Below are 113,150 nucleotides of genomic sequence, written 5' to 3'. Positions count from 1 at the left end.
CCCACCGCCTGGCCAGCGTCCGCTACGCCGACCGCATCTACGTCCTCGACCACGGCCACATCACCGAACAAGGCGACCACGACACCCTCATGACCTACAACGGCCTCTACGCCGAGCTCTACACCCTCCAAGCCGACGCCTACCGCTGACCCCCGCCGCCATGAGGGGCGGCCACCGTTCAGGCCGGTGGCCGCACGCGGCGGCCCTCGTGCTCAACAACGTGCTCAACAACGCGCTCACAACGTGGAGGTGAGCCCTTGCCCGATCCGCAGCAACTCGGCGTTGACCGCCTCGGCGCCGGAGTACTCCGCGGCGTACACCGGGCTGAAGCCGATCTCGGCCCACTGGCTGTCGCTCGTCCGCAGGAACAGGGTGGGGGTGCCCTTCATGCCGTCCTCGCCGACGTGCTGCACGACCAGATAGCCGCTCCGGCCGCCGACGGTCACCGCCTTGCCGTCCGCTTCGTCGCGGTACGCGGTGATCCGCTGCTCGACCTCCTGGACGGCGCTCCCCTCGTACACCATGATCACGAGCCGGTAGGAGCCCTTCTCGTCGCCCCGGTAGGCGTAGGTGACCTGGTAAGTGTCGCCCCAGTCCGCCGACCGGCCCGACCACTCCAGCCCGTCGGGCAGGTATCCCACCTTCATCCGCCCGAACTCCCTGCCGTCGCCCAGGTCCCCGAGGCTCGGCGGGGCCGACGGCATGGGCGGGGTGTCGTCGATGGCGGGCGGTTCCGGTGCCGTGGCGAACGTGCTCCGCTCACCGGCCGTGGGAGTCGTACCGATGGTGAAAAAGGCGACGGCGGGGGTGACGACCACGCACGCGGCCACGGACGCGGCCACCGCCGCGATCCTGACCCTGCGCCTCCTCTCCCTGGTGGAGCGCACCACCCGGCCCGCCAGGTCAGGCGCGGCGTGCAGTCCCGCCGTCCCCTCCGCCATGAGCCGGCGGATCTCCTCCTCAAGCGTGGGCATCGGTGATCGCTCCTTCCAGTGTTTCCCGGCCGAGCGCCGAACGGAGCTTGGCCATGGCCTTCGACGCCTGACTCTTGACCGTGCCGACCGAGCATCCGAGCACCTCGGCGGTCTGCGTCTCGGTGAGGTCCTCCCAGTACCGCAGGACGATCACCGCACGCTGGCGGGGCGGCAGCGCGCGCAGCGCACCCATGAGCACCTGGAACAGGTCGGGGTCGCCCGCCCGGATCGCCGTCTCCGGCGGGCTGTGCATGGGGATGATGGTGAGGATGGCCCGGCGGCGGGCGCGGTTGATGGCGGCGTTGACGATGACGCGCCGCACGTAGGCATCCGGATTGTCGTAGCGGGCCACCCGATCCCATTTGCGGTAGGTACGCTCCAGCGCCGTCTGCAGCAGATCCTCGGCCTCCGTCGCGTCACCACAGGCGAGGTAGGCGACCCGTAACAAGCTCGTGGCACGCGCGGCCACGAAAGCGCCGAAGTCATGTTCCAGGTCACTCACGGTTCTCCGTCCGATCTCACGCCTCCTAACACACTTCGTCCCTCGTGACGGTTGCCCGCTCGTGCGAACATTTCGCGGGCAACCGTTCGCACGGCTCAGCTGTGTGCATGGTTGTGACTTCGAATCGATGGAGCGAACCGATGACGTCCACGACCACGCCGACCCGGCGGCTGATCACTCTGAGTGTCGCCCTGGCCGCGGGCGCCGCCGTCCTCGGCACGCCGCCGGCCGTCGCGGCCACGCCTCCTGAGGGGGCCTACTGGCACACCAGAACGCTGATGACGGAAACCCATCCTGGGCGATTCGGCACCAGAGCGCACCCCTATTCGCTGGTCGAGCGGTTCGTCGGCGTACGGTGGAACGCCCCCGACGGCAGGGCCTGGTTCGGTGGCCGGCTCCTGGGGGTGCGGCCCAAGACCGCGGCGGACCGGAAGGCGTGGCAGCGCGACGGCTCCCCCTCCACGTGGAGCGAAACGCTCGACGGCAAGACGGTGAAGCTGTCCACCCGGCCCGGCAGGGGCTCACTGACCGCGGCGCCGAAGGGCCGTGACCAGTTCGAGTTCGCCGGGCAGCGGCTGACCTACGACGAGATCCAGCGCCTGCCCGCCGACCCGGCCCGGCTGAAGGCGTGGCTCATGAAGGCGGGCCGGGTCGGCCGGGAGATGGACCTGGCCGCCTGGGTCGAGGAGACCCTGCCGATGCTCCTGCACGACATTCCCGCGCCGAAGCAGGTCCGTGCCGCGGCCTACCAGGCCCTGCTGTCCCTGCCGGGCGCCCGCGTCCACGGCGAGGCCAAGGACGAACTGGGCAGATCCGGTGCCGCCCTCGTGATCGACAGGCCGGGCGGGAAGGCGAAGCGGGCGCCGTCGACCAGGGTGCGGATGATCGTCGACACCGGCAGGATGGTGCTGCTGGCACAGGACCAGCTGGGCACGTCCGGCGGCAAGGCGTCCGCGGAGTGGTCGTACCGGAAGACGCTGATCGAGGTCGGCTGGACCGACGCGCCGCCTGCCGCGCCGGCCCTGTCTGACACACCGTCCCTGCCCTGACACGTCGGCTGGTCCAAGCGGTGGGCGGGACGGCTTGGGCGTGGCGGCCGCGTCAGGCGGCCGCGGCGGCTTCCAGGCTGAAGGCGCGCGGCGGGCCGGTGAGGGTCGCCTTCGCCTCGGCGCCGATCCGGTCGAGGATCTCGATCTCCCCGGCCTCCAGCCCGTCCAGGGCGAGCCGGACGAGGTCGGCCGGGTCCAGCAGCGTGCCTTCGGGGAATTCGACTCCGGCGTTCGCGGCGAAGTCCCGCAACGTCTCCGTGGCGATGAGCCCGGGGACGAGGGCGGCGACGTGCGTTCCCTGGCCGGCCAGTTCCACCCGGACCCCGTTGGTCAGGCCCCACTGCGCCGACTTGGCGGCGGCGTAGGACGTGTTGCCGTCGACGGTGGTCCAGGCCACGGCCGACAGGACGTTGAGGATGGCGCCGCCGCCGTTGCGGGCCAGCACGGGAGCGAACGCCCGGATCATGGCGAGGGTGCCGTAGTAGTTCGAGTCCATCGTCAGCCGGATGGCGTCGAGGTCGCCTGTCACGAGGTTCCCGCCGGCGGTGAACGCGGCGTTGTTGATCAGGAGGTCGACGTCGGTGGCGACGGCGGCGGCCGCCTCGACGGATTCCTGGTCGGTGATGTCCAGGCGCAGCACCTCGGCGCCGGGGACGTCCACGAGTTCGGGACGGCGGGCGGTGGCGTAGACCTTCGCCCCGCGCCGCAGTAGCTCGACGGCGAAGTGGTGGCCGATGCCGCGGTTCGTGCCGGTGACGAGTGCGGTGGCGCCGTGCAGTTCCATCGGTGACTCTCCTGAGATCGGACCCGCTGACCCCAGTGGTCGTAAAATGACCGCTGGGTCAAGTTGACTTCGTGAACCTATCCACAACATGACCTCTCGGTCAACTTGCTAGAATCTCGCCTGTGACTAGGCCTGATCGCCGCCCCCTGCGCGCGGACGCGGCACGTAACCGCGAGCTCCTCCTGGCCGCGGCCGCGGACGAGTTCGCGGAGCGGGGCATAGACGCCTCGATGGCCGACATCGCCCGCCGGGCGGGTGTGGCGAAGGGCACCGTCTTCGCCCACTTCGCCACGAAGGAGGAGTTGATCGCCGCGATCGTCGGCGATCACTTCGCCGCGCTCACCGCCGTCGCCCGGCGACTGCTCGACTCGGCCGATCCCGGGGCGGCGCTGCTGGAGTTCCTGACCGTGGCCGCGGGCGGGCAACGGCAACATGACCTGGCGTTCCTGCAGACGGTCGCCGAGGGCGACTCCGAGGTGAGCGAACTCCGCAACGAGTTCCACGCGAGCATCGGATCGCTGGTCGACCGCGCCCGCGACGCGGGCGCCGTCCGGGCCGACATCACCGGGACCGATGTGCTGCTGCTCATCTGCGCGCCGGTGCACGCGATCGGGTTCCTGGCGAATCCGGAGCCGGACCTGTGGCGGCGCTACCTCGCCATCATCTTCGACGGATTGCGCCCCGAGGGCGCCAACCCCCTGCCCCGACCGGCGCCGAGCTGGCCCTGACCGGCGCATGCGGCCGCGGTGGCCATGGAATGTGAGGGTCAGGCCACGGTGACGTCGAGGAAGATCGGCCGCTTGCCCGCGAGCAGCGGAGTGCTGTCCTCGTCGGTCATCTTCCAGTAGATCTTGCAGCGGCCGGGGGAGTCGGCGGCGCGCACGCGTACGGTGATGTCGACCGACTCGCCCGGGGCGACCGGCCCGATCCCGACCCGTTTGGGCGCCTTGCACGGGGTGTCGTTCATGCGGGTCAGGTAGCGGCCGTGCCACGGGACATTGCCCGCGTTGCGGATGCGCCAGGTCTTGTCGAAGGACTCGCCCGCCTGGACGACGGTGCCGTCGGGGTAGGTCACGTCCTTCTCGAACTTCGAGTCGTCGAACGGCGTGAGGGACTGGGGGGCGGACGGGCTCGGGCTGGTCGCGGTGCCGGGCCCGGTCCTGGCGTCGCCCGTGATGAGCGGCAGCACCCATCCGATGAGGATCGCCGCCACGCCCACCACGCCGGTGACGGCCGCCAGCACGGTCAGCCGCTTGCCCGACGCGGGACGACCGGGGGAGGCGGGTGCGGGCCGAGGACCGTCGGCGGGCGACGATTCGTGATCGGACCCAGACGCCCGGTCGTCCGCCGACGGGGGCAGGTGGCCGGCGGGCGGAGATTGCGGCTCCCCGGACGAGAGTTCCCGGTCCGTGAACGGAGGCCGGTGCTCGGATGCCAGGGGGGTGTGCTCCCGCGCGGGCGCGCCGGTGGACGGCGGCGGCCCGTGGACGGGATGGTCAGGTGCGGCGCTTCCGCTTTGCCCGGCGAGGAGGTCGTCCCGGTAGCCGAGGTTGGCGGCCTGTTCCCAGTGGGTCCGCCACTCGCGTCTGACCTCCTCCGGGTCGCCGCCCAGCCGGTCGACCGCCAGGACCCGGACGAACTCCCAGGTGGTCTCCCAGCTCGGCAGCGCGCTGCCCCGGGCCGCCGCCGCCAGGGACGACTTCGAGGCCGCCGCCCCGAGGCGGGAGGCCATGTCGGCGAAGGACGGGTCGCCGGCCCGTTCCTTGAGCTCCCAGAGACGATGGGCGAACAGCGCGACGGGGCCGGACTCGGGATCCGGCCGGATGGGCTTGCGCCCGCGCCGGGTTCCCGTACTGTCGTCCCGCGATTCGGGCGACTCCGTCATCACACCCCTGCTTCGATCGACCGCCCCGCTACGGCTTCCATCGCATCACATCAAGAGCAACGGAGGCTACCAAACGGCGGGTCAGAGTGTGCGACTGCCCTGCGCCGGCCCTGGGGTGACTCTGTGGTGACTCTGCGACGGCGGAAACGAGGGCGGGAGCGACGGTGGAAACGAGGGCGGAAACGGCGGTGGAAGTGGCGGCCGTCATTTCCGCGAGAAAATCGCCCCATTGCCGCTTCAACGGGCGGCGGGCGGTGCCGGACGGTGATGAACGCTTGACGGGAAGCGTCCGGCCGGTTAAACGACAAGCTATGACGACGGTAACGACGCGGCTCCGCAACGCAATGTCCAACCTCGACCTCGGCATCGTGCTGCTCGTGGCCGCCGCCGTCAGCATCCTCGATCTGCTGGAGGTGTTCGAGGACGGTCAGTCCGACAAGCTGATCCTGCCGGTCCTGGCGCTGCTCGCGTACGTGTGGATCAGGGACAGGAACCGGCAGGCCCGGGTCGCCGAGCAGATCGCCGCGGTGACGCGGGCGACCGACGGCATGTGGAAACTGCTGTCCAGCGGCGATTCCGTCAAGTCGCTGAACGGGGCGGCCATCACCCGGTTACTGGCCGAGGCGCGTAAGGACAGCGATCTGTGGCTGTTCAAGGGTGGCACCGGAACCTACATCCGGGGGGTCACCCTGCCGGAATGCGTGGAGCGCGCGAAATCCACGCGGCGGCGGATGCGGTTTCTGCTCGAATTGCTCGACCCGACGAATGAGACGTTGTGCGCGGCGTACACGCAGCTGCACCAGAGTTTGTCGTCCGACGGGGCCGAGGAGAAGGGCTGGACGCCGCTCGACACCCGGAAGGACGTCTATTCCACCATTCTGGCGGCCTGCTGGTACCAGCAGCGCAACAGCCGGCTGCTGGACCTGAAGATCGGGCTCGCCGACACCTTCTCGCTGTTCCGCTGCGACCTCACCTCGACCCACCTCGTGATCACCCAGCGCGGCCCCGAGTTCCCCGGGCTGGCGATCCCGCGCGACAGCGACCACTACCACCCGTGGAACGTCGAACTGGAGAACAGCCTCGACCAGACCCGGCTGCTGGAGCTGGGCCGGGCGCCGCGGCTCAGCGCCCAGCCCACGGTGGCGGAGACGCGGGAGCTGTTCGTGGCGCTGGGCATCGCGCTGGCGGAGGAGTTCTCGGACTCCGACGTGAAGGCGATCGCCCGCGGCGCGCTCAGCCGCGTCGACCCCTACAAGGGGCGGGTGCCGATACCCGCCCCCTCGATCAACTGAGTTCGCGGGGCCGCCGGTCTCCCGGCCCGCGTCAGACCATCGCCCCCGCGGGCCGGGGGGAACCCCGGGTGAACCCGGGTGAGCATCGTGGCGTCAGACCACCACGCCGGCGGGGCCCGTGAGCATCGTGGCGCCCGCCCCGGCGAAGTTCGCCAGGTCGGCGACGGCCGCCTTGCCCTCCTCTCCGGCCATGGCCGCGCCGAACGCCGCCTCGTCGTCGAAGGTCAGCACCGCGACCAGGTGGTAGGCGGGCGGCTGGTCGCCCGCCGCGGCGGGACGCGTGACCGTGTACGAGCGCAGCCCCGGCAGCCGGGCCGCCAGCGGGGCGTGCGTCTCGTCGTAGTGCTTGTCGAAGGCTTCGGCGCTCTCGGGGTGGTTGTAGAGAACGATGAGCTGAAATGCCACGGTCTGCCTCCACGATCGGGTTGTGCCTACGATGAAACCTCCCCCGGAGCCCACGCGATAGGCCCTTCTCCCGGAGCCTGGGCCTGCCCACCTCCCGGGCGAACCCGCGAGTCAGCCCAGCCAGCCGGGCGCGACCAGCACGGCCCAGGCGGCCACCGGGCCGACCAGGACGACCACGGCGCCGTAGGCCAGGAGCTTGCGGTAGAAGTCGTCCCTCTCCATGCCCCTGACGTTGGCCACCAGCAGCGCCCCCGTGGTCGAGAACGGGCTGACGTCCACGATGGCCGACGACACCGACAGCGCCGCGATCATCGCGATCGGCCCCAGGCTGCCCTGCGACAGTAGCGGCACGGCCAGCGGCACCAGCGCGCCGAGGATGCCCACGGTCGAGGCGAAGGCCGACACGACGCCGCCGACGTAGCAGATGAGCAGCGCGACCAGCAGCGGGATGCCGATCGCGGCCACCGCCGAGCCGACGTAGTCCACGGTGCCGATCTCCTGCAGCACGCCCACGTACGTGACGACGCCGCAGATCAGCAGCACGGTCGGCCAGGCCACCCGCTCGACGGCGCCCTTGTTCGTCTTGGGGGAGGTGAGCGAGAGGATGACGGCGACGGTGACGGCGGTCAGGCCGACGTCCAGCTTGAACGCCAGCACGGCCACGCAGAGGCCGACGATGCCGGTCAGCGTGAGCGCCTGGTGCGGGGTGAGCCGCAGCCCGCCGCCGGTCGCGGTGTCCTGGGTCGTGGCGGTGCCCACCCCGCCACCGCCGGAGGTGCTTTCCGAGCCGGCTACGGACGAAGTGCTCCCGGACGGGGCAGGCCCGGACGAAGCAGGCCCGGACGAAGCAGGCCCGGACGAAGCAGGCCCGGACGAAGCAGGCCCGGACGAAGCAGGCCCGGACGGAGCGGCCGGGGCGGGGGTGGTGCCGGGCAGGGATTCGAGGGAGCCGCGCCGCAGCAGGTCCCGGCCGCCGAAGACGAAGAAGACGATCGCCGCGGCCGCGGTGTTGAAGGCGAAGCTGGACAGGAACAGCACCAGGTTGTTCCCGGGCAGGTTCGCCTCGTCGGTGACGCCGTTCACGATCCCGCCGAGCACACTGATCGGCGAGAACGCCCCCGCCTGCGTCCCGTGCGCGACCATGAGCCCGATCAGCATCGGATGGATCCGGTAGTCGGCCGCGAACCCGAACGCGATCGGCGCCAGGATCGCCGCCACGGCGGGCGCCGGCGCCCCCACGGCCGTGAGCAGCGCGGAGATGACGAAGACGACGGGCGGGATGGCCGCCAGCCGCCCCCGTACGAGATGCACCGCGGCCCGTACGAGCCAGTCCACGGTGCCGTTGTTGGTGGCGATGGCGAACAGGAGCGTCACCCCGACGAGGATCACGAAGAGGCTGCCGGGGAAGGCGTCGAGGATCTGGTCGGTCTCCATGCCGGCGGCCAGCGTGCCGACCAGGAAGGCGCCGACGAGGGCCAGTGCTCCCAGGTTCACGGGGAAGAGGGTGGCCACGACGAACATGACGATGAGGGCGAGAATGGACAGGAGCTCTGCGGACACTGCGTACTCCGATCTCCCCCGAACGTGTTATGGCAGCCCGGCCGCCCGATGGATCAGCTCGACCGGGTGAACAGCGGTGCGGGACGCGCCGTGAGCGATCTGCTGGCGGCACGAGACCCCCGTGGCCGCGAGCAGGGTGTCGGGTGAGGACGCGGCGATCGCCGGAAAGAGCCGGAGACCGCCGATCTTCATGGACAGGTCGTAGTGCTCGGCCTCGAAGCCGAACGATCCGGCCATTCCGCAGCAGCCGGCGTCGATCTCCGTCACCTCCGCTCCCGGGATCCTGGACAGCAGCGCGTGCGTGGCGGTGGTGCCGGTGACGGCCTTCTCGTGGCAGTGGCCGTGCAGCAGGATCCGGCGATCCTTGAGCGCGTCCCCGAGCACGAGCGAGCCGTCGTCGATGGCCTCCACCAGCAGTTCGGGGACGAGCCTGGCCCTGGCCGCGACCGCGGCCACCCGGGGGTCGCCGGGGAGCAGGGCGGCGTACTCGTCCTTGAGGGTGAGCAGGCAGGACGGTTCGAGGCCGACGACGGGGGCGTCGGAGCCGGCCAGGCGGCCGACCAGGTCGGCGGCCATCGTCCGTGCCTGGTCGAGCAGGCCCTTGGAGATGCTGGAGCGCCCACAGCAGCCCCTGGACTCCAGGCGCACCCGGTAGCCCGCGCGTTCCAGCAGCTCGACGGCGGCGCGGCCGACGGCGGGCTCGGTGAAGGTGGTGAAGGAGTCGGCCAGCAGGATGACCTCGCGCGTTCCCGCCAGCTCGGGGCGGCGGTCGGAAAGGCGGTCGGGGTGGCGTTCGGGGCGGCGGGCGAACCAGCGCAGCAGGTTGTCACGCCGGAATCGGGGCAGCGGGCGCGGGCTCAGCCGGAGCGGGCCGCGTACGGTGCCGGCCAGCCAGTTCGACAGCGGCGCGGTGGCCGAGCCGAGCCGGTTGAGCGTCCTGATCGCGCCGAAGGCCCGCGAGCGCAGCGGCACGCCGTGCTCCTGCTGGTACTGGTGCAGGAACTCGCTCTTCATCGCGGCCATGTCCACCCCGAGCGGGCACTCCGACTGGCACGCCTTGCACTCCAGGCAGAGGTCGAGGATGCCGTGCAGCCGCTCGCCGCCCAGCTCCCGCTTCGGATCGGGCGACGAGAGCGCCTTGACCAGGGCGTTGGCGCGGCCGCGGGTGGAGTGCTCCTCTTCGCGGGTGGCCATGTACGACGGGCACATGACGCCGGTGTCGTCCTTGCGGCACACGCCGATGTTCATGCACCGGTCGGCCGCCGCGTGCATGCCTCCCGGGCCGAAGGACAGCGTGGTGGCCAGGGGCTTCGGCTCGGGCCTGGCGGGGTCGCGCAGGTGGTCGGTCATCGGCGGCGCGTCCACGATCTTGCCGGGATTGAGCCGGCCGTGCGGGTCGAAGATCTGCTTGACCTGCCGCATCGCCTCGTAGATCGGGTCGCCGAACAGCCGCCGGTTGAACTCGGAGCGGGCCAGCCCGTCGCCGTGCTCGCTGGAGTTGACGCCGCCGTGCCTGGCGGCCAGCTCGGCGACCTCCTCGGCCACCGCCCGCATCGTCTCGACCCCGCCGGGCGCGCGCAGGTCCACGAACGGCCGGATGTGCAGGCAGCCGACCGAGCAGTGACCGTAGAAGCCGGCGCTCAGCCCGTGCCGGTCGAGGATCCGGGCGAACTCCTCCACGTACGGCACCAGCCGCTCGGGCGGCACGGCCGTGTCCTCCACGAACGCGAGCGGCCTGCGGCTGCCCACACTGGAGGCCATCAGCAGGCCGAGCCCCGCCTTACGCACCTTGAGCACCGCCGACTGCTCCCGCGCGGTGACGGCCTTGAGCGTGTGGTAGCCGTGGCCGTTCGCCTTCCAGGTGGCGGCGAGCTTGCCGACCCGGTCGGCCACCTCGGCCGGCCCGTCGCCGAAGAACTCCACGAACAGCAGCGCCTGCGGCTCGCCCTCCAGGATGTCGCCCAGGCCCGCGTAGTCCACCCGCTGCCTGGACAGGTCGAGGATGGCCTTGTCCAGCAGCTCGACCGAGGCGGCGCCGAAGGACAGGGCGTCGGCGGTGGCGGCGATGGCGGCCGGGGTCGAGGTGAAGTGGCCGACCGCGATGGCCTTGGCCCTGGGCAGCTCCACCAGGTCCACGGTGGCCTCGGTGACCACGGCCAGGGTGCCTTCCGAGCCGACCATCAGCCTGGTCAGGTCGCCGCCGGCGGCGGCGTCGAGGCGGTAGCCGCCCGAGTGCCGCCAGAAACGCGGGAAGCCCGACAGGTCGAGCCCGTCCAGCACCTCGGCGACCGCGGCGGTCAGCCGGGCGTCGGTGGCCAGGTCGGGGGTGGTGGCGTCGGCGAGCACGACCCGCAGCTCACGCACGTGGTCGATGGTGGAGCCGTACAGGACGGAGTGGCTGCCGGCGGAGTTGTTGCCGATCATCCCGCCGATCGTGGCCCGGTTGCTGGTGGAGGTGTCGGGGCCGAACATCAGCCCGTGCTTGCGGGCGGCCCGGTTGAGCTGGTCCTGGACGACGCCGGGCTGCACCCGGGCGGTGCGGCCGTCGATCTCCAGGATGCGGTTCATGTGCCGGGAGAAGTCCACGATCACGGCCGCGCCCACGGTCTGCCCGGCCAGGCTGGTGCCCGCCCCGCGCGGCAGAATGGGCACGCCCAGCTCGCCGCAGGCCGCGACCAGGGCCTGCACGTCGTCGGCGTGGCGGGGGAAGGCGACGGCCAGCGGCTCGATGGCGTACATGCTGGCGTCGGAGGAGTAGAGATGCCTGGTGTAGGGGTCGTCCCTGACGTCGCCGGACAGGATCGGGGCCAGCTCGCGGGCCAGGCTGCCGGCCGGGCGCGCCGGGTCCGCCGAACGCCCCAGCCCTGCCGGACGCCCCAGGCTCATCGGCCGCCCTCCAGGTGAGCCAGCGCCGCCCTGACGCCGCCCTCCTTGATCGGCACTCCCGCCTCGCGCAGCCCCATCTCGACCCCGCTCAGCGTGCCGGCCAGCATGAGGTCGTTGAAGTGGCCGAGATGCCCGATCCTGAAGACGCGCCCGGCCAGCCGGCCGAGGCCCGTCCCGAGCGACATGTCGTAGCGCTCCAGGATCAGCCGCCTGACCGCGTCGGCGTCGTGGCCGTCGGGCATCAGTACGGCGGTCAGCGAGCTGGAGTGTTCGCGCTCGTCGGCGCAGAGCACCTCCAGCCCCCAGCCGCGCACGGCCAGCCTGGTCGCCTCGGCGTGCCGGTCGTGCCGGGCGAACACCGCCGCCAGGCCCTCCTCCTCCAGCATGACGAGCGCCTCGCGCAGCCCGTACAGGAGATTGGTGGGCGGCGTGTACGGGAAGAAGCCCTGCCGGTTGGACGCGATGATCGGATCCCAGTCCCAGTACGAGCGCGGCAGCCGGCCCCGGCGCGCCAGCGCCTTCTCGCTGACCGCGTTGAAGCCGATCCCCGGCGGCAGCATCAGCCCCTTCTGCGAGCAGCCGACGGTCACGTCCACGCCCCACTCGTCGTGGCGGTAGTCCATCGAGCCCAGCGACGAGATCGTGTCCACCAGCAGCAGCGCGTCGTGACCGGCCCGGTCGAGGGCGTCGCGGATCTCGGGGACGCGGCTGCGTACTCCGGTCGAGGTCTCGTTGTGCACCACCATCACGGCGGCCACGTCGGGGGTGAGGCGCTCGGCCAGCGCGGCGGGGTCGGCGCCGTGACGCCAGTCGCCCGGCACCAGGTCCACGACCAGGCCCAGCCGGGCGGCCATCTCGCACCACAGTGAGGAGAAGTGCCCGGTCTCGAACGCCAGCACCTTCTCACCCGGCGACAGCGTGTTGACCAGCGCCGCCTCCCAGGCGCCCGTACCGGAGGAGGGATAGACCACGACGGGGCCGCTCGTCGCGAACACGCCCTTCAGCCGCTCCAGCAGCTCGTTCGCCAGGAGGGCGAAGGCGGGCCCCCGATGGTCGATGGTGGGCTGGGCGATGGCGCGCAGCACCCGGTCGGGAACGTTCGTCGGCCCGGGGATCTGCAGGAAGTGCCGGCCCACTGGTTTTCCACCTTCCGTGCCATCACACGGCACAGTGTGCCGCCGTGCGGTTCATTAACATTAAAATCAGCCCGTAGAGGAGTCAATGATGCAGAACGTGATCAACGCCCTCCGGGTGCTCGAAGAGGTCGCCGCGCGCCAGCCGATCGGGGTTGGCGAGCTGGCCAGAGGGCTCGGCCTGCCCAAGAGCACGGTGCAGCGCTCGCTGAAGACGCTCAACGAGGCCGGCTGGATCAGGCCCGCGGGCGGCGAGGTCACGCGCTGGCAGGTCACCAGCAAGGCGCTGCAGATCGCGCGTACGACCGAGCTGGGGCTGCGCGACGCGGCCATGCCGGTCATGGAGGAGCTGCGCCAGCGTACCGGCGAGACGATCCACCTCATGGTGCCCGAGGGCGACGCGGTCGTGCTGATCGAACGGCTGGAGACCGACAAGCCGCTGCGCATCGTGCTGCCGCTCGGCATCAGGCTGCCCCTGCACGCCTCGGCCAACGGCAAGGCCGTCCTGGCCCACCTGCACCGCCCGGCCGGCGCGTTGCTCGGCTACACCGGCACCACGATCACCGACCCCGACGCGCTGCGGGCCGAGCTGGACGCGGTGCTCGCGCGGGGCTACGCCGACAACCGGGGCGAGTGGCGCTCCGACATCGCCGCCGTCGCCTCCGCCGTGCTCGGCCCCGACGGGCCGGTCGCCAGCCTCAGCGTCTCCACCCCGGCCAGCCGCATGCCGGAGGCGCTGCGCGCCGAATACGGCAAACTCGTCACCCAGGCGGCCAGAACGCTGACCGACTCACTCGGCTTACGGTGAGGGCGGGGCGGTGGCCGGGGTCGTCGGGGACGGCTGGGCCGGCGGGGCGGCCGGCAGATCGGCGAAGTGACCGGTCCGGGTCTTGACCGGCACCATCATCCGCACCGGCTCGGCCTCCCTGAACGTGAACGTCATCGGCACCGTCCCCGCCCGCACGCCGCTGACCGTGCCGAGCGGCTGGTTGCCGGTCCCGACCGCCTGGTTCGGCGGCAGCGCGAGCGGCCCGGCGAGCTGCACCGAGCCGCCTCCCTCGACCGTGATCCGTTCGAGCTGGTCGGGCTGCCCGGCCTCGTTGATCAGCACCCCGAACAGGGCCTCCGGTGGCGCGGACGCGTCCTGACCGGCGCCGCGCAGCAGGAAGACGTTACGCAGGCGCAGGCTGTCGCCCACGTCGGCGTTGGCCCCGTCGTTCTGCGGAATCCGGTTGGCGTCGTCCAGCTCCGCCTTCGCGCAGCCGGTGGCCGCCAGGGCCACGACGAGCAGAGCGGAGACGACGGGACGCGGGAGGGGACGCGGGAGGGGACGCGGGACCGGACGCGGGACCGGGCGCGGGACGGGACGCGAGACGGGACGCGAGACGGGACGCGGGCTGGAACACGGGATGGAACGCGGACGCATCGCTAGGTCCTCCTCAAGCGGCAGAGCCCTCCCGCTACCCCCGGACACCCCCTGCAACCAGGCACGACCCGCATCGCCCGCGAGCGCACGCGTACCGCCGATCCCGTCGCGATCCCGTCGCGATCCGGTCGCGAATGCGTCGCGCGCGGGCGCGCGCGTGGCGCCGATTCGCGATCACTTCGCCTCGTGACCGTCGGTGATCCTTGATGTACCGTCACCGTTAACGCGCGACCTACCCCAGGAGCGGTAGATGGTTGACCAGCAAGGACTCGACGCGACAGGTCAGCAGAACAGACGGCAACTGGTCCGGGCGGTGATCGCCTCCGCCGTGGGGACCTCGATCGAATGGTACGACTTCTTCCTCTACGGCTTCGCCGCCAGCACCATCTTCGCGGAGCTGTTCTTCCCCACAAGCGACCCCACGACGGGCCTGCTGCTCGCCCTCGGCACCTATTTCGGCGGCTTCGCCGCCCGGCCCATCGGCGCGGCGATCTTCGGCCACTACGGCGACCGCATCGGCCGCAAGGCCACCCTCATCATCACCCTCCTGAGCATGGGCATCGCCACCGCCCTTGTGGGCCTGGTGCCCACGTACGAGCAGATCGGCATCTGGGGCGGCATCCTGCTCACCGTCCTGCGCCTGCTCCAGGGCATCAGCGTCGGCGGCGAGTGGGGCGGCTCGGTGCTGCTCGCCACCGAATGGGGCAAGTCGCGCGGCGGCAAGCGCGGCTTCCTCGGCAGCTGGCCGCAGTTCGGCGTGCCCGTCGGGCTCGTGCTCGGCTACCTGGCGCTGCAGGTGTTCCAGCCGATCGACCCCTACTGGGGCTGGCGCATCCCGTTCCTGCTCAGCATCCTGATGGCGGCCGTCGGCCTCTACATCAGGCTCGGCATCCTGGAGACGCCCGTCTTCGCCAAGCTCGTCGCCGAGAAGAAGGTCGAGCGGGTGCCCGTGCGGCAGGTGCTGGCCAAGAACTGGCGCGAGATCGTGCTCAGCGCGCTGCTGCGCACCGGTCAGCAGGCGCCGTTCTACATCTTCACCGTCTTCATCCTCACGTACGCCACCAAGACGCTGGGCTTCGAGGCCAGCGACGTCTACACGTACGTCATCGTGGCCGGCCTCGTCTCCCTGGTCACGGTGCCGTTCTGGGGCTACATCTCCGACCTGGTGGGCCGCAGGCGGCTCTACATCATCGGCGCCGCGCTCATGGTGGTGTGGTCGTTCATCTACTGGCCGCTGCTCGACACCCGTGTCCCGTCGCTGGTCTTCCTGGCCATCGTGCTGGCCGCGCCCATCCACGACATCCAGTACGGGCCGCAGGCCACGTTCATCGCCGAGAGTTTCACCGGGCGGCTGCGCTACAGCGGCGCCTCGCTCGGCTACCAGCTCGCCTCGCTCACGGCCGGCGGGCCCGCGCCGCTGATCGCGGTCTGGCTGTACGCGACGTACCAGAGTTCGTTCGCCATCGCGGTCTACATGGCGATCTGCTCGGTGATCAGCATTGTGGCGGCGTTCGCGCTGAAGGATCGTTCGCAGCAGGACTATGCCGTCGAATACGACGAGGTGAAGCCCACGACCGGCTAGCGGTGCGGCCTGCGCGCGACCGCTTCCGGCCGCGCGCAGGCCTTCAGCTCCAACAATCGGACATTCACCGTGCGAGCAGGCTCCGCAGGGCGGCGATCACCTCGGCCGGGGCCTCCTCGGCCATGAAGTGACCGCAGCCGACCGTACGGTGCTCCAGGTCGGACGCCCAGGCCCGCCACCGTTCGGCGGCGTCGAACCCGAGCGCCGACCCCCAGTCCTGCTGCAGCACCGTCACCGGCATGCCCAGCCTCCTGCCCGCCCGCCGGTCCTCCTCGTCGTGCTCGACGTCGATGGTCGCCGTGGCCCGGTAGTCGGCCACGATCGACGGCACCGCCTCCCGGGACGCCTTCAGGTACGCCGCGCGCACGTCCGCCGGGATCGCGTCCGGGTCCTTGACCCACAGGTCGAGGAAGTACCCGAAGAACGCGTCCGCCTCGGCGGCGATCATCCTCTCGGGCAGGCCCGGGGGTTGCGCCATCAGATACAGGTGGAAGCCGACCGCCGCCGCCCGGCCGTGCATGACGTCCCAGGTGTCCAGGGTGGGCAGGACGTCCAGCGAGGCCAGGTGGGTGACGGCGCCGGGGTGGTCGAGCCCGGCCCTGATGGCGACCAGCGCGCCTCGGTCGTGCCCGGCCAGCGCGAACCGGTCGTATCCGAGCGCCTTGGCCAGGGCGACGACGTCGGCGGCCATGGTGCGCTTGGAGTAAGTGGCCCCGTCCACGTCGGCCGGCGGCTTGTCGCTGTCGCCGTACCCGCGCAGGTCGGGACAGATGACGGTGTGGTCGGCGGCCAGGTCCGCGGCGACGTGCCGCCACATGAGGTGCGTCTGCGGGAAGCCGTGCAGCAGCACGACCGGGCTGCCCGACCCGCCGACCGCGACGTTGAGCGCCACATCGTCGGCCACGGTGACGCGTTTCCCGGAGAACCCCGGAATGGTGAGTGACATGTCGGCTCTCCTCGCCGTCGCGAATTCGTCTCGGTACTCGCCCCACCCTGCCCGCCCCCACTCAGCAACCAGTCAGCACGAGATCAGCCCGATCCCCCTCGCCTCGGTCTCGACTGATCCCCGCCCGTGCACCGGTGGGCCGTCGTGCGACTCGGCTCGTGCGAGCGCCCGTTCTCGGCCGGTTGCGACCAGTCTCGACGGCTGCCATGCAGTCGGCCGGTGCGTGGTTAGTCGGCTTCAGCTGGGCGGATAGGTTGGACGGCGATGGTGACATTCGGGGTGCTGGGCCCGTTGACGGCCGGCGACGACCGGGGCCCGATCCGGCTCAAGGGGCCGCGGCATCGATCCGTCCTGGCGCGGCTGCTGGTGGCCAGGGGGCGGGTGGTGCCGGTGTCGTGGCTGATCGACGATCTCTGGGACGTTCCACCCGCGGGCGCGCTCGGAGCCCTGCAGACCTTCGTCGCCGACCTGCGCAAGGCGCTCGAACCCGACCGCCCGCCCCGCGCCCCCTCCCGCCTCCTGATCACCTCACCTCCCGGCTACGCACTACGCACCGACCCCTCCGATGTGGACGCCCTGCGCTTCGAATCCCTGCTCGCACAGGCCGCCGAGCTGCACGCCGAGCAGGCCCGCGAGTCGCTCGACGTCGCGCTCGGGCTGTGGCGGGGGCCCGCGTACGCGGAGTTCGCCGACCAGGGCTGGGCCGCCGGCGAGGCCGCTCGGCTGTCCGAGCTGCGCCTTCTGGCCGTGGAACGCCGCGCCTCTGCGGCACTGAACTCGGGCCGGGCGGCCGAGGCGATCCCCGACCTTGAGGCCCACGTGACCGGCCATCCGTTGCGCGAGGACGGCTGGCGGCTGCTGGCGTTGGCGCTGTATCGGACGGGCCGGCAAGGGGATGCGCTGGGGACGTTGCGGCGGGCCAGGAAGGTGCTCCGCGAGGAACTCGGCGTGGACCCGGGGGAGGACCTGCGCCACCTCGAAGCCGACATCCTCGCCCAGTCCCCCCACCTCACGGCCGGTCCGCCCGACCACCACCCGCGCTCGAACAGTGCGCTGGGCTCCGGCGGCCGCCCGTTCGCGGAGCCGGGTGGGGTGGAGTCTCCCGGAGGTCCGTTCGCGGAGGAGGTCGTGGAGCCGGGGCGCGGTGGGCGGCCGTTCGTGGGGCGGGTTGCGGAGCTGGGGGAGTTGGAGCGGGCTGCGGCAGGTGTGGTGGCGGGGCGCTCGGGGCTGGTGCTGGTCTCCGGGGCGGCGGGCGCCGGCAAGACCGCGCTGGTACGGACGCTCGCCCGGCGGCTTGAGGGCGGCGGCTGGCACACGGCGTGGGGCGCCAGCCCCGAACTCCCGGGCGCGCCCGCCGCCTGGCCATGGGCTCAGATCCACGCTGACCTGACCGCCACGACCGCCCCGACGGACACCGCCCCCACCGCTGCTGCGGGAACGGAAGGGGATCCGCAGGCTGCTCGGTTCAGGCGGCATCGGGCGATCGTCTCCTCCCTCGCCGCCTTCGCCGCCGACCGCCCGCTGCTCCTCGTCCTCGACGACCTGCACTGGGCGGACGAGGAGACCCTGGCCCTGCTCACCATGCTGGCCGCCGACCTCGGCCCCGCTCCGGTGCTCGTCGTGGGCACGTACCGGGCGACCGAGATCTCACCTGGGCTGGCCGAGACGCTGGGACGGGTCGCGCGGGCCGAACCCGTGCGGATCTACCTGGGCGGCCTCACCGAGGGGCAGGTAGCCGAGCTGGTCAGGGCCGTCGCCAGCCGTGAGATGAGCGACGGCGACGCCCGCACGATCCACGCGCGCAGCGGCGGGAACCCGTTCTTCGTCCGGGAGCTCACCAAGGTGTGGGAGAGCGAGGGCGAGCAGGCTCTGCACGCGGTCCCGGCCGGGGTGCGCGACGTCATCCGGCACCGCCTGGCCGCGCTGCCGGACGTCACCCGCACGCATCTGCGTCAGGCCGCCGTGCTCGGTGAGGAGGTCGACCTCGACGTGCTGATCCCGCTGACGGGGGCCGACGAGGATCGGGTGCTGGACTCGGTGGAGTCCGCCCTGCTCGCGGGCTTCCTGGTCGAGCGGGACGCCGACCGGTCGCGGTTCGCGCACGCCCTGGTGCGCGAGGCGCTGTACGAGGACGTCCCGCACGCCCGCCGCGCCCGCTGGCACGCCGCGGCCGCCGGGATCGTCGAACGCCTGCGTCCCGGCGACGTGGAGACCATCGTCCACCACTGCCTGCGCGCCCAGGGCCGGGCCGGCGCCGCCCGTACGGCCCGCTACGCCCGTGCGGCGGCCGAGCGCGCCGAACGCAGGTCGGCCCCGCACGAGGCGGCCCGCCTGTGGCGCGAGACGCTGGCAGCTCTGGAGCAGGTCCCACTGGTTCGGGGCGTTCGTGGTGGTGACGCGCAGGCCGTTCCAGGCGGTCGTGGTGGTGACGCGCGGATGGTTCAGGGCGGTCGTGGCGGTGATGCCTGGACGGACGATGGTGTCGGGGGCGGGGGTGTGTCGGAGCGGCTGGTGGCCGTGATGGGGCTGGGGCGGGCGCTGGCGGTGAGCGGGGAACTGCAGGAGTCGCGGCGTTACCGGGCCGAGGCGGTCGGGGCGGCGGAGGCGATCGGGGATCCGGTGCTGACCGCGAAGGTCATCGGGTCGTTCGACGTGCCCGCCATCTGGACCGCCAACGACGACCCGGCCCTGTCCGCGCGGCTCGTCGACGCCGCCGAGCGCACGCTGGCCGCCCTGCCTCCCGGGCACGAGAGCGAGCGGGCCCGGCTGCTCGTCACCATCGCGATGGAACGGCGCGCCGACCCCGGGCAGCGCGGAGTGCGGGCGGCGCGCGAGGCCGAGGAGATCGCTCGGAGGTCGGACGATCGCACCCTGCTCGCCTACGCGCTGAACGGCCGCTACATGCAGAGCTTCCACCGGGCGGGGCTCGCGCCTGAGCGCGCCGCGATCGGCTCCGCGCTGCTCCGGCTGTCCGCCGGTGACGACGGGATGGTGCCGTTCGAGGTGCTGGGGCGGCTGGTCCTGCTCCAGGCCAGTACCGCGCTCGCCGACCTGGAGGCGGCCGATCGGCACGCTGAGGCCGCCGACCGGCTCGCCGAGCGTCATGACCTGCCGCTGGTGGGGGTCTTCACCACCTGGTACGCCGCCCTCCGCCTCGCCGTGGAAGGGCGTACGGACGAGGCACGCACCGCCTACCGCACGGCCGCCGCCCGCCTCGGCGGCACCGGCATGCCCGGCGTGGAGGACGGCATCCTGCCGCTCGCCCTCCTCTGCCTGGAAGTGGCGGACGGGGTGCGGTTCTGGCCGGGGGAGGGGCCGGCCGGGGCGGGGTTCCGGAGGGGTGAAGGGCCGGCCGGGGTGGTGGAGCTGGCCGGGGCCGATTGGGGGCCGTACGAGAGGTGGGCCAGGCCGTTGATCCTGCTCGCCCAGGGGCGTCGCGAGGAGGCGTCCGAGGCTGCCCGCGCGGTGCCCGACTCGCCGTCCGACCTGCTGCTGGAGGCGCGGACCTGCCTGCACGCCGTGGCCGTGCTGGCCACCGCCGAGCGGCCGCTCGACCCCGACGGGCGCCTCCTGCTCGAACGGCTCCGCGAACGACTGCTGCCGGCCGAAGGGGAGCTGGCCGGCGCGGGCAGCGGGCTGGTCACCCTGGGCCCCGTGGCCCTGTACCTCGGCCACCTGGCCGCGGCTCTCGGCCGGCCAGACGAGGCCGCCGGACATTTCCGGAAGGCGACTTCCTAGCTCCCATAGCCTGAGCGGCCCCCACGGGCTGGGCTCCATCCGCGACCGGATCCCGTCCGTGGTCTGGCGGCTTCCCCGGTCGCCTCGCCCCCGCAACCGGACGGCTCCCGAGGCCGCATCGCCTCCGTGGCCGGATCGTTCCCGTGAGTGAGGACGGCGCGTCCCGCGGTTCCGAAAGTTTCGGGCAAGTTTACGTTGATCGCGCGCCCCGACCCTCCGTGAGCTGCGGTTGGGCTGAAACGAACCAACCTGTAACACAGCAGGTTGGCGGCACTCTTGACACACCCTGACTAGCCCTTTATGTTGCCGCAATATTAAATGGATTTACCTGAAAACTTTCGGCGTCACCCCCGCGCAAACACCACCCGCTCCCGCCGCGGACAGGCGCCGTCGTTCGGCCGAAGGGATGGCATGAGGGGCCAGATACCGATCGACGCGAGCTCGACCTCAGGCGAGAGCGAACGGTGGCGGGACACGCGCCTGTCACCCGCGGAGCGGGCCGGAGCGCTCGTTCCGCTCATGACTCTTGAGGAGAAGGTCGCCCAGCTCGTCGGGGTGTGGGTCGGCGCCGACGCATCGGGGGGCGGCGTCGCCCCGCACCAGACCGACATGGGCGGCGGCCCCGAGTGGGACGACGCGATCAGGCAGGGGCTCGGCCAGCTGACCAGGCCCTTCGGAACCGCGCCTGTCGATCCGGTGGCGGGTGCCAGGTCGCTGGCGGCCTCGCAGGCCGAGATCGTCGCGGCCAGCAGGTTCGGCATCCCGGCCCAGGTGCACGAGGAGTGCCTGACGGGCTTCGCGGCCTGGCGGGCGACGGTGTATCCGGCGCCGCTGAGCTGGGGCGCCTCGTTCGACCCCGACCTGCTGGAGGAGGTGGCGGGCCGGATCGGCCGGTCGATGCGGGCCGCGGGCGTGCACCAGGGCCTGGCCCCGGTGGTGGACGTGACCAGGGACTACCGCTGGGGCCGCACCGAGGAGACGATCGGTGAGGACCCGTACCTGGTGGGCCTGCTCGGCGCCGCCTACGTGCGCGGCCTGGAGAGCGCCGGGGTGGTGGCCACGCTCAAGCACTTCGCCGGCTACTCCGCCTCCCGAGGGGGTCGCAACCTGGCCCCCGTCCCGATGGGCCGCAGGGAGCTGGCCGACGTCGTGCTGCCGCCGTTCGAGATGGCGCTGCGCCTGGGCGGGGCCCGGTCGGTCATGCACTCCTACACCGAGATCGACGGCGTTCCCGTGGCGGCCGACGAGAGCCTGCTCACGGGGCTGCTGCGGGACGAATGGGGCTTCGACGGCACGGTGGTCGCCGACTACTTCGCGATCCGGTTCCTGGAGCGCCTGCACCGGGTCGCCGCCGACGCGGGGCAGGCGGCGGGGCTGGCGCTGCGGGCCGGGATCGACGTCGAGCTGCCCACGGTGGACACCTTCGGCGCGCCGCTCGTCGAGGCGGTCAAGGCGGGGACGGTGGACGAGGCGCTGATCGACCGCGCCCTGCTCCGCGTGCTGACGCAGAAGGCTGAGCTCGGCCTGCTCGACGCGGGCTGGCAGCCGCTGCCCGGGCCCGCCGAGCAGGTCAGGCTGGACGACGAGGAGAGCAGGGAGCTCGCCCTGCGCCTGGCCCGCGAGGCGATCGTCGTCGTCCGCAACACCGGGCAGGTCCTGCCGCTGGCCCGCGGCCGCCGGGTGGCGCTGGTGGGCCCGGTCGCCGACGACCCCATGGCGATGCTGGGCTGCTACGCCTTCCCCGCGCACGTCGGCCCGCACCCCGAGCACGGTCTGGGCCTGGACCTGCCGTCCCTGCGCGAGGCGCTCGGCGGGCTGGTCCCCGGCCTGGCGTACGCGCCGGGCTGCGGCATCACCGGTGACGACACCTCCGGCATCGCCGCGGCGGCCGAGCTGGCCGCGGCGAGCGACGTGTGCGTGGTGGCCGTCGGCGACCGCGCCGGGCTGTTCGGGCGCGGCACGTCCGGCGAGGGCTGCGACGCCACCGACCTGCGCCTGCCGGGCGTGCAGGCGGAGCTGGTCCGGGCCGTGCTGGCGACCGGCACGCCGGTGGTGCTGGTGCTGCTGGCCGGACGCCCGTACGCGCTGGGCCAGGAGCTGGAGGCGGCCGCGGCCGTCGTGTACGGCTTCTTCCCCGGCCAGCGCGGCGGCCAAGCGCTGGCCGAGGTGCTGACCGGCGCGGTGAACCCGTCGGGCCGCCTGCCCGTCAGCGTACCGCGCGACGCGGGCGGCCTGCCCTCGACGTACCTGTCGCCGCCGCTCGGCCTGCGCACCCAGGTGTCGTCCGTGGACCCGACGCCCGCGTACCCGTTCGGGCACGGCCTGAGCTACACCACCTTCGAGTGGAGCGGCGCCCGCGTCGCGGGCGAATCGGCGGAGTGGCCGGTGGACGGCGAGGTGAGGGTCGAGGTCACGGTAAGCAACACCGGTGCGCGCGGCGGTGCGGAGGTCGTCCAGCTCTACCTGCACGACCCGGTGGCGCAGACGACCAGGCCCGTCGTCCGGCTGATCGGCTTCGCCCGGGTCCCGCTGGAGGCGGGGGAGAGCGCGCGGGTGAGCTTCACCGTCCCCGCCGACGTCACCTCGTTCACCGGCACGCGCGGCCGGCGCATCGTCGAGCCGGGCGACGTCGAGCTGCGCCTCGGCCGCTCCAGCGCGACGTTCGAGGCGAGCCTGCCGCTGCGCCTGACCGGCGCCGAGCGCGAGGTCGGCCACCTGCGGCAACTGCGAGTGCCGGCGCACATCGACCGCGACTCACCGGAGGGCCGAGGATGACCACACCCAAGACGCTGGACGCGGCCAGGCCGGTGCCGCGCGAGGAGAGACCGGCGCCGCGCCGGCGCAGGCGCAGGCCCGCCGGCTCGTGGCGGGCCGCCTTCCGCCGCGACTGGCAGCTCTACTCGCTGGCGATCCTGCCGCTGCTGTTCTTCCTGATCTTCCGGTACGCCCCGATGATCGGGAACGTCATCGCCTTCAGGAAGTTCGAGCCGGGCGGCAGCATCTTCGGCGAGGAATGGGTGGGCCTGCGCTACGTGAAGCTGTTCCTGAACGACCCGACGTTCTGGAACGTGTTCACCAACACCCTGGTGCTCGGCGCGCTGACCCTGATCTTCTGCTTCCCGCTGCCGATCATCCTGGCCCTGCTGCTGAACGAGGTCAGGCGGCGCACGCTGAAGCGGTTCCTGCAGTCGGTGTCGTACCTGCCGCACTTCCTGTCGATGGTGATCGTGGCCGGCCTCGTCATGCAGATGACCTCGCTGGACGGGCCGATCAACGCGTTCCTCGACTTCGTGGGCAGCGAGAAGATCTCGTTCATGCAGGACCCGGGCTGGTTCCGGACGATCTATGTCAGCTCCGAGGTCTGGCAGACGGTCGGCTGGGGCACGATCCTCTACCTGGCGGCGCTGACGACCATCGACGACCAGCTCTACGAGGCGGCCAGGATCGACGGCGCCGGCCGCTGGCGGCAGATCTGGCACGTGACGCTGCCGGGCATCCGGCCGACGGCGGTCACGCTGCTGATCCTCAACATCGGCACGTTCATGGCGGTGGGCTTCGAGAAGGTCCTGCTGCTGTACAACCCCCTGACGTATCCGACCGCCGACGTGATCTCCACCTACCTGTACCGGATGGGCCTGGAGTCCAGCAACTTCAGCTACGCGGCGGCCATCGGCCTGTTCGAGGCGCTGGTCGGGCTGGTCCTGATCCTCTCGGCCAACGTGATCTCCCGCCGCACAGTTGGGACGAGCCTGTGGTGACAACGCACGAGCTGACCCGGGGCTACCGCGTCTTCCAGTGGTTCAACGGCCTCATCCTGACCGGCGTCGTGGTGGTGACGCTCTATCCGTTCGTCAACATCCTGGCCCGCTCGTTCAGCAGCCAGAGCGCCATCAGCGCGGGCGAGGTGAACCTCATCCCCAAGGGGTTCAACCTGACGACGTACCGGATCGTGGCGTCGGACCCGACGTTCTGGACGAACTACCGCAACACGGTGGTCTACACGGTCGTCGCGACGTTCATCGCGATCGTGATGACGACCTCGTACGCGTACGTGCTCTCCAAGAAGCACCTCAAAGGCCGCAAGGCGCTCATCGGCATCGCGGTCTTCACCATGTTCTTCACCGGCGGCCTGATCCCGAACTACGTGCTGATCACCGGTCTCGGCATGAAGAACTCGATCTGGGCCATCGTGCTGCCCAACGCCATCAGCGTCTTCAACCTCCTGGTGATGAAGGCGTTCTTCGAGAGCCTGCCGCAGGACCTGGAGGAGGCGGCGGCGATCGACGGCCTCAACACCTACGGCATCCTCTGGAAGATCGTGCTGCCGCTGTCGAAGGCGGTGCTCGCCACGATGATCCTCTTCTACGCGGTCTCGTTCTGGAACTCCTGGTTCCAGGCGTTCCTCTACATGAACGAGGCGGACCTGTTCCCGGTGACCGTCTACCTGCGCAACCTCATCGCCGGCGCCACCGGCTCCGACTCCTACGGCGCCGCGGCGACCGAGGTGACGCAGGCGGCCGCCAACATCCAGGCGGTGACGATCGTCCTGACCGTCCTGCCCATCCTCGTGGTCTATCCGTTCGTCCAGCGTTACTTCGTCTCCGGCGTCATGCTCGGCGCGGTCAAGGGCTGACCTCCCTCCGCCCCCCACCCAGCAGAATCACGGGAAAGGATCCCCCCCACATGCGTGACATCTCGCGGCGTCAGGCGATCATCGGCCTCAGCGCCTTCGCCTCCCTCGCACTGACCGCCTGCGGCAGCGACGGTGAGGCCCCCGCGAAGGGCGCGGACATGTCGGCCAACAAGGCAGGCGCGATGGCGAGCTACGGCGTCGGCCAGCAGTTCAAGGCCACCGAGCCGGTGTCGTTCAGCATGCTCTACAACAACCACCCGTTCTACCCGATCAAGAACGACTGGCTGTTCTGGCAGGAGCTCTCCAAGCGCACCAACGTCACCATCACCCCGACGACGGTGCCGCTCAGCGACTACGAGAAGAAGCGCGCCCTGATCATCGGCGCCGGCGACGCGCCGCTGATCATCCCGAAGACCTACCACCCGCAGGAGGAGGCGTTCGTCGCCTCCGGCGCCGTCCTGCCGGTCAGCGACTACTTCGACCTGATGCCGAACTTCAAGGACCGCGTCGCCAAGTGGAAGCTCCAGCCCGAGCTGAACTCGATCATGCAGTCGGACGGCCGCGTCTACCTGCTGCCCGGCCTGCACCAGAACATCTGGGTCGACTACTCCTTCGCGGTGCGCACCGACATCCTGGACAAGCTCAAGATCGAGATCCCCAAGACCCTCGACGACTTCTACGCCATGCTCAAGGCGATGAAGGCCGAGTATCCCGACCTCTACCCGATGACCGACCGCTGGGGCGTGCCCACGCCGGGCGGCAACATCCTCAAGCTGATCGCCCAGGCGTACGGCACCAAGGGCGGCTGGGAGTACCAGCACGCCATGTGGGACGTCACGGCCGGCAAGTGGGCGTACACGGGAGCGATGCCGCAGTACAAGCAGACGCTGGAGTACCTGAACAAGCTGGTGAAGGAGAAGCTGCTCGACCCCGAGAGCTTCACCCAGCAGGACGACGCGGCCAAGCAGAAGTTCGTCTCCGGCAAGTCCTTCGTGATCAGCACCAACGCGCAGACGCTGATCAACGACTACCGGGGCCCGCTGACCGAGAACATCCCCGAGGCCAAGATCGTCAAGATTCCGGTCCCGCTCGGGCCGATCGGCGAGTACAAGATCGCCACCCGGCTGGAGAACGGCATCATGATCTCCAAGAAGGCCACGGAGAGCAAGAACTTCGTCGCCATGATGCAGTTCATCGACTGGCTCTGGTACTCCGACGCGGGCCAGGAGTTCGGCAAGTGGGGCGTCGAGGGGACGACGTTCACGAAGGACGCCTCGGGCAAGTACAAGCTCGCCAAGGACGTCGACTACGTCGGCCTGAACCCGGGGGCGGCCAAGCACCTGCAGAAGGACTTCGGCTTCGGCAACGGTGTGTTCGCCTACGGCGGCCCGACCGCGCTGCTCGAATCCACCTTCTCCGAGGAGGAGCTGGAGTTCCAGAAGGTGATGAACACCCGCAAGCCGTGGCCGGTCGAGCCGGCGGCGCCGTTCACCGAGGAGGAGCGTGAGCAGGCCTCGCTGTGGGAGACGCCGCTGAAGGACCACGTCACCCAGAACACGCTCAAGTTCATCCTGGGCGAGCGCGACCTCAGCGAGTGGGACGCCTACGTCAAGGAGCTGGAGGCCAAGAACTCGACCTCCTACCTCAACCTCGTCAACACCGCCTACGAGCGCTTCAAGAAGGAGCACGGCAGCTGATCCCGCTATTCTCCGCGAAAGGGCTGAATCGCATGCCCGGCCCTGAAGGAGACGGACGATGAGCGACGTGGGAGCGGCACGGCGGTTCGGCACCGGACCGCTCTCACGGGTCGCCGCGCTCGTCTACACCCTGCTCGTGGTCGAGCTGCTGATCCTGCTCACCGCCGTACCTGGGCTGGTGGCGCTCGTGCTGCTCGACCGGTCCGCGGGCAACGTGCCGCTGGCCGCCGCCTGCCTGCTCCCCGCCGGCCCGGCGCTGTCGGCCGCCCTGTACGCGCTGCGTCACCGCAGCCGTGAGCTGGCGGACCTGCGCCCGGCCGGCGCGTTCTGGCGCGGCTACCGGCTCAACTTCGCCGGCGTGCTGAAGATCTGGGCGCCGTGGCTGGCCTGGATGGCCGTCGTGGGCACGAGCCTGGCCAACTTCTCCGCCGCCGGGGTGCCGGGCTGGTGGGCGGTGCTGCTGGTCGCGGTCGCGGCGGGGTCCACGCTCTGGGTGGCCAACGCGCTGGTCATCACGTCGTTGTTCGCGTTCAGGGCGGTGGACGTGGCCCGGCTGGCCGCCTACGCGCTGGGCCGCTTCCCCCGGGCCACCCTGGCCGACGCCTGCCTGCTCGTCGTGGCGGCGGGCGTCACGTTGTTCGCCTCCGAGGTGGCGCTGGCCCTGCTGGCCTCGGTGCTCACGGCGACGCTCCTGTGGAACGCCGGCCCGATGATCACCGAGGTCCAGCAGCGGTTCACCCGTCAGTAGCGGCGGTTCACCGCTCGGCGGCCGTGCGGTCAGGAGACACGGCCGCCGAGCGGTCAGTAGATGCGGCCGCCGAGCGGTCAGTAGATGCGGCGGCCGTGTGCGTCGGGGACGCCCGACTTGCGGAGGAAATAGGTGTTGACCTGGTCGCGCCACTCCTCCGCCGAGCGGACCTGCTCGTCGAGCAGCTCGCTCACCCGCGCGTGCAGGGCCGCGCCGACCGTCTTGCTCCCGTCCAGCTCCGCCCAGCGCGCCCGCATCGCCGCCGCCTGCTCGGCGCCGGCGAAGTGGGTGTCGTAGATGTGCTGGACGACCGTGGTGCCGCTGTGCAGCACGTGCCCGTACGGCACGTGGTGGAAGAAGAGCAGCAGCTCGTCGGGGCACTCGGCCAGTGACTCGTACACCTCCGACCACGGCGCCGGGTACTGGCCGGTGTAGCCGGTGCCCGTGGCGCGGGTGCGGTCCACGCCGATGCCGTCGCGGTCGGCGAAGTGGTACGTGCCCCACTGCGTGTACTCGTACCCGTCCACGTCGGGGCCGTAGTGGTGGCCGGGGCGGACCATGAAGCAGACGCCGAGCGGGGCGGTGTAGCGCTCGTACGTGCGCCAGGAGTCGTCCATCACCGCGTGCAGCGTGTCGCGCAGCGCTTCACTGTCCACCGGGAACGTCAGGCCGATCCACTCGTCCAGGACGGCGGCCGGGCCGAGGCCCGGCTGCCAGGCCAGGCGGCCGAAGGCGTACAGGTTGGCCTGGGCCAGGGGGTGGCCGGTCCAGTAGGGGTCGTCGCCGACGTTGGAGACCGCGACCAGGCCGCCGCTCGTGGTCACGTCCGCCACCGCACGCCCGTCAGGACCCCAGAAGCGGAACCCCAGCACCTCGCTCCACATCGGGGCCAGGTAGCACACGTGCCGCTGCTGGCCGGTGTACTCCTGCGTCACCTGCAGCTCCACCGCCAGCCGCGTGCCCGGCATGGCGGCGATCACCGGCGAGACCGGCTCGCGCGTCTGGAAGTCCAGCGGGCCGTGCTTGACCTGGAGGATCGCGTTGTCCCTGAACTCCCCGTCGAGCGGCGCGAAGTGGTCGTGGGCCGCGCGGGCGCGGTCGGTCGAGCGGTCGCGCCAGTCCTGGCGGTGGTTGTAGACGAAGGCGCGCCAGTGCACGACGCCGCCGTGCGGGGCGAGGGCGTCGGCCAGCACGTTGGCGCCGTCGGCGTGGCTGCGCCCGTACGCGAACGGCCCCGGCTGCCCTTCGGAGTCGGCCTTGACCACGAAACCGCCGAAGTCGGGGATGGCCTTGTAGACGCGGTCGGTCGTGCCCGCCCACCACTCCCGGACCCGCTCGTCCAGCGGGTCGGCGGTGTCCAGCCCGCCGAGCGCGACGGGCGAGGCGAAGTTGACCGACAGATGCACGCGGATGCCGTACGGACGGAACTCCGCCGCGATGGCGGCCACCTCGGCGAGCCGGTCGGTGAGCAGGCGGGCCTCGGTGGCGTGCACGTTGACGTTGTTGATCCCGACCGCGTTGATCCCGGTCGCCGCCAGGAGCCGGCCGTAGACCCGCACCCGGGACAGGTCCTCGTGCAGGACGCCGTCCCGCCAGAAGATCGAGCCGCCCGAGTAGCCGCGCTCGACCTGGCCCATCACCGGATGCACGTCGATGTTGTCCCAATGGTCGAGCATGCGCCGGCGCAGCGCGGGCCGGTGCGGCTCGGCCGGCCGTGGCGCACCGAACGCGGCCTCACCCTGCCTGACCACCTCGAAGAACCCGTACAGCAGGCCCGCCGGGTCGTCGGCCAGCACCACCGTGACACCGTCCTGGCGGGCCAGCAGGAAACCCTCGGCGCCGAGCTCCGGCCCGGCGACCGCCTGCCCGGCGACCTCCTGCGCAGCGGGCGGCAGCGGGCCGGCCGAGGTGAGGGCGAACACCAGGTCGGCCGCCTCTCCCGGAGCCACGACGGCGCCGCCGTGGCGGGCACAGGCGTCGGCCACCTCGATCCGGACAGTTCCGGCCAGTGCCGACTCGTCGGCCACGATGAGCGTGCGGCGCGAGCCGATCGCCAGGAACGCCTCGGGCGGCAGCCAGGCCGGATGGACGCCGGTCAGGTGGGGGATGGTCACGGGGGCTCCTCAGGTCGGGCATGTCCTGACAAATGAATCTACCGGTGCCCACCCCACCGCCCCGGCGTCAGGTGAGCCGGTCGCGGGCGTAGTTCGCGGCCTCGGTGCGGTTGCGTACGCCGATCTTGGCGAAGGCGTTGTTGATGTGCGTCTTGACGGTCGTCCCGGCGATGAACAGGCGGGCGCCGATCTCGGCGTTGCTCAGCCCGCGCGCGATCAGCCGCAGCACCTCCACCTCCCGCGCCGTCAGCCCGTCCGGGCACTCCGTCACCGGCTCGGGCACGCCCCTGGACAGCGCCTCCACCAGCCTCCTGGCCGCGGCGGCGGAGAAGGTGGACTGCCCGGCGACGGCGGAACGCAGCGCGGCCGCGATCTCCGCCCGCCCCGCGTCCTTGGTGAGGTAGCCGCGCGCCCCCGCCAGCAGGGCCGAGTCGACGGACCGGTCGTCGTCGTACGTGGTCAGCACCACCACGGCCACCCCTGGATGGTCGCGCACGATCCGCCTGGTCGCCTCCACGCCGTCCATGACGGGCATGCGCAGGTCCATCAGCACCACGTCCGGCGCCAGCTCCGCCACCAACGCCAGCGCCCGCTCGCCCTGCGCCGCGTCGCCGACCACCTCCACGCCGTCGACCAGCCCGAGCAGGGCCACCAGACCCTCGCGCATCGCCTGCTGGTCGTCCACGACCAGGACTCTCACTCCGGCACCTCCGCCCGTACCTCCCAGAACCCGCCGACCGGCCCGGCGTGCAGCGTCCCGCCCGCCAGCGCGACCCGCTCCCGCATGCCGGACAGCCCGTACCCGGACGCTGCGGGCTCCATGGGATCATCCCCGGTCGGCGGTGAGGCCGGCGGTGAAGCGGGCGGAAGGGGATTGCGGATCGTCAGGCGGACGGCCTGGTCGCCGTACGCCAGGTCGAGCGTGACCGGGTGGCCCGGCGCGTGCTTGGCGGTGTTGGTGAGCGCCTCGCGCGCCGTGCGCAGCAGGCAGACCTCCGCCGCCGGCGTGATCGGGCGGCGCGGGCCCGTCGCCCGCAGCTCGGCCCGTACGTCGTGATCACGGCGATGCTCGGTCACCAGCAGCCTGAGCGCGTCCGGCAGCGGCGGCACGTCCTCGCGCAGCGCCGCCACCGCCGCCCGCGCCTCGACCAGCCCGTCACGGGCGAGCCCGCGCGACCGCCTGATCCTGGCCACCGCCCCCGCCACGTCACCCCGCTCCGTCAGCAGCGCCTCGGCCACGTCGAGCTGCACCCCCAGCGCGCCGAGCGAGTGGGCGAGCACGTCGTGCAGCTCCCTCGCGATGCGGGCGCGCTCGTCCAGCGCCAGCGCCCTGGCCCGGTCCTGCAGCGCGCGCCGGTACTGGCGCCGCTGCGCCGCGAACAGCACCGTGCAGACCACCACCGCCGCCTGCACCGCGATCGAGCGCGACGACTGGCCGAACCAGATCATGTTCCCCGTCATCAGCACGAGATCGGCGGCGGCGACGGCGACGACGGCCTTGACGCTCGGCGTCAGGTGCGCCACGAACAGCAGCAGCATGGCGAACATGAACACCGTGGGCGCCGCCGACTCCGACCCGGTCACCGCCGAGGCCACCGCGGACCCGGCCCCGAGCAGCCCCACGGCCACCCGGGGCCGGCGCCCGTCGAGCAGCACGAACGCCAGCCAGCAGGCCATCGCCACGCCCAGCGCCGACCAGACCGGCACTGGGGCGCGGACCGGCGCGGCGACCACCAGTGACCAGGCCAGCGCGAAGCTGATCAGGACCCTGGCCAGCCGCCCCGTCTCGGGGTCGTCGGCGGCCAGGAGCCGCGCGACCCGCGCCCACACGTCACGCATGTCCTAGCGGGAGTCCCTCAGGCTGAGAATCATCTCCACCAAGATAAGGCGGAACGCGATGAACCCGGCCACCACCACCAGGCCCACGACGACGAGCGTGATCAGGAATTTTCCGTTCACTTTTCCCCCTGTGGCGTCCAGCAGCCACTTCACCAGTTCGAACCGTTTGTCCATGCCTCGAACGGTAGGAACGGCGGTGGGTGGAGCGGCACCTCCGAAGGGTGGAGCCGCGGGTGGAGCCGGTGCGACCCCCGGCTAGTACCCGGTCTGGTCGGACGCGCTTCCGGGGACGCTGCCGGGGAGCGTCGTCCTGGTGGCGCGCGGTCTCGGCTGCCTGACCAGGGGCGCCAAGGTGGAGACGATCCGCGGCGCCGGGCTGAGGGCCGGTTCCGGCGGCACGTAGCCGCGCTTGCGGGCGGGCCCGGGGCGGCGCGTGGCGGGCGGCGCGGAGGCGCCGGGGGCGTTGGTGGAGGCCGGGCCGGCCGGGCTAACGGTTGTCGAGCCGGAATCGGCCGTCGTGGTGGGGCCGGTTCCCGTGGGGCCGGTTCCCGTGGGGACGGTCGTCGGCGAGGTGGCCGGGCTCGGACGGGACGTCCACCCGTACGGGGACGACGTCGGACGCGTGGTGGGCGCGGCCGGCGCGGTCGGCGCGGTCGGCGCGGACGGACGCGCACTGGAGGTCGCGGGGCGCGGAGTGGCGGCGGCCATCGGCACGCGGACGGCCTCGGGCCGGCGGTCGCGTTCGGAGCCGGGCAAGGGGTCGAGCGTGGTGGAGCCGCCCGGCAGCGTGATCAGGAAACCGGCCAGGGCCAGCTGCAGGACGCCCGCCAGCACGGTGGAGATCCGCAGCACCAGCCCGCGGCGCCGCCTGCGCTCCACGGCCGGGTCGGGGGGCGGGGTCAGCACGGCGTACGCGTTCCAGCCGAGGCCATGCGGCGGGTCCTCCGGGGGGTGGGGCGGGACGGATGCACTTGATCTAGGCATGGATGTCCACGCCGGTCAAGCGGAACCGAAGAAGATCACTGTAGGTGCGGCACCGGGCACGGGCGGCGGCCGTCCGGTCGTGTACCGTTCCATGACGGTCAGGACCGGCTCCGCTATGATCGCAGCGACGACAAGGCTCGCGGCGAGGGACGATGTCGAGCATCAAAGAGGTCGCCCGGCTCGCCGGGGTCTCCGTCGGCACCGTGAGCAACGTGCTCAACCGCCCGGAGCTGGTGGCGCCCGACACCCTGCGCAGGGTGCGCGAGGCGATCGAGCGGCTCGGCTACGTCCGCAACGGCTCCGCCAGGCAGCTGCGCGCGGGCCGCAGCCGCACCATCGGGCTGGTGGCGCTCGACCTGGCCAACCCGTTCGTGATCGACGTGCTGCGCGGCGTCGAGGGCGTGGCCCAGGGCGCCGACCTCACCGTGATGGTCTTCACCAGCAGCAAGGACGCCGGCCGCGAGGCGGGGCTGCTGGAGACGTTCGAGGAGCAGCGGCCGCTCGGCGTGCTGATCACCCCGGTCAACGACCGCGGTGAGGAGGAACGGCTGCGTCGGCTCGTCGCCCGCGGCATCCCGGTGGTGCGCTTCGACAGCTCGGCCGGCTACAGCCAGGGCTGCGCCGTCGCGGTGGACGACGTGCTCGGCGGGCGGCTGGCCGGCCGGCACTTACGCGAGCAGGGGCACCATCGCATCGCCTACGCCGGCGGCCCGTTCACCGTCCGCCAGGTGCGCGAGCGCCACGACGGCCTGGCGAGCGTGCTCGGCCCCGGCGACGCGCTCACCGTGATCCCCCTGCCCGACCTCACCGTCGCCACCGGCAGGCTGGCCGGTCAGGAGATCGCCGGCCTGCCCGCCGCCGAGCGGCCCACAGCGGTCTTCTGTGCCAACGACCTGGTCGCGATCGGGGTGCTGCAGGAGATGACGCAGCGCGGCCTGCGGGTGCCCGAGGATCTGGCCATCATCGGCTACGACGACATCGACTTCGCCGCCGCGGCGGCCGTGCCGCTGTCGTCGATCCGCCAGCCGCGCGAGCAGCTCGGCCACACCGCGGCGCAGCTCCTGCTCGAAGAGGCGAACGAGCCGGCCGGGCACGAGCACCGGCTGGTCGTCTTCCAGCCCGACCTCATCGTCCGCACCTCGACGGCCTCGCCATCGCGCGCGGACCGCTGATTCCGCGGCGGGTCAGGCCGAGCCGGCGTCGATCGCGTGCTCCGGGCAGTTGACCACCGCCAGGCGCGCGTCCCGCTCCTGGCCGGGGGCCACGAGGCCGTCGCCGAGCACTCGCCCGTAGCCCTCGTCGTCCTCGCCGAACAACTCGGGGGCGAGGTCGTAGCAGCGGCCGTGGCCCTGGCAGCGCTCGGGGTCGATGTTCAGTTTCACGCGATCTCCGTCGGGTCGGCGAGCCGCTCAGCGGGCTCGTCCAGGTAGGTTTTCACGAGCCTGCCCACGTTCTCATCAGAAAGCTCGCACGCGGGCCCGTTCTCGGCGGGCCGGTTCAGAGGGGCCAGCCCGGCGATGATCCGGGCCAGCAGCGCGGTCCACTCGGCGTCGTCCACGTGATGCAGCGTCGGCGTGACGACCGCGCTGCCCATCGCGAGCAGCAGGCAGAAGTGGGCCAGCGCGGCGGGCGACAGCCCCGGGTCGATCTCGCGGTCGCCCTGCCCGGCACGCAGCAGGTCGGAGATCCACTCCGCGCGCTCGCTCATGTAGTCGCGCATGGGGCCGGCCACGCTCTCGTCCCTGCGCGCCGCGACCAGCGCCTCCACGATGAGGTAACCGTCGGGGTCGCGGTCGCGGGGCAGGGCGCGGCCGAGGGCCAGGAGCAGGTCCGTGGCCGACCGGTCGGGGTCGGCGGCGAACAGGCTCTCCAGCCGGCGCCGCGCGTGCGCCCGCAACGCGGCCACCAGCAGCTCGGCCTTCGACCCGAAGTGCGCGTAGAGGGCGCCGTTGCTCACGCCGGCCGCCGCCGCGATGTCCGCCACGCGCGTGCCGTCGTAGCCGTGCTCGGCGAAGGCGTCGGCGGCGGCGCGCAGCAGCCGCTCGCGCGTCTCGGCGGCGGTGACCCCAGCGATGCGTCCCATGAAGGAATTTAAAAAGTCGTTCAATTGGCCCGTCAAGCCGCCCGGCCGCCGGCGCGGGCGAAAGCGACGTGACGCCCGGCCCACGCGAGCCTGACGGCAGCACCAGAGTACGCGTGATCGCCGCCGTCCGGGACGGCCGGGGTGTCGCGATGTCCGGATCTCATCTACTCTGAAGCGGCGAGGGGAGTACTTCCCAAGTGCCGACCCGGTCAGTACGGACGTCCCGCGCGTCCCCGGGCGGCCGCCTGATCATGGGTGAAGGAGACCTCGAACGAGAAGTGCGTTCGAGGGAGGTACCCATGTCCGCGGGGACGATTCCGCATGCCATCGCGCTGCCCACCATCGCCTCACCGGCTCTCTGGACCATCACGGTCGCGGCCCTGGTGCTGCTGCTGTCGCTGGACCTGATCCTCACCCGCCGCCCGCGCGAGGAACGGATGCGCGAGGCGGTCGGCTGGTCGGTCTTCTACCTGCTGCTGCCCCTGCTCTTCGGCGTCTACCTGTGGGCCGGCCACGGGGGTGTCGTGGCGGCCGAGTTCTTCACCGGGTTCGTGGTGGAGAAGTCGCTGTCGGTGGACAACCTGTTCGTGTTCATGCTGCTGCTGGCGGCCTTCGCGGTGCCGCAGGCGCTGGCCAGGCGGGTGCTGCTGTACGGCATCGTCGGGGCGCTGGTCCTGCGCGCCGTCTTCATCGGGCTGGGCGCCGCCGCGCTGCAGAGCGGCACGTGGGCGTTCCTGCTGTTCGGCGTGATCCTCATCCTGACCGCCGGCAAGATCCTCAGGGACGTCATGACCGGGCACGAGCAGGAGGTGGACATCTCCTCCATGCGCACGGTCCGGCTGGTACGGCGCTTCGTCGCGGTCACCGAGGACTACCGCGGCTCCCGGCTGGCCGTACGCGAGAAGGGGCGGCTGGCGCTGACCCCGCTGGCGCTGGCGGCGGTGGCGATCCTGGCCACGGACATCGTCTTCGCGGTGGACTCCGTACCGGCCGTGTACGGCGTCACCGAGGACCCGTTCCTGGTGTTCGCCACGAACGCGTTCGCGCTGCTGGGGCTGCGGGCGCTGTACTTCGTGCTCAAGGGCGTGCTGACCAAGCTGCGCCACCTGAACCACGGGCTCAGCGTCATCCTCGCCTTCATCGGGGTCAAGCTGCTGCTGCACTGGGCGCACGGCGTGTGGGCCCAGGTGCCGGAGATCCCGACACTGGCCTCGCTCGGGGTGATCGTCTCCGTCCTGACCGTCGTGACGATCACAAGCCTGCTCGCCAACCGCCGCGACCGCCTGCGGGCCGCTCCAGAGCGGGCGGAGAGCGCGGAGCCGGCACAGGAACCGGTGGGTGATCAACGGTGACAGCCTGAACGGCCCCTCAGCGGGCCCCTCAGTGAGCCGTGCGGGCCTGGAGGAGGTCGGCCAGGAAGTGCAGGAGGGCGGCCGACGTGGTCGCCGAGGTGATCGCCTGCTCCTCGATCAGCCCCTGGACCCGCAGCATCGGCACCCACTCGGCCCGCTCCCGCCCCTCACCGCCGCCGTCCTGGCTCGCGTCGTCGCGGGCCTCGGGGGCGGTCACCGGGGCCGGGGCGGGCTCGGGCTGGTGGGCGGCGAAGACGATGTGCTCGCAGTCGGCGACGTCGCCGGCCGGGCGGATCCGCATCAGCGGCAGCAGCGGCCCCGGCCGCAGGCCCGTCTGCTCCTCGACGTGTCGTGCCGCCGCCTGCTCAGGCTCCTCCTCCGGCCCGATCTCGCCGAGCGGGATCTCCCAGCCCCACGTGCCGGTGATGGGCCGGTGCCGCCACAGCAGCAGCACCCGCCCGCCGTGGAAGACGACCGCCCCGGCGGCACTCGGCGTGCGGATGAAGGGCCGCTCCACGCGCTCACCGCCGGTCAGCTCGACGTCGGCGACCCGGAGATCGACCCCGTTCGCCGCGTAGAGCAGTCTCTCGGACCGCATGCGATGCTCCTCACCCGTTCGCCGGGGCTTATTCCTCCGTCTACCGGTTTGCCCGTTTTTGCGGCAATACGCACCGGGGATGGCTATGCCCCGTCCATCGGGGAAACGTCAGTGGTGGAGTCTAGCCTGAGCGAGTCCTTCCACCGAGGAAGACACCGGACTCCCGGTTTGGTTCTGAGGTGAGAAGTTGTCCCAGCGTCCGACCGGAGGGGGAGCGATCGTGGGGGCTTTCGCGGGCGGGAGGCTGCCACCGGACGACGTCGTCGTCACGGCACTGCGCGCGGGCGACGAGACGATGTTCGCGGCGCTGCTCGACACCTGGTCGAGGGGCATGCTGAGGGTCGCCAGATCCTACGTGTCCACCGACCCGTCCGCCGAGGAGGTCGTACAGGACACGTGGCTGGCGGTGATCGACGGGATCGACCGCTTCGAGGGACGTTCCTCGATCAAGACGTGGGTCTACCGCATCCTGGTCAACACCGCGAAGAAGCGCGGCATGCGCGAGAGCCGCACCCTGCCGTGGAGCGCCTTCGAGGCCGACGGCGTCGCGTTCCCCGACGGAGTGTCGTTCCCCGACGGCGGCGGCTGGGGCGAGCCGGGGGCGGCCTGGCCCTCGCCCGAGGGCGAGGCGCTGGCCGCGGAGGTGCGCGCGCTGACGGCCGAGGCCCTGGGCCGGCTGCCGCCGCGGCAGCGGGTCGTGATCACCCTGCGTGACGTGGAGGGCTACTCCTCCGACGAGGTGTGCGAGATCCTGGAGATCTCCGCGGCCAACCAGCGGGTGCTGCTCCACCGCGCCCGTACGGCGGTGCGCGGCTGGCTGGCCGACTACTACGGCTCGGTCACGCAGGCCGAACAGTAACCGGAACGGCTGACGGCCCCCATCCGGTCCGTTCAGCGGCGACAATAAGTGAAACGGTTCATCTCAGAGACAAGGGCGGTCAACGTCGTGAAGCGGTTCACCTGCGACGAACTGGTGGAACTCCTCACCGCCTACCTTGAAGACGCCCTCGACCGGCCGTCACACGACGGCGTACGGGCACATCTCTCCTGCTGCGAGCACTGCGAGCGCTACTTCGAGCAGTTTCGCGCCACGATCAGGGTCCTGGGCGACCAGCCCCCGGAGAAGCTGCCCACCGGCGTCCGCGACCGGCTGATGTCCGCCTTCCGCGAGCGGCACAGCGGCTGACCGAGGCGGTGGCCCCGCCGATCGGGCCCGCCACGCCTCCATCCACGCCTGCCTCGATCCGCTCCTGCCCGCCACGCCTCCATCCGCTCGTGGTCTCTCGCGCCTTCACGCCCTCCTGCCCGAACGTTCTCCCGCTTCCCGGAGCTCCTACCTGCTGAAGCTGTCGCGCAACGCGGCCAGCACCGGCGGCGGCACGACGCCGTCACGCAGGTAGCGCAGCGCCGCGATCGTCGCGCGGAGCTGCGCCAGCCAGGCCGCGCACCCCGGGCACGACCCCAGATGCGCCGCCACGCCCGCGCGCCGGCCGGGCGGGAGCGCGTCGTCGAGGTAGTCGGTGAGCGACGCGAGCACCGCGTCGCACTCCGATGGTCCCTGCTCCATAAGAGCTAGTGCCCGGCGGGCCGCATCCGTTACACGGAAATTCGTCTGTAACGATCGCGCGCCTCGCGGATCTGTAGTCGTGACCTGCGTCGCCGGCGAAGGGAAGACGATGATCGGGGTCACGGCCGAGAGCACGCCGCTGCGCGATGCCTCGGAGGTGGCGGACTTCGCGCGCCGCTGTTTCCAGCCCGCCACCTCCGACCGGGTGGGCGTGGAGCTGGAGTTTCTGGTCTTCGACCGGGCCGAGCCCGCCAGGCACGTGGCGCTGGCCGAGGTCGAGGGGTCCCTGCCCGCGCTGCTGCCGGGCGGGAGCCGGGTGACGTTCGAGCCGGGCGGCCAGCTCGAACTGTCGGGTCCCGCGGGCCCGCTGCCCGCCGCGCTCGCCGCCCTGGCCGACGACATGGCCGCCGTAAGGGCGGGGCTGCGCGCGTCCGGGCTGGTCCTGGGCGGGGTGGGCCTCGATCCGGTACGCCCCGCGCGCCGCCAGCTCAACCGCCCCCGCTACGACGCGATGGCCGCCTTCCTCGGGCGGCCGTACGGCGCGCTGATGATGTGCTCGACCGCGTCCATCCAGGTCAACCTGGACCTGGGCGCGCAACCCGCGACCCGGTGGGAGCGCGCGCACGCGCTCGGCCCGGTGCTGCTGGCGGCCTTCGCCAACTCCCCGCTGAGCGGTGGCCGGCCGTGCGGCTGGATGTCGGGCCGCCAGGCCGTGTGGAACAACCTCGACCCCAGCAGGACCGCCCTCGTCCCGGCCGGCGGCGACCCGGCCGCGGACTGGGCCGAATACCTGCTGGACGCCCGGCTCATGCTGGTGCGCGAAGACGAGGAGCGCTACCGCCCCGTCCGCGACGGCTCGACGTTCCGCGACTGGCTGGAGCGCGGCCGGTCGGGGAACGGCCGAGGAGAGGGTGAGCGCCCGCCCACCGCCGAGGACCTCGCCTATCACGCCACCACCCTGTTCCCGCCGGTACGCCCGCGGGGCTGGCTGGAGATCCGCTACCTGGACGCGCAGCACCCGGCGGCCTGGCCGGTGTGCGTGGCGGTGACCCACGCGCTCATCTCCGACGACCGGGCCGCCGACGCCGCGATGGCCGCGGTGGAGCCGTACCTGGAACCGCCGGAAGGAGCGAGAGACCAGGAAACCGGCGCGCAGGTGTGGGAGCGGGCGGCGCGGTGCGGGCTGGCCGACCCGGTGCTGCGCCGGGCGGCCGAGACGTGCTTCCGCGCCGCGCTCGAAGCCCTGCCGCGCCTGGGCGCCGAGCCCGGCCTGGTGGCCGAGGTGGCCGCGTTCGCCGACCGGCACGTGACGACGGGCCGCTCCCCGGCCACCGACCTGATGGAGCCGGGGCCCACGGGCACGCCCTGGCTCGAAGGACCGAACGAAGGATGGCTATGAACGACTTCAAGGAACGCATCGCCGCGCAGCTCATCGCGGTGCGCGACCGTTCCCTCGCCTACACGGAGGCGGAGGACGACCTGCTGATCAAGCAGCACTCCCCGCTCATGTCGCCGCTCGTGTGGGACCTGGCGCACGTCGGCAACTACGAGGAGCTGTGGGTGCTGCGCGAGGCCGGCGGCATCACGCCGCTGCGCCCCGAGATCGACGACATCTACGACGCGTTCAAGACGCCGCGCAAAGACCGCCCCAGCCTGCCGTTCCTCGGCCCCACGGAGGCCCGCCGCTACATCGAGGGCGTCCGCGGCCGGGTGCTCGACGTGCTCGACCGGGTCGACCTGGAGGGCCCGTCGCCGCTGCACCGCGACGGCTTCGTGTTCGGCCTGGTGATCCAGCACGAGCACCAGCACGACGAGACCATGCTGGCCACGCTGCAACTGTCGGGGCAGCCCGGCCTCGTCCGCGAGGGCGAGCTGCCGCCGGGGCGCCCCGGCGGCCCCGACGAGGTCCACGTGCCCGCGGGCCGCTTCCTCATGGGCACCGACACGCTCCCGTGGGCCTACGACAACGAACGACCCGCCACCTGGGTCGACCTGCCCGGCTACTGGATCGACCGGCTCCCCGTCGGCAACGCCGCCTATGCGGCCTTCATCGAGGACGGCGGCTACGACGACCAGCGCTTCTGGACCCCTGAGGGCTGGCAGTGGCGGCAGCGCAAGGGCATCACGGCGCCGCTGTTCTGGACCAAGGACGGCGGCACCTGGCACCGCAGCCGCTTCGGCCGCACGGAGCCGGTCCCGATGGACGAGCCGGTCCAGCACGTCTCCTGGTACGAGGCCGACGCCTACGCCCGCTGGGCCGGCAAGCGGCTGCCCACCGAGGCCGAGTGGGAGAAGGCGTGCGGCTGGGACCAGGAGGCGGGCCGGGCCAGGCGTTACCCGTGGGGCGAGAGCGATCCGGGGCCTTCGCTGGCCAACCTGGGCCACCGCGCCGCCCGGCCCGCGCCGCTGGGCGCCTATCCGGGCGGGGCCTCGCCGTACGGGGCCGAGCAGATGGTGGGGGACGTGTGGGAGTGGACCTCCTCCTGGTTCCAGGCGTATCCGGGCTTCCGCAGCTTCCCGTACAAGGAGTACAGCGAGGTGTTCTTCGGCGAGGAATACCGCGTGCTGCGCGGCGGCTCGTGGGCGGCCGATCCGGCGGCGGTGCGGACCACGTTCAGGAACTGGGACTATCCGATCCGCAGGCAGATCTTCACCGGTTTCCGGTGCGCTCGCTCGGAGCTGGTCTGACATGTGCCGGCACGCCGCCTGGCTGGGCGCCGCCCGCCCGCTCTCCTCGCTCATCGACGAGCCCGGGTACGGGCTGCTCAGGCAGTCGTATCAGCCCCGCCGCCAGCGCGCGGGCCTGGTGAACGCCGACGGGTTCGGCATGGGCTGGTACGACCCCGCCCGCCCCGAGCCCGTGCGTTACCGGCGCGCCGTGCCCATCTGGACCGACGCCAACCTGCCCGGCCTGGCCTCGGTGGCCCGCTCGACCTGCCTGCTGGCGGCGGTGCGTTCGGCCACCGTGGGCATGCCGGTCGAGGAGACCGCGACCGCGCCGTTCGCCGACGGCAGGTGGCTGCTCAGCCACAACGGCCGCGTCGCCCGCGACGCGGTCAAGGACCTCGCCGACGGCGCCGAGAGCACCTGCGACGCCGCCTGGGTGGCCGCCGCCGTGTTCCAGCGCGGTCGCGCCGGCGCCGGCCTGGGGGAGGCGCTGGCCGACGTCGTCGTCCGGGCCGGGGAGAAGGACCCCGCCGCCCGGCTCAACCTGCTCGCCTGCGACGGCGCGTCCGTGGTCGCGACCGTCTGGGGCGACACCCTGTTCCTTCGCCAACTCGACGACGGCGTGCTGGTGGCCAGCGAGCCGCTCGACGACCTGCCGGACTGGCGGGCCGTGCCCGAGCGGAGCCTGCTGACCGTCACCGGCGGTGACGTGAACGTCCAGCCGTTGTGATCTCTCTATAGGAGGCCTCGTGCCCGTCAGCCACTCCACCGTGCGTGTGATCAACCATCTCGACCGCGACTACCTGCGCCAGGCGCTCGAACACGACGTCACCAGCGGCCTGACGTCCTCGCCCAAGTGGCTGCCGCCCAAGTGGTTCTACGACGCCGTGGGCAGCGAGCTGTTCTCGAAGATCACCCGGCTGCCCGAGTACTACCCGACCCGGCGCGAGCTGGCCATCCTGCGGGCGCGCTCGGCCGAGATCGTCGCCGCCTGCGGCGCCGACACGCTGGTCGAGCTGGGGTCGGGGACCAGCGAGAAGACCGTGCTGCTGCTCGACGCGCTCGCCACGGCGGGCCGGCTGCGCGGCTACACACCGGTGGACGTGGACGCGGTCACCCTGGAGGCCGCGGCGCGGCGGGTGGCCGACCGCTACCCCGGCGTGGACGTGCGCGCGGTGTGCGCCGACTTCGAACGCCACCTGGCGCTGCTGCCACGCGAGGGGCGGCGCATGGTCGCCTTCCTCGGTGGCACGATCGGCAACCTCGAACCGGCCGCCCGCGCGGTTTTCCTGAAGGAGTTGCGGGCCACGATGCGGCCGGGGGACACGTTCCTGCTGGGGGCGGACCTGGTCAAGGACACCGGGCGGCTCGTGGCCGCGTACGACGACGCGGCGGGGGTGACGGCCGAGTTCAACCGGAACGTGCTCCGGGTGATCAACCGCGAGCTGGACGCGGACTTCGAGCCCGAGGCGTTCGAGCACGTGGCCGTCTTCGACGAGCGGCACGAGTGGATCGAGATGCGGCTGCGGGCGACCCGGGCCATGCGGGTGCGGGTCGATGCGCTCGGGCTGGCGGTGTCGTTCGAGGCCGGGGAGGAGATGCGGACCGAGATCAGCGCCAAGTTCCGGCCCGAGGGGCTGCGCGCTGAGCTGACCGCGGCCGGCTTTCGCGTCGGCCGCCGCTACACCGATCCGGCAGGGGACTTCACGCTGGTCCTGGCCGAGGCGTGACGACCTCGCCGGCGATCGGGCACGTCGGCGCGGCGTGGCGGGCGGCACGGAGCGTGACGCCCGCCGGCCTGCTCGACGCGGCCGGCTGCAACGTGCCCAGCGACCGCGTGCTCGACGCCGTCATCGCTCATCTGCGGCGCGAACGCGAGATCGGCGGCTACCGGGCGGCGCCCGACCTGACCGGGGCCCGGACGGACCTGGCCGCGCTGGCCGGCGCGGAGGCCGGTGACGTGGCCTTCCTGGAGAGCGGGACCGAGGCGATGGCGGCGCTGCTGGGCGGCTGGCGGCTCGGGCCCGGCAGCCGGATCGGGTGCACCCGCGCCGAGTACGGCAGCACGTTCATGCTGCTGCGCCGGCTGGCCGAGCGGCGCGGGTGGCGGCTGATCGAGCTGCCGGTGGACTCCGACGGCCGGCTCGACCCGGACGGGCTGCGCGCCCGCCTGCGGTCCGGGCTGGACCTGGTGGTGCTCTCCCACCTCGGCTCCCACCATGGCGTCGTGCAGCCCGCCGAGGCGGCCGGGGCGCTGTGCCGGGCCGCCGGGGTGCCGTTCGTGCTGGACGTCTGCCAGTCGCTGGGGCACGTGGAGGTGCGGGGGGCGGGGGCGAGCGCGTACGTGGGGACGTCGCGCAAGTGGCTGGCCGGGCCGCGCGGGGTCGGCTTCCTCATCGTCCCCGGCCTCACCGCCACCATGGACACCCCGGCCCCGACCCTCGCCGGCCATGTCTGGAACGACCCCGGCTCGCCGTGGGCCGAGCCGCCGGAGTCGTGGGGCGCCGTGGGGGATGAGCCTCGGCCTGTGCCGGGAGCGGCTCGGTATGAGACCTCCGAGGCGGCCGTCGCGGCGAGGGTCGGGCTGGGGGTGGCCGTGCGGGAACACCACGAGCTCGGCCCGTCCGTCATCCACGACCACCTGGCCGGACTCGGCCGCACGGCGCGCGGGCTGCTCGACGGGGCGGGTGGCTGGCGGGTCGCGGAGCCGCTGGACGAGCCCTCCGCCCTCGTCACGTTGAAGCCGCCGCCCGACGACACCGCCGTCCGCGCCGCAGCCCGGGCGGCCGAGGCGTCCCTGCTGGTCGGCGTGGTGCTGGTGGCCCGGGCGCCGCTGCACCTGCGCGAGCCGGTGCTGCGCGTCTCCCCGCCGCCCGGCACCCCCGTGGAGACCTTCGAGGCCCTGGCCGGCGTCCTGACCTCCCGCTGAAACGGCCTGCGCTGACCCCCACGAAGGCGCGCCCGGCCTCCATGGACCCGTGCTGACCTCCACGAAGGCGCGCCGGCTCTCCAGGGCCCGCGCTGACGTCACACGCCATCAGCCTGGGCTTGGGTCGGTGTCACGGGTCGCAGGGATGGCAGAGGTCCTCGATGGCGGCGGCCACGCGGCGGGTGAACGGGGAGGCGCTGGCGGGGCCGTGGAAGGGCTGCGTGGCGCCGTCCGTGACCGCCTCGATGGTGGCCAGGTCGGCCCCCGGATGACAGACGACATCGGGGCCCGGCAGGTCCGCCAGCAGAAACTCGCCCTGGTCGGCGCGGGCCTCGGCCGGGCTCGCGGCGGGGCGGGCCCAGCGCAGGCGGTCGTCGCGGTCGAGCCGGTAGACGCCGGGACCCCGGCCGGCCGCCACCCGTACCGGGGCCTCGTGCCGATGGCGCACCCGGACCGAGAACGGCCCGCCGCGCTCGGTCGCCCGCAGTAGGCTGAGCTGGTTGAACTCCTGCGGATCCGCCAGCCAGCCGACCCGGCCGCGCAACATCACGACCAGGTGCGCCAGCGTGAACGGCGGCACCCCCACGGCCTGCTGGTTGACCGCCGACACCTCGGCGCTCTCGTCGTGCCGCCACTTGATCGCCGAGACCAGGACCCGTTCACCCTGCGTGAGCAGCGCGTGCACGCTGAACAGCCCGGCGACGCCGTACCGGCGCCAGCCCCAGACACCGATGCGCTCGGCGCACTCGATGAGCAGCGCGGCGGCTGGCACCGGCCACGGGCGCGACCAATCTCGCCCGGCCGGGCACAGCGGGCCGACGCCCAGCTCGGGGACGCCGGTGGCGCCGTGGGACGGGCGGTCCACGTACACGCTGACGCCGCCCTCGCCGTCCGGGACGCTGAGCGCGGTGACGGCGCACGGCCAGCCGTCCACGTACGCGGCCACCCGGTACGGCCCCAGCAGCCGGGCCGCACGATACATGTCGGCGTCACCCGACACGATCACCGTGCCGCGCCCGCCGGCCAGGCCGCCCGCCTGCACCACGACCCGTTCGGTGCCGACCGCGCGGCGCAGTTCGGCCAGGCCGGGCAGCCGCTCGGCCGGCACGCAGCGGATCCGCGCCACGGCGGGCACCCCGGCCGCGCGCAGCAGGTCGTCCAGCAGGTGCCTGGCCTCGATCGTGGCACGCACGCCCTCGCCGATCGCCGCCACCGTGGCCCCGGGGCCGGCCAGCTCCGACAGCCGGGCGCCTGCGCACCTGCTGGCGATGACGGGCGGGCGGTCGAGCTTGACCAGGTGCCGGGCGGCGTCGTGCCGCACGCGGCGCAACCAGCCGTGCCGCTCGGCGACGGAACGCGTCCTGGTACGGTCCTCGGCCGCCACCACCATGCCGGGCAGGGCCGGGTCCCATGCCGAATAGCAGCCGATGCCCAGGGCGGGCCGCAGCGACTCGACGGGGGCCGGGCCGGTGTAGCCGGTGCGCAGGGCGGTGCTGTACCGGTCGACGGTGACCAGCGGCCGGCCCGCGAGCGCGGCCAGCAACTCGGCGTGCGCCACATCGACCGCCGCCCCCTCCTTGTGCGCAGCCCCGCCGCCGCCGTCCCTGAGTGTCATGCCGTCTTTCCTCTCCTCCGGCCTCGACCGGGCCGCCACGTCACGGTCCGCACTATTGACGGTGCGCTCCGTACGGCGCATCGTCGAGAGCACCGCGATGTGAAGCGATGTGAAGATGCGATGCCGCCACGGCGCACCCGTCCCGTCGTGAACCGGGCCCTCGCCGCGCTCATCGAACAGGCCGGCTGGACCCACGCCGCCACCGCGCAGCAGGTCAACGCCGTCGCCGCCGAGACCGGGGAGCGGATCCACTACGACCGCTCGGCCGTCGGGCACTGGCTGACCGGCACCGTGCCCAGGCCGGAGGCGGTGCACGCGGCCGTGGAGGCGTTCCGGCGCCGGCTCGGCCGGCCCGACCTCGGCCCCGCGCACCTCGGCTGGCCGGACCCCGGGTCCGGGCCCCCGGCCGACGACCCGTGGCGCGGCGACCCGGTCGCGCGGCTGGCCACGCTGGGGGAGGATGACCTGCTCAACCGCCGTACGGTACTGACCGCCGGCACGTTCACGCTCGCCGCCCTGTCCAGCCTGTCGAACCTGTCCGGCATTTCCGGAACGTCCGCCCGAAGCGCCCGGCACGCCCGCGTCCCCGGTCCGTCCGGCCGCCCGGGCACGGGAGACGTGGCCCGCATCAGGGCCGCCACCGCCGCCTTCGCCGACCTGGACGACCGGTTCGGAGGCGCCCACGCCCGCGTCGCGGTCGCCGCCTACCTGTCGCGCGAGATCACGCCGCTGCTGCGCGAGGCGAGCGGGCGTACCAGGCCGGACCTGTTCGCCGCGGCGGCCGAGCTGGGCTACCTGGCCGCGTACATGGCCATGGACGCCGGCGCGAACGCGCTGGCCCAGCGCTACTACATCAGCACCGTGCGGCTCGCCGACGAGGCCGGCGACCTGCTGTTACGGGCGACGGCGTTACGCAGCATGGCCGTGCAGGCGGCCGAGCTCGGCCACGACGGCGAGGCGCTGGCGCTGGCCGACGCCGCCGCCTCCGCCCTCGGCGGGCACGGCCCCAGGCGCACGCTGGCCTGGATCACCGGCATGCGCGCCGAGGCGCACGCGGCGGCCGGCACCCGCTGGGACGCGCTCAACCTGCTGCGCCGTACGGAGAACCAGCTCGAACGGGCCGGCTCCCCACAGGAGGCGGGCTGGGGCAACTATCGGCACGAATCTCTGGAGCACCAGATCGGGCTCACTCTCACCCAGCTCGGCGATCACGCCACCGCGGCCCGCCACTTCACCGCCTCCATGAACGCCCGCCGTCCCGTCGAAACCCGCACCCGCGTGCTGATCGGCCTGCGGGCGGCCAACGCCTACCTGCGCGCGGGGGACGCTGAGCAGGCCGCCGTCACGGCGCTCGGGTTCGGCGACGACGTCCGGCTGACCGCCTCGGCCCGGGTCGGCGCCGAGCTGCGCCGGCTGCGGGCGGGCTGGCAGCGCTTCCGCGACAGCCCGCTCGTCGCCGAGGCCGATCACGCGATGTCCACCGGCCCCCAGCCCACCGGCCGGGCCCGCTGACCGGCCGGGCTCGCTGACCGGCCGGCACCGAGGCGCGGAAGGCCGTGGCCCTCCGATGGCGCTGCTGGAGCCCGGGCGCGGTCAGCCGCCTGTCGTAGATGTTCGGTCAGTCGTTCGGCCTGAGTGTCCGGGCGGCGACCAGGTCGCCGTGCTCGAAGCCCTCCACCCGGACGACGCCCGCGCCCGCCGCCCCCGGCACCGGCACCTCCGTGTCCGGTCCTGTCACGTCCACCGACACCGCCGGCCGACCGTCCATGTACACGTCGGCCCGGTCGATCAGCCGGGTCGACAGCGTCAGGCCGGAACCGGTGACCCGCACGTCGAGCCGCCGCACCGGCCGTCCGGCCAGCAGTTCGCCCGCGCGGGCGAGCAGGTCGGCGTTGCCGTGCAGGACGTCGTCGCGGGTCATCCGGTGCCGGTGGTCCGACGCCACCCCGAGGTCCTCGACGGGCGTGCCGGCCAGGTCGTGCACCCGCAGCGTGCGCCTGATCGACACCCGCATGCCCGCCTGCCGGGGAAGCGGCCGGTAGGGGCTGCCGGGCGCGGGGGAGGGCAGTTCGAGCAGGAGCTTGAGCAGCGCGTGGGTCCACACGTTCGCGCCGCCCGCGCCCGTGCTGTCGTCGGTGCCGAGGATGGGGCCGATCCGGTGGTCCTGGAAGCCGCCGGCGAAGATGTCGGTCGCCGAGTAGCAGAGGGCATTGGTGATCAGCACGACCGGGCCGAAGTACCGCTGGCCGATGGCGTTGGCCCCGTCCGCGGGGGTGATGGGGAAACTGCCGGAGTAGACCGCGCCGGTCTCCAGCGCCTGCTCCATGGACGGGCACCAGGGGCCGAGGTCGATCTCGCCGGTCGGGTTCTCCTTGTGCTGCCCGCAGACGCGCTGGTTCAGCGCCGTCGTGACGAACTGGGTCGGCTCGGGCGTGATCGGGTGCGGAGTGAGCGTCTGCATCAGGAACTCGGCCGCGTAGATGTGCCCGCCGCCGTTGCCCCGTACGTCCACCACGAGCCCGTCCTGCGGCAGCAGCTCGACCAGCCGGACGAACTCGCGCACGAACGCGTCGGGGTCGTTGACGCTGAAGCTGAAGATGCGCAGGTGGCCGAAGACGCCGGACGGGGTGACGACGCTCCTGGCCCGGAAGAAGCCGGGCATCGACGTGGGCAGGTCCGCGCCTGGCCCGGCGGGCTCGGCGGTCAGCTCGGCGCCGCCCAGCGTCTCCAGCGGGGTGACGGCTTCGGGGACGTACAACATCTTCGTGGCCCGGCCGATCTCGTCCGCGCCGAGGTCGAGGCCCTGGGCCGTGGCGGCCACGCTGAGCTGGTCCGCGTCCACGAACGACGGCTGGTTGTCGCTGACCCGCCAGCTCTCGCGCAGCTCCCTGCGGATCCCGTCGGCGCCGACGTAGGTGAGCACGACCCAGCTCTCCTCGGGCGGCACGTGCAGGAGCAGCGGCCGGATCGTCAGCGACTGCAGGCCGCGGGCGCGCCGCGCGCCCGGATTGCTGCCGGCGAACCTGGCCGCGTTGCGCTCGACCGCCCGGTCGATCGGGACGCCGTTCCAGTGGGTGACCTCCACGCCCGGCCCGAACCCGGGCGCGGTGAAGCCCTCGACGGTCATGGTGACCACGTAGTGGCGCTCGTCGCCGGTGTAGTACTCCTCGATCAGGTACGGGAGGTAGGCGATCTTGCCGGCGTACGGGGACGGCAGCAGGTAGTTGGTGTGCAGGTCGCGTACGGAGTGGAAGATCTCCGACAGTTCGGCGTGGAAGCGCCATTCCGGGCCCATGGTCGCCGGGGTCTGCCGGCTCAGCCGTGCCGCGAGCAGCCGCAGCCGCTGCACCGGGTTGACGGCGTGCATCGCGGCCTTGAGCGGCAGGTGCACGTAGTTCTGCTCGATCAGTACCAGCGCCTGCTGGACCAGGAGCTTGCGGTCGTCGAGCGTCAGCTTGTCCGCGGTGCGCAGGAAGTCCTGCAGCTCCTGTTTCGCCACCCCGCTCGTTGGCTCGGTCATGTCGTCCACCCACCCGGTGTCGTCTCGGTGCGGGCGCGGGGAACGTTCCCGAGCCCGCAGACGGCACCCTGCCACCGGGCGCGCGGGTGTCGCCACGGGGGGTGACCTAGGGTTTTCCCTAGGACGCCGCCGGGCCGGGGCAGGTCAGGCGGTCGCACCGCTCATGAATGATCACGGGGTCAGGAGCCGTTCGTCGACGGGAACTGACCGCTCGCCGTAAAACTTGTACGGGTTTCAAATACTGCATACCGTATGTGGTACCCGTGGTGCGTGGCAGACAGGACCAGGTTCGCTAGCTCCGCAGGATTCCTCAGTCGTTCTCGTATCATCGCGGCACCCACCTGGAGCCGATGGCTCGTGCCGCCCGCCGCGCTCTCCGTGCACCTGGCCATCGGGCAGGCGTACGCGTGGAGCGTCTTCAAACCCCCGCTCGAATCCTCGCTCGGGCTCTCCGGCACCCAGAGCGCGCTCCCGTTCCAGCTCGGCATCGTCATGCTCGGCCTGTCGGCCGCCTTCGGCGGCACGCTGGTCGAGCGCAACGGGCCGCGCTGGGCGATGTTCGTCTCGATGGCCTGCTTCTCCTCCGGCTTCCTGCTGTCGGCGCTGGGCGTGGCCACCCGGCAGTACTGGCTGGTGGTGTTCGGCTACGGCTTCGTGGGCGGCATCGGGCTCGGCATCGGCTACATCTCGCCGGTCTCGACACTGATCAAATGGTTCCCCGACCGGCCGGGCATGGCCACCGGCATCGCGATCATGGGATTCGGCGGCGGCGCGCTCATCGCCTCGCCGTGGTCGGCGCAGATGTTGTCCTCCTTCGGCACCGACACCGGCGGGATCGCCACGACGTTCCTCGTGCACGGCGTTGTCTACGCCGTGTTCATGTCGATGGGCGTGCTCCTCGTCCGCGTGCCCGCCGACGGTTGGAGGCCCAAGGGCTGGAGCCCGCCCGCGGCCGCCAGCGCGCGCCCGCTGATCACCAGCGCCGACGTCTCCGCCGCCAACGCCATCCGCACCCCGCAGTTCTACCTGCTGTGGGTCGTGCTGTGCTGCAACGTCACGGCCGGCATCGGCATCCTGGAGAAGGCCGCGCCGATGATCAGGGACTTCTTCGCCGGTACGCAGGCGCCCGTCGCCGTGGGCGCGGCGGCCGGCTTCGTCGCGCTGCTGTCGCTGGCCAACATGGCCGGCCGCTTCGTCTGGTCCTCCACTTCGGACCTGATCGGGCGCAAGAACATGTACCGCGTCTACCTGGGCGTCGGCGGGTTGCTCTACCTCGCCATCGCCCTGGCCGGCGACAGCTCCAGGCCGCTGTTCATCCTGTGCGCGATCGGCATCCTGTCCTTCTACGGCGGCGGGTTCGCGACCGTGCCCGCCTACCTCAAGGACCTGTTCGGCACCTACCAGGTGGGGGCCATCCACGGCCGCCTGCTCACCGCCTGGTCCACCGCCGGCGTGCTCGGCCCGCTGATCATCAACGCCATCGCCGACGGCCAGAAGGCGGCCGGCCGGGCGGGGCCCGACCTCTACACGACCTCGCTGTTCATCATGATCGGGCTGCTCGTGGTGGGCTTCCTCGCCAACGAGCTGATCCGGCCGGTGCACGAGAGATTCCACGAGAAGCCCGTGCAGCGGCTCGACCCGCAGGTGACGGAGAAGGGACAGGCGATATGAGTGAGGGGCACACCTGGCTCAAGGTGGTGGCGTGGCTCTGGGTGGGGGTGCCGTTCGCGTACGGCGTCTACGAGCTGTTCCTGAAGCTCACCCAGCTCTTCTCCTGACGACCGAACGGGCGGGCCCGGCGCACTGAGGCCGGGCCCGTTCGCTCATTTGAGGCTGCGCCCGACGGCGGCGGCGACCAGGTCGAGGGCCTCGGCGCTGGCCGGCAGCACGTTCACCAGCGTGAAGAAGACGTGCATCTGGCCCTCGAAGCGCCGGAACTCCACCGGCACCCCCGCCTGCCGCAGCCGCTCGGCGTACGCCTCGCCCTCGTCGCGCAGGACGTCGTACTCGGCGATCAGCACCAGCGCCGGCGGCAGGCCGGACAGGTCGGCCGCCCGCAGCGGGGAGGCGTCCGGGTTGGCCCGCGAGGCGGGGTCGGGGGCGTAGTGGTCCCAGAACCAGACCATCGCGTCGCGGGTGAGCAGGAGCTGGTTGTCCGGATCGCGGTAGGAGCCGTTGTCCAGGTCGCTGTCGGTGGCGGGATAGACCAGCACCTGCAGCGCGATGGCCGGGCCGTTCTCGTCCCTGGCCCGCTGGGCCACGACCGCCGCCAGGTTGCCGCCCGCGCTGTCGCCCGCCACCACGATCGGCAGGCCCGGCATGTCGGAGGCGGCCCAGAGCAGCGCGGCGTAGGCGTCGCGGGCGGCGACCGGGTAACGGTGCTCGGGGGCCTTCCGGTAGCCGGCCAGCACGACGGCGCAGCCGGTGCGCACGGCCAGCTCCCTGCCCAGGGTGTCGAACTCGTCGATGGAGCCGATGACCCAGCCGCCGCCGTGGTAGTAGACGATGACGCCGCGCGGGGTGCCGTTCGCGACCAGGATCCGGGCCGGGAACGAACCGCCGTCCTCGGCCGGGATCGTGACCTCCTCGACCCGGGCCACGTCGGGGCCCTTGCCGCTCAGCTCGTTCAGCCCGGCGCTGACGGCGCGCGCCTCCTCGGGCGGGAGCTCGTGCAGCGGCGGGCCTCCCATCGCGGCCAGTTGCTCCAGCAGCGCGGTCGTCGCTTGGTCCAGGGGCATGGGACGTCACCTCATCCGGGGAGCGCGGTCGGCGAACCTCCTCGAACGTAGGATCCGAAACCTTGCTTGTCTAGAAATCTAGAAATAGCGCCTAGTGTGCGGACGTGCGGAGCCGCCAGAGGGCGAGCAGGCCGCCGATCACCGGGACGACGGCGCGCCGGCGGGCGCCGGTCACGGCGCTGCCGGGGATCAGCACGGTGACGGCGATGACGGCCAGATAGGCCGCGCCGTGCACCGGGCCGACGAGCGAGGCCACCGCCGGCTCGTGCACGGTCGCCAGGTTGGTCAGCAGGACCGCCAGGGAGAGGGTCTCGAAGGCGGCCGCGATCCGCAGCGCGCGGACGGACATCAGGCCCCCTCGCCCGCGCCGGGACGCACGATCATCAGCACGACGACGATCGTCCACAGCAGGTTGTAGAAGCCCGCCGTCATCGACAGGGGCCGCAGCTTCGCGCGGTCGCCGGGGGTGGCCAGGGCGTCGCGCTGGCGCGGATAGATCTGCACGGCGAGCAGGAAGCCGGCGGCGGCGGTGAGGACGACGGCGAGGATGATCCAGATCTCGCCGGTACGCCCCTGCACGACGGCCAGGACGAGCCCGGCGGCGGGCACGATCAGGCCGCCGAGACTGTAGCCGCGGGTGATGCGGTGCAGCGCCAGAGCCACGGCCCGGCTCCGCCCGTCGTCCACGCTGTCATCGGCGACCGGGGTCACCGGTGCGGTGACCTGTGCGGTCACCGGTACGTAGCGCGGGAACAGGCTCGTCGCGATGGCCGAGCCGCCCACGAACAGGATGCCGGCCAGCACGTGCACCGACAGCAGCAGGTGTTCCATCGTTCTCCCTCCAACCTTCAGGTGGCCTGAAGCCTAACACAGCACCTTCAGGGTCCCTGAAGGGGGTGATCGCGATGGCGCGATCTGTGGGGTGGCGGTCGTTGACGCCATCTCCGGCCCGCCCACAAGCTGGAAAGGTGAAACAGCACCGCGTCGTCTTCGTCGTCTTCGACGGATTCCAGTCACTCGACCTGGCCGGCCCGTACGAGGTCTTCCACCAGGCCGGCGCCTACACCTGCGAGCTCCTGGCCCCCGCCCCCGGCCTGGTCCGGGCGAGCAGCGGCCTGCCCGTGCACGCCGGCCACGGGCCCGCCACGCTGTCCGCCGAAAGCGTGGACACCCTGGTCGTGGCCGGCGGCCCCGGCGTCTACGAGGCCAGGAACGACGCCGCGCTGCTGTCCTGGATCACCGCCGCCGGGGCGGGAGCCCGCCGGGCCACCTCGGTGTGCACGGGGGCGTTCCTGCTCGCCGCCGCCGGCCTGCTCGACGGACGCCGGGTGACCACCCACTGGGCCCGCGCGGAACGCCTGGCGGCGGAGCACCCCGAGGTCACCGTCGACAGCGACCCGATCTTCGTCAGGGACGGGCGCGTCTGGTCGTCGGCAGGAGTCACCGCCGGCATGGACCTCGCCCTCGCCCTGGTGGAGGACGACCTCGGCCGCGACGTCGCGCACGGCGTGGCCAGGCGGCTGGTCCTCTTCCTGCGCAGGCCGGGCAGCCAGTCGCAGTTCAGCGTGGGGCTGTGGTCCAGGCAGCCGGCCAGCGACCCCGTACGCGCCGCCGTGTCGTCCATCCACGCCGACCCCGGCGCCAGGCACGACATCAGGGACCTCGCTGAGCGGGCCGGCCTCAGCCCGCGCCACCTGCAGCGCCGCTTCACCGCCGAGCTTGGCGTCCCGCCCGGCTCGTACGTCGAGCGCGTCCGGATCGAGGCGGCCCAGCGCGCGCTCACCGAGGGCGACGACCCGGTCGAGGCCATCGCCCGCCGCTGCGGCTTCGGCACCGCCGAGACCCTGCGCCGGACGTTCCACCGCCGGGTCGGCGTCGCCCCCTCCGACTACCGGGACCGATTCCACTCCACCGCCATGGGAGGCGACCTGTGACCACGTACGGACTTCTCATCTTCGACCAGGCGGAAGAGCTCGACTTCGCCGGCCCCTGGGAGGTGTTCACCGTCTCCGCGCAACTGCGCGAGGGCGGCGACACCGCGGTGCTGATCGCCGAGAACCCCGGCCCCGTGCGCTGCGCCAAGGGCATGCGCGTGCTGCCCGACCACACCCTCGGCGACCATCCGCCGCTGGACGTGCTGCTCGTCCCCGGCGGGCGCGGCACGCGCACGGTCGAGGCGGACCATCCGGACGTCGTCGCCTGGATCGCCAAGACCGGGGCCCGGGCGAACTGGGTGACGAGCGTCTGCACCGGCACGTTCCTGCTGCACGCCGCCGGGCTCGCGCGCGGGCGGCGGGTGGCCACGCACTGGAGCCGCGAGGACGACCTCGAAGCGCGCGGGGACGTCACGGTCGTGCGGGATGCCCGGTATGTCGTGGACGGCGGCCTGCTCACCAGCCAGGGCATCTCGGCCGGCATCGACAGCGCGCTGTGGCTCGTCGGGCGGCTGCACGGCCGCGAGCACGCCCGCGCCGTCCGCCGCGTCATGCAGTACGACCCCGCGCCGCCGTACCTCGCCGACGAGCCGCTCGCCTGACCGGCGCCGTCGCATCCGTCCGGGCGCCGGATCAGGGGGCGAAGGCGGCGCGGATGGTCTCGCCGACCTTGCGCTGGATCGGGTCGGCGGCGGCCCCGAACATCAGCTCGTCCACCCGCCCCACCGCCTCCCTGGCCGCGCCCAGCAGCCGCGCCCCCTCAGGCGTGATCTCGATGGTGGAGGCGGAGCCCGCGCGGGCGGTGTTGTCGCGCACCAGCCCCGCCCCGGCCAGCGACTTCACCGCCGCGTGCACGCTCTGCACCGTGATGCCCGACATGCGGGCCAGATCGCTGAACGAGATGCCGGGCACCGCCGCGATGTGCCCGAGCAGCCCCAGCCGCCGCACCGTGAGATCGAGCGGCGCGAGGGCGGCGTTGAGCTCGGTCTCGATCCGCCGCGCCAGCGTGAGCACCACGATGGACGCGCTCGTCGTGGGAGGGCTGGGCCGGCCGTCGTTCTCGGAACTCACCCCCCAAGTCTCCCGCACCCCAGGCCCCGCACGACGACGGACGGCCGCCCCGGGCCCGTGTCACGACCCGGTGGCGCCCAGGTAACCGGCGGTCTCGGAGGGGACCCGGATCCGTCCTGACTTGGGGACGACGGCGAGGTAGAAGGCGGCGGACGTCACGGTGACCCGCTTGGTGTAGCGCCTGCCGTGGGTCACGGCGGCCGTCGGCCGGTCGGTGAACGCGAGCTGGCCCGCGCCGGGCCGGGCCACGAACCTCTCCTTCGAGGTGACCCCGTACCAGACGAGGGCGCCCCCGGCGGCGGTCTTCAGCGCGAACGGCCCCGACGTGGGCCGGCACTGCCGGGTCATGGTCCATTGGCCGCGCGCCTGCTCCCGCAGGGCCAGCTTGGCCCGGCCCAGCCGGCGCGGCTGGGCGTCCGACCTGAACAGGCCGCGCGCGCGTTCGTCCTGGTCGAGCGTGGCCTCCACGCGGGCGTGCGCGCGGACGATCTCCTGCGGCGAGGCGGTCAGCCCGCCACGCTCCCCGGCGGGCAGCACGGTCGCCAGCCCGTGCTCGTCGCGGGCGGCGACCGGCGGCCTGGCCCCGGCTGATGTGCCGGACATCGCCACCACCTTCCAGCCGCCGGACGTCTGCTGGAAGATCAGCTGGTTCCACCCCTTCTCGCCCTTACGGGCGAAGTCGGCCATGAACCACGGCGGGTTCGCGGCCCGCTTGGCGGGGATGGCGAAGCGCGGTTTGACGATGGTGGCGTGCGAGGTGCGTACGCTCTCGCCGAGCATCTCGCGCAGCCTGCTGTTCGCCTTGTCGATCCGGGCGGCCAGGCCCGCCTCGACCGCGCCGTAGTCGGTGCCGCCCGCCAGCTCCGCCCGCTTGACACCGTCGTCCCAGCGCTTGAGGAGGTTCTTGGCCTGCGCGACCGTCACCAGGCCCGTGGGTTTCGCGAGCTGAGCCGCGGCGGGCCGCTCACCGCCCGGCCCGCTGCAGGCGGAGGTGGCGGCGGCGAGGGCGAGAGCGAAGGCCAGGGGTGCGAGAGAAAGCCGGCGGATGGTCATCGTGGTCTCCGGGGATGCCGATTTCCACGATGTACGCGGTCGCGTTCAGGGCGGGTTCATGGCCGGGGCGCGCCATACCGGTTCGGTCGCCTTGCCCCCGCCCACGTGTCGTTGCCGCTCCGGGGACGTCAGCCGGTGATGAAGGAGCGCAACAGGGGGAAGAACCGGTTGCCCTCGGTGTCCGGGATGAAGTGGCCCGAGCGGTCGAACACCTCCAGGCGGGCGCAGCAGCAGGAGGGTCGGCTTCTCCCGCATCGCGTAGCCGTCGGGCTCCAGGGCGGGGCCCTCGACGTCCACGAAGAGGGAGGTGCCGTTCACTTGAACACGCATGGGGGTCGCTCCAGTCGATCGGGCGCTCGGCCAAACTTTCAAGATCAGTCTGGCCAGGCCCTTCGGAGCACACCATGAAGGCCGCACCCTGGGCGATGGTTGAGACAGCCTTACCCTCGCGGGGCTCCGCGACCGTGGGCGGCTAGGAGCCGGACGAGGTGTCGCAGAGGGAGAAGCGCTTGTCGAGGCCGGTCAGGCGCAGCAGCCGGGTGATCCGCGGCTGGGCCCCGCTCAGGCTGAAGGTGCCGCCGGCGGCCTCGACGGTGTTGGCGGCCCAGATCAGCGTGTTCAGCCCCGAGGAGTCACAGAAGGGGACATCCTGGAGATCGACCACCACGAGGGGCGGCCGGGTGCACTCCATGGCGTGGGTGAGCCCGTCACGGAACTCTCCCATCGTGGACAGATCCAGCTCTCCCGCGGGACTCAGCACAGCCGTGTTGTCACGCTGAGTGACGATCCAGGAGAAGCCGGTACGGTCGGCGCTCGCCATTCCACCCCTCCGTTCCTGGTGGTTCGCCGTCTTTATCATTGCATAGTGCAATAAGGCTGGGAACCCGCGCGCGAGCCCGGATGAGCGTGTCGCGAAGGTGTGTGGACAACTGTGCCCAATATAGAGCGAGCTGAAGCGCTCGAAGGATACTCGCGCTTCCGCCTGCTCCCGACTGTTCCCGCCCCGCGCGCGGGCTCACGAAGGCTCGTAGTCGCGCATGTAGCGCGCGACCTTGGTCGTGTAGTCGCGCCACTTCGGCGGTACGCCGCCGGCGCGCTTGACCGGGTCGACGCCGCTGCGGAAGAGCGCGGCCAGGTTCATCGCCGGATCGCCGGGCACGTCGGCGACCTGCGGGCCCAGCCGGCCCGACGATCAGCGCGCGATACCGCTCCGGGACGTCGGAGCCCGGGCGCAGCCAGCGGCCGGCGTCCGCGCCGGTGGGTGACGGGGTCGCGGTGGCGCCGGGGGAGGGGGTGCCGCCGGGCGGGCCGGGCCGCTGGACCATCGCGACGCCCACGGTGGTGGCGGTGGCCACGACCGCGGCTCCCACGGCGATACCCCCGACGAGCATCGCCCGCCGCCTCTTCCCGCCCCGCCCACCGCCGCCGGGTGGTTCGGCCGCTGCCTCCGGGCGTTCGTCGTCCGGCGTGGCGGGGAGGACGGGGGTGGGGGACGCCAAATACTTCCGCATCCTGGTCGCGCTGTGTGAGCCGCGCCTGCGCGACCCCTCGACCTCGCGCAGCCCGACGGTCCCCGAGATCATGGAACGGCTGCCCGACCTGGGGCTGAGCCGTACCGCGATCGGGTTCCACATCGGCTACCTGGCCGAGAAGAAGCTGCACGTCAAGAGCCCGCAGAGCGGCCCGCCGCACCATCCACACGGCACCACGGGCCGCCCGCGCGGCACAGGGCTCAGGGGGCGGGTTCCTCGGGATGCGACACGGTGATCACCACGTTGCCGACCTTCCGCCCGGACTCGACGTATCGGTGGGCTTCGAGGATCTCGTCCAGCGGATACCGCCTGTCGATCACCGGCCGGAACGTCCCCGCCTCGATCAGCTCCTTGAAGTACTGCGCCATCCCCGGATCGTCCTTGGGGATGGGGAAGTGCACCCGCCTGCCGCCGAGCAGCGGGGTGACGAGCGCTAGAAACAGGTTCTGCGACCCGGGCCCCACGTCGGAGGCGACGAAGATCCCGCGTGGCTTGAGCAGCCGCCGGCACCGCCAGAACGTGGTCTTGCCGACCGCGTCGAGGACGGCGTCGTAGGTGCGCTCGTCCTTGGTGAAGTCGGTGGTCGTGTAGTCCACGACCCGGTCGGCGCCCAGCTCGGCGACCAGGTCGAGGTGCTCGGTCGCGCAGACGGCGGTCACGTCGGCGCCCTCGTTCTTCAGCAGCTGCACCGCCGCCGAGCCGATGGCGCCGGTCGCGCCGTACACGAGCACGCTCTTCCCGGCGGTGATCCGCGCCGACCGCAGGAGGCTGAGCGCGTAGTGCGACCCCTCGGTGCCGGCCACGACCTCCTCGTACGAGAGCTCCTCGGGGACGAGCGCCAGCGCGACCTTCGGCGAGGCCGTCATGTATTGAGCGTGGGCCCCGAACCCGTCGTCGTTGTAGCCGAAGACCCGGTCGCCGGGCTTGACGGCGGTCACGTCACGGCCGACCGCCTCGACCTCGCCCGCGAACTCGGTGCCGAGGACGGGCACCTTCGGCGTGACGAGGCCGGTGATGAATCTCCAGATGAAGGGCTTGGCCGCACGTGCCGCGCAGTCCGTGCGGTTGACCGTCGTCGCGTGCACCTTGACGAGCACGTCGCCGTCCTTGACGACCGGCCGATCCACTTCAGCGATGCTCACCACGTCCGGCGGGCCGTATTTGGCGCGCACTGCGGCTTTCATGCCCCGGATTCTAGCCAGCGGACGGCCGCCCGGCGGCGGTCCGCCGATCACGTTCTCCTGAGCTTCACCCGTCCACCGCCGCCCGCGTGTAAGCAAGATCGGCCTCCATCCTGGCGGCCGTCTCCCTGAGGGCGGGCAGCACGTCGTTCATGAGGGCTGCGGGGGTGGCGCGGCCGGCGTGGGTGGCGACGTTCACGGCCGCGACGGCGCGCCCGGTCCGGTCCCGTACGGGCACCGCGATCGACCGCACGCCCTCCTCCAGCTCCTGGTCCACCAGGGCATACCCGTCGGCCGCCGCCCGGCGCAGCAGCGCCCGCAGCTCGGAGCGCGAGGCGACGGTCCTGGCCGACAGACGGCGCGGCACGATCGACGCCAGCCGCTCCTCGGGCAGCTCGGCGAGGAGCACCCGCCCCATGGAGGTCGCGTACGCGGGCAGCCGGGTGCCCACGGTGAGGTTGACGCTCATGAGGCTCACGGTCTGGACCCTGGCCACGTACACCACGTCGTCGCCCGACAGCACCGCCACCGACGCCGACTCACGGACCCGGGCCACCAGGTCGGCCAGGTGCGGCTGGACGATCTCGCCGAACGTCAGCCCGGACAGGTGGGCGTACCCGAACTCCAGCACGCGGGGGAGCAGCGTGAACCGGCCACCGCCGGCGGCGGTGGCGTAGCCGAGGCGCTCCAGGGTCTGCACCGCACGCCGTACGGTCGCCCGGGGCAGGCCCGTGACCTTGGCGCAGTCCGCGAGCGTCAGCCCGCCGCGCGCCGACCCGAGCGCGACCAGCACGGCGAGCCCGCGCGCCAGCGACTGCAGGAACCCCATGCCCAGTTCCCGCTTGGCGGCACCGTCCACCGCCCCACGCTCGGCTTCGAGGCGCGCCGGAGGCAGGGGCAGAGGTAGAGGCGAGCGGCCGGCCAGGATCGCCTCCATCTGCTCGACCGTCCGGCGCAACGCGGGCAGGCAGTGGTCGCGCAGCCCGGCCGCCGTGTGCCTGCTGGTGTGGCTCACGACGCTGATCGCGCAGACCACGGCGCCGGAACCGTCGCGCACGGGCACCGCCACCGCGATCAGCCCCGGCTCGATGAGCTGGTCGTCCTCGGCCCACGGCGCGTCCGGATCGAGCAGCGCCAGCCCGGCCGCGCAGCGATCGACCGGCAGCACGTCGCCCACGCGGAAGCTGACCGACATGGTCCGCCGCCGGGTGACCTGCACGACGAAACGCACCCCGTCGCCGTCCCGCACGGCCAGCGACACGGACTCGTCCAGCTCCTCGGCCAGCCGCACGGCCGGCGGGGCGAGGGCGTCGCGCAGCCCGTCGCCGGCCAGGTACGCCTCGCCCAGCTCCATCAGGCGCGGCGCGAGCCGCACGTCGCGGCCGTCCGCGCGCAGGTAGCCGAGGTGGACGAGCGTGCTCACGACCCGGTCGACCGTGGACCTGGCCAGGCCGGTCGCGCGGGCCAGGTCCGTCGCGCGGGCGGGCCGCGCCGGGTCGGCGGCCACGGCGCGCAGCACGGCCAGCCCGCGCTCCAGCGTCCCCGCGGCTTCCGCGGGCCGCTCCGACGCCTGCTCCATGGGTTCCTCCGCCGGTTCCGGGTCGCCGAGACGTTCAGGGACGACCTTTGACAGGCGCGCCACCCGTACAGATACTGACAGGGATACTTTAGTGAACAAAAGTTCGCAGAGCGAACACGTGTCGATCGGAGCGTCGTGCGGAGAGACAAGGTGCTCGCCACGGCCGCGGAGGCGCTGGCCGGCGTGCACGACGGAGCGTCGTTCGCCGTCGGCGGCTTCGGCCTCAGCGGCATCCCCAACGTGCTGATCCGGGCCCTCTACGACACCGGCGTGCGCCGCATCGGCGTCGTGTCCAACAACTGCGGGGTGGACGGCGGCGGCCTGGGCGTCCTGCTGGCGGCCGGGCGCATCGCCCACGTCACCGCCTCCTACATCGGCGACAACAAGGAGTTCGCCCGGCAATACCTGGCCGGTGAGCTGACGGTCGAGCTCACCCCGCAGGGCAGCCTGGCCGAGCGGCTGCGCGCGGGCGGCAGCGGCATCCCCGCCTTCTACACCCCGGCGGGCGTCGGCACGCCCATCGCCGACGGCGGCCTGCCGCTGCGGCACAACCCCGACGGCAGCGTCGCGCTCGCCTCGCCGGCCAAGGAGGTGCGCGAGTTCGACGGCCGCGAGTACGTGCTCGAACACGGCATCCGTACGGACTTCGCCCTCGTCCGCGCGGCCAGGGGGGACCGGCACGGCAACCTCGTCTTCCACAAGGCCGCCAGGAACTTCAACCCCCTCGCCGCCATGGCCGGGCGGATCACGATCGCCGAGGTCGAGGAGCTGGCCGAGCTGGACCCCGACGAGGTGCACCTGCCCGGCGTCTTCGTCCAGCGGGTCATCGTTCTCACCCCCGAACAGGCCGCCGACAAATCCATCGAGAAGCGCACGATCACCCCGGGGACGGTCGGCCGATGAGCTGGACCCGTGACGAGATGGTCGCCAGGGCCGCCGCCGAGCTGCGTGACGGCGACTACGTCAACCTGGGCATCGGCCTGCCCACCCGCATCCCCTCCCACCTGCCGCCCGGCGTGGACGTGGTGCTCCACTCCGAGAACGGCATCCTCGGCGTCGGCCCCTACCCGACCGAGGAAGAGGTCGACCCCGATCTGATCAACGCCGGCAAGGAGACCGTCACCGTGCTGCCCGGCGCGTCGTTCTTCGACTCCTCGCTGTCGTTCGGCATGATCCGCGGCGGCCACATCGATGTGGCGGTCCTCGGCGCGATGCAGGTCTCGGCCCAGGGCGACCTGGCCAACTGGATGGTGCCCGGCCGGCTCGTGAAGGGCATGGGCGGGGCCATGGACCTCGTGCACGGCGCCCGCAGGGTCATCGTGATCATGGAGCACAACGCCAAGGACGGCTCCGCGAAGATCGTCGAGGAGTGCACGCTGCCGCTGACGGGGAAGGAATGCGTCCACCGCGTCATCACCGACCTCGGGGTCCTCGACATCACCGACCAGGGGCTCACGCTCGTGGAACGCGCGCCGGGAGTGAGCCTGGACGACCTGCGCGACCGTACCGGCGCGGAGGTGCGCGCGTGAACGGGAAGTGGACGTGCGACGGCACCGGCACGGTGAGCAGGCAGGGGACGCACGATCGTACCGACGCGGAGGTCATCGCGACATGAAGGACGTCTACATCGCCGACGCCGTACGCACGCCGTTCGGCCGCTACGGCGGCGCCCTGTCCGGGATCCGCCCGGACGACCTGGCCGCGCACGTCGTCTCGGCGCTGGTCACGCGTAACGAACTGGAGTCCGTGGACGAGGTCGTGCTCGGCAACGCCAACGGCGCCGGCGAGGAGAACCGCAACGTCGCCCGCATGGCCGCCATCCTGAGCGGCCTGCCGATCACCACACCGGGCGTCACCGTGAACCGGCTGTGCGGCTCCGGCATGGAGGCCATCATCCAGGCCTACCGGGCCATCGCGCTCGGCGACGCCTCGGCCGTGATCGCCGGCGGCGTGGAGTCGATGACCCGCGCCCCATGGGTGCTGCCCAAGCCCGAACGCGCGTTCCCGGCCGGCGGCCAGGAGCTGGTCTCCACGACGCTCGGGTGGCGGCTGGTCAACCCGGCCATGCCCGCCCAGCACACGGTCGCGCTCGGCGAGGGCGCGGAGCTGATCGCCGACAAGCACGGGATCACCCGCCCGGAGCAGGACGCGTTCGCGCTGGCCAGCCACCAGAAGGCGGCCAAGGCGACCTTCGAGCGGGAGATCGTCCCGATCGCGTCCGTCACCCGCGACGAGGGCATCCGCCACGACACCTCCCTTGAGGCGCTGGCCAAGCTCAAGCCCGCCTTCCGCAAGGACGGCGGCACCGTCACCGCGGGCAACTCCTCCCCGCTGAACGACGGCGCGGCGGCGCTGCTGCTGACCGACGAGGCGGGGCTGCGCGGGCGCGAGCCCCTGGCCAGGATCGTGGCGAGCGGCGTCAGCGCGCTGGAACCGCGTTACTTCGGTCTCGGCCCCGTCGAGGCGGCGAACAGGGCGCTGGCCAAGGCGGGCCGGCGCTTCGGCGATCTCGCCACTGCCGAGCTGAACGAGGCGTTCGCCGCGCAGGTGCTCGGCTGCCTGGCCGAACTGCCCGACCTCGACCCGGCCATCGTCAACCCCGACGGCGGCGCCATCGCCATCGGCCACCCGCTCGGCGCCTCGGGAGCCCGCGTGACCGGCGCCGTGGCCCACCGGCTGGCCGCCGCCGGCTCGGGCACCGGGCTCGCCTGCCTCTGCATCGGCGTCGGTCAAGGGCTGGCCGTCGTACTCGAAAGGTAGCGGAATGTCTGAACCCCTCCAGCAGTCCGACATCGACCAGGAGATCGCCGCGCTCGCGGGCACGGCGGCCGACCACCCCGCACGCGACTACGCCCCCTACCGCAGCACCTTGCTGCGCCACCCCCGGCAGCCGCTGGTGCCCATCAAGGACCCCGAGGCCGTCGAACTGTCGGGGCCCGTCTTCGGCGTCACCGACGTGGCGCCGGCGGACAACGACCTCACCAAGCAGCACATGGGCGAGCCGCTGGGCGAGCGGATCACCGTACAGGGGCGCGTGCTCGACCGCGGCGGGCGGCCGGTACGCAACCAGCTCGTGGAGATCTGGCAGGCCAACGCCTCGGGACGCTACCTGCACCAGCGTGACGACCACCCCGCGCCGCTCGACCCCAACTTCACCGGCGTCGGCCGCTGCCTGACCGGCGACGACGGCTCCTACCGCTTCACCACGATCAAGCCCGGCGCCTATCCGTGGCGCAACCACGTCAACGCCTGGCGGCCGGCGCACATCCACTTCTCGCTGTTCGGGACCTCGTTCACGCAGCGGCTCGTCACCCAGATGTACTTCCCAGGGGATCCGCTGTTCGCGTACGACCCGATCCTGCAGTCGGTGACCGACGAGAGCGCCAGGCAGCGGCTGGTCGCGTCGTACGCGCACGAGCTGTCGGTGCCGGAATTCTCGCTCGGCTACCGGTGGGACATCGTCCTCGACGGCCCTTCCGCGACCTGGATGGAGGAAGGCCGATGAACCCGACCCCTTCACAGACCGTGGGCCCGTTCTACGGGTACGCGCTGCCCTTCCCCGGCGGCGGCGACATCGCCCTCGGCGGGATCGCCGTGCACGGCTACGTCTACGACGGCGCGGGGGAGCCCGTGCCGGACGCGCTGCTGGAGTTCTGGCAGGCTGACGAGCAGGGACGGGTGCGCGGGGCGCCCGGCACGCTGCGCCGCGACCCGACCAGCGCCGCCGTGCTCGGCCGCGACGGCGTCACCTTCACCGGCTTCGGCCGCGTGGCCACCGATCGGGACGGGCACTGGACGTTGCGTACGGTGGAGCCGGCGAACGGGTACATCAGTGTGTGCGTGTTCGCGCGCGGGCTGCTGCTCCATCTCTACACGCGTATCTACCTCGGACGGGACGCCTTCCTCGACTCGCTGCCGCCGGAGCGCGGCCGGACGTTGGTGGCGGTGGAGGAACGGGAAGGGGTACGCCGCTTCGACATCCACCTCCAGGGAGAGAAGGAGACGGTCTTCCTTGACTTCGGCTGACCCCGACCCACCGGGCGCGGGGGCGGGGCGCGACGTGGCCTCCACGCCTGCGGGGGCGGATCTCGGGCTGCTCTCGCCGATGCGGGGCGGGGTCGAGGCGACCGGTGACGTCGCCGTGCTGCGGGCGATGCTGGACGCCGAGGCCGCGCTGGCCCGGGCGCAGGCGGCGCTCGGGCTCGTTCCGCCCGAGGCGGCGGACGCGGTGACGGCTGCCGCCCGCGTGGAGGCGTTCTGTCTGGAGGACCTGGTGGTGCGGGCGCGCTCCGGCGGCAACCCCGTCATCCCCCTCGTGGCGGACCTCCGCACGGCGGCCGCCCCTTTCGGGGAGTACGTCCATCGTGGGGCGACAAGTCAGGACATCGTCGACACGGCTCTCATGCTCGTGGCGTACCGCGCACTGGGGCCCGTACTGGCCGATCTGGAACGGACGACCGACCGGCTCGCCGCGCTGGCCGCCGAGCACCGCGACACCCCGATGGCCGCCAGGACGCTCACCCAGCAGGCCGTACCCACGACGTTCGGGCTGAAGGCGGCGGGCTGGCACCGGCTGGCCACCGACGCCCGCACCCGCCTCACCGCCGCCCGCCGAACCCTCCCGGCCCAGCTCGGCGGCGCAGCGGGCACCCTCGCCCCTTTCCAGCACCCTGACTCAGGGGCGCAGGCGGTGGAGGTGGCGTTGCGGCTGCCGGGGCGGTTCGCGGCCGAGGTGGGGCTGGCCGAGCCGCCGCTGCCCTGGCACGTCCTGCGCACGCCGATCGCCGACCTGGCCGGGGCGCTGGCGTTCACCGCGGGGGCGCTGGGCAAGCCGGCGGCCGACGTGCTGGTCCTGTCGCGTACCGAGATCGGCGAGCTCTCCGAGGGCGTCGGCGGCGGCTCGTCGTCCATGCCGCACAAGCACAACCCCGTCCGGGCCACGATGATCGCCGCCGCGGCCCGCCAGGTGCCCGCGCTCGCCGCCATCCTGTACGGCTCGCTCGCCGCCGAGGACGAGCGCCCCTCCGGCGCCTGGCACGCCGAATGGCAGCCGCTGCGCGAGGCGTTGCGCCTGGTCGCGGGCGCCACGAGGGACACCGCCGAACTGGTCGCCGACCTCCGCGTACACCCGGAGCGCATGCGCGCGAACCTGACCGTCACCGGCGACGCCGCCCCTGCCCCCGCCCTCGTGGATCGCGCTCTCTCATTCCAGCACCCTCCCACCCACGACCAGGACGAGGCACCTCACTGATGCTGCACTACCGGCTGGACGGCCCCGAGCAGGGGCAGCCGCTCATCCTCGGACCGTCGCTCGGCACCTCCACCCGCCTGTGGCAACCGCAGCTCCAGGCGCTCGCCCGCACCTTCAGGGTGCTCAGGTACGACCTGCCCGGCCACGGCGACTCGCCCGCCGACGCCAAGGCGAGCACCATCGACGACCTGGCGGAGCTGGTCCTGGAGGCGGCCGCCGCCGAGGGCATGGACGGCTTCCACTACGCGGGGGTCTCGATCGGCGGCGCGATCGGCGCCATTCTGGCGGTCCGGCATCCGGGACGGCTGCGTTCCCTGACCATGATCTGCTCAAGCGCCCGCTTCGGCGACCCCCGGGCGTGGCACGAACGAGCCGCCCTGGTACGCGCCCAGGGCACCGCACCACTGCTGCAAACCGCCCCCGCCCGCTGGTTCGCACAGACACCGGACCCCGGGATCCCGAACGACGCGACCCTGACCGGCGAACCCCGGAACGGCCGGGCTCTCAACGACCAGCTCCTCGACGACCTGGCCACCACCGACCCCGCCGGGTACGCCGCCTGCTGCGACGCGCTGGGCGCCTACGACCTGCGCGGCGAGCTGGCCGCCATCACCGTGCCCACCCTGATCGTGGCCGGCCGCGAGGACCCGGCGACGCCGCCGCCGCACGCCAGGGAGCTGGCCGACGGCATCCCCGGCGCCACGCTCGTGGAGCTCCCGGCCGCCGCCCACCTGGCGAACGTCGACCAGCCGGCCCGCGTCACCCAGGCCCTCCTCGCCCACCTGCCCGCCGCCACCGGCATGCGGGTACGGCGCGAGGTGCTCGGCGACGCCCACGTCGATCGCGCCGTGGCCCGGACGACCGATTTCACCAGGGACTTCCAGGATTTCATCACCCGCTACGCCTGGGGTGAGATCTGGACCCGTCCCGGGCTCGACCGCCGTACCCGCAGCTGCGTCACGCTCACCGCGCTGGTCGCCCGCGGGCACCTCGACGAGCTGGCCATGCACGTGCGCGCGGCCGTACGCAACGGGCTCACCCCCGACGAGATCGGCGAGGTGCTGCTGCAGAGCGCCGTCTACTGCGGGGTCCCGGCGGCCAACGCCGCGTTCGCCGTCGCCCAAAGCGTGCTGGCCGAGCTGGAGCAGGAAGCCTGAGCTGCGGGAACGGGCCCGGCACCCTCGGCCGGCACCCTCGGCCGGCTCGCCGTCGGGTCCGCGGGCGGATCTATGATGAGCCAATGACCTCGCCCCCCGCCGCCGCCGAACGCCAGCGGGACGCCGACCGTACCAAAGCGGAAATCCTCGAGGTCGCGCAGCGCGAGTTCGCCCGCGAGGGCTACGCGGGCGCGCGGGTCGACGAGATCGCGGCCCGCATGCGCACCACCAAACGGATGATCTACTACTACTTCGGCAGCAAGGAGCGGCTCTACATCGCGGTGCTGGAGAAGGTGTACGCCGAGGTGCGCGCGGCGGAGCGCACGGTGGACGTGGAGCACCTGGCGCCGGTCGAGGCCATCCGCACGCTGGCCGAGCTGACCTTCGACCACCACGACGCGCACCGCGAGTTCATCCAGCTCGTGGCGATCGAGAACGTGCACCGCGCCGAGCACATACGCAAGTCCGAGGTGCTGGCCAACCTGGGCACGCCGGTGCTCGACCTCATCGAGCGCATCCTGGACGCGGGCCAGGCGTCGGGCGACTTCGTCACCGAGGCCGACGCGATCGACGTGCACATGATGATCAGTGCGTTCTGCGTGTTCAGGGTGGCCAACCAGCACACGTTCGGCGCGCTGTTCGGGCGCGACATGACCGCCGCCGAGCATCGGGCCAGGCAGCGGCGCATGGTCGGCGAGATGGTCGTCGGCTACCTGAGCGGCAAGGGCGCCCGCACCTGAACGACTGCGCAGCACAGGCCGGCGCTCACGGACGCGGCGGGGCATGTGCGATGAGTCAGGCTTTGGCCGGATCGCCGCGTCGGCTTGAGATGAGCCGCTTGCCGAGCCGCTGGGCGGGCAGCTCGATCACGCGATAGGTCAGCAGGCTGAGCGGGATCAGGATGAGGAAGAAGACCGGCAGGTTCGGGCTCGCGTACAGCAGCAGGGGATGCAGCAGGTAGACGGAGAAGCTGATCACGCCGAGGCCCGCCAGCCAGCGCGGGAAGCGGCGCCGGCGCAGCGCGTACGCCAGCGCGAACGCGCCGAAGGCGAGCACGATCGCCGGCGCCCAGGCGGGGTCGCCCTTGGCGGGCAGCCCGCAGCCGAGCGCCGCCGCCACGGCGACCGTGGCGGCCGGCCGGGAGATCGTCCCCTGTTCCGCCCGGTACACCGCCGTCCCCGCGAACATCGTCGCCAGGATGATCACCCCCTGCCAGGTGCCGCCCCTGCTGCCCAGGATCACCAGCGCCGGCCCCAGCAGCCCGCCCGCGACCGCGCCCGCCGTACGCGCGGCGCCGCGCCCCAGCACGGTCAGGGCGATGGCGGCGATGACGGCGAGGCCGAGCAGCGCGGCGGTCAGATCGGCGCCACCGCCGATGACGGCCCTCGGCAGCAGCAGCCCGAGCGGCACGGCCAGCAGCGCCAGCACGATCGCGATCGTCGCCGACCTGTGCGCCTGCCGCACCGCGAACAACGCCACGCACAGCAGGTAGAAGGCCATCTCGTACGAGAGCGTCCAGGTGACGCTGATGACCGCGGGCAGGTTCAGTAATTCCTGCATCATCGTCAGGTTGCCCAGCGCGACGAGCAGCGGCGGCCGCTCACCGAGCCCAGGAGGCGACGGGAGCGATCCGGCCGCCACGAGCAGGAACGCCAGACAGAACGCGGTCATGAGCAGCGGCAGGAGCCGGAAGGCCCGGCCGGTCCAGAAGGCGCGCAGGTCGCCGCGCCGTTCCAGGGAGGCGGGGATGATGTAGCCGCTGACCAGGAAGAACACGAACACGCCCCACGTGCCGAGATCGATCCTGCGATCCACCTCCGCCCAGACGCCCGGGATGAACGTCCATCCGGCGTGGTGCATGGTGACGGCCAGCGCTGCCGGTCCCCGCAGGGCGTCCAGCCAGGCCAGCCGGGCGGGGGCCAGAAGCATTTGCCGCAGTGTACGGCATTACCGGCATACCGCGACCTTGCCCCCAACCGAGGAGCCCGTGCCCGGGTGATCACCGGGGCTCGGGCCGGGAAAAGAGGCGTCGGCGCCGCTCCCTCCGATGCCAGCCGGGCGGTGGGTCGGCGAGATCCGGGCCCGGGGACTTCCGGCTGGGGGAGTTGCGGCCCCCTGGTCGTGAGCTGTGGCGGTCGTACCATCGGGGCATGCTGCATGGCCGGGAGTGGGAATGCGGGATCATTGCCCAGCTGCTCGACGGCGCTCGCGATCGGCGCAGCGGCGTTCTTGTCCTGCGTGGTGAGGCGGGCGTCGGGAAGTCCGCGCTGCTCGACTTCGCCGCCTCACGGGCCGACGGTATGCGGGTGCTGCGTGGCGGCGGGGTCGAGTCGGAGTCCGAGCTCCCGTACGCGGCGGCGCACCAGCTGCTGCGCCCCGTCGCGGACCGGCTCGCGGCGGTCCCGGCCGGCCAGGCCGCGGCGCTGCGCGGCGCGTTCGGACTGGGGCCGCCGGTGGAGGGGGACCGGTTCCTGGTGTCGGTCGCGGTGCTCAGTCTGCTGTCCGAGGTGGCCGAGGACGGGCCGCTGCTGTGCCTGGTCGACGACGCGCACTGGCTGGACGGACCGTCCGCGGACGCGCTGGCGTTCGTGGCCCGACGCCTGGAGGCCGAGGGCGTCGCCCTGCTGTTCGCAGTCCGCGACGACACCATCTCCCCACACCCGCTCACCGGAGCACCGGATTCGCTCACCTGGCCGTCGCATCCGCTTGCCGGGTCGCCGGGCCCGTCATCGGGTTTTGGGATCAGGACCGGGGCCTCGCGTTCGGCTGCTGGGCTGCCTGAGTTACGACTCCGTGGGCTGGAGCCCGAGGCGGCGCGGGCGTTGCTGGCCGAGCGTACGTCCGTGGCGCTCGCTCCCGAGGTGGCCGCACTGCTGGTGGACAGCACCGCGGGCAACCCCCTCGCCCTGCTCGAACTGCCGGGCTCGCTCTCGGCCGAGCAGCTTGCCGGCGTACGGCCGCTGCCCGAGCGGTTGCCGGTCGGCGAGGTGGTCGAGCAGATCTTCCTGGACAGGGTGCGCCGGCTGGCGCCCGCGGCGCAGACGCTGCTGCTCGTGGCCGCCGCCGAGGAGAGCGGCGACATCGGCCTCGTGTTGCGCGCGGCCCAGGAGCTGCGGGTGGCGCCGGACGCGCTCGACGAGGCGGAGGCGGCCGGGCTGCTGCGGGTGGAGGGCGACATCATGGCCTTCCGCCATCCACTCGTACGTTCGGCCGTCTACCGGGGAGCGACGTTCCTGCAGCGCCGCGCCGTACAGCAGGCCCTGGCCGCCGTGCTCGACGGCAACGGGGACGCCGACCGGCGCGCCTGGCACCTGGCCGCCGCCGTTACCGGCCAGGACGAGGCGGCGGCCGCCGAGCTGGAGCAGTCCGCCCGGCGAGCCACCCGGCGCGGCGGTCATGCCGCCGCCGCGAGCGCCTTCCACCGCGCCGCCGCCCTCACCACCGAAGCGGAGTCCCGTGGCCGGCTTCTCACGCAGGCCGCCGAGGCCGCCTGGCTCGGCGGCCAGCCCGACCGGGCCCGTTCGCTGCTGGACGAGGCGGCGGCGTACGCCTCGGAACCCCTGCTCCGGGCGCAGGGGGAGCATCTGCGCGGGGCGATCGAGGGCTTGTGCGGGCGGCCCGATGTGGCATACGCGACGCTCGTCGCCGGCTCCGAGCCGATCACCGAACTGGACCCGATCCAGGCCGCCGTCATGCTCACCGAGGCAGGCCGCCTGGCCTGGACCGCCGCCGACCTCCCCAAACTCGCCGAAGCCGGCCGACGCCTGTCCTCCCTGCTTCCGGCCAACGCCCCCGGCGCCGGTGGGGCGCCGCCGAGGGAAGCGGGCCCAGCCGGTTCGCCGGCCGAGGGCTCCGTCACGGCGGAGGGCCCCGGGGCGAGAGTGGTGGACGTCGAGGCGTTGGTTGCCGGCCGCCGGAGGTGGGTGCCGGATGATGGGGTGAGTGCGGGGGCGCTGTTGCTTGTCGGGCTGGCGGCGCTGCTGGGTGGGGACGCTGAGCGGGCGGCGCCGTCCTTACGGGAAGGGCGGGCGCTGGCGCAGGAGAGGGCTGATCCGCAGAGTCTGGCACTGGCTGCGGGTGCGGCGATGTTCATCGGTGAGGACGCTGCGGCGCTCGCTCTGTTCACCACCTCGGCCGTACGCGCCCGTGCGGCCGGCGCGGTCAGCGTGTTGCCGCTGGTGCTGGGGCCGCTTGCCGCGCTGCAGATGTGGACCGGGCGGTTCGCGGCCGCTCGCGCCACCGCCACCGAAGGGCTGCGGCTGTCGCTCGACACCCGCCAGGACAACACCGCCGCGCACCACCGCTCCGTGCTCGCCTGGATCGCCGCCGTCCAGGGCCGGGCCGAGGAATGCCGTACGGAGGCGGGTGCCGCGCTGGCTCAGGCCATCGGGCAGCGGCTCGGGCCACCTGCGGGGATCGCGGCCTGGGCGCTGGCGCTGCTCGATCTGGGTGAGGGCCGGATGGCGGACGCGTTCGACCGGCTGAGCGCCATGGCGGACGCCGGGCCGGGGGAGGGGCATCCGCTGGTGAAGATCTTCGCCGCCGCCGATCTCGTCGAGGCCGCCGTACGGATGGAGCGCCAGGACCGGGCGACGGCCGCCCTGGAACGGCTCCAGAGCTGGGCGGGACCGGCCGGGTCGCCGTGGGCGCATGCGCTGGTGTCGCGGTGCCGTGGGCTGGTCGCGGGTGATGACGCCGGTCTTGCCGAGGCCAGTTTCACGGAGGCCCTCTCCCTGCACGCGAGGGCCGGGCGCCCGTTCGACGCGGCCAGGACGGCGCTGCTGTTCGGTGAGGCGCTGCGCCGTCGTCGTCGCCGGGCCGAGGCGCGACGGCACCTGCGGGCGGCGTCCGAGGCGTTCGAACGGCTGGACGCGGCGCCCTGGGCTGAGCTGGCCCGCGCCGAGTTGCAGGCGACCGGTGAGAGCGCGCGCAAGCGGGATCCCAGTACGGCCGCGGATCTCACGCCGCAGGAGTCGCAGATCGCGCGGCTGGTAGGGGAGGGAGGGACCAATCGGGAGATCGCGGCGCACCTCTTCCTGAGCCCGCGCACTGTGGACTACCACCTGCACAAGGTGTTCGTGAAGCTGGGGATCTCGTCGCGGGGGGAGCTGGTACGGCTCTGTATCGAGGATCCTGGCCTGCTGGAGGCCGGTCGCTGAGGGCTGTCTGGTCTGGTTGGGGCGGTCAAGGATCATGGTTTTTGGTTGGGGCCCGTGGTTGCGGGTCGTGGTGCGCTCGGGGTCGGTTGTTGAGGGCCCTGGTGTGCTGGGGGTCGGTCGCTGAGGGCTCCGGACTGATTTGGGCTGGTTGCTAAGTGTTCGGGCGGTTCAGGGGAGACGCGTTCGTGCCTTTATGTCGTGTTCGTGCTGATCGGAGGCTGAGGTCAGGAAGGTCACCAGGACGTCGGGGACTCGGCAAGGGAGTCCGCGGGTCAGCAGGACCGGGCAGGTGAGTTCTGCTGGCTCGGCCCCGCACGGGTCGCACAGGGCCAGTCGGGTGATCCTCTGTGGCATGTCCAGGGCGGCGCGCAGGGCGATCGCGCTGCCGAGGGAGAGGCCCGCGAGCCGGACCGGGCCGATGCCGCAGGCGTCGAGGAAGCAGGCGAGCCAGGCCGCGTAACCGGCCGGTGTCGGCACGACCTGTCCCAGGGGTGTGCCGCCGAAGCCGGGTAGATCGGGCGCTGTCACGCGCGCCCGCCCGGACAAGGCCGTCCACACCGGCTCCCACGCCGACCGCGCGCCTCCCGGCAAGCCACTGGTCTCGCCGGTCAGCACTGGTTCTCCGGCAAGGTCAGCCAGGCCGGTCCCGCCGCCACAGCCAGTTCCGCCGATCGTGTCGGCTGGGCTGACCGCGCCGGCCCAGCCGGTGCCGCCGGCTTCGCTGGGTTCGCCGCCGTGCAGGAGTACCAGGTCGGGGCCTGTGCCTGCTCGATAGGCCCGGACCAGGGAACCGCCCACGGGGATAACCGTCTCGTCATGCCGCATCGGACGACTCTGCGCCCAGGGGCGGAGGGCTCGCATCCGTGATTTCACCGGTCGGCCACCGCTGCCCGGCCGTCACGGTGCCCCGTTGACGGTGGGACGTCGGTCCGGTGACGGCGGCGATGCCGGGTCGGGGTGCCCTTGATGGCGGGGATTCCAGGTCGGCACATGGCTGGGGCCGACATGCCAAGGTCGGTGCATCGCTGGCGGCCGGGATGTCGGGCCGGTGTAGCTCCGATGGTCGGGAGGCGGGGCCGGTGCACTGGTTACGGCCACTGTGTACTTCACCGATTCGAGGGCCCCGGCTCCGATCGCATCGTGGTGGCATCGAATCCCGGAGGGAAGAGTCCGATGAACAACACCACCGACGTGATCGTCATAGGCGCCGGCCCGACCGGCCTCATGCTGGCGTGCGAGCTGGCCCGGGCCGGTGTGCGTTGCCGGCTGCTGGAGCGGCGGGCCGAGCAGTCCAATCTGACGCGGGCGTTCGCCGTGCACGCCCGTACGCTCGAACTGCTCGACGCCCGCGGACTGGCGGACGATCTGGTGCCGCTCGGCCGGCCCGTGCAAGAGCTGCAGCCCGCCCCCGGCGCCGTGCTCGATCTGCGTACGCTGGAGACCCGTTACCCCATGGTGCTGATCGTGCCGCAGAGCGGTACCGAGCGCCTGCTGGAGGCGCGCGCCCGTGAGCTGGGCGTGGAGATCGTCAGGGGTGCCGAGGTCGCAGGGATCAGTCAGGACGCCGAGCGGGTCATGGTCGAGCTCGCCGACGGCCGCACCGAGTCGGCGAGTTACGTCGTCGGGTGCGACGGCGCTCACAGCAAAGTGCGCGAGCAGGCCGGGATCGACTTCGCCGGCAAGCAGTACGCGACGCACATCCTGCTCGCCGACGTGCGGGTGACCGAGCCGCCGCAGGACGCGCTGTTCGCGGCGGCCAGTGGTGAGGGCGTGGTGCTCATGATCCCGTTCGGCGACGGGTGGTTCCGCGCCATCGCCTGGGACCGGCTGCGCGAGCAGGTGCCGCTGGACGTGCCGCTGCCGATGGAGGAGATGCGCGACGCGTTCGACCGGATCGCCGGCACCGACTTCGGCATGCGCGAGCAGCGATGGAGTACGCGGTTCCTGAGCGAGCGCAGGCAGGCCAGGCGATACCGCGAGGGCCGGGTGTTCCTGGCCGGCGACGCCGCCCACGTGCACTCGCCGCTGGGCGGTCAGGGCATGAACACCGGCATCGGGGACGCGATGAACCTGGGCTGGAAGCTGGCCGCCGCCGTACGCGGGCACGGCCCGAAGGGGCTGCTGGACACGTACGAGGGCGAGCGGCACCCGGTCGGCGCGCAGGTGCTGGCGCTGACCGACAACTTCAACCGGCTGGTGCTGGGCCGCTCCGCGATCCGCCGGGCGCTGCGCGCCGTCATGATCCGGTTGATCCTGCGCTTCGGCCCGTCCCGGCGGCTCGTGGCCGGACGCCTGACGGGCCTCGGCATCGGCTACCCGGCGGGAGCACGCGGCGCCCACCCGTGGACCGGGCGCAGGATGCCGGACGTGCCGTGTGAGGGAGGCCGCCTGTACGAGCTCCTGCGCGACGGGCGTCCGGTGCTGGTGGACGCGACCGGCTCTGCGGACGTCGCCAAGGCGGTGCCGGCCGGAGACACGATGGTCGTCCGGCACGAGGGCCCGGCGCGGAAGGGGCTCCCGGCGGCCGTCCTGGTGCGCCCCGACGGGTATGTGGCGTGGGCAGGCGACGCCGGCGCGGACCTGCCGGCGCAGGCGGCCGCAGCGGCGTCGCACTGGTACGGCCCCCGGCGCTGAGCCGAAGGTCCGCGCCGCCGCCCGCATCCCTGGCGCTGAACCGCAGGTCCGCGCCGCACCGATTCCGCGGCGCCGAAGTGGCGCACCGATTCCGCGGCGCCGAAGCCCGGATCCCCGGCGCCGAAGAGCCGAACCTCAAGCCCCGGCGTGGAACACCTTCTACGCCGGGAAGTCCTTCGGGTTGACGCCGCTCGTCCGTGCCTTGCCGCCGCGGACCGGGTGCAGGGTCAGGGTGTAGATGGTGTAGCGCGTGCCGGGCGAGCGGAACCGCAGCCGGTCGTTGAAGCGCTGGTAGACGGCGTTGCGGCCGAACCTGCCCTTGGAGACGCTGAACCGGGAGCCGGTGGTGAAGTAGATCCGGTACGTGCCGTCCCTGACGTCCCTGATGGTCGCGGTGGACTTGGCGCGGACGTAGATGCTGATCGCCTTGGTGCTGCCCCTGACCAGGGCGACGACGCCGTCCCGCGACGTGCCGTTCTTGATCTTGAGCTGGTTCACGCCGCCGCCGATGCGGTGGTAGAGGATCCGGCCGTTCGACGGGCGGGCGAGCGCGGCGGTCTCGGCCTGGACGGTCACCGAAGTGGCCGCGCTCAGGCCGGTCGTGGGGGCCGCGCCGGCCGGGGTGGTGGTGATCAGGCCACCGGCCAGAGCGACCGCCGCGACGACGCCTGCTCGCAGGGGAGTACGTTCGACAAGTCTCTTCACAGTCCACATCTCCTTCGCGACCTTCGGTCACGGTAAAGATAGAAGAGAGGAGGCTTTACCGAAAGCTGGTATTTCACAGGGGTACGCGGGAATTGCGGCCGCCACGCGTAAGGACCGGGCGCCCGACCTCAGGGACCGGGGCGGCGGGCCAGGTGGCAGGAGACCAGGTGCCCGGCCGCGGCGACGGGCTCAAGCACGGGCGCCGAGCGCGCGCAGGAGTCCTCCGCCATGAAGCAGCGCGGATGGAAAGAGCACCCGGACGGCGGGTCCACCGGGCTGGGCGGCTCCCCGTCGAGGACGATCTCCTGCCGGGTGCCGCGCGCGGCCGGGTCCGGCACCGGCGCCGCCGACAGCAGGGCCCGCGTGTACGGATGCGCCGCCGACTCGTACACCTCGGCCTCAGTCCCGGTCTCCACCACCTTGCCCAGATACATGACGGCTACCCGGTCGGCCAGGTGCCGCACCACGCTCAGGTCGTGCGCGATGAACACGTACGCCAGCGAGAACCGCTCGCGCAGCTCCTCCAGCAGGTTGACGATCTGCGCCTGCACCGACACGTCGAGCGCGGACACGGGCTCGTCGCACACCAGCACCTCGGGCCGCAGCGCGAGCGCGCGGGCGATGCCGACCCGCTGCCGCTGCCCGCCGGAGAGCTCGTGCGGATAGCGGCCGCCGTGGTCGGGGTTGAGCCCGACCGCCTCCAGCAGTTCGCGCACGAGCCGGTCCCGGTCGCCGCGCGGCGCGAGGTCCGGGTTGACGTCGTACGGCTCGCGCACGGTGGCGGCGACGGTCATGCGCGGATCGAGCGAGGTGTACGGGTCCTGGAAGATGAGCTGCACGTGCCGCCTGGCCCGGCGCAGTTCGCCGCCGCGCAGGTCGTGCAGTGACCTGCCGAGCACGGTGACCCGGCCCGAGGTGGGCCGTTCGTGCGCGGTCAGGAGCTTGGCCAGGGTGGACTTGCCGCAGCCCGACTCGCCGACGATGCCGAGCGTCTCGCCCTTGCGGAGCTCCAGTGAGACCCCGTCCACGGCTTTGAGCAGGCCCACGGTCCGCCGCAGCGCGCCCTGCCTGACGGGGAAGTGCTTGACCAGGTCGCGTACGTCGAGCACCGTCTCAGCCGTCATGACGTGGTCACCCGCTCCCACTCGTGGCAGGCCGTGAGCCGGCCAGGACCGATCTCCCGCGCGGGCGGCTGCTGCCCGCACGCCTCGCCGGCGTACCCGCAGCGCGGCCGGAACCGGCAGCCCGGATCAGGCCGCGCCGGGTCGGGCGGCGCGCCCGGGATGACGGCCAGCCGCCGCCCCCGCAGCTCGGGCCGGGGGATCGCGCCGAGCAGGGCTTCGGTGTACGGGTGCGCAGGCCGCGCGTACACCTCGGCCGCCGCGCCCTGCTCGACCACCCGCCCCGCGTACATGACGGCGACCCGGTCGGCGATGTCGGCGACCACTCCCATGTCGTGCGTGATGAGCACCAGCGCGGTGCCGTGCTCGCGCTGGAGCTCGCCGAGCAGCCGGATGATCTGCGCCTGGACGGTCACGTCGAGCGCGGTCGTCGGCTCGTCGGCGATGATCACCTGCGGGTTCAGCGCGATGGCCAGCCCGATGCCGACGCGCTGGCGCATCCCGCCGGAGAACTGGTGCGGATAGTCGCGGGCCCGCCGCGCCGCGGACGGGATGCGGACGAGGTCGAGCACCTCGACGGCCTTCCCGGCCGCCTCCTTGCGCGACAGCCCCTGGTGCGCCCGGAACAGCTCGGCGATCTGGTAGCCGACGCTGAGCACCGGGTTCAGCGCCGACAGCGCGTCCTGGAAGACCATCGCGATCGTGGTGGCACGCAGCCGCCGCCGCTCCTCCTCCGCCAGCGTGAGCAGGTCCACCCCGCGCAGCCGCGCCGAGCCGGTCGTGACGGCGCCGCGCGGCGGCCGGACCAGGCCCATGATCGCGCGAGCGGTCACGCTCTTGCCGCTGCCCGACTCGCCGAGCACGGCGAGCGTCTGACCGGCGTCCACCTCGTAGCCGACGCCGTCGACCACCGTGGTGGCGCCGAAGCGCACCCGCAGGTCCGAGACGGCCAGCAGGGGCGCGCCGGCGTCGTAGCCGGGCAGGGATTCCAGACGGGTCACGGGCGGGCCACCTCCTGGCGCAGGCGGGGGTCGAAGGCGTCGCGGAGCGAGTCGCCGAGCAGGACGAAGCTGAGCACGGTGACAGTGAGGAAGATCGACGGGAAGATCAGCAGGTGCGGGGAGGTGACGAAGTACTGCTGCGCGGTGTTGAGCTGCACGCCCCACGAGATCGCCGGGGTCTGCAGCCCGACGCCGAGGAACGTCAGCGCCGACTCCGAGGCGATCACGCCGCCCACGTTGAGCCCGGTGAGCACGGCGACGGGGCCGAGTGCGTTCGGCAGGACGTGGCGCAGCAGGATGCGCGCGGTGCCGGCGCCGACGCCGCGGGCGGCGGCCACGTACTCGCTGGTGGCCGTCTCCAGCACCGAGCCGCGCATGACGCGGGCCAGCACCGGCCAGCCGAACAGGATCAGCACCGCCGACACCGTCCACTCGTTGTGCGTGCTGGCCGCCTGGAGCAGCACGATCATGCCGACGAGCGCGGGGAAGCCGAAGAACACGTCCATCACGCGGCTGATCACCGCGTCCACCCAGCCTCTGAAGTAGCCGGCCAGGCTGCCCAGCAGCACGGCGACGACGATCATCCCGGCCGTGACGAGCAGCGCGATGAGGACGGAGGAACGAGCGCCGTACACGACGTTGCTGTAGAGGTCGCAGCCCTGGATGTCGAAGCCGAACGGATGCCCCGGCGCGGGCGGCAGGCCGCTGTTGACCAGGTCGCACTTGCGCGGGTCCCCGCTGCCGAACCAGCCGGCGAACGCCTGCGGCACCGCCGCCATCGCGCAGACGACCAGCGCGATGGCACCGGAGATCGCGAAGGCGGGACGGCGGCGCAGCCTGGCGAGCAGTCCCGGCCGGCCGGCGGGCGGAGCCTCAGCCGAGGCGGATACGAGGGTCGAGGATGCCATAGAGAAGGTCCACCAAGAGGTTCACCAGCAGGAAGACGAGGACGAGCAGGGTACCCACGCCCACGACGACCGGCCCGTCGTGCTGCGGGATCGCCGTGAAGATCTGGTAGCCGAGGCCCGGCAGGTTGAAGATGCCCTCGATCAGGACGGTGCCGCTGAGCAGGTAGCCGAGGCTCACGCCGAGCAGCGACACGACGGGGATCAGCGAGTTGCGCACGACGTGCCTGACCACCACCGCGCGCGGGCGCAGGCCCTTGGCGGTCGCGGTGTCGACGTGGTCGGCGTTCAGGTTGTCCAGCACGCTCGTCCTGGTCAGCCTGGCCACCTGCGGCAGGCCGTAGAGGGCGAGGACCAGGCCGGGCAGCACGTACGCCAGCGGCCAGCCCGCGTCCGTGCCCGAGACCGGCAGCCAGCCCAGGTTGACCCCCAGCACGATCTGCGCGACGTAGGCGACCACGAAGAACGGCACGCCCATGACGACCGTGGTGCCGCCCAGCACGAGCGCGTCGGTGAGCTTGCCGCGCCGCAGCCCGGCCACGGTGCCGAGCAGCACGCCCAGAACCGTCATGAACAGCCACGCCGTCACGCCCAGCTGGAACGTCACCGGCCAGCTGGCCGCGATGACCTCGGAGACCGGGCGGCCGGCGAAGCTCGTGCCGAGGTCGCCGGAGAGCAGGCCCTTGAGGTAGCTCCCGTACTGCACGAGCAGCGGGTCGTCCAGGTGGAACCGCTCACGCAGCGCCTGCTCGACCGAGGGCGACAGCGCCCGGTTGGGCCCGGCCAGCGCCTGGATCGGGTCGCCCGGCAGGGCGTAGACGGCCAGGTAGATGAGGAAGGTGGTGCCCAGCAGCACGGGAAGCGCCATGAGCAGCCGGTGCAGCGCGTACTTCCCCACGTCCCCGCCTCAGCCGACCTTGACCGCGGCCAGCACCGCGGCGCCGAGGAACTCCGGCTTCACGCCGCTCACCCTGGCGGAGTAGGCCAGGCCGCCGACGGGCTGGAACAGCGGCGTGAGCGGGAGCCCGTCCATGGCGACCTTGGCCGCCTGCTGGGTCAGGCCCATCGCCTCGTCCTGGCCCGCCTTCGCGGCGTCGGCCATCAGCTTCGCGAACTCGGGGCTGTCGTAGCCGGTCACGTTCGACGCCGAGGTCTTGGTGAACAGCTGGTCGGCCAGCGCGTACAGGTGGGGGTAGCCGGCGCCCATGTAGAGCAGCACCGGGCCGTCGATCTTTTTCGCCGCCAGGTTCGGGTAGAGCTGGTCGACCGGCTGGGTCTGCGTCGTCACCGCCTCGATGCCGAGGTTGGCCCGCAGCTGGTTGCCGACCGCCTCCAGGATCACCGTGTTCACCGGGTCCTGGTACGTCCACAGCTTCAGCGGGCCGCTCCAGCCGCCGGCCTCGGCCAGCAACGCCTTGGCCTTGGCCGGATCGTAGGTGCAGGCAGGGCAGTCGGCCGCGCCGCCGCCCGGCACGCTCGCCCCCGCCAGCCCCTTGGCGGGCTGGCCGAAGCCGCGCAGCAGCGACTTGACGATGGTCTCGCGGTCGATGGCGTGGGCGAACGCCTGGCGTACCTTCAGGTCGGAGAAGCGCTTGTCCCACAGCGGGAAGCCCAGGTAGATGACCGCGGGGAACGGCACCCGCACCAGCCGGTCCTTGAACCGGGCGGCGGCGTCGGTGAGGTTGTTGCCGGTGACCAGGCTGATGTCGAGCGCGCCCGCCTGGAGGTCGCGGTAGGCCGCGCCCTCGTCCTGGTACGACTTGACCTCGATCCGGTCCGCGTTGCCCGCCTGCCCCTTGTAGGCGCCGAACTTGCGCAGCGCGACCTTCGTCACGCCGGCCGACAGCCCCTCGCCGTCCAACTGGTACGGCCCGTTGCCGATCGGCTTGCGGTCGAAGCCGGCCAGGTCGGAGAAGGCCGCCTTCGGCATGGGGGCGAAGGCCGTCTGGGCCAGCACGTACGGCAGCAGCGACATCGGCTTGCCCAGCGTGATCTTCAGCGTGGCCGGATCGACCACCTCGACCCCGGACAGCGTCTTCTCAGACGGCTTGCCGTCGGCCGGGTTCAGCTCGGCGTAGCCCTTGAACGGCGCGAACATGAAGTTGTTCTCGAACGCGTTGGGGGCGTACGCGGTCGCGTTCCACGAGTCGGCGAACGACTGCGCGGTGACCTGCTCGCCGTTGTGGAACGTCCAGCCCGGCTTGATCTTGATCGTCCAGGTCACGTTGTCGTCGGTCTCGATCGACTCGGCCACGGCGTTCACGGCCTTGCCGCTGGTCGCGTCCACCGTGGTCAGCGGCGTGAACAGGGCGTAGTCCACGTTGCTGGCCACCGACCTGCCGGGCGTCAGGTGGGACAGGAAGTACGTGGTGACGCCGACCGAGAAGGACTTCTCCCCTTGAGGGGTGCCGGCTCCGCCGGAGCCGGCCGAACAGGCCGTCAGCGCGACGGCCAACGCGGCGGCTCCGAGAACTTTCTTGACGGACACCTGCTGACACCTCCGTGGATGGGGGCCCGTGCTTGGGGACGAGCGTCCCACAGCACTGCCTGCGGTTCATTGTTGGAATGGTTCAACCGGGCGCCGCGGCTTTGTGACCTGGAACAGCGCCGTCAACCCCGTGTTTCAGCCGTGTTGCCGGTACGTCCACCGGCCGCCGAGCAGCGTGCCCAGCACCTCCACGCCGCCCAGCGCGGCCGGGTCGGCCTCGGCCGGGTCACCGGCGGTGATCACCAGGTCGGCGGGGTCGCCCGCGCGGATCCCGCGCCGTCCCCTGGCCGCCGCCGCGAGCGCGTCGGGCAGCGGGATGGCCTGCTCCGGATGCCACGGCGCGCGCTCGTCGTCGGTCCTGGCGACCGCGGCGGCCAGGCCGTCCCAGGGGTCGAGCGGCGCCACCGGCGCGTCGGAGCCCAGTTCGAGCGTGGCGCCGGCGGCGAGCAGGCCGGCGTAGGCGAACGCGCGGCCGGTGCGGCCCGGCCAGTGCAGCTCGGCCACCTCCCGATCGTCGGGCGCGTGCGCGGGCTGGACGCCGGCGACCAGCCCGGGTCTGGCGAACCTGGCGAAGTCGCCCGGCCGCAGGAGTTGCGCGTGCTCGATCCGGCCGGGGCAGCCGACCTGCTCGAACGCGTCCAGCGCGATGCTGGTGGCCAGGTCGCCGATCGCGTGCACGGCAGGACGCAGGCCGTGCGCCCAGGCCAGGCCCATCGTGCTCGCCAGCTCCTCCGGCGGCGTCTCCAGCAGGCCGCGGGCGCCGGTGCCCGGGTACGGGTCGTCGCAGTAGGCCGTCCTGGTGTTGAGCGAGCCGTCCACGAAGATCTTCACCGGGCCCACCTCCAGCAGCCCGCCTGACCCGGCGACCGGCTCCCCGGTGCGCAGGCCCCGCTTGACGGCCTCCTCCAGCCGGTCCTTCGGGATCGAGCAGGCGACCCGCACGTCTATCCGCTGCTCGGCGACCCGGCGGCTCCAGTCGGTGACGTTGTCGGCGAACTCGAAGTCGAGCACGCCGACCACGCCCCGCGCCGCCGCGGCCGTGGTCGCCTCGGCCACCCACCGGTCGAGCTCCCGCTCGGGCGGCAGCGGCAGCGCGGCCATCGCCTCGTAACACTCGTGCTCGCGCAGCACGCCCGTCTCGTGCTCGCCCCTGCCGATGGAGGCCAGTGCGGCGGGGCTGAACCAGCCGGTGTGCAGGTCGTTGCTGAGCAGCACGACGGGCCGGCCCGGCGCCGCCGCCTCCAGCAGCGACTTGTGCGGCGCGTCCGGCCACAGGCCGTCGCGGAAGCCGTAGCCGATGGTGAAGCCGTCGTGCGGGACCACCAGCTCGACGGCCTCCCTGGCGGTACGGGCGCCGCTGACGTCCACCCGGCGCCGCATCTGCGCCCATTGCAGCATGTGCACGTGCGAGTCCCACAGGCCGGGCAGCAGCGTCCCGCCCGCCACGTCCACCGACTCGACCGCCGGCTCGACGGCGGACTCGACGGCGGGCACCTCTGTGGTCACCTCGGCGATCCGGCCGTCGGAGATCAGGACGTTGCGGATCGGGCCGCCCAGGCCGATCCGCGCGTTGCGCAGCAGCAGTGAAGGCATGCGACGAACGCTAGAGGCCGGGGCCGAGCGCCCTCATCGTCGAAACCGGACATCTCACCCGCCGCCCGTTGTGGGCCGCCACAGCTCACCGCTCGTGGTCCGCTGGTGGAGTGCCGCAGCTCACCGCTCGTGGTCCGCTTGTGGCGCGCTACAGCTCGCCGCGCAGCCGCAGCAGGCTCAGCTGGAGCCAGATCACCAGCCGCTCGGCCGGGTCGGCCAGATCGACCTCGAACAGCTCCTGCAGCCGGCGCACCCGGTAACGCAGCGTGTTCTCGTGCACCGACAGCTCGGCCGCCGCCCTGGCCGCCTCGCCGAACGCGTCGAGATAGGCGAGCAGGGTGACGGCGTGCGTGGTGGACTGGGTCCTGTCGGAGTCGAGCATGCGGCGCACCGGGAGCAGCAGCTGCTCGGCGGCCACGCCGCCGCGCTCGGCCAGGTCGTACAGGGCGACGCGGCTGCGTACCTGCTCGTCGGTGGCGACCGCCGCGGCGGCGGCCGAGGTCTCGCCGAGCACGCGCAGGACGCGCTCGGCGAGCCTGCTGGACGAACGCGCCTCGCCCAGGCCCGCGACCACGGGGCCGAGGCCGGCGTGCAGCGGGATCCGCATCGACTTGCGCACCGCCTCGGCCGCGCCGGTCGCCACCTGCACCAGCCGCTCGGCGGGGGTGCCCGGCGGGACGGGCAGCAGCGCGTACACCCGGCCCCAGCTCGTCGTGCACACGGCCTGCGGATGCCAGGACTCGCAGCTCAGGCTGACCAGGTCGGCGATGCTCGCCAGCGCGGTCCCCGCCTCGGCGGCCGGCCCGTGCACCGGCGCGAAGGCGACGATGCACACCGGCGACCCGGCCGGCAGGCCCAGCCGCACGGCCGCGGCCGACTCGCTGGTGGCGCCGTCGAGCAGCGCGCGCAGCGTCTCGGAGCTGTGCCAGCGCTGCGGGTTGCTGGGGATGCGGGCACGCAGCAGGTGCAGCGCCGCCGTCCGCCCCGCGTCCTCCAGCAGCCGTACGGCGTCGGGCACCAGCGGCGGATCTCCGTCGAGCATCCAGATGAACCCGAGGAGCTGCGGCCCCGCCTGCACCGCCGTCGCCAGGCGGCGCATGTGACCGGGGCCCATGCTCTCGAACCACACGGGCACGCCGGCCTTGAAGACGCGGGTGTACTCGCTGCGGTTGGTCGGCCGCTGCGGCGTCTTGCGCCCGAGGATGCCCTGCCGGCGGATCTCGTCGATCTGCTGGCCGGGCAGGTTGGAGTAGGCCAGCACGTGACCTTGCGGATCCTCGACGCTGGTGGCTCCGCCGATCGTCGCGGCGATGGCGTTGGCCAGCGCGAACAGGTCGCCGATGGCGACGCTCGAATAGGTGGTGGCCGGGGCGCCGGGGCCGGAGACCGCCGCCGTCAGCAGCGCGTCGAGCTGGCGCCACGGCAGGTCCTCCGGCGCGATGAGCAGCGCGATGCCGGCCGCCCGCGCCGACTCGATGAGCGGGGCCAGGTCGGCGCCCCTGTCCTTGACGACCACGGCGTGGTATTCCAGGCGGGCCGCCCGGCGCAGCAGGTCGTGGGTGGCCGGGTCGGCCACCCGCGCGCCCACGCGAGCAGCACGCCGCCGGGCCGTTCGTCGAGGGGGTCGTCGGGGTCGTGCACGATGGGCTCGCCGAGCGTGATCGCGGCTCCGTCGGGCACGTAGGCGGCGGAGAGCGCGTCGCCGCCCAGGGTTTCGAGCACGAGCCGCAGCGGCGGGTGGTACGGGATCGTCATCGAGGCGTCGGGCACCGGACCAGCAGCCAGGTCAAATACCGACATTCCACTCCTTATCGCGACGAGCGCCCTTATTCAACCATTGACGGTGACCACAAGGAGCAGGGCCTGACCTTGAGCTTCTCCACGATGCCGACCAGCGCCGGTCATGCGCACACTGGGATGTGCTCGACCGCCTTGATGAAGAACTCGACACCGTTCCCGACTTCGACCGGTTCGCCACCGTGGACGAGGTGCACGACCATCTCGCCGGGCTCGCCGCCGGCCATCCCGACGTGGCCACGCTACGCCGCGTCGGCACCTCCCGGCTCGGCGACCCCATGCTCTGCCTCACCGTCGGCGACGGCCCCCGCCACGCCATCGTGGCCGCCGGGCCGCACCCCAACGAGCCCATCGGCGGCCTGACCGTCACCCACCTCGCCGGCCGCCTGTGCCGGGACGCGGAGCTGCGCCGCGCCACCGGCCTGACCTGGCACATCGTGGGCTGCCTCGACCCGGATGGCACCCGGCTGAACGAGGGCTGGTTCGCCGGGCCCTTCACCAAGACCCACTACGGCAGGCACTTCTACCGGCCGGCCGGTGACGAGCAGGTCGAGTGGACGTTCCCGTTCGCGTACAAGAGGGCCTACTTCGACCGCGTGCTCCCCGAGACGCTGGCGCTGATGCGGCTGATCGACGACGTCCGGCCGGCGTTCATGACCACGCTGCACAACGGCGAGTCCGGCGGCGTCTTCTACTACCTCAACCGCCCGGAACCCGAGCTCCAGGACGTGCTCAAAACCCTGCCCGGCCGGTACGGCGTGCCGCTGCACGCGGGGGAGCCCGAGCACCCGTCGGTCAAGCAGCTGGAGCAGGCCGTCTACCTGACCCCGACGATGGAGGACGCCTACGACTACTTCGAGGCGCTCGGCCAGGACCCCGTCGAGCACATCGGCGGCGCCGCCAGCGACTCCTACATCAAGAAGTACGGCACGCTGGGCCTGACGGCCGAGATCCCCTACTGGACCGACGCCGCCGCCGACGACACCACGCCGACGTCCACCCGCTACCGCGACCTGCTGCACGCGCACGCGGCCGAGCTGCGGGACACCTCCGACGTGCTCGAACGGGTGCTGTCGGCGGTCACGCCCGACCTGGTCACCGGCTCGCCGTTCCTGCGCGCCAGCCGGTGCTTCATCCCCATGGTGGCCGGGATGGCCGACACCCACAGCGGCCGGGCCGGGGCGCCCGAGCACGAGCGGCCCGCCACGGTCGCCGAGCTGGCCTCCTGCCGCGACACCGTGCACAGCGTCCGGCTGCGCTTCGGCGGCATGCTGCTGCGCACCCTTGAGGGCGAGCTGGCCGTGGGCAACGGCACCCGGGCCGTCCGTGACGGCGCGCGGGAGCTGGCGGAGACGTACGACCGGTGGTGCGCGGAGGCCGAGGCGGGCGCGGCCGACGAGACGATCCCGATCCGCCACCTGGTGGCCATCCAGTACGGCGCCATCCTCGCCGGCGCGGACCGGGCGGTGCACGGGCACCGTTGACGAAAATCGCGTGGCGGGCCGTCGCGGCCCGTCCGTAAGATGACCCGCATGTCTACGCCCCGAACCTCCTAGCCAGGACACACGCCTCCCCGCCACCCGTGTGTCCTCTAGTAGTTCCGGAGCGAGATCCCATGCTGACCTTCCGTGACATCGCCGTGCGCGCCGGCGCCGGCCTCCTCATGTCGGGCGTCACCGCCCACGTCGCCCCCGGCGACCGCGTCGGCCTCGTCGGCCGCAACGGCGCCGGCAAGACCACCCTGATGAAGATCCTCGCCGGGGGGCTCCAGCCCGCCACCGGCGAGATCGTGCGCACCGGCCCGATCGGCTACCTGCCGCAGGACCCGGCCGCCGCCGACCCCTCCCTCACCGTCATCGACCGCGTCCTGTCGGCCCGCGGCCTCGACCTGGCCCTGCGTGACCTGCGGGCCGCCGAGAGCGCGCTGGCCGAGTCGGGCGACGAACGCTCGATGGCCCGCTACGCCGCCGCCGAGGCCGAGTTCCAGGCCCGGGGCGGCTACGCGGCCGAGGCGGGCGCCGCTCGCGTGGCCGCCGGGCTCGGCCTGCCCGACCGCCTGCTCGACCGGCGGCTGGGCACGTTGTCCGGCGGGCAGCGGCGCCGGGTCGAGCTGGCCAGGGTGCTCTTCGGCGAGCCCGGCGTCATGCTGCTCGACGAGCCCACCAACCACCTCGACGGCGACTCCGTCGCCTGGCTGCGCTCCTACCTGACGGGCTACTCCGGCGGGCTGGTGCTCATCAGCCACGACACCGGCCTGCTGGCCGACGTGATCAACCGGGTCTGGCACGTGGAGCAGGGCGCGCTTGAGGTGCACAACACCGGCTGGCACGCGTACCTGGCCGACCGCGAGGCCGACGAGCGGCGCAGGACACGCCTGCGGGCCGCCGCCGAGCGCAAGGCCGCCGCGCTGCGGACGCAGGCCGACCGCATGCGGGCCAGGTCCGCCACCGCGGTCCGCGCCAGGGACATGGCCCGCCGCGCCGACCGCATGCTCGCAGGCACGCGGCCGGTCCGCCGCGCCGAGAAGGTGGCCCGCGTCCGGCTGCCCGACCCGGCCCCCAGCGGCCGGATGCCGCTCGGCGCGATCAGCCTGACCAAGTCGTACGGGGGCGTGCCGGTGCTGGACGGCATCGACCTGGCCGTCGACCGGGGCAGCAGGCTGGTGGTGCTCGGCCCCAACGGCGCGGGCAAGACCACGCTGCTCAAGCTGCTGGCCGGGCACGAGCGGCCCGACTCAGGAAGAGTCGTGCCCGGCCACGGGCTGCGGCTCGGCTACTTCGCCCAGGAGCACGACACCCTGGACCCCGCCTGCACGGTCGGCCGGCACCTGACCGAGGCCGCCCCGCAGCTGAGCGACGGGGAGGTACGGACGGTGCTGGGGTCGTTCCTGTTCGGGGGCGACGACGTGGACAAACCCGTCGGGGTGCTGTCGGGCGGCGAGAAGACCCGGCTGGCGCTGGCCGGGCTGGTCAGCTCCCGGGCCAACGTGCTGCTGCTCGACGAGCCCACCAACAACCTCGATCCGGCGTCCAAGGCGGAGGTGCTGGCCGCCGTGGGCGCCTATCGCGGGGCCGTGATCATGGTCACGCACGATCCGGAGACCGTGGACGCGCTGCGGCCCGACCGGGTGCTGCTGCTGCCCGACGGGCTCGAAGACCTGTGGAACGACGGCTACACCGACCTGATCGGCCTCACCTGAGGCCTGATGCGCGGACCGAGGCACCACGGTGGCGGTCACGCCGTCGGGCGGCGCGGGCCGGATGGGGGACAGCGCCCTGTGGTGCCTTTTGCCGACATGACGGACTTGTTGATGAGAGTCAATGATCGGAGTGTCGATGGTGGAGGACTGGAGAGGAGTCGTCCGATGGGTACTGCGAGGTCGTGGCGGGCCGCCCGGGTCGCCGGGACCGCGGCGGTGGCGGCCCTGCTCGCCGGAGTGATCGCGGCGCCGCCCGCGCTCGCTGCCGAGTACGGGACGGTCGCGACCGACGGCCGGATGCTCAACATCCGCACGGGCCCGAGCACCGCGTACGCGATCGTCGGCCAGCTGCGGAACGGCACCACGGTGCGGATCTACTGCCAGATCGCCCGTGAGGAGATCGTCGGGCTGTACGGGCCGACCCGGCTGTGGGACAAGATCCACAGGGACCGGGAATGGTACGTCGCCGACGCGCTCGTCCACACCGGCACCATGAAGCAGGTGGCGCCCACCTGCCTCGCGGGCGCCGGCGCGGCGGGACCGAGCAGGGTCGGCCGGCTGGAGGCCGAGCGAGCCGAGCGCGCGGGAGTCAGGGGCGACGCGCGCAGAGTCGGCTGACGATCACGTGGCGTGAGCGGCGCGTACGTGGGCAGGGTCCTTCGTGACCGCGCTTGCGAGCGATCAGCGACCCACAGGACGCCGACATGACATCAGCACCTGTTCCCGGCCCGCCGGACAGGCCGGGCGGGCCCGCCCGGCCTGCCGACGCGCGCGAGGCCGCGCAGGCCGAGCTCGGGCGCGTGAAGGAGCCGGCCAGACTGCTGCGCGTGAGCACCATGGCGCGCTCGCTGCTGGACGAGGCCCGCGGGCTCTCCCTCGACGAGCACGCCCGCGACCAGCTACGGCACATCCACGCGCGGGTGGTCGAGGAGATCGGCGAGGCGGTCGCGCCGGAGCTGAGGGACGAGCTCGAACGCCTGCTGCCCCCGTCGTCCGAGGTGCTCAGCCAGGCGGAGATCCGGATCGCGCAGAGCCAGCTCGTCGGTTGGCTGGAGGGCGTCTTCCAGGGCATCAAGATCGGGTTGAGCTTCCAGCAACTGGCCGGCCCGCCGCCCACCGGCCCCCAGGACCGCCCGCCGGCCGGTCCGGGCGCGGGCCCCTACCTGTGAGCGGTGACGGTTCGGCGGCCGCGGGGGCGCGGAGGAGCCGTCCTGCGGCTCACGGGCTCCATGGCAGGACCTTGCCGTAGCGGACGAGCTGCCCGTAATGGGCCGGATCGACCGGGTCCAGGGCCAGGTCGAGCAGGGGCCCGGCGGCCCGGGCGGGGGAGGCGGCGGCGGAGACGTCCCACCACAGGCCCGAGGTCGGCGTGTTGATCATGCCGGGGCAGACGGCGGCCACCAGGATGCCCCGCCGGGCGTCCTCGGCTCGACGCAGGCCGGCGAAAGCCCGTACGGCGGCCACCTGGGCGATCTTGGCGGGGATGTTGACGAAGGCGGGCCACGCGCCGGCCCGGGCACTCCCGTCCTTGACGGCGTCGCGCCAGGCCGCCACCTGCTTGTCCACCTCCTCCAGCGACGTCAGTCCGTCGAAGTGGCGGTGCAGCACAGGCGCCAGGTGGTGCAGCGTGCCCAGGGAGCTGGCCACCACGATCAGCCGCCCGCCGTCCCGCACCAGGGGGCCGAAGGCGCGCAGCAGCCGGGTGGTGCCGAAGTTGCTCACCTCGGTGTACTCGTCCATCAGGGTGCGCGGGTCGTCGCCCGGGCCGATGCGCATGACGGCGTTGCCGAACACGACGTCCACGCCGCCGTGCCGTTCTCTGAGCCGGTCGGCCAGCCGCGCGGCCGTCTCCTGCCCGGTGACGTCGAACAGCTCGCCGCGCACGCGAGCCCCCGTACCGACCTCCCTGGACAGGCGCTCGGCGGCCGCGGCGACCCGGCCGGCGTCGCGGCCGGTCAGGTAGACGGTGTCGGCCGGGGTCAGGCGGCGGGCCAGCCCTTCGACCAGGGCCAGGCCGAGGCCCTGCGTCGCGCCGGTGACCAGGGCGACCCTGGGGGGTTTCGTTGTGGTTCGCGTCATGGTGGACAAGCTAAGGACGCAGGAGGGCATGCGTCCAACGAGAGTTCATCACCTGTGGTATGCGTAATCGTCATGGCCCTCACCGATGCCTCGCTCACCGCCCTGCGGGTGTTCCGCGAGGTGGCCGAGCGCGGCACGCTCACCGCGGCGGCCTCCGCCCTCGGCTACACGCAGTCCGCCGTCTCTCGCCAGATCTCCTCGCTCGAACGCGCCGCGGGCGCGCCCCTCCTCGAACGCCGCCACGACGGCGTCCGGCTGACCCCGGCGGGCCGGGTCGTGCTGCGCCACGCGGCCGTGGTCGTCGACCAGGTCGACGCGGGCGCACGCGAGCTGGCCGGCCTGCCCGGCGATCTCGGCACGGTCCGCCTCGGCTGGTTCGCCAGCGCGGGCGCCGTCCTGGTGCCACGCGCGCTCGCCGCCCTGCGCGAGAGCCATCCCGGGATCACCGTCACCACACGGGAGGGCGGCTCGCCCGCGCTCGTCCGCGCCCTGCGCGCCGGCGCGCTCGATCTGGCGCTGCTCGGCTCCGCGCCGCCGTTCCGGCCGCCGGACGCCGAGACGCCCGCGCTGGAGGTGTGTACCCTCACCGAGCGTGCCCTGCGGGTGGCCGTTCCTGACACCCATCCCCTCGCCCGCGGCGACTACATCGACGCCGCCGACCTGCACGGGCAGCGCTGGATCGCCGGTCCAGGCAGCGCGGCCACCGGAGGGGCGGGCGACAGCACCGGCATGGGCGCGTGGCCGGGCCTCGACGAGCGCCCGGAGATCGCCCATTCCGCCCGCGACTGGCTGGCCAAGCTCAGCCTCGTGGCGGCCGGCTGCGGGCTGACCACGGTGCCCGCCATGCTCGCCGCCGTCGCGCCGCCCGGCGTCCGGGTCCTGCCCGTACGCGGGGGGCCGAGGGAGCAGCGCCGCCTCCTGCTGGCCAGGCTGCCGGGCCCGCTGCCCGAACCCGTCGCCCGGCTCGCCCAGGCACTGCGCGCCGCCGCACTCAGCCGCTGACCCTGGATCGGGCAGTCGCCCCGTTCAGCCGGTGCCCCCCGCTTACACAGGTGCCCGCTCAGCCGGTGACCCCGGCTCGCGCGGGAACCGCGCTCAGCCGACCCCGGCGCCGAGGCCCTTCACCGCGTACGTGACCAGCGTCGTCAGCACGTCCCTGACCGACGCGCGCTGCCGTACGTCGCACAGCACGATCGGGATGACCTCGTTCAGCCCCAGCGCCCGCCGTACCTTGCCAGGATCGTACCGGCGGGCGCCGTCGAAGCAGTTCACCGCCACCACGAACGGGATCCCGCGCTGCTCGAAATAGTCCACCGCGGGGAAGCAGTCCTGCAGCCGCCGGGTGTCGGCGAGCACGACCGCGCCGAGCGCCCCCAGCGCCAGTTCGTCCCACATGAACCAGAACCGGTCCTGCCCGGGCGTCCCGAACAGGTAGAGCCACAGCCCTTCCCTGATGGTGATGCGGCCGAAGTCCAAAGCCACCGTCGTGGTGGTCTTCGACTCCACGCCCGAGGTGTCGTCCACGCCGATGCCCCGGTCGCTCAGCAGTTCCTCCGTGTGCAGCGGCCGGATCTCGCTGATCGTGCCGACCAGGGTCGTCTTGCCGACACCGAAGCCGCCCGCGATGAGGATCTTGATGGCCAAGGCCGAGGCGACCGCGGTCGTCCCCGGCTCAGAGGCTGCGTAGTCCATGCAGCACTTCCCTGTAGATGCGTTCATCGATCGTCTGGGCGGCGGGGCGCGGCCGGTCGATGGTGACCAGCCCCTCGCCCCGCAGGTCGCCCAGGATCACCCGGGTGATGTTCAGCGGCAGCCTGAGGTGCGCCGCGACATCCGCGACAGGTGTCGGCCTGCGGCACAGGGCCAGCACGGCGCGATGCTCGGGGATCAGGTCCGTGGGATCGCCGGCGTCGGCGGCCGTCGTGACGATGGCCACCAGGTCGAACGCCTCCCCCTGCGGCCGCGCCCGGCCGCCGGTCAGCCCGAAGAGCCGGATCAGCGGCCCGGGATCCTCCCCGGTCATGGTCTCACGCCGTTCCAGGCCGGTGCCGGTGCCGCTCCCCTCGGGTGCGCGGAAAGGTGCTCGCCTACCCGCTTGACCATCAGGGCCATCTCGTACGTGACCATGCCCAGCTCGGCGTCGGCCGTGGCGATCACGGCGAGCCGGGCGCCCTGACCGGCGGCGGTGACGAACAGGAAGCCCTCGTCCATCTCGATGATCGTCTGCCGTACGCCGCCCATGCCGAAGTGCCGCCCCGCTCCCATGGCGAGGCTGTGGCTGCCGGCGGAGATGGCGGACAAGTGCTCGGCGTCCTCTCTGGTCAGCGCGCGGGAACTGCCCATGGACAGCCCGTCGGCGGACAGCACGATGGCGTGCCGGACACCGGGGACGCGCTGGATGAGGTCGTCGAGCAGCCAGCTCAGTTCACTTCTGGGGTCAGGCATGGGGTTGGTCGTCCTTTCCGTTCTGCATGTCTCGCTCCTGCTTGGCCTGGCGGCGCCCTTGCTGCCAGCCCCGTTGCATGGACGACATGAGCTGTGCGAGCTCCTCAGGCGAGCGTCCGGCCCGTGCCCCGCGTTCGGGGCGGGCGTCGACGCGCAACTGGGGAGCGAGGCTTGCCTGCGGGATCCGCATCGGCAGGCCGTCGAGATCTTCGTCCGCCTCCTGGGCGGGAACGGTGACGCTCCAGCCGGTGGGCGGGCCGGCTGTCCTGGAGGGGCCGTCGCCGCCTCCAGGTCCGCCTTGAGGAGGCACGGTCGCATTGCCCGGCACCCGGCCGTGAACGGGCCTGCGCGGCTGCTCGGTGGCGTTTCCGGGAGCCGGGCCGCGTGCGGGAACGGAGCCGTTCCCGAACTCCCCGGCCCCGGCCATTCCAGTCGGGCCGGTGGCCCGCGCCGGGTCCGCGCCGCCAGGGGCGGCGGGGCCGGGGTCGGCCGGGCGGGGCCGGTCGGAGGTCGCCGGCGGGTCGGTGCGCATCGGGTCGCTGGCCCTGAGCGGGTCGGCGGCGCGCAGGGCGTCGGCGACGCCGATCGGGCCGGTCGTGAGCACCGGGCCGGACTCCGCCGGATGCGGCGGGTTCGCCGGAGCCGCCTCGAACCAGGTCGCGCGGTCCGGCTCCGGCGCGATCGTCACCCCGCGCCCCCGACCGTCCGACGGCGCCATGCTCAGCGCCCGCACCGGCCGGCCGGTGCCGGGAGCGGCGGCGATGGCCGGCGGCTCGGCGCCGGCGAGCAGGGTGGCGGGCAGCAGCACGATCGCGGTGGTCCCGTCGTACGGCGACCGCCGCAGCACGATCTTGATCCCGTGCCGGGCCGCGAGCCGGGACACCACGAACAGCCCGAGCCGGTCGGTGTCGGCCAGGTCGAACTCGGGCACGTCGGCCAGCCGCGCGTTCAGCTCGCTGAGCACGGCGTCGTTCAGGCCCAGGCCCCGGTCCTCGACCTCCAGGGCGAGCCCGTTGGCCGCCGTCACACCGCGCACGTGCACGGTCGTGTTGGGCGGGGAGAAGACGGTCGCGTTCTCGACCAGCTCGGCGATCAGGTGGATGACGTCGGTGACCGCGGCGCCGAGCAGCAGCGGCGCGTTCGGCATGGGGGTGACCGTGACGCGGGTGTAGTCCTCGACCTCCAGCACCGCCGCGCGCACCACGTCGAACACCGGCACGGGGTCGCGCCAGCGGCGGGCGGGGGAGGAGTCGGACATGATGATCAGGTTCTCCGCGTGCCGCCGCATGCGGGTGGTCAGGTGGTCGAGCTTGAACAGGTCCTCCAGCACCTGGGGCTCGTCCACCCGCCGCTCCATGGTGTCCAGGAGCGCGAGCTGGCGGTGCAGCAGCGCCTGGTTGCGCCGGGCGAGGTTGAGGAAGACCTGGCCGACGCCCTTGCGCAGGGCGGCCTGGCCCACGGCCGCCTCGACCGCGGTGCGGCGTACGGCGGAGAAGGCGTGCACCACCCGGTCGACCTCGGCGGTCTCGGCCGGTGGCAGGCCCGGCGCCTCGGTGGCCGGGTCCACGTCCTCGCCCCGGCGCAGCCGCTCGACCAGCCGCGGCAGCCGCTGCTCGGCCAGCTCGACCGCGGAGCCCTGCAGTCGCATGAGCTCGTCGATCAGCGAACGCCCGAACCGGTACGACAGTGCCAGCGACGCGACGACCACGGCCAGCCCGATCAGCAGGACCACGCCGATCCGCCAGTACGCCCCGGTCTTCTGCGCCTCGGCCTCGGCCGCGACCCTGGCCAGCTCGGTCTGGGTGTCCCGGTTGATCCCGCCGATGATCGCCTCGGTGTCCCTGCGCCACGCGGCCGGGTCGACCGGCGGAGCGCCGTCGGTGTCCCAGCTGAACAGGATGTCCTCGACGGCGACCAGCCGCTTGTACGGCTCGCTGGCCACCAGCCGGTCGTAGTCGGCGCGCAGCTCGGGCCCCGCGTCACGCTCGGCGTTGGCGAAGACGAGCCGGCGGGCGGTCGTCGCGGCCACGAACGCGCCTCGGTCGGCGGGGGTCATGTTGCGGTGCACGATCGTGGTGGTGAGCACGGCGTGCTCGCGGCCGAGGTATTCGGCCGTGGCGGAGAAGGCGGCCATGCCGCGCACCCCGCGGAAGGACGACACGTCGCTCAGCGCGTCGCGGTCGGTGAACTGGCGGTTGGCGGTGGCGATCAGGTTGTCGTACGCCTGGATGATCGTCAGCGGCGGCGCCAGCACGCCTCCGTCGGCCGAGGCCCGCAGCGCCTGCAGTCCGTCGAGCGCCTGCACCATGCTCTGGACCTGGGCCGGGGTCTCGCTGTCGTCACCGTCCACGTCCACGGTGGCGATGATCTCACGCAACCGCGTCACCTGGGTGTCGGTGATCCGCCGCTGGTCGGCCAGCGGCCGGAAGTCCGCGGTGCCGTCCGGCGCCTCCGCCGAGAGCTGGCGCTCCTTCTGCAGCTCGACGATCAGTTGCAGCACCGGCTCACCGATGGCCTCCCACCGGTTCTGGTTCTGCGACACCGTGATGATCTCTTCGACGCTGGAGTAGGCGATGAACCCCCAGAGGGCCACCATGGAGACCAGCGGAAGCAGGAGGATCCTGAGCAGCTTCGTACGGATCGGCGGGGGCGAGCTCATCCTTGTGTCCAATTCTCGACGTGTGACGCGCGTCGCTGGGCGGTCGTGGACCTTGGTTCCGCCCCCCGAGGTTGCCCGCCACGACCGAGTGCGCCTGTGGTTGCTCCACTATGCCTACGGGGCAGATGTACTTCAAGGTAGAGATGCGAAGATTCATCGCGAATGGTGGGTTGACTCTTTGTCAACATACGGTTCGTGACCGTAACTGCCCATCTCTCACCGACAGTGACGGTATTTGAAGATTCACTCGTGGGTTCTCGGCCCCGTGACCGCCCCCCGCCACGCGGGAATACGGGGAATACGCGGGATTACGGGGGAGTCCGGGGACTCGCGTCAGCGGAACAGGATAACGATCTGGAGAACGAGCACGAGCGCCAGCGCCACCGCGACCATGAGCCACCGGGGTTCGAGCCAGTCGGACCCGCCGCGGCCCTTCTTCTGCGGGGCGTCCGGGGTCAGCAGGTCGCGCAGGATCGGGTTGATGTGGTTGTCGGGCAGCAGGCGCTCCAGATCGGGGATCAGGTCGGGGATCCGGTTGCGCACCTCCGAGGGCTGGCGGGTGGCCGTCCAGACGCGGACGTCGGTGAGGATCTCCATGGCCTCCTTGACGGTCCTCGCCTCGGCCAGGTCGGCCTGGAAGAGCTCGAAGACGTCCCGCCCGGCCGGCCCCCGCGCCCCCTGCGCCCGCTTCTCCTGCTGCCGGGCCTCCGTCTGGGCCTCCGTCTGGGCCTCCGGCGGGCTCGTCGCCGGGACCTTCCTGGGCTCGGCGTCGCCGGACCGGGCGGCTCGCGCCGGCTGGGACCGGGCGGCCGCGGGCCGGGACGCCGGCTGCGACGGTGACGAAGCCGGGGCCGATGCCGGGGGAGACGAAGCGGCCGAACCGGCCGAAGGCGGCGAAGAGGGCGCGCCGGAGGCCGGTGTCCGCGTCGCCGGGTACGGGCTCTCACGCGCCGGCGGCCGGGGCGCCCACGTGTCCGCCGACGCGCCCCCACCTGCGGGCGTCGCCGGGTCGGCGCGGCGCGTGGGTGTCGCGGGTTCGGACCGGTCGGTGGTCGCCGGGTCGTAGGTGACGGTCTCCAGCAGCCGGATGCGCTCCTCCACCGGCGTCGCGTCCGTGATCCCCGCCCTCCTGATCACCGCCACCAGCTGCTTGCGCGCGTACGCCGCCACCGCCATCGCCGCGATGTCCCCGTACCGGTCGGCCTGGTCCGGCGCCCGCAGATCGACCCGCGCCCGGCGTGAGGCCCGCGACGACGGCCCCGGCCAGCCCTGGAGGAAGACGACCTCGGCCCCCTGCTGCAGATCGTCGCTCTCGTACGTGGAGAACGTCTCGGGATAGTGCCCCAGCAGCAGGTCCAGGATGTCCACCAGCCCCCACAGCTGCACGACGGCGTCCCCGCCCGACGCCACCGACAGGGCGGTCCTGCCCCGGGAGCGCAGCGCCTCGGAGACGATCGGCGCGAGCGCCGCCGCCCCGGCCCGCGCCTGCCGGTCGAGCGCCGCCCCCGCCTCGGAGTACGGCTCGATCATCCGGGCCAGGTCGAGCGGCACGTCGTCGGCGGGCAGCAGCGAGGCCCAGCCGGGAGCCAGCGCGAGCGCCTGGCGCACGTTCGGCATCGGCGAGGGCAGCGAGGCCGAGCCGCCGAGGTACGCCTGCACCTGGATGGTCCGCCTGCTGTCCGACCCGCCGGTCCGCGTCCGGGCGAGCACCACCACCCGGCCGTCCACCACGAGCCGGCAGACGCTGACGCCGGGCGCGGGCCCTGGGTCGAGCCAGGGCCCGAGCTGGTGGTACCAGCCCGCGGTCTCCGGCAGGGAGGAGCGGACGGGACCGAGACCCGTGCGCTTGTTGTCCCATTCGAACTGGATCCAGTCGATGCTCGAATAACGCCCCATCATGTCCCCACCTCGGGATAGCCGCGCAGGACGCCGGTCATGGCGAACAGCGAGATCAGGGGCGAAAGGACGCGCCGCGGGCGCACGCCCCTGGGGAAGCGCCCGTCGGCCGCGGTGCCTCCCGTGGCCGAGACGAAGTGCAGGGTGCACTTGCGGCACTTGTCGTACGGGCTGAGCCACGCCTGCGCGCCCCGCCGGTGCAGGAAGGCGTAGACGTCCCTGCTCTCCTTCAGGACGTCGGCCGGGTCGAGCCGGTCGGGGTCGGCGTACAGCCAGGTGTCGACCGGGTCCTGGAAGCGTACGGCGTCGCTCTTGGTGACCGCGATGACGGCCGGGACGTCGAGCCGCCCGCCCGACTTGGGCAGCCGGTCCAGCACGGCGCGGAAGGAGTCGTCGCCCAGCCTGGCCGACCTGGTGGCGGCGTCGATCACGAAGAGCAGCCCGCCGACGGCGGGCACGAACCTGGTCGCCTCGTGCGTGGCGCTGCGCAACTGCTCGCCGGCGATGTCGAAGAAGGCCACCGCCGTGGTGTGCGTGCCGTCGTTGACCAGCAGCGCGTCAACGGGTTCCGCGGTGGACCTGTGGGCGGTGCGCGACAGGGCCTCCCGCTCGACGACCAGCGGGTTGACGTAGGAGTCGACGTACTGGGCGTGCCGCTCGATGTCCACGGCGTCCGTGGTCAGCCCGTACGGACGCAGCCCGCCCTGCTCGATGGCCCCGATCATCGAGGCCAGCAGGTGCGTCTTACCCGTCTCAGGCCCGCCGACCAGGCCGATCACCAGCGGCCTGCCGTGCCGGACGTAGGTGTAGGGCAGGTGGTGTTCGAGGCCCGGGTCGGCGACGGGGGCCGGGCAGCGCACGTGGGCGGCCCGCAGCAGGTCCTCGCGGCGGGCCCCGGTCACGTTCTCCAGGGAGAGCGGCTGGTAGCGGCCCGCGGGGGTGCGCTCGTAGAGCTCGTCCTCGCTCCAGTCGAACTCGTGCAGGCAGATCGGGCAGAGGATCACCGGTTCACCATGTACCAGCAGGGTGAAAGCTCCGTTCCTTCAGGGCGGGGAGGAAACGCGTAACGGTGGGGCACTTCTGTCTCCCGGTTCTGTCGGTGTTGATCGGTAGATTGATCGGCGTGTCTCGCTATCGGCTTCAGCCCACGCCTGCGCAGGAGCGGGTGCTGCTGGAGCATTGCGGGCATGCCCGTTTCGTGTGGAATCTGGCGGTGGAGCAGCACGCGCACTGGAAGCCGGGCCGTAAGGGCGCGCCGGGTTTCGCCGAGCAGTGCCGTCAGTTGACGGAGGCTCGGGCGGAGTTCGCGTGGTTGCGGGCGGGTTCCATCGTCGTCCAGCAGCAGGCGCTCAAGGACTTCGCGCAGGCGATGGCGAACTTCTTCGGCAAGACCCACAAGCGGCCGACGTGGCGCAAGCGCGGACGGAGCGAAGGGTTCCGGATCGTCGCGGTCAAGGCGGGTGTTGTGCGCCGCCTGTCCCGCAACGTGGGCGAGGTGAAGATCCCGAAGGTGGGGTGGGTGCGGTTGCGCTGGTCCCGCGCCGTCCCCGAGGGAGTGAAGTCCTACCGGGTGACCCGGGACCGAGCGGGCCGCTGGCATGTCGCCTTCGCCGCGATCCCCGAACCGATCCCCGCACCGGGGACGGGTGAGGTCGTCGGCGTGGACCGGGGGCTTGCCGTCAGCGCTGCGTTGTCCACGGGGGAGCTGCTGAAAGTTCCCGGCCTGCGTGACACGGAGAAGGCGCGTCTGTCGCGTCTCCTGCGCAGGCTGGCCAGGGCACAGCGCGGATCCAGCCGCAGGGCCAAGGTCAAGGCGGCCGTCGCCCGGCTGAAGGCCCGCGAAACCGACCGCCGCAAGGACTGGGTGGAGAAGACCTCCACCCATCTGGCCCGCCGCTTCGATGTGATCGCCGTCGAGGACCTGAAGATCGTCGGTATGACCCGTTCGGCCAAGGGGACGCTCGATGCGCCGGGCCGCAACGTGCGCCAGAAGGCCGGGCTCAACCGGGGTGTCCTGGCCGCCGGCTGGGGGCGGCTGGTCGAGCGGCTGGAACACAAAGCTCCCGGCCGTGTCCGCACGATCGACCCGTGTTTCACCTCGCAGACCTGCAACGCCTGCGGGCATCGCGCGGCGGAGTCGCGAGAGAGCCAATCTCGATTCCGCTGCCTCGCCTGTGGGCATCTGGACAACGCCGAGGTCAACGCGGCCCAGAACATCAGGGATACGGCGGCAGGGCATGCCGTCGCCGCGCGGGGAGGCTCGCCGCTGGGCGGGCCGGTGAACCGCGAACCTCAACACGACCTCCTCCTCGTGGGGTAGTTGTCGTTGGAATCCCCGCCTTCAGGCGGAGGAGGATGCCAACAGCCACAGGACGAGGAGCAGGACGAGCAGCACGGCCAGCGGCAGCCAGCGGGTCAGCCAGGTGCGCCGCGGCTCGTCGCCGGTCGGCGCCGGCTGGACGCGCGTGCGGTCGTCGAAGGCCGGGGCGGCCGGGGCGGCGGTGGCGGCGGTGGCGTCAGAGGGATCGCGCCGCGCCTCGCGGGCCCGGTCGAAGGCGACCCGGCCCTCCTCCAGCGCCAGATCCTGCTCCACGGGAATGGACTGCATCGGGTCGGGCGCCCGCAGCCGGGCCAGCACCTCGCCGGCCGTGGGAGGGGCGCCGGAGAAGACGTCGTGGACGGCCTGCAGCGCCGGGGTGGCGGCGAGGTCGGGCCGGTCGGCCACGTCGCGGCCGGTGATCGTCCGGTAGAGCACCATGCCCGCGCTCCAGAGGTCGTCGGAGGTGGAGGCCACGCCCACCCCCTCGCGCTGCGCCGGGGAGGCGTAGGGGGCCTCGCCCAGGCGCAGCCGCCGGGTGCCGGCCAGGGTGGCGTGGCTGAGGTCGGTGAGCTGCACGGTGGTCCCGTCCCAGCGCACGGTGGACGGGTCGATGCGCCGGTGCACGATGCCGCAGGCCGACAGGATGCGCACGGCGCGGAAGAGGCTGACCTGCAGCCCCCGCTGCTCGGCGATCAGCAGCGCGCCGTAGTACCGGGTGACCGGCTCGCCCCTGCGGTCCGACAGGAGCACGAACGGCTCCTCCGCGTCGAGGCTGTAGCCGAGCAGCCGGGGCAGCTCGGGCGGGTAGTCCCCGCGCAGCCGGGTGAGCAGCCTGGCGCCCATGCGGGCCTCGTTCTCCAGCAGGTCGTAGAGGTATTCGCGGTCACGGCCCTCGGCGCGCGGGACCCGCCGCTGCACAAGGCGGGTGCCCTGGACGACGAGGGTGAGCCGGCGTTCGAACGGGTCGTGCCACGGCTCCGCCTCCACCTCCCAGGTCACCGGATCGCCCTCAGGGGTGTTGAAGCTCAGCGGCTCAGGTTCCATCCCCACTCCAGTTCTCCTCCACCGTCCCCGGCCGCAGCGGCACCAGCCGCAGGGTGCCGGCGTACTGGCCGGACCTGGTCCACACGACGCCGGGCGGGTTGCCCTGGCCCCTGACCGCCCTGGGCGCGAACCGCACCGCGGACGCCTGCCGCAGCAGCACCGCGAGGTCGCGGTCGCCGCACAGCTGCAACATCTGGCCGCCCGGCTGCGCCCGCAGCGCCCGCACCACCTGCTGGGACTGCCGCCACACCGCGTCCACGAGCTCCTGGCGGCCCGCGTCGCCGGTGCCGAAGTCGGGCCGCTCCTGCACGCCCCGGTGGACCAGGTGGTAGCGGTACTGCCGGAGCGTCTCGTCGATCCGGCGATCCAGCCCGGCCTGGACGTCGCGGTAGCCGCCGTGTTCGAGTGCGGTCCAGCCGGGCTCCAGCCAGCCCGTCACCGCGTCCAGCAGGTCACCGGTGATCACCTCGCGCAGCTGGCCGCCCCGGTCGCGCAGGCGCACGGTGACCTCCTCGTCCAGCGCCGGGCTGGCGGCGGCCTGGCCGGCCTCGGCCCGGCTCCAGTCCATCAGTGTCCCCGCCACCTGCCCGCAGGCGTCGTTCAGCGCCGCCGCCAGGGTGCGGGCGGCGTCGGAGGTGTGCGTACGGGCCTGGCCGAGCATCCACTCGCTGGCCGCCACCCGTTCCAGGCGTGAACGCAGCTCGTCCAGCGCCGTACGGGCCGGGCCGAGCGACAGCTGCTCGCGCCACCACGCCCGCGAATGCCGCCAGAAGACGAACCGGTCGAGCAGCGTGGCGGGGAAGTCGGCGGGCGCGTGGAGCGCGTTGAGCAGCTCGTCGGGGCAGATCCGCCACAGGTCGGCGACGAAGGCGGCGCTGCCGATCGGCGCGCTGTGGTCGGCCAGCAGGCGCAGCCGGGACACCAGCCGCGTCAGGCTCCTGCGCTCGGCCAGCGCCGACTCCACGTCCGCGCGCAGCTCGGCGACGATCTCGGTGGCGCCCATGCCGGCCGGGGTGGCGAACTTGACGCCGTGCGCGGCCAGCGTCTCCTTCGCGCCCTCGTCGGAGTGGTCGACGTCGGCGAACAGCCGCGCGACCGTGTCGCGGAACTCGGCCAGCGCCTTGCCCGCCGCGATCACCTCGCCGACGATGGCCGCCCGCGCGGGGGCGGGGCTGAAGTAGCTCAGCTCCTCCAGCGCTCTGGCCGCCCGGTCGATCTGCTCGGCCGCGCGGCGGTGCATCCGGTCGAGCGGGCCGTCGGGGACGAGCGGGTCGAGCAGGTCGGCGGGCAGGTCGACGGTGCCGCTGAGCACCGGCAGCGCGGTGGCCAGCGGCGAGCTGAAGGTGGCCGTGTCCTGCTGGGCGGGCCCGCGGAAGCGCTCGGAGACCTCGCGGAACGCCTGGGAGAGCACCTCGGGGTCGATCCGCCCGGCCACGATGCGCCATCCCGGGGAGGCGGTGCCGTACGGGATGTCGCCCAGCCCCGAGACCACCTCGTCGAACACCTCGGGCTGGCTGAGCAGGTCGATGAGGATGGCCTCGGAGCTGACCTCGGGCCCGAGCGCCGCCTCGCCGGTGTCGGCGTCCCAGAGGATGCCGCGCGGGTCGCCCACCCACAGCACCCGCCGGCGCTCGCCGTCCAGCGCCGGCGGCAGCCGCAGCTGCGGCCCCACCGCCACGACGAGCACCGACCGGACCAGGCGCGAGCTGAACACGTCCTGGAGCACCCGCTGACCGGCGGCCAGCCGCTCGGTGTCGGCGACCACCAGGACCCGGGCGCCGAGCCGGTCCGGCTCACCCTTGCGCAGGTCGAGCACGACGACCATGCTCACTCCTCGACGAGCGCGTCCAGGTCGCGCAGGTTGTAGGCGACGGCCTCGGCGACCCGTTCGAACGGCAGGTCCAGCGCGGACGGCAGGGTGTGCGCCCAGAAGGCGATGAGCTGGTCGGCCCGGTTGCGGGCGCCCGAGGGCAGCTTGGGCGCCATGATCTCCAGCAGGCCGAGCTGGTCCGCGGCCATGCGGGTGACCTCGTGGTAGAGCGGATGGGGCAGGCTGAGCGTGCCGGCCAGGCCGTTCGGCGTGGCGTCCATGAGCTGCGCGCTGATCAGGCTGCGGAACTCCTCGTCGCCGCTGAGCACCCACTGCTCGTAGGCGCGCAACATGCTCGGCCACGACGACGCCTTGCCGTACCCGGTGAGCGGCAGCGTCATCGAGCCGCCCTCGATGTCGATCCTGATCCGCGCCGGCGAGCTCGTCTCGCCCTCGACCACGCTGACCTGCCCGTTCCACAGCAGGCAGAGCAGCCGGTGCAGGATGCGCACGCGGTGCTCCTCGGTGGTGGCCAGGTAGCCGAAGTCGTAGCCGAGCCGCTGGCGCCACTTCAGGTAGTCCTGCGGGCGCTCGTCGTGCAGCGCCTCGGCCCAGCTGTGCAGCACCTCGCGCAGCTCGCGCACCTGGGTGACGCTCATCGAGGTGCGCAGCTGCACGACGGTGACCGAGTCGGCGTCGATGTTGCGGTAGTCGGGCGTGCCCGGCAGGTCGATCCGGTCGCGCAGGAACCGCTCCAGGTTGAGGTCCTTGGCCGGCGCCGGGTAGGAGACCAGCACCTTCAGCTCGCCCGTGCCGTCGGGGGTGAAGCCGCCCGGCACCAGGTCGGCCAGCTTGAGCTGGAACTGCCGCACCTGCGGGTCGTCGCCGCCGCCCGTGGCGGCCTGGGCCAGGATGTCGGCCAGCGAGGGCAGCAGCGGCTGCTCGCCCAGCGCGGACGCCTCGTCGCGGTCCTTGAACAGCTTCTTGACCTCCAGCTTGAGCCGCTCGCGCACCCAGTTGAGCGCGTCGGCCGGCGTGCCCGTACGCCAGGCCAGGTCGTAGGCGTGCCGCCAGCCCTCGGGGCCGATCAGCGCGTTGACCACGCCGGCCTCCGTGTCGGTCGGGCGCAGCATCTGCCGGGCGACGAAGACGTCCACGAAGCGGCGTACGACCGCGTCGTAGAACGCCTCCGCCCCGGCGGGCGGCAGCAGGTGGTAGACGCCCACGCGCGTCTCGTACAGCTCGCCCGCCCGGCGGGCGAACCGCTCGGGGTCGTTCTCGGCGTGCTCCACGAACACCTGGGTGAACTCGCGCACCTCGCGCAGGAGCTGCTTGCGCCGCGGCTCCCAGCGGGGCATCTGGTCGGCCCAGGCCCGGTGCCAGAGCGCTTGGCTGCTCCACAGGTACCAGGCGTCCTGAGCGGCGAGCCAGGCCTGCACCACGGGGTCGGACCACTGCACCTTGCGCAGCAGCCGGTCGCGCATCGGCCCGGGCTGCGGGGGAGCCTCGCTCATGCCCTCGAACGGCTTGCGCGGCTGCGCCCTGCGGTGGTCGAGCAGCCCGGCGAAGCCCAGCCGGTCGGCCTCGTGCACGTCGCCGGGCAGGCCGACCACCACACGCCGCAGCCGGAACGGGTCGACGTGGCCGAGCCCCTCCATCGCGCCCCTGCGCACGTCCATCTCCTGGGCCATGAGCGGCACGCTGCGGCTGAGCGCCCGTTCGAGGGAGACGAGGTTGTCCTGCATCTCCCGCATCCGGTTGGCCAGCGACTTCTGGATGTCGGCCGCGCCCGTGGCCGGGCGGGCCTCGGGCGGCGGCAGCGGCGCGCGGGTGTGCAGCGGCTCCAGGTTGGTGGTGGTGAACATGCGGCGGATCTCGTCCACGTTGGTCTCGGCCGCGCCCGGCGGCACGGCGTCGAGCTGTGTCACCGCGCGGGCCAGCAGCCGGGAGCTGACCAGGTCGGCCAGTTCCTCCACGGGCACGGTCATGGAGGAGACGAAGGCCGTCGAGACGCCCCGGTTGCCGATGCCGGAGGCCGCGGGCACATCGCGCTCGACGGCTCGGTTGATGAAGTCGTCGGCGAAGGACGACTCTCCCCGGTCCTCCATGCCGCCGGCGGCATCGGCCGCGGTGCTCGGCCGGGTGCCGGCCAGCGAGACGACCAGCGAGGCGATCGAGCGGTGCAGGTCGTCGCGCTGGACGCCGGGTGGCATTGTGAACAGGAACGCGGTCTGCACCGTGCCGGTCGCCAGCCGCACGTCACCCCTGGTGGGGTAGCGCACGCCCAGCTCGCCGACGATGCCCTGCTCGTCCACCTGTGTGCCCGCGTGCGGCGCGTTCTGGTCGTCCACCAGCCGGAACAGGTCCAGCAGGCTCGAACCGGCGTTGAGCCTGGCCCGGCGCCCGCCGCCCTTGCCCTCGGTGAACGCCGACGGCATGACGACCAGCGGGTGGATGCGCGCCCTGATGCCGCTGCGGGCGAAGGCGTCGCCGATGAGGTGCAGGTAGTCGTAGAAGATGCCGCTGCCGGTGCCGCCCGCGACCGAGTAGGCCACGAACACGTCGCAGCGCCGCCGCAGCCGGCCGCCGAGCGCGGCCAGCTCGCCGCCGGAGTTGCTGATCGCGCCGATGGCGTCCTCGACGCCCTGGATGACCGGCCCGACGCCGTGCCGCATCCGCTCGAACAGGGCCGCCCTGGCCACCGTGGGCAGCTGGCCCGCGCCCCGCATCAGCGGCGCCACCAGCGGCTCCTGCTCGCGCGGCGGCAGCCAGTCCTTCACGTGGTCGCCCAGCGTGGCCCGCAGGCTGCGGGCCACCTCCGGGTAGGAGTCGAACTTCGGCACCACGTCGTGGATCAGATGGGCGGTGCGGGCCGCCGCGGGGAACTCCTTCTCGGTCGGCACCACCCGCCGCCGGGTGCGGTTCAGCTCGTCCTCGTTGAGGTCGACGTAGACGAACTGCAGGCAGGAGGGCAGCTCGTACGGCTGGTAGTTCTGCCAGCTGAAGTTCCTGATCAGGTCCATGCCGTCAGGGCCGCACAGCTCGTCGCGCAGCCAGCGTTCCAACTCCACCCCGACCCGGCAGCCGGTGCCGCCGAGTCCAACGAACATCATCGGATCGAAGATCCTCATGCGCCCCTCACAACAGGTCGTCGCCTGGCATCGGTCTGCGGGTACTGGTCTGCTTCTGCTGCTGCTCGGCCGGGCCATACGCGGGCTGCTCGGCGCCCTGGGCCCGGCGGTCGTCAACGCCCAGGTAGAAGACCTTTTCGCCGGGCAGGGCGATCGGCCGGCTGGGGAAGAGCGGGTCGAGCCGCCGCCCCGACGGGTCGGTCACCAGCACCGACCTGCCCTCGCCCCGCCGCACGGTGTAGCCGGTGCCGTACGTGCGCACGAGCCGCCCGCCGGTGACGTCGAAGCCGAACTCGGGGCCCTCGCCGAGCGGCGCCTGCAGCCGGCTGATGTACGGCTCGCCCGGCCGCTCGAACAGGTGCAGCGTCAGCTCGCTCGGGTCGGCCGCGCGCTGCCGCCTGCGCCGCCTGACCATCAGGAACGCCAGTCCGGCGGCCACCACGACGAGGAGGATGAGCAGCGCCTGGAGCGCCCGCAGCCACATCGGTGTGGGCCGCTGGACCTCGACCTGCACGAAGTCCTCGGCGACCACCTGCCCGGCCGCGTCCACCACCTGCACCTGGCCGCCGACCTGCCCCTCGGCCGCGCCGGAGCCGACCCGGAGGGTGAACGCGTGCTCGGACGTGCCCGCGGGCGCCTGGAGTTCCTGGGCCGACAGGGTCACGGTGCCGGGAGCGTCGAGCAGCCGCAGGCCGAGCCGGGCGGGCTCGCCGTCGTTGGTGACGCCGACCGTGCCGGAGACCTCCCCGCCCGGCTCGACGGTGGCCGCTTCGAGCCGCACCTGGCCGCGCAGCCGGTCGGCCGGACCGGCGATCCTGGTCTCGTACGGACGCTCGTCGCCCGCCACGCCCGGCCCGGTCACCTTGCCCAGGAAGGACAGCGTGCCGGTGGCCGTGCCGGGGACGGCGACCTGACCGGAGAACTCGCCGTCGTCCTTGGCCCGGTCGGCGCCCCCGCCCGTGTCGCCGAGCTCGATCGGCGTCTCCTGGAAGCCCTCGCCGGTGAGCCTGGCGGAGAAGCGCAGGCCCTCAAGCGCCGCCGGGTCGGAGATCGTGCCCGTCCTGGTCTGCAGGCGCAGCCGCACCGTCACCTGCTCGCCTGGACGGGGCCGCGGGTTGCTCAGGGAGATCGAGGCCCGCAGCGCGCCCTGCCACACGACGGTCGCGCTGACGTCCTGGCGGTCGACGCCCGGCGGCGACTTGAGCTGGATGCGCCACTGGCCCGGCACCGGGTTGCGGATGCGCAGCGACTCCACCGGGCCGGCCTCGCCCGCGGCCTGGAACGTCGACTCGTTCTGCTCGCCCTGCTTGGGCACCTGGGTGCCCTGGGGGTCGAAGTAGGTGACCTGCACCCGCCGGTCGCGCTTGACCACCACGATCGAGCCGTCGGTCGCGATGATCGGGATGGTGACGTGGAGGTCGACGGTGGCGCCCGAGTCGAGCGAGTCGGTCACCGAGTCGCCGATGCCCGCGCACCTGGCGTAGGCGAACGCCTCCAGCAGCGAACGCTCGACGTCCTTCGAGTCGGCGACCACCCGGGCGCGCGGCGTGGCCGACTCCTGGCCGCCGCACGGCTCCCGCCAGCCGCCCGCGGCGAAGGCGTCGAGGCTGGACTTGTCGGCCGAGCCGAAGCCGAGCGGCCAGATCTGCACCTTCGCCCGCTCGGCGTCCTTGAGGCCGCTGCCGATCTGCTTCTGGGCGTTGCGGTTGCGGGATTCGGCGTCGGCGCCGTATTGAGGGCTGCGGGCGACGTCGAGCACGCCGTCGGTCAGCAGGAACACGATCTTCGAGCGCTGCTGGTCGTCGGGCTCGTTCATGATGCTCAGCGCCTGGTCGAGGGCGGCGGCGTGGTCGGTGTCGTTGCCGTCTGAGCCCTCCCTGCGGCGTAACCGCTCCACGCACCGGCTCAGCGACTCGCGGTCCTGGGCCGTCTGCACCCCGGTCAGCGGGCACACGATGTCGACGGCGGACTGCCCTGGGCCGTTGGAGCTGCCGAAGCCCACCACGGACACCTGCGAGCGCGGCGACAGCTCGCTGAGCGCGATGAGCTGGGCGGCGGCGCGCTCACGCGCGACGTCGGCGCCCGACAGGCTGCCCGACTCGTCGACCAGGATCACGACGCGGACGGGCTTGACGTCGTCGGCCGGCGGCGCGGCCTGCGCCGCAGGGACCGGCGCCGCGGCGGCGGTGACGACGGCGACGGTCAGGGACGCGGTCAGCGTGAAGAGGGATCTGAGGGATGGAGTGACGCGCACATTTCCTCACAGGTTCCGTTTTCTTATCCGCTGAACGGAGAGCGGCGCCGAGAAGTTTCTGCCGGGGTTTTGGGCGTGTTTTCCATTCGTTTAAGGATGTCCGAAAGTCAACCTCCATGCAAGGTTCAACAGGATCTTAAAGGGAGGCAAGGCGGTGCGGGGGATGGAGTGGTGAGCGGGTATCCAGGTTCGACCCAGTCACCTGACTTATCCGGATTTATGGGGATTTTCCCGGTTGTTGTAAATCCGTCAGTAAACGTCGGCGGCGGAGAGCCGGTCCTTCATGATCAGCAGGACGGCCACGAGCGCGGTCCACCCCGTCTGGTGCGCCGCACCCAGGCCGGCGCCGTCGTCGCCGTGGAAGTACTCGTGGAACTGGATCAGATCCCGCCAGTGCGGATCCTCCTGGAAGGTCCGCTGCCCTCCGTACACCGGCCGCCGCCCGCCCGCGTCCCGCAGGAAGAGGCGGACCAGGCGGGCGGAGATCTCCTCGCTCACCTGGTAGAGGGTCATCCGGTTGCCCGAGCCCGTCGGGCACTCCACCGTGAAGTCGTCGCCGTAGAAGGCGTGCAGGTGCTGCAGCGCCCGGACGATGAGGGCGTTGACCGGGAACCACACCGGGCCGCGCCAGTTGGAGTTGCCGCCGAACAGCCCGCTGTCCGACTCGGCCGGCAGGTACGCCACCCGGTACTCCTGCTCGCCCACGTGGAACGTGTACGGGTGCGCGGCGTGGTGCCGCGACAACGAGCGGATCCCGTACGGGCTCAGGAACTCCTCCTCGTCGAGCATGCGCGCCAGCACCCGCCGCAGCTTCCGCTCGTCCAGCAGCGACAGCATGCGCCGGCCGCCGACGCCGGGCCGGTCGGCCGCCGACATGCCCGCGGCCAGGTCGGGATGGCGGCGCGCGAACTCCCTGACCCGGTTGTACAGGCGGGCGTCGCTCTCGTCCGGGCGCGGCGTGAACACCGTCGTCGCGCAGAGCGGCAGCAGCCCCACCAGCGAACGCACCTTGAGCCTGACGGCGTCACCGCCGGGCAGGCGCAGCACGTCGTAGAAGAACCCGTCCGCCTCGTCCCACATCTCCTCCTTCACCTCGCCGATCCGGTCGGTCGCGGCGGAGATGCGCAGGAAGTGCGTGGCGAAGCGCACGGCCAGATCCTCGTACGCGGGCGAGCGGTCCGACAGCTCGGCGGCCAGCTGCAACATCGTCTGCGTGTAGAACGCCATCCACGCCGTGCCGTCGGCCTGGTCGAGCGTCCCGCCGGTCGGCAGCGCCGCGCTGCGGTCGAACACGCCGATGTTGTCCAGGCCGAGGAAGCCGCCCTGGAACACGTTGCGGCCGTCCGGGTCCTTGCGGTTGACCCACCAGGTGAAGTTGACCAGCAGCTTCTGGAACACCCGCTCGATGAAGTCCAGGTCCCAGGCAGCGAACCCCTGACCAGTCAGGTCCGCGCTTCACAGCAGTCCTTCCGGGTTTTGTCGGTATCGGCCGATACCGTGGTCGTCTCGTTACCGAACGTTGGAGGTGGGAGTGCGCAGGTCGTTCAAGTTCCTGCTGCGCCCCACCAGCAAGCAGGCCGCCGCGCTCACGCAGTGTCTGGAGGATCACCGGCAGCTGTACAACGCCGCGCTGGAGCACCGGCGCACCGCCTACGCCAAGGCCGGTGTCGCGGTCCGCTACGGCGACCAGTCGGGCGAGTTGAAGCACATCCGCGCCGACGACCCCGGCGGTCAGGGTCGCTGGTCGTTCTCCTCCCAGCAGGCCACGCTCCGCCGCCTGGACAAGGCGTTCGCGGCGTTCTTCAAGCGCGTCCGCGAAGGCCGCACGCCGGGCTTCCCCCGTTTTAAGGGGCGCGGCTGGTTCGACACGGTCGAGTGGCCCAAGGACGGCGACGGCTGCCGCTGGGGCTCCCAGCCCGAGCACCCCACCGCCACCTACGTCCGGCTGCAGGGCATCGGCAACATCCGCGTCCACCAGCACCGGACCGTGAAGGGCCGGGTGAAGACGATCAGCGTCAAGCGGGAGGGCTCCCGCTGGTACGTGGTGTTGTCGTGCGAGGACGTACCCGCCGAGCCGCTGCCCGCGACCGGCGCGGTCAACGGGATCGACATGGGCGTCGCCTCGCTGGTCACCACGAGCGACGGCGAACACGTGGCCAACCCGCGTCACCTGGCCATGTCCGCTTACCGTCTCGCCGCGGCGCAGCAGGACCTGGCCCGCAAGAAGCGGGGCAGCAAGCGTCGCCGCAAGGCCGCCGCACGCGTGGCCGCGCTGCACTCCACGGTGCGACGGCAGCGCCTGGACGGCGCGCACAAGGCCGCCCTGCGCCTGGTTCGCGAGTATGACGTGATCGTGCACGAGGCGCTGAACGTCGCGGGCATGACCAGGCGTGCCACGCCCAAGCCGGAGGACGACGGCGGCTACCTGCCCAACGGCGGGTCCGCGAAATCCGGACTCAACCGAAGCATCCACGACGCGGGTTGGGGGGTGTTCCTGACGATCCTGTCGCACAAGGCTGAAGGCGCCGGTCGAGAGCTGATCGCGGTGAACCCTGCCAACACCTCCCGCACCTGCTCGCGCTGCGGGCACTGCGCGAAGGAGAACCGCCTCACCCAAGCCGTCTTCCGATGCACGGCATGCGGCCACACCGCGCACGCCGACGTCAACGCGGCCAAGAACATCCTGAGGGCAGGGCTTGCCCTTCGCGACGCTGCGGAAGCGGCCTAGCGAGAAGCCGCTCCCTTCAGGGAGCGGAGGAGTCACCTACGCAGCATCCTCCTCGTACGAATCCCTGCCTCATCCCCGGACGGTGAGGTCCCGGTGTGCCCGCCCGCCGGCTCATGGCGGAGTCGCCCGCGGCGGCCGGACGAAGGCGCTGGCGACCAGGGTCGTGGTCACGCCCGCGAGCGCGATCACGGGCGCGGCGGCGGGCAGCGTCCACACGCAGATCGTCGCGGCGGCGGCCCCGCAGACCACGGCGAGCAGCACGGCGAGCAGCCCGGCCAGGTGCGGCTCCCCGGTGCCGGGCGTGAGGTGGCGGAAGAGCGAGCTGGTCAGCGCCCCCGTGATGAACGTCGTCGAGCCCACGAACGTGTGCAGCCGATGCGTCACCGCACTCTGCACGCCCATGGCGACCGCGGCGGCGGCGATCATCACCAGCCGCACCTCATCGGCGACCTCCGAACCCGAGACCTGGGTCAGTGCCCAGGCGACGGCCAGGCCGGTCAGCAGCACCAGCTCGACGCCGACGGCCACCCTGATGCGGGCCGACCAGCCGGTGAGCCGGCCGAGGAAGCGGAAGGCGGCGCCCAGGCCGCAGGTGAAGGCGATCAGCGCCACCACCGAGCCGACCGCGTCGGCCAGCCGGCCGTGGCCCGCCGAGACGCCGAGCAGGACCAGGTTGCCGGTCATGTTCGAGGTGAAGACCTGGCCGAGGGCGAGGAAGGTGAAGGCGTCGACCGCCCCCGAGGCCAGCGCCAGGCTCAGGACGGGCACCCGGTTGCCGTGCAGCATCCTCCCATGCTCCGCCGCCCGCCCCGCCACCTCCCGCAGGCGCGCTGACCTGCCCCGGGATCAACCGGGACGGGGCCGGTCAGTTGCGGGTTCTGCGGCCGAGGGCGCGTTTCATCCGGCCGGCCAGGATCGCGCGCATGCCGCGCCGTGCCCGCTGGTCGCGCTGGGCGGCGTGGAGTTCGCGGCGCAGCGTGCCGACTTCCCTGCGCAGCTCCACCGTGCTCTTGCGCCAGCGCGCGGCCTCGTCCCGCCACTTGGCCACCTGCTCACGCAGCCGCTCGGCCTCCTTGGCCAGCCGGGCCGCCTCGGTCTCGGCCCGCACCCTGGCCTTGTACGCCGAGCGCCGCCCCACCAGCTCGCCCGGTTCGTCGCTGAAGTCGTACGTCTCGGCGTCCACCCACCGCGCGCCGGAGACCTCGTCCACGACGTCGTCGAGGGACTCTTCGGGCCGGGCGACCAGCCGGGCGCGGGCGAAGGCGGACACCCGTTCGAGCCGGGCCGAGACGACCCCTTCGGGCGACTCCCGCAGCAGCACCTCGACCAGGCCGAGCGCCTCGTTGCGGGCCAGCGCCAGCAGCCGGGCCAGGCTGTCCTCGCCGGGCGCCCATCCCGCGGGCAGGCGCAGCACGAAGGGCGTGGACGGGTCCAGCTCCTCGGTGGTCGCCAGGCGTACCCGGGCCTCGTGCTCGTAGTGGCCGTGCACCAGGACCAGGTCCAGGTTCGGGTCCTTGAGCGGGGCGCGCCGGTCGCGGTCGAGCGTGTCCCAAGGGCCGACGACGACCACCGACAGGTCCGCGACCGTGGCGGCGAGCAGGGCGTCCACGCTGGCGCGCACGGCCTCGTAGCCGGCCGTGCCGTCCACGACCGCGGTCATGTACGGCACCTTCCACTGCCGCGCCGGATGCGTGCGCAGCCACTGGTAGGCGGGGATGCGGTCGGCGACGAAGGCGTGGCTGACCCGGTCGATGCGCTGCTGCTCGCGCATGCGCATGGTCGGGCCGAGGTGGTACGCGCGTGCCCGCGGCTCCGGGATGAACACCGCGCCCGCCTGCGCGAGGCGGTAGCCCATCTCGGTGTCCTGGCCGAGGATCAGCTCGTCGTCCATGGGCCCGGCGGCCTCGACGAGGCGGCGGCCGACCGAGGTGGCCCCGCCCACGTGCAGGCTGAACGGCCGGGCCGTGTGGCCGATGAGACCGTTGGTCCGCTCGACCAGCCCGACCAGCCAGGTGTGCGGCTCCGCCGGCTCGAACGCCGCCTCCAGGTCCTCGGGCAGCTCGGCGGGCAGCGGCGCGGAGGTGAAACGGATGTAGCCGGTCACGGAGAGGTAGGGGGCGGCGTGGTGCCAGCGCATGTGCGCCTCGACGGCGCCGGGCGTGAGCACCACGTCGGAGTCGAGCCAGTGGATGACGTCGCCGGTGGCCTCGGCCAGCCCGGCGTTGCGCGCGTTGGCCCGGCCGGGCCGGTCGCAGACGATCAGCCGGGCCGCCGTGCCCTCCGGCAGCCGCAGCGGGGGCGAGCTGCCGTTGTCCACGACGATGATCTCGGTCAGCTCCGCCGGGTACGTCTGCCGCGCCAAGCCCTGCAGCACCAGGTCCAGCTTCTCCTGGGCGCCATAGGCGGGGATGATCACGCTCACCCGGAGTTCGGGGGTGAAGAGCTCGGGCGGCTGGAGCACCCGGTAGTCGTTGCCCCGCACCCGCCGGACGTCGCCCCCGCCGGCCGGGTCGAGAGGAGTGACGGACATGCGCGCTAATGCTCCTTACTGATCGGCCCGGACGGACGGCGCCTTACTTTAAAGCACATAACTGGGAAAAAGGCCGACTTGTAAGGCGGTGCGCAAGTATTGTCCCACGTCAGAGCTGTCAGAATTCACACAGGAAATGACCAGGAGTCCACCGCACACTGACTCCCGCCCGGCACCGCACATCACGACGAAACGACGCTGCCCGTCAGCCCGTTTCCGTCGTCACCGGGGCCGGCCACAGACCGGCCAGCGCGTCCACGAGCCCGGTGGCGGTGGCCTCCCAGCTCCTCCGCGCCGTGCCGTCGCCCTCGTGCAGCGCCCGTTCGCGCTCGGCCAGCGTGTGCACGACGAGCAGGCGGCTCATGTCACTGCGCTCCCGGTGCACCTCCTCCGGCAGCTCGGGCAGCAGGCGGAACATGCCCTCAAGCGTCCGCCGCATCGAGGGCGTGGCCACGGACTCGTCGACGACGATCCGGCGCAGGCCGGGAACGGTGTCGAACTGCGCCAGGCACCGGGCCCGCCAGCACGGCACGCCCAGCGCGTCGAGGTGGTCGGTGGCCGGGCGCACCAGGCACGAGATCCACGCGCGCAGGTCGCCGGAGTCACCCGAGTCGTCGAGCGTCGCCAGCATGCGCAGGCGCCGTCCCTCGGTCTCCGTGGTGTAGCGGCGCACGATCGCGCGTACGAGATCGGGCTTGGCGCCGAAGTGGTAGCCGACGGCGAAGTTGTTCGCCTGCCCGGCCGCCTGGGCGATCTGGCGGTTGGAGACGTCGCCGACCCCGTGCTCGGCGAACAGCCGTTCGGCGGAGTCGAGGATGGCCTCCCGCGTCTCCTGCGCCCGCTCGCCCCTCCCGGCCCCGCTCACCACCGGCCTCCGCCCCCTGCCCTGCTCATCTGCCACGACGCCTCACCATCGGACCCGGACCTGTCCCAACGCCGGGCCCGTCCGAGCAGCCGACCGACGCCAAGATCTCACCATCGGATCTGGACCTGTTCCAACCCTCCCACGATCAGGCCCTCGCGGCGCCGCAACCCGGTGGCGGGGACGGCCAGCGCCAGCGTGGGCAGCCGATCGAGCAGGACCTTCAGCACGGTCTGCAGCTCGGTGCGGGCCAGCGCCTGGCCGAGGCAGGAGTGCGGGCCGACGCCGAAGGCCAGGTGCGGGTTGGGCGAGCGGTCCAGTCGCATCTCGGCGGCCTGCTCGAACTGCCGCTCGTCCCGGTTGGCCGCGGCCATGCTGCAGATCACGGTGGTGCCGCCCGGCAGCCGTTCGCCGGCCACCTCCACCTCCTCGCTGAGGTAGCGCGGCATGCCGAAGCCGGGGTTGGCGTCGAAGCGCAGCGACTCCTCCACCGCCGGCCGGATCAGCGCGCGGTCGGCCAGCAGCGCCTGCCAGCGGGCCGGATCGGCCAGCAGCATCGACATCATCTTGCCGATCATGTTGGCGGTGGTCTCGTGCCCGGCCACCAGCAGCCCCTTGGCCGTGCCCCTCAGCAGCCGCTCGGTCAGCCGCCCGTCCAGTCCCTCGACCATCGAGTGCAGCTCGCTGATCAGGTCGTCGCCCGGCTCCGCCCGCTTCGCCTCGACCAGCGCGACCAGGTACGCGTCGAACTCGGCCTGCGCGGCGTCGATCTCCTCCTGGGTGAAC

At 72.6% G+C, this 113,150-nt stretch carries 98 protein-coding genes (1 of these 98 cut by a window edge); 42 read left to right on the top strand and 56 right to left on the bottom strand.

Going from position 1 to position 113,150, the window contains the following annotated elements:
- Window positions 1–236: 236 nt before the first annotated feature.
- On the bottom strand, window positions 237–974 hold the full coding sequence (locus tag AB0C28_RS29775) for a hypothetical protein (RefSeq protein WP_358079095.1): 738 nt from the start codon (window positions 972–974) through the stop codon (window positions 237–239).
- The gene (locus AB0C28_RS29770; RefSeq protein WP_357836083.1) at window positions 961–1,476 is read right to left on the bottom strand and encodes a SigE family RNA polymerase sigma factor; all 516 of its coding nucleotides are present in this window, start codon (window positions 1,474–1,476) and stop codon (window positions 961–963) included. The genes AB0C28_RS29775 and AB0C28_RS29770 overlap by 14 nt, the downstream gene beginning before the upstream one ends.
- A gap of 140 nt (window positions 1,477–1,616) precedes the next feature.
- On the opposite strand from AB0C28_RS29770, the gene AB0C28_RS29765 reads away from it, so the two are divergent.
- Window positions 1,617–2,525 (top strand): hypothetical protein, encoded by a 909-nt coding sequence (locus AB0C28_RS29765; RefSeq protein ID WP_358079092.1) that lies wholly within the window; start codon window positions 1,617–1,619, stop codon window positions 2,523–2,525.
- 52 nt (window positions 2,526–2,577) lie between these two features.
- On the opposite strand, the gene AB0C28_RS29760 is transcribed toward AB0C28_RS29765, so the two are convergent.
- Window positions 2,578–3,309 (bottom strand): SDR family NAD(P)-dependent oxidoreductase, encoded by a 732-nt coding sequence (locus AB0C28_RS29760; RefSeq protein WP_357836077.1) that lies wholly within the window; start codon window positions 3,307–3,309, stop codon window positions 2,578–2,580.
- 122 nt (window positions 3,310–3,431) lie between these two features.
- Between AB0C28_RS29760 and AB0C28_RS29755 the strand changes: the two genes are divergently transcribed.
- Complete coding sequence (locus AB0C28_RS29755) at window positions 3,432–4,037, top strand: helix-turn-helix domain-containing protein (protein ID WP_358079088.1); 606 nt, start codon at window positions 3,432–3,434, stop codon at window positions 4,035–4,037.
- A 38-nt stretch (window positions 4,038–4,075) separates the two neighbouring features.
- On the opposite strand, the gene AB0C28_RS29750 is transcribed toward AB0C28_RS29755, so the two are convergent.
- Window positions 4,076–5,194 carry an NBR1-Ig-like domain-containing protein gene (locus tag AB0C28_RS29750; protein ID WP_358079085.1) on the bottom strand — a complete coding sequence of 373 codons (1,119 nt, stop codon included), beginning with the start codon at window positions 5,192–5,194 and terminating at the stop codon, window positions 4,076–4,078.
- 311 nt (window positions 5,195–5,505) lie between these two features.
- Between AB0C28_RS29750 and AB0C28_RS29745 the strand changes: the two genes are divergently transcribed.
- Window positions 5,506–6,486, top strand: a complete 981-nt coding sequence (locus AB0C28_RS29745) for a hypothetical protein (protein WP_357836068.1) — start codon at window positions 5,506–5,508, stop codon at window positions 6,484–6,486.
- Window positions 6,487–6,579: 93 nt separating this feature from the next.
- On the opposite strand, the gene AB0C28_RS29740 is transcribed toward AB0C28_RS29745, so the two are convergent.
- From AB0C28_RS29740 to AB0C28_RS29725, 4 genes are all read right to left on the bottom strand, one after another.
- On the bottom strand, window positions 6,580–6,891 hold the full coding sequence (locus AB0C28_RS29740) for an EthD family reductase (protein WP_357836065.1): 312 nt from the start codon (window positions 6,889–6,891) through the stop codon (window positions 6,580–6,582).
- 111 nt (window positions 6,892–7,002) lie between these two features.
- The gene (locus AB0C28_RS29735; protein WP_358079082.1) at window positions 7,003–8,451 is read right to left on the bottom strand and encodes an SLC13 family permease; all 1,449 of its coding nucleotides are present in this window, start codon (window positions 8,449–8,451) and stop codon (window positions 7,003–7,005) included.
- Window positions 8,452–8,478: 27 nt separating this feature from the next.
- The gene (locus AB0C28_RS29730; protein ID WP_358079079.1) at window positions 8,479–11,337 is read right to left on the bottom strand and encodes an FAD-linked oxidase C-terminal domain-containing protein; all 2,859 of its coding nucleotides are present in this window, start codon (window positions 11,335–11,337) and stop codon (window positions 8,479–8,481) included.
- On the bottom strand, window positions 11,334–12,473 hold the full coding sequence (locus tag AB0C28_RS29725) for an aminotransferase class V-fold PLP-dependent enzyme (protein WP_357836057.1): 1,140 nt from the start codon (window positions 12,471–12,473) through the stop codon (window positions 11,334–11,336). Before AB0C28_RS29725 ends, AB0C28_RS29730 begins: the two co-directional genes overlap by 4 nt.
- A gap of 97 nt (window positions 12,474–12,570) precedes the next feature.
- On the opposite strand from AB0C28_RS29725, the gene AB0C28_RS29720 reads away from it, so the two are divergent.
- On the top strand, window positions 12,571–13,278 hold the full coding sequence (locus tag AB0C28_RS29720; RefSeq protein ID WP_358079076.1) for an IclR family transcriptional regulator: 708 nt from the start codon (window positions 12,571–12,573) through the stop codon (window positions 13,276–13,278).
- Here the strand turns inward: AB0C28_RS29720 and AB0C28_RS29715 are convergent.
- Window positions 13,270–13,896: a hypothetical protein gene (locus AB0C28_RS29715; RefSeq protein ID WP_358079073.1), complete on the bottom strand. Its 627-nt coding sequence runs from the start codon at window positions 13,894–13,896 to the stop codon at window positions 13,270–13,272. The genes AB0C28_RS29720 and AB0C28_RS29715 overlap by 9 nt on opposite strands.
- Before the next feature lie 250 nt (window positions 13,897–14,146).
- Here AB0C28_RS29715 and AB0C28_RS29710 point away from each other — a divergent pair, with 250 nt between their 5' ends.
- Window positions 14,147–15,478, top strand: coding sequence for an MFS transporter (locus AB0C28_RS29710; protein ID WP_357836048.1), 1,332 nt, complete (start codon window positions 14,147–14,149; stop codon window positions 15,476–15,478).
- Between the two features lie 64 nt (window positions 15,479–15,542).
- Here the strand turns inward: AB0C28_RS29710 and AB0C28_RS29705 are convergent, their stop codons facing one another.
- Window positions 15,543–16,424: an alpha/beta hydrolase gene (locus AB0C28_RS29705; RefSeq protein WP_358079070.1), complete on the bottom strand. Its 882-nt coding sequence runs from the start codon at window positions 16,422–16,424 to the stop codon at window positions 15,543–15,545.
- A 264-nt stretch (window positions 16,425–16,688) separates the two neighbouring features.
- Between AB0C28_RS29705 and AB0C28_RS29700 the strand changes: the two genes are divergently transcribed.
- The 6 genes from AB0C28_RS29700 (at window position 16,689) to AB0C28_RS29675 (ending at window position 27,240) form a co-directional block, all read left to right on the top strand.
- Window positions 16,689–20,162 carry a BTAD domain-containing putative transcriptional regulator gene (locus AB0C28_RS29700; RefSeq protein WP_358079067.1) on the top strand — a complete coding sequence of 1,158 codons (3,474 nt, stop codon included), beginning with the start codon at window positions 16,689–16,691 and terminating at the stop codon, window positions 20,160–20,162.
- Between the two features lie 411 nt (window positions 20,163–20,573).
- Window positions 20,574–22,937: a glycoside hydrolase family 3 N-terminal domain-containing protein gene (locus tag AB0C28_RS29695; protein ID WP_358079064.1), complete on the top strand. Its 2,364-nt coding sequence runs from the start codon at window positions 20,574–20,576 to the stop codon at window positions 22,935–22,937.
- Entirely contained in the window at window positions 22,934–23,920 is a 987-nt protein-coding gene (locus AB0C28_RS29690) for an ABC transporter permease subunit (protein WP_357836036.1), read from the top strand. Before AB0C28_RS29695 ends, AB0C28_RS29690 begins: the two co-directional genes overlap by 4 nt.
- Window positions 23,917–24,795, top strand: coding sequence for a carbohydrate ABC transporter permease (locus tag AB0C28_RS29685; RefSeq protein WP_357836033.1), 879 nt, complete (start codon window positions 23,917–23,919; stop codon window positions 24,793–24,795). The genes AB0C28_RS29690 and AB0C28_RS29685 overlap by 4 nt, the downstream gene beginning before the upstream one ends.
- A 50-nt stretch (window positions 24,796–24,845) precedes the next feature.
- Window positions 24,846–26,492 carry an extracellular solute-binding protein gene (locus AB0C28_RS29680; protein WP_358079061.1) on the top strand — a complete coding sequence of 549 codons (1,647 nt, stop codon included), beginning with the start codon at window positions 24,846–24,848 and terminating at the stop codon, window positions 26,490–26,492.
- A 58-nt stretch (window positions 26,493–26,550) separates the two neighbouring features.
- Entirely contained in the window at window positions 26,551–27,240 is a 690-nt protein-coding gene (locus tag AB0C28_RS29675; protein WP_358079058.1) for a hypothetical protein, read from the top strand.
- Window positions 27,241–27,317: 77 nt separating this feature from the next.
- On the opposite strand, the gene AB0C28_RS29670 is transcribed toward AB0C28_RS29675, so the two are convergent.
- From AB0C28_RS29670 to AB0C28_RS29650, 5 genes are all read right to left on the bottom strand, one after another.
- Entirely contained in the window at window positions 27,318–29,354 is a 2,037-nt protein-coding gene (locus AB0C28_RS29670) for an alpha-glucuronidase (RefSeq protein ID WP_358079055.1), read from the bottom strand.
- Between the two features lie 67 nt (window positions 29,355–29,421).
- Window positions 29,422–30,054 carry a response regulator transcription factor gene (locus AB0C28_RS29665; protein WP_357836022.1) on the bottom strand — a complete coding sequence of 211 codons (633 nt, stop codon included), beginning with the start codon at window positions 30,052–30,054 and terminating at the stop codon, window positions 29,422–29,424.
- A complete protein-coding gene (locus AB0C28_RS29660) occupies window positions 30,051–31,193 on the bottom strand; it encodes a histidine kinase (protein WP_357836019.1) in 1,143 nt (380 codons plus the stop codon). The genes AB0C28_RS29665 and AB0C28_RS29660 overlap by 4 nt, the downstream gene beginning before the upstream one ends.
- A 3-nt stretch (window positions 31,194–31,196) precedes the next feature.
- On the bottom strand, window positions 31,197–31,367 hold the full coding sequence (locus AB0C28_RS29655; RefSeq protein ID WP_346112398.1) for a hypothetical protein: 171 nt from the start codon (window positions 31,365–31,367) through the stop codon (window positions 31,197–31,199).
- Window positions 31,368–31,448: 81 nt separating this feature from the next.
- Window positions 31,449–32,177, bottom strand: a complete 729-nt coding sequence (locus AB0C28_RS29650; protein WP_358079053.1) for a hypothetical protein — start codon at window positions 32,175–32,177, stop codon at window positions 31,449–31,451.
- A 152-nt stretch (window positions 32,178–32,329) separates the two neighbouring features.
- On the opposite strand from AB0C28_RS29650, the gene AB0C28_RS29645 reads away from it, so the two are divergent.
- On the top strand, window positions 32,330–33,349 hold the full coding sequence (locus AB0C28_RS29645) for a LacI family DNA-binding transcriptional regulator (RefSeq protein WP_357836013.1): 1,020 nt from the start codon (window positions 32,330–32,332) through the stop codon (window positions 33,347–33,349).
- A 12-nt stretch (window positions 33,350–33,361) separates the two neighbouring features.
- Here AB0C28_RS29645 and AB0C28_RS29640 read toward each other — a convergent pair whose 3' ends face one another.
- Window positions 33,362–33,559, bottom strand: coding sequence for a ferredoxin (locus tag AB0C28_RS29640; protein ID WP_357836010.1), 198 nt, complete (start codon window positions 33,557–33,559; stop codon window positions 33,362–33,364).
- Window positions 33,556–34,260, bottom strand: a complete 705-nt coding sequence (locus tag AB0C28_RS29635; RefSeq protein ID WP_358079050.1) for a TetR/AcrR family transcriptional regulator — start codon at window positions 34,258–34,260, stop codon at window positions 33,556–33,558. Before AB0C28_RS29635 ends, AB0C28_RS29640 begins: the two co-directional genes overlap by 4 nt.
- 299 nt (window positions 34,261–34,559) lie before the next feature.
- On the opposite strand from AB0C28_RS29635, the gene AB0C28_RS29630 reads away from it, so the two are divergent.
- The gene (locus AB0C28_RS29630; protein ID WP_357836004.1) at window positions 34,560–35,612 is read left to right on the top strand and encodes a TerC/Alx family metal homeostasis membrane protein; all 1,053 of its coding nucleotides are present in this window, start codon (window positions 34,560–34,562) and stop codon (window positions 35,610–35,612) included.
- A 28-nt stretch (window positions 35,613–35,640) separates the two neighbouring features.
- On the opposite strand, the gene AB0C28_RS29625 is transcribed toward AB0C28_RS29630, so the two are convergent.
- Window positions 35,641–36,210, bottom strand: a complete 570-nt coding sequence (locus AB0C28_RS29625; RefSeq protein ID WP_357836001.1) for an NUDIX domain-containing protein — start codon at window positions 36,208–36,210, stop codon at window positions 35,641–35,643.
- 220 nt (window positions 36,211–36,430) lie between these two features.
- Between AB0C28_RS29625 and AB0C28_RS29620 the strand changes: the two genes are divergently transcribed.
- Both AB0C28_RS29620 and AB0C28_RS29615 read left to right on the top strand, forming a co-directional pair.
- Entirely contained in the window at window positions 36,431–37,069 is a 639-nt protein-coding gene (locus AB0C28_RS29620) for an RNA polymerase sigma factor (RefSeq protein WP_357835998.1), read from the top strand.
- A gap of 87 nt (window positions 37,070–37,156) precedes the next feature.
- Entirely contained in the window at window positions 37,157–37,396 is a 240-nt protein-coding gene (locus tag AB0C28_RS29615; protein ID WP_346112389.1) for a zf-HC2 domain-containing protein, read from the top strand.
- A gap of 147 nt (window positions 37,397–37,543) precedes the next feature.
- Here the strand turns inward: AB0C28_RS29615 and AB0C28_RS29610 are convergent, their stop codons facing one another.
- On the bottom strand, window positions 37,544–37,777 hold the full coding sequence (locus AB0C28_RS29610) for a zf-HC2 domain-containing protein (protein WP_358079047.1): 234 nt from the start codon (window positions 37,775–37,777) through the stop codon (window positions 37,544–37,546).
- A gap of 109 nt (window positions 37,778–37,886) precedes the next feature.
- On the opposite strand from AB0C28_RS29610, the gene egtA reads away from it, so the two are divergent.
- From egtA to egtE, 5 genes are read left to right on the top strand one after another with little or no spacing between them, the layout of a single operon-like run.
- The gene (gene egtA / locus AB0C28_RS29605) at window positions 37,887–39,176 is read left to right on the top strand and encodes an ergothioneine biosynthesis glutamate--cysteine ligase EgtA (RefSeq protein ID WP_358079044.1); all 1,290 of its coding nucleotides are present in this window, start codon (window positions 37,887–37,889) and stop codon (window positions 39,174–39,176) included.
- Complete coding sequence (gene egtB / locus AB0C28_RS29600; protein WP_358079041.1) at window positions 39,173–40,465, top strand: ergothioneine biosynthesis protein EgtB; 1,293 nt, start codon at window positions 39,173–39,175, stop codon at window positions 40,463–40,465. Before egtA ends, egtB begins: the two co-directional genes overlap by 4 nt.
- A 1-nt stretch (window position 40,466) precedes the next feature.
- Window positions 40,467–41,174: an ergothioneine biosynthesis protein EgtC gene (gene egtC / locus AB0C28_RS29595; protein WP_357835985.1), complete on the top strand. Its 708-nt coding sequence runs from the start codon at window positions 40,467–40,469 to the stop codon at window positions 41,172–41,174.
- Between the two features lie 19 nt (window positions 41,175–41,193).
- Window positions 41,194–42,174 carry an L-histidine N(alpha)-methyltransferase gene (gene egtD, locus AB0C28_RS29590; RefSeq protein ID WP_357835981.1) on the top strand — a complete coding sequence of 327 codons (981 nt, stop codon included), beginning with the start codon at window positions 41,194–41,196 and terminating at the stop codon, window positions 42,172–42,174.
- The gene (egtE, locus tag AB0C28_RS29585) at window positions 42,171–43,373 is read left to right on the top strand and encodes an ergothioneine biosynthesis PLP-dependent enzyme EgtE (protein ID WP_358079039.1); all 1,203 of its coding nucleotides are present in this window, start codon (window positions 42,171–42,173) and stop codon (window positions 43,371–43,373) included. The genes egtD and egtE overlap by 4 nt, the downstream gene beginning before the upstream one ends.
- A gap of 130 nt (window positions 43,374–43,503) precedes the next feature.
- Here the strand turns inward: egtE and AB0C28_RS29580 are convergent, their stop codons facing one another.
- Window positions 43,504–44,988 (bottom strand): hypothetical protein, encoded by a 1,485-nt coding sequence (locus AB0C28_RS29580; RefSeq protein WP_358079036.1) that lies wholly within the window; start codon window positions 44,986–44,988, stop codon window positions 43,504–43,506.
- A 147-nt stretch (window positions 44,989–45,135) separates the two neighbouring features.
- On the opposite strand from AB0C28_RS29580, the gene AB0C28_RS29575 reads away from it, so the two are divergent.
- Entirely contained in the window at window positions 45,136–46,500 is a 1,365-nt protein-coding gene (locus AB0C28_RS29575) for a hypothetical protein (protein WP_358079033.1), read from the top strand.
- 106 nt (window positions 46,501–46,606) lie between these two features.
- On the opposite strand, the gene AB0C28_RS29570 is transcribed toward AB0C28_RS29575, so the two are convergent.
- Window positions 46,607–48,508, bottom strand: a complete 1,902-nt coding sequence (locus tag AB0C28_RS29570) for a S41 family peptidase (protein WP_358079031.1) — start codon at window positions 48,506–48,508, stop codon at window positions 46,607–46,609.
- A gap of 252 nt (window positions 48,509–48,760) precedes the next feature.
- Here AB0C28_RS29570 and AB0C28_RS29565 point away from each other — a divergent pair, with 252 nt between their 5' ends.
- Complete coding sequence (locus AB0C28_RS29565; RefSeq protein ID WP_358079028.1) at window positions 48,761–50,179, top strand: OFA family MFS transporter; 1,419 nt, start codon at window positions 48,761–48,763, stop codon at window positions 50,177–50,179.
- 152 nt (window positions 50,180–50,331) lie between these two features.
- Here AB0C28_RS29565 and AB0C28_RS29560 read toward each other — a convergent pair whose 3' ends face one another.
- The 3 genes from AB0C28_RS29560 to AB0C28_RS29550 form a co-directional block, all read right to left on the bottom strand.
- Complete coding sequence (locus AB0C28_RS29560; RefSeq protein ID WP_358079025.1) at window positions 50,332–51,246, bottom strand: alpha/beta hydrolase; 915 nt, start codon at window positions 51,244–51,246, stop codon at window positions 50,332–50,334.
- 91 nt (window positions 51,247–51,337) lie between these two features.
- Window positions 51,338–51,595, bottom strand: coding sequence for a hypothetical protein (locus tag AB0C28_RS29555; RefSeq protein ID WP_357835960.1), 258 nt, complete (start codon window positions 51,593–51,595; stop codon window positions 51,338–51,340).
- The gene (locus AB0C28_RS29550) at window positions 51,595–52,077 is read right to left on the bottom strand and encodes a hypothetical protein (protein ID WP_358079022.1); all 483 of its coding nucleotides are present in this window, start codon (window positions 52,075–52,077) and stop codon (window positions 51,595–51,597) included. Before AB0C28_RS29550 ends, AB0C28_RS29555 begins: the two co-directional genes overlap by 1 nt.
- Window positions 52,078–52,214: 137 nt before the next feature.
- Here AB0C28_RS29550 and AB0C28_RS29545 point away from each other — a divergent pair, with 137 nt between their 5' ends.
- Both AB0C28_RS29545 and AB0C28_RS29540 read left to right on the top strand, forming a co-directional pair.
- Window positions 52,215–53,180, top strand: a complete 966-nt coding sequence (locus tag AB0C28_RS29545) for a helix-turn-helix domain-containing protein (RefSeq protein WP_358079019.1) — start codon at window positions 52,215–52,217, stop codon at window positions 53,178–53,180.
- The gene (locus tag AB0C28_RS29540) at window positions 53,177–53,782 is read left to right on the top strand and encodes a DJ-1/PfpI family protein (protein ID WP_357835951.1); all 606 of its coding nucleotides are present in this window, start codon (window positions 53,177–53,179) and stop codon (window positions 53,780–53,782) included. The genes AB0C28_RS29545 and AB0C28_RS29540 overlap by 4 nt, the downstream gene beginning before the upstream one ends.
- 31 nt (window positions 53,783–53,813) lie before the next feature.
- Here the strand turns inward: AB0C28_RS29540 and AB0C28_RS29535 are convergent, their stop codons facing one another.
- The 4 genes from AB0C28_RS29535 to AB0C28_RS29520 all read right to left on the bottom strand — a co-directional run bounded on the left by AB0C28_RS29535 (window position 53,814) and on the right by AB0C28_RS29520 (window position 56,463).
- Window positions 53,814–54,251: a MarR family winged helix-turn-helix transcriptional regulator gene (locus AB0C28_RS29535; protein ID WP_346113317.1), complete on the bottom strand. Its 438-nt coding sequence runs from the start codon at window positions 54,249–54,251 to the stop codon at window positions 53,814–53,816.
- A gap of 60 nt (window positions 54,252–54,311) precedes the next feature.
- Window positions 54,312–55,304, bottom strand: a complete 993-nt coding sequence (locus AB0C28_RS29530; RefSeq protein ID WP_358079016.1) for a hypothetical protein — start codon at window positions 55,302–55,304, stop codon at window positions 54,312–54,314.
- Between the two features lie 472 nt (window positions 55,305–55,776).
- On the bottom strand, window positions 55,777–56,124 hold the full coding sequence (locus AB0C28_RS29525; protein WP_357835945.1) for an STAS domain-containing protein: 348 nt from the start codon (window positions 56,122–56,124) through the stop codon (window positions 55,777–55,779).
- A 195-nt stretch (window positions 56,125–56,319) separates the two neighbouring features.
- Complete coding sequence (locus tag AB0C28_RS29520; protein WP_357835942.1) at window positions 56,320–56,463, bottom strand: hypothetical protein; 144 nt, start codon at window positions 56,461–56,463, stop codon at window positions 56,320–56,322.
- Window positions 56,464–56,561: 98 nt separating this feature from the next.
- On the opposite strand from AB0C28_RS29520, the gene AB0C28_RS29515 reads away from it, so the two are divergent.
- Window positions 56,562–57,071, top strand: coding sequence for a hypothetical protein (locus AB0C28_RS29515; protein WP_357835939.1), 510 nt, complete (start codon window positions 56,562–56,564; stop codon window positions 57,069–57,071).
- On the opposite strand, the gene AB0C28_RS29510 is transcribed toward AB0C28_RS29515, so the two are convergent.
- The gene (locus AB0C28_RS29510) at window positions 57,037–58,020 is read right to left on the bottom strand and encodes an NAD(P)-dependent alcohol dehydrogenase (protein WP_357835936.1); all 984 of its coding nucleotides are present in this window, start codon (window positions 58,018–58,020) and stop codon (window positions 57,037–57,039) included. The two genes, AB0C28_RS29515 and AB0C28_RS29510, sit on opposite strands and share 35 nt — an antisense overlap.
- A gap of 64 nt (window positions 58,021–58,084) precedes the next feature.
- Entirely contained in the window at window positions 58,085–59,596 is a 1,512-nt protein-coding gene (locus AB0C28_RS29505; protein WP_358079013.1) for an IclR family transcriptional regulator C-terminal domain-containing protein, read from the bottom strand.
- Between the two features lie 135 nt (window positions 59,597–59,731).
- On the opposite strand from AB0C28_RS29505, the gene AB0C28_RS29500 reads away from it, so the two are divergent.
- From AB0C28_RS29500 to AB0C28_RS29465, 8 genes are all read left to right on the top strand, one after another.
- Window positions 59,732–60,499 (top strand): CoA transferase subunit A, encoded by a 768-nt coding sequence (locus tag AB0C28_RS29500; RefSeq protein WP_358079010.1) that lies wholly within the window; start codon window positions 59,732–59,734, stop codon window positions 60,497–60,499.
- Window positions 60,496–61,125 carry a CoA transferase subunit B gene (locus AB0C28_RS29495; RefSeq protein WP_357835927.1) on the top strand — a complete coding sequence of 210 codons (630 nt, stop codon included), beginning with the start codon at window positions 60,496–60,498 and terminating at the stop codon, window positions 61,123–61,125. Before AB0C28_RS29500 ends, AB0C28_RS29495 begins: the two co-directional genes overlap by 4 nt.
- Window positions 61,126–61,207: 82 nt before the next feature.
- Window positions 61,208–62,356 carry a thiolase family protein gene (locus tag AB0C28_RS29490; protein WP_358079007.1) on the top strand — a complete coding sequence of 383 codons (1,149 nt, stop codon included), beginning with the start codon at window positions 61,208–61,210 and terminating at the stop codon, window positions 62,354–62,356.
- A gap of 4 nt (window positions 62,357–62,360) precedes the next feature.
- Window positions 62,361–63,101: a protocatechuate 3,4-dioxygenase subunit beta gene (gene pcaH, locus AB0C28_RS29485; RefSeq protein WP_358079004.1), complete on the top strand. Its 741-nt coding sequence runs from the start codon at window positions 62,361–62,363 to the stop codon at window positions 63,099–63,101.
- Window positions 63,098–63,622 carry a protocatechuate 3,4-dioxygenase subunit alpha gene (locus AB0C28_RS29480; protein ID WP_358079002.1) on the top strand — a complete coding sequence of 175 codons (525 nt, stop codon included), beginning with the start codon at window positions 63,098–63,100 and terminating at the stop codon, window positions 63,620–63,622. Before pcaH ends, AB0C28_RS29480 begins: the two co-directional genes overlap by 4 nt.
- The gene (pcaB, locus tag AB0C28_RS29475; protein WP_357835915.1) at window positions 63,609–64,847 is read left to right on the top strand and encodes a 3-carboxy-cis,cis-muconate cycloisomerase; all 1,239 of its coding nucleotides are present in this window, start codon (window positions 63,609–63,611) and stop codon (window positions 64,845–64,847) included. The genes AB0C28_RS29480 and pcaB overlap by 14 nt, the downstream gene beginning before the upstream one ends.
- Complete coding sequence (pcaC, locus tag AB0C28_RS29470) at window positions 64,847–66,004, top strand: 4-carboxymuconolactone decarboxylase (protein WP_358078999.1); 1,158 nt, start codon at window positions 64,847–64,849, stop codon at window positions 66,002–66,004. The genes pcaB and pcaC overlap by 1 nt, the downstream gene beginning before the upstream one ends.
- A gap of 83 nt (window positions 66,005–66,087) precedes the next feature.
- On the top strand, window positions 66,088–66,744 hold the full coding sequence (locus AB0C28_RS29465) for a TetR/AcrR family transcriptional regulator (protein ID WP_346113301.1): 657 nt from the start codon (window positions 66,088–66,090) through the stop codon (window positions 66,742–66,744).
- A 55-nt stretch (window positions 66,745–66,799) separates the two neighbouring features.
- On the opposite strand, the gene AB0C28_RS29460 is transcribed toward AB0C28_RS29465, so the two are convergent.
- Window positions 66,800–67,933, bottom strand: a complete 1,134-nt coding sequence (locus tag AB0C28_RS29460; protein WP_358078996.1) for an acyltransferase — start codon at window positions 67,931–67,933, stop codon at window positions 66,800–66,802.
- Between the two features lie 221 nt (window positions 67,934–68,154).
- Between AB0C28_RS29460 and AB0C28_RS29455 the strand changes: the two genes are divergently transcribed.
- Window positions 68,155–71,163, top strand: a complete 3,009-nt coding sequence (locus AB0C28_RS29455; protein WP_358078994.1) for an AAA family ATPase — start codon at window positions 68,155–68,157, stop codon at window positions 71,161–71,163.
- A 168-nt stretch (window positions 71,164–71,331) separates the two neighbouring features.
- Here AB0C28_RS29455 and AB0C28_RS29450 read toward each other — a convergent pair whose 3' ends face one another.
- Window positions 71,332–71,988: an alpha/beta fold hydrolase gene (locus tag AB0C28_RS29450; protein ID WP_358078991.1), complete on the bottom strand. Its 657-nt coding sequence runs from the start codon at window positions 71,986–71,988 to the stop codon at window positions 71,332–71,334.
- A gap of 348 nt (window positions 71,989–72,336) precedes the next feature.
- Here AB0C28_RS29450 and AB0C28_RS29445 point away from each other — a divergent pair, with 348 nt between their 5' ends.
- Window positions 72,337–73,797, top strand: a complete 1,461-nt coding sequence (locus tag AB0C28_RS29445) for an FAD-dependent monooxygenase (protein ID WP_357835900.1) — start codon at window positions 72,337–72,339, stop codon at window positions 73,795–73,797.
- Between the two features lie 159 nt (window positions 73,798–73,956).
- On the opposite strand, the gene AB0C28_RS29440 is transcribed toward AB0C28_RS29445, so the two are convergent.
- The 8 genes from AB0C28_RS29440 to AB0C28_RS29405 all read right to left on the bottom strand — a co-directional run bounded on the left by AB0C28_RS29440 (window position 73,957) and on the right by AB0C28_RS29405 (window position 83,198).
- Window positions 73,957–74,502: a hypothetical protein gene (locus AB0C28_RS29440; RefSeq protein ID WP_357835897.1), complete on the bottom strand. Its 546-nt coding sequence runs from the start codon at window positions 74,500–74,502 to the stop codon at window positions 73,957–73,959.
- 128 nt (window positions 74,503–74,630) lie between these two features.
- Window positions 74,631–75,626, bottom strand: coding sequence for an oligopeptide/dipeptide ABC transporter ATP-binding protein (locus AB0C28_RS29435; RefSeq protein WP_358078988.1), 996 nt, complete (start codon window positions 75,624–75,626; stop codon window positions 74,631–74,633).
- Window positions 75,623–76,624 (bottom strand): ABC transporter ATP-binding protein, encoded by a 1,002-nt coding sequence (locus AB0C28_RS29430; protein WP_358078985.1) that lies wholly within the window; start codon window positions 76,622–76,624, stop codon window positions 75,623–75,625. Before AB0C28_RS29430 ends, AB0C28_RS29435 begins: the two co-directional genes overlap by 4 nt.
- Window positions 76,621–77,532, bottom strand: coding sequence for an ABC transporter permease (locus AB0C28_RS29425; RefSeq protein ID WP_357835888.1), 912 nt, complete (start codon window positions 77,530–77,532; stop codon window positions 76,621–76,623). Before AB0C28_RS29425 ends, AB0C28_RS29430 begins: the two co-directional genes overlap by 4 nt.
- Complete coding sequence (locus tag AB0C28_RS29420; RefSeq protein WP_357835886.1) at window positions 77,498–78,427, bottom strand: ABC transporter permease; 930 nt, start codon at window positions 78,425–78,427, stop codon at window positions 77,498–77,500. Before AB0C28_RS29420 ends, AB0C28_RS29425 begins: the two co-directional genes overlap by 35 nt.
- Before the next feature lie 9 nt (window positions 78,428–78,436).
- Complete coding sequence (locus tag AB0C28_RS29415; RefSeq protein WP_357835883.1) at window positions 78,437–80,017, bottom strand: ABC transporter substrate-binding protein; 1,581 nt, start codon at window positions 80,015–80,017, stop codon at window positions 78,437–78,439.
- Window positions 80,018–80,152: 135 nt separating this feature from the next.
- On the bottom strand, window positions 80,153–81,610 hold the full coding sequence (locus AB0C28_RS29410) for an amidohydrolase family protein (RefSeq protein WP_358078982.1): 1,458 nt from the start codon (window positions 81,608–81,610) through the stop codon (window positions 80,153–80,155).
- Window positions 81,611–81,758: 148 nt separating this feature from the next.
- Window positions 81,759–83,198 (bottom strand): helix-turn-helix domain-containing protein, encoded by a 1,440-nt coding sequence (locus AB0C28_RS29405; protein WP_358078979.1) that lies wholly within the window; start codon window positions 83,196–83,198, stop codon window positions 81,759–81,761.
- A gap of 331 nt (window positions 83,199–83,529) precedes the next feature.
- On the opposite strand from AB0C28_RS29405, the gene AB0C28_RS29400 reads away from it, so the two are divergent.
- The 4 genes from AB0C28_RS29400 to AB0C28_RS29385 all read left to right on the top strand — a co-directional run bounded on the left by AB0C28_RS29400 (window position 83,530) and on the right by AB0C28_RS29385 (window position 87,775).
- Entirely contained in the window at window positions 83,530–84,891 is a 1,362-nt protein-coding gene (locus tag AB0C28_RS29400) for a M14 family zinc carboxypeptidase (RefSeq protein WP_358078976.1), read from the top strand.
- A 131-nt stretch (window positions 84,892–85,022) separates the two neighbouring features.
- Window positions 85,023–86,606, top strand: coding sequence for an ABC-F family ATP-binding cassette domain-containing protein (locus AB0C28_RS29395; protein ID WP_358078973.1), 1,584 nt, complete (start codon window positions 85,023–85,025; stop codon window positions 86,604–86,606).
- Between the two features lie 165 nt (window positions 86,607–86,771).
- Window positions 86,772–87,224, top strand: coding sequence for an SH3 domain-containing protein (locus tag AB0C28_RS29390; protein ID WP_358078970.1), 453 nt, complete (start codon window positions 86,772–86,774; stop codon window positions 87,222–87,224).
- An 86-nt stretch (window positions 87,225–87,310) separates the two neighbouring features.
- On the top strand, window positions 87,311–87,775 hold the full coding sequence (locus tag AB0C28_RS29385; protein WP_358078967.1) for a proteasome activator: 465 nt from the start codon (window positions 87,311–87,313) through the stop codon (window positions 87,773–87,775).
- Between the two features lie 49 nt (window positions 87,776–87,824).
- Here the strand turns inward: AB0C28_RS29385 and AB0C28_RS29380 are convergent, their stop codons facing one another.
- Window positions 87,825–88,685, bottom strand: a complete 861-nt coding sequence (locus AB0C28_RS29380) for an SDR family NAD(P)-dependent oxidoreductase (RefSeq protein ID WP_357835862.1) — start codon at window positions 88,683–88,685, stop codon at window positions 87,825–87,827.
- Between the two features lie 72 nt (window positions 88,686–88,757).
- On the opposite strand from AB0C28_RS29380, the gene AB0C28_RS29375 reads away from it, so the two are divergent.
- On the top strand, window positions 88,758–89,687 hold the full coding sequence (locus tag AB0C28_RS29375) for a LysR family transcriptional regulator (protein WP_358078964.1): 930 nt from the start codon (window positions 88,758–88,760) through the stop codon (window positions 89,685–89,687).
- 93 nt (window positions 89,688–89,780) lie between these two features.
- Here the strand turns inward: AB0C28_RS29375 and AB0C28_RS29370 are convergent, their stop codons facing one another.
- From AB0C28_RS29370 to AB0C28_RS29345, 6 genes are all read right to left on the bottom strand, one after another.
- Window positions 89,781–90,377: an ATP/GTP-binding protein gene (locus AB0C28_RS29370; RefSeq protein WP_357835856.1), complete on the bottom strand. Its 597-nt coding sequence runs from the start codon at window positions 90,375–90,377 to the stop codon at window positions 89,781–89,783.
- The gene (locus tag AB0C28_RS29365) at window positions 90,358–90,708 is read right to left on the bottom strand and encodes a DUF742 domain-containing protein (RefSeq protein WP_346115520.1); all 351 of its coding nucleotides are present in this window, start codon (window positions 90,706–90,708) and stop codon (window positions 90,358–90,360) included. The genes AB0C28_RS29370 and AB0C28_RS29365 overlap by 20 nt, the downstream gene beginning before the upstream one ends.
- Window positions 90,705–91,130, bottom strand: a complete 426-nt coding sequence (locus tag AB0C28_RS29360) for a roadblock/LC7 domain-containing protein (protein ID WP_106245737.1) — start codon at window positions 91,128–91,130, stop codon at window positions 90,705–90,707. Before AB0C28_RS29360 ends, AB0C28_RS29365 begins: the two co-directional genes overlap by 4 nt.
- On the bottom strand, window positions 91,123–93,789 hold the full coding sequence (locus AB0C28_RS29355; RefSeq protein ID WP_358078961.1) for a nitrate- and nitrite sensing domain-containing protein: 2,667 nt from the start codon (window positions 93,787–93,789) through the stop codon (window positions 91,123–91,125). The genes AB0C28_RS29360 and AB0C28_RS29355 overlap by 8 nt, the downstream gene beginning before the upstream one ends.
- A gap of 333 nt (window positions 93,790–94,122) precedes the next feature.
- Window positions 94,123–95,688: a hypothetical protein gene (locus AB0C28_RS29350; RefSeq protein ID WP_358078958.1), complete on the bottom strand. Its 1,566-nt coding sequence runs from the start codon at window positions 95,686–95,688 to the stop codon at window positions 94,123–94,125.
- A complete protein-coding gene (locus tag AB0C28_RS29345) occupies window positions 95,685–96,689 on the bottom strand; it encodes a hypothetical protein (protein ID WP_357835847.1) in 1,005 nt (334 codons plus the stop codon). The genes AB0C28_RS29350 and AB0C28_RS29345 overlap by 4 nt, the downstream gene beginning before the upstream one ends.
- 65 nt (window positions 96,690–96,754) lie before the next feature.
- Here AB0C28_RS29345 and AB0C28_RS29340 point away from each other — a divergent pair, with 65 nt between their 5' ends.
- Window positions 96,755–98,005, top strand: a complete 1,251-nt coding sequence (locus tag AB0C28_RS29340; RefSeq protein ID WP_358078956.1) for a transposase — start codon at window positions 96,755–96,757, stop codon at window positions 98,003–98,005.
- A gap of 21 nt (window positions 98,006–98,026) precedes the next feature.
- On the opposite strand, the gene AB0C28_RS29335 is transcribed toward AB0C28_RS29340, so the two are convergent.
- The 5 genes from AB0C28_RS29335 to AB0C28_RS29315 all read right to left on the bottom strand — a co-directional run bounded on the left by AB0C28_RS29335 (window position 98,027) and on the right by AB0C28_RS29315 (window position 107,642).
- On the bottom strand, window positions 98,027–99,055 hold the full coding sequence (locus tag AB0C28_RS29335; RefSeq protein ID WP_358078954.1) for a hypothetical protein: 1,029 nt from the start codon (window positions 99,053–99,055) through the stop codon (window positions 98,027–98,029).
- Entirely contained in the window at window positions 99,039–100,874 is a 1,836-nt protein-coding gene (locus tag AB0C28_RS29330; RefSeq protein WP_357835839.1) for a hypothetical protein, read from the bottom strand. Before AB0C28_RS29330 ends, AB0C28_RS29335 begins: the two co-directional genes overlap by 17 nt.
- Before the next feature lie 2 nt (window positions 100,875–100,876).
- On the bottom strand, window positions 100,877–103,972 hold the full coding sequence (locus AB0C28_RS29325; protein ID WP_357835836.1) for a tubulin-like doman-containing protein: 3,096 nt from the start codon (window positions 103,970–103,972) through the stop codon (window positions 100,877–100,879).
- 25 nt (window positions 103,973–103,997) lie between these two features.
- Complete coding sequence (locus tag AB0C28_RS29320; protein WP_358078950.1) at window positions 103,998–106,244, bottom strand: vWA domain-containing protein; 2,247 nt, start codon at window positions 106,242–106,244, stop codon at window positions 103,998–104,000.
- 249 nt (window positions 106,245–106,493) lie between these two features.
- The gene (locus AB0C28_RS29315) at window positions 106,494–107,642 is read right to left on the bottom strand and encodes a hypothetical protein (RefSeq protein ID WP_358078947.1); all 1,149 of its coding nucleotides are present in this window, start codon (window positions 107,640–107,642) and stop codon (window positions 106,494–106,496) included.
- A 133-nt stretch (window positions 107,643–107,775) separates the two neighbouring features.
- On the opposite strand from AB0C28_RS29315, the gene AB0C28_RS29310 reads away from it, so the two are divergent.
- The gene (locus AB0C28_RS29310; protein WP_358078944.1) at window positions 107,776–108,972 is read left to right on the top strand and encodes a transposase; all 1,197 of its coding nucleotides are present in this window, start codon (window positions 107,776–107,778) and stop codon (window positions 108,970–108,972) included.
- 111 nt (window positions 108,973–109,083) lie between these two features.
- Here AB0C28_RS29310 and AB0C28_RS29305 read toward each other — a convergent pair whose 3' ends face one another.
- From AB0C28_RS29305 to AB0C28_RS29290, 4 genes are all read right to left on the bottom strand, one after another.
- On the bottom strand, window positions 109,084–109,758 hold the full coding sequence (locus AB0C28_RS29305; RefSeq protein WP_358078941.1) for a YoaK family protein: 675 nt from the start codon (window positions 109,756–109,758) through the stop codon (window positions 109,084–109,086).
- A gap of 79 nt (window positions 109,759–109,837) precedes the next feature.
- Entirely contained in the window at window positions 109,838–111,502 is a 1,665-nt protein-coding gene (locus AB0C28_RS29300) for a glycosyltransferase (protein ID WP_358078938.1), read from the bottom strand.
- A gap of 205 nt (window positions 111,503–111,707) precedes the next feature.
- On the bottom strand, window positions 111,708–112,403 hold the full coding sequence (locus AB0C28_RS29295; protein WP_357835818.1) for a TetR family transcriptional regulator: 696 nt from the start codon (window positions 112,401–112,403) through the stop codon (window positions 111,708–111,710).
- 71 nt (window positions 112,404–112,474) lie between these two features.
- Window positions 112,475–113,150: the 3' portion of a cytochrome P450 gene (locus AB0C28_RS29290; RefSeq protein WP_358078935.1), read on the bottom strand. It continues 530 nt past the right edge of the window; the window shows 676 of its 1,206 coding nt (coding positions 531–1,206); its start codon lies off the right edge, out of view — the gene reads right to left on this strand; it ends in the stop codon at window positions 112,475–112,477.

Source organism: Nonomuraea sp. NPDC048892 (assembly GCF_040649735.1).
Classification (GTDB): domain Bacteria; phylum Actinomycetota; class Actinomycetes; order Streptosporangiales; family Streptosporangiaceae; genus Nonomuraea; species Nonomuraea maheshkhaliensis.
Note: the sequence above shows the minus strand (reverse complement) of the source record. Positions and strands in the feature narration are given on the sequence as shown.

Coding starts and splice junctions, on each gene's coding strand:
- AB0C28_RS29355 (WP_358078961.1), bottom strand. CDS start 93,789: ATGAGCTCGCCCCCGCCGATCCGTACGAAGCTGCTCAGGATCCTCCTG.
- AB0C28_RS29550 (WP_358079022.1), bottom strand. CDS start 52,077: ATGGAACACCTGCTGCTGTCGGTGCACGTGCTGGCCGGCATCCTGTTC.
- AB0C28_RS29630 (WP_357836004.1), top strand. CDS start 34,560: ATGTCCGCGGGGACGATTCCGCATGCCATCGCGCTGCCCACCATCGCC.
- AB0C28_RS29360 (WP_106245737.1), bottom strand. CDS start 91,130: ATGCCTGACCCCAGAAGTGAACTGAGCTGGCTGCTCGACGACCTCATC.
- AB0C28_RS29570 (WP_358079031.1), bottom strand. CDS start 48,508: ATGACCGAGCCAACGAGCGGGGTGGCGAAACAGGAGCTGCAGGACTTC.
- AB0C28_RS29325 (WP_357835836.1), bottom strand. CDS start 103,972: ATGATGTTCGTTGGACTCGGCGGCACCGGCTGCCGGGTCGGGGTGGAG.
- AB0C28_RS29750 (WP_358079085.1), bottom strand. CDS start 5,194: ATGACGGAGTCGCCCGAATCGCGGGACGACAGTACGGGAACCCGGCGC.
- AB0C28_RS29350 (WP_358078958.1), bottom strand. CDS start 95,688: ATGATGGGGCGTTATTCGAGCATCGACTGGATCCAGTTCGAATGGGAC.
- AB0C28_RS29460 (WP_358078996.1), bottom strand. CDS start 67,933: ATGCTTCTGGCCCCCGCCCGGCTGGCCTGGCTGGACGCCCTGCGGGGA.
- AB0C28_RS29525 (WP_357835945.1), bottom strand. CDS start 56,124: ATGGCGAGCGCCGACCGTACCGGCTTCTCCTGGATCGTCACTCAGCGT.
- AB0C28_RS29425 (WP_357835888.1), bottom strand. CDS start 77,532: ATGGCATCCTCGACCCTCGTATCCGCCTCGGCTGAGGCTCCGCCCGCC.
- AB0C28_RS29705 (WP_358079070.1), bottom strand. CDS start 16,424: ATGTCACTCACCATTCCGGGGTTCTCCGGGAAACGCGTCACCGTGGCC.
- AB0C28_RS29305 (WP_358078941.1), bottom strand. CDS start 109,758: ATGCTGCACGGCAACCGGGTGCCCGTCCTGAGCCTGGCGCTGGCCTCG.
- AB0C28_RS29555 (WP_357835960.1), bottom strand. CDS start 51,595: ATGTCCGTCCGCGCGCTGCGGATCGCGGCCGCCTTCGAGACCCTCTCC.
- AB0C28_RS29635 (WP_358079050.1), bottom strand. CDS start 34,260: ATGGGACGCATCGCTGGGGTCACCGCCGCCGAGACGCGCGAGCGGCTG.
- AB0C28_RS29695 (WP_358079064.1), top strand. CDS start 20,574: ATGAGGGGCCAGATACCGATCGACGCGAGCTCGACCTCAGGCGAGAGC.
- AB0C28_RS29300 (WP_358078938.1), bottom strand. CDS start 111,502: ATGTCCGTCACTCCTCTCGACCCGGCCGGCGGGGGCGACGTCCGGCGG.
- AB0C28_RS29445 (WP_357835900.1), top strand. CDS start 72,337: ATGAACAACACCACCGACGTGATCGTCATAGGCGCCGGCCCGACCGGC.
- AB0C28_RS29745 (WP_357836068.1), top strand. CDS start 5,506: ATGACGACGGTAACGACGCGGCTCCGCAACGCAATGTCCAACCTCGAC.
- AB0C28_RS29580 (WP_358079036.1), bottom strand. CDS start 44,988: ATGACACTCAGGGACGGCGGCGGCGGGGCTGCGCACAAGGAGGGGGCG.
- AB0C28_RS29455 (WP_358078994.1), top strand. CDS start 68,155: ATGCTGCATGGCCGGGAGTGGGAATGCGGGATCATTGCCCAGCTGCTC.
- AB0C28_RS29490 (WP_358079007.1), top strand. CDS start 61,208: ATGAAGGACGTCTACATCGCCGACGCCGTACGCACGCCGTTCGGCCGC.
- AB0C28_RS29390 (WP_358078970.1), top strand. CDS start 86,772: ATGGGTACTGCGAGGTCGTGGCGGGCCGCCCGGGTCGCCGGGACCGCG.
- AB0C28_RS29375 (WP_358078964.1), top strand. CDS start 88,758: ATGGCCCTCACCGATGCCTCGCTCACCGCCCTGCGGGTGTTCCGCGAG.
- AB0C28_RS29435 (WP_358078988.1), bottom strand. CDS start 75,626: ATGACGGCTGAGACGGTGCTCGACGTACGCGACCTGGTCAAGCACTTC.
- AB0C28_RS29690 (WP_357836036.1), top strand. CDS start 22,934: ATGACCACACCCAAGACGCTGGACGCGGCCAGGCCGGTGCCGCGCGAG.
- AB0C28_RS29710 (WP_357836048.1), top strand. CDS start 14,147: ATGGTTGACCAGCAAGGACTCGACGCGACAGGTCAGCAGAACAGACGG.
- AB0C28_RS29465 (WP_346113301.1), top strand. CDS start 66,088: ATGACCTCGCCCCCCGCCGCCGCCGAACGCCAGCGGGACGCCGACCGT.
- AB0C28_RS29450 (WP_358078991.1), bottom strand. CDS start 71,988: ATGCGGCATGACGAGACGGTTATCCCCGTGGGCGGTTCCCTGGTCCGG.
- egtC (WP_357835985.1), top strand. CDS start 40,467: ATGTGCCGGCACGCCGCCTGGCTGGGCGCCGCCCGCCCGCTCTCCTCG.
- AB0C28_RS29675 (WP_358079058.1), top strand. CDS start 26,551: ATGAGCGACGTGGGAGCGGCACGGCGGTTCGGCACCGGACCGCTCTCA.
- AB0C28_RS29330 (WP_357835839.1), bottom strand. CDS start 100,874: ATGGTCGTCGTGCTCGACCTGCGCAAGGGTGAGCCGGACCGGCTCGGC.
- AB0C28_RS29480 (WP_358079002.1), top strand. CDS start 63,098: ATGAACCCGACCCCTTCACAGACCGTGGGCCCGTTCTACGGGTACGCG.
- pcaH (WP_358079004.1), top strand. CDS start 62,361: ATGTCTGAACCCCTCCAGCAGTCCGACATCGACCAGGAGATCGCCGCG.
- AB0C28_RS29560 (WP_358079025.1), bottom strand. CDS start 51,246: ATGCCCCTGGACCAAGCGACGACCGCGCTGCTGGAGCAACTGGCCGCG.
- AB0C28_RS29775 (WP_358079095.1), bottom strand. CDS start 974: ATGCCCACGCTTGAGGAGGAGATCCGCCGGCTCATGGCGGAGGGGACG.
- pcaC (WP_358078999.1), top strand. CDS start 64,847: ATGCTGCACTACCGGCTGGACGGCCCCGAGCAGGGGCAGCCGCTCATC.
- AB0C28_RS29765 (WP_358079092.1), top strand. CDS start 1,617: ATGACGTCCACGACCACGCCGACCCGGCGGCTGATCACTCTGAGTGTC.
- AB0C28_RS29565 (WP_358079028.1), top strand. CDS start 48,761: ATGTGGTACCCGTGGTGCGTGGCAGACAGGACCAGGTTCGCTAGCTCC.
- AB0C28_RS29625 (WP_357836001.1), bottom strand. CDS start 36,210: ATGCGGTCCGAGAGACTGCTCTACGCGGCGAACGGGGTCGATCTCCGG.
- AB0C28_RS29530 (WP_358079016.1), bottom strand. CDS start 55,304: ATGACCATCCGCCGGCTTTCTCTCGCACCCCTGGCCTTCGCTCTCGCC.
- AB0C28_RS29370 (WP_357835856.1), bottom strand. CDS start 90,377: ATGGACTACGCAGCCTCTGAGCCGGGGACGACCGCGGTCGCCTCGGCC.
- AB0C28_RS29510 (WP_357835936.1), bottom strand. CDS start 58,020: ATGAAAGCCGCAGTGCGCGCCAAATACGGCCCGCCGGACGTGGTGAGC.
- egtA (WP_358079044.1), top strand. CDS start 37,887: ATGATCGGGGTCACGGCCGAGAGCACGCCGCTGCGCGATGCCTCGGAG.
- AB0C28_RS29385 (WP_358078967.1), top strand. CDS start 87,311: ATGACATCAGCACCTGTTCCCGGCCCGCCGGACAGGCCGGGCGGGCCC.
- AB0C28_RS29645 (WP_357836013.1), top strand. CDS start 32,330: ATGTCGAGCATCAAAGAGGTCGCCCGGCTCGCCGGGGTCTCCGTCGGC.
- AB0C28_RS29505 (WP_358079013.1), bottom strand. CDS start 59,596: ATGGAGCAGGCGTCGGAGCGGCCCGCGGAAGCCGCGGGGACGCTGGAG.
- AB0C28_RS29410 (WP_358078982.1), bottom strand. CDS start 81,610: ATGCCTTCACTGCTGCTGCGCAACGCGCGGATCGGCCTGGGCGGCCCG.
- AB0C28_RS29660 (WP_357836019.1), bottom strand. CDS start 31,193: ATGCGTGACGTGTGGGCGCGGGTCGCGCGGCTCCTGGCCGCCGACGAC.
- AB0C28_RS29650 (WP_358079053.1), bottom strand. CDS start 32,177: ATGCCTAGATCAAGTGCATCCGTCCCGCCCCACCCCCCGGAGGACCCG.
- AB0C28_RS29700 (WP_358079067.1), top strand. CDS start 16,689: ATGGTGACATTCGGGGTGCTGGGCCCGTTGACGGCCGGCGACGACCGG.
- AB0C28_RS29715 (WP_358079073.1), bottom strand. CDS start 13,896: ATGCGTCCGCGTTCCATCCCGTGTTCCAGCCCGCGTCCCGTCTCGCGT.
- AB0C28_RS29495 (WP_357835927.1), top strand. CDS start 60,496: ATGAGCTGGACCCGTGACGAGATGGTCGCCAGGGCCGCCGCCGAGCTG.
- AB0C28_RS29610 (WP_358079047.1), bottom strand. CDS start 37,777: ATGGAGCAGGGACCATCGGAGTGCGACGCGGTGCTCGCGTCGCTCACC.
- AB0C28_RS29380 (WP_357835862.1), bottom strand. CDS start 88,685: ATGACGCGAACCACAACGAAACCCCCCAGGGTCGCCCTGGTCACCGGC.
- AB0C28_RS29730 (WP_358079079.1), bottom strand. CDS start 11,337: ATGAGCCTGGGGCGTCCGGCAGGGCTGGGGCGTTCGGCGGACCCGGCG.
- AB0C28_RS29365 (WP_346115520.1), bottom strand. CDS start 90,708: ATGACCGGGGAGGATCCCGGGCCGCTGATCCGGCTCTTCGGGCTGACC.
- AB0C28_RS29760 (WP_357836077.1), bottom strand. CDS start 3,309: ATGGAACTGCACGGCGCCACCGCACTCGTCACCGGCACGAACCGCGGC.
- AB0C28_RS29680 (WP_358079061.1), top strand. CDS start 24,846: ATGCGTGACATCTCGCGGCGTCAGGCGATCATCGGCCTCAGCGCCTTC.
- egtB (WP_358079041.1), top strand. CDS start 39,173: ATGAACGACTTCAAGGAACGCATCGCCGCGCAGCTCATCGCGGTGCGC.
- AB0C28_RS29655 (WP_346112398.1), bottom strand. CDS start 31,367: ATGGACAAACGGTTCGAACTGGTGAAGTGGCTGCTGGACGCCACAGGG.
- AB0C28_RS29395 (WP_358078973.1), top strand. CDS start 85,023: ATGCTGACCTTCCGTGACATCGCCGTGCGCGCCGGCGCCGGCCTCCTC.